The sequence below is a fragment of the Acinetobacter sp. PK01 genome (assembly GCF_022819285.1).
GTDB classification, from domain to species: Bacteria; Pseudomonadota; Gammaproteobacteria; order Pseudomonadales; family Moraxellaceae; genus Acinetobacter; species Acinetobacter tandoii.
Genome location: NZ_CP094643.1, coordinates 1,787,814 through 1,903,156, shown reverse-complemented (window position 1 = coordinate 1,903,156; position 115,343 = coordinate 1,787,814). Strand labels below are relative to the sequence as shown.

Below are 115,343 nucleotides of genomic sequence, written 5' to 3'. Positions count from 1 at the left end.
TGGGTTATTCCTCCATTAGGAACTCTGTTATTTAAATTGAATGATCTAGGTGTGTCTTTTTTACTTTCAATTTTAAATACTGGTGATCAGATATTCGGTTCAACGGTACAAAATATTGCCATGAGCTGGACAGTGATGTTTGGGCTGATTTTGGGTTTGATTATTCTGTTTTTACCTCGGGGTATTGTGCCAAAAAGTTGGAGCGTTGTCTGCTTTTTACCGATTTTTATACTGGATGAATCAAAACATGCGTTTGAATTACAAATTTTAGATGTTGGGCAGGGGCAAGCTATTTTTTTACAAAACCACAATCAGCAGATGATGATTGATATGGGTGGTCATTATGATGAACAAAAATTTAGTGTAGGACAGCAACTCATTCGTCCTTTTTTAAATAGTAGGGGAATATCTAATTTAGATCAGTTGGTATTGACTCACTTAGACCAAGATCATAGCGGCGCATACTTTTCTTTACGTTCAACTTTGCCTATTCAAACAATTTACAGTAATGAGCAGGTACACGTCATGCCTGAGTCTCAATTCAATTATTGTCATTCAGGACAGGTATGGCAATTAGAGGGTGTCAAAATACAGGTATTATCACCAAAACAGCAGCAATTAACTGAAGTTACTGATAATCAAAATGAGCTTTCTTGTGTGCTCTATGTTCAAGTGCAAAATGCCCAACCGTATGCCAACTTTTTACTTATGGGGGACGCAGGGTGGGAAGCAGAATATCAGATTTTGAAGGACTATCCAGATTTAAAAGTGGATGTTCTGGTATTGGGGCATCATGGTAGTAAAAACAGTTCGGCTTATGATTTCTTAAAACAATTAAAACCCAAAATTGCGATTGCCTCTGCGGGATTTAATAACCGTTATGGGCATCCAAGTAAACTGACTCTACAGCGTTTAAATGAACTTAAGATTCCGCTTTACAACACAATTGACAAGGGAAGTATTCAATTTATACAGGCACAGGATCAAACGATACAATTAAATTTTTATCGTGATCGGCAGCGTTGGCTTAATCGCTAGTCTGTTGTTGTCTAATTTTTGTGACCAATGATATGGCTTGTTCATGAGGTAAGTTATAGAGATTGCGTAGTGCTGGATTGGCTTTAAAACGCTTATAGCTCCAATGATAATGTTCTGGGAAACGTTGAATCAGTTTTTCAATTTCATGATGAATAACTTCTGTACCATCATTGGCACTGCCATGATAAATTTCATCAGAGATTGGCTCTATATGCATGTCAAAGCCATGCGCATCATTACGAATTGCATATAGCAACAATGCTTTAGCTTTAGTTTTTTGAATCAGCTTGGCACTTAAATTACTCGACTCTAATGGTAAACCAAACATAGGAACCAACTCTCCGCCAACATTGGGAGTATGGTCGGGCAAAATAACGGTCGTTCCACCTTGTTTTAATGCTTTAAAAATTTGTCGTACACCCGTTTCATCGGTCGGAACCAGATTCGCTTGTTCGCGGCTGCGTGCACTTCGTACGAAATTATCCGCTGCTGGATTTTTTACAGGTTTATATAGAATCGTCATTTCAGTAAATTGGGCGACCCAAGCATTCATCACTTCCCAAGTGCCAAAATGTGGAACAATCAATACCACCCCTTTTTTCTCAGCCAGCGCATCGTGTAAATACTGTTCACCAGTAATTGAATGAATACGTGAGATGTTTTTCTGATTTTCTGAGCCCCAAATACTAAAGAATTCAAAATAGGATATGAGTTCATTTCGAATGGCGTGTTGGGTAATCAATTCACGTTGCTGGTCAGTCAGTTCAGGTAAAGCAATTTCAAGATTGAGACGAATTGTTTGTGATGTTTTAGAAATTTTTAATACGTTCACTAAACTCGCGAGTGAACGGGCAATCATGCGAGAAATTTGAATAGGTTGTCGACTTACAAATTGGAGTACGCGATCAGTCATTGTTTTTGAAGTTTTGTCAGTCATTGCCTAAAAAATATGAGGATAAGAAATATAAAAACAGTAATTATTATAGGCGAAAATACAGGGTTTAAATAGTTTATTGCGTCTGCATGTATATAATGGGGGTAATTTTATTCATTATTGGATCATATTAAATGTCCGATTGGCCACCTAAACCACAAAACGAAAGTCATATTACACAACAAAATTTAGAAAAGCAGTCAGGAAAAGAATGGCAAATTCTTGAGAAAGCCGTATTGGCTTCCGTGGAAGAGCAACGTCGCGCACGTCGTTGGAGCATATTCTTTAAGTTGCTGACTTTTGCTTATCTTCTCTTCATCTTGGTAATTTTGGGTAAAAGCTGTAGCACTGCTCCTACAGATGTCAGTTCAACTACAGGATCACATATCGCAGTAGTTGATATTATTGGCACAATTGCTGCTGATAAACAAAGTGTGAATAGTGAAGACACCATCAAATCTTTGAAGAAAGCATTCGAGAACAACAATAGTAAAGCCGTTGTCTTAAATATCAATTCACCTGGTGGCTCTCCAGTCCAGTCAGATGAAATTTGGCAAGAAATTCAATATTTAAAACAACAGCATAAAGATAAAAAACTGTATGCTCTTATTGGTGATACTGGTGCATCAGGTGCTTATTATATTGCTTCTGCGGCAGATGAAATTATTGTCAACCCATCGAGTTTAGTCGGCTCTATTGGGGTAATTATGCCGAATTATGGTGTGAATGGGTTGATGCAAAAGTTGGGTGTAGAAGACCGCACAATGACTTCGGGTGAAAACAAAGCAATTTTATCAATGACTCAACCAGTTGATGCTGCGCAGAAAGCACATGTACAAGCCGTATTAGATAATGTACATGATCACTTCATTGACGCGGTTAAGAAAGGTCGTGGCGCCAAATTGAAATCGCAAGACCCTGCCATTTTCTCTGGACTATTCTGGACAGGTGAGCAAGCAGTAAAACTTGGCATTGCTGACCGTACAGGTAGTCTAAATAGCTTGAAACGTGAACTGAAAATCGATAAAACAGTGGACTATACCGTTCAATATAATCCATTGGATTCTGTTCTGGGGCGTATGGGAAGTTCAATCGGACAAGGTTTTGCAACTTCACTCTCAGAGCAAGTTCAAGCTGAGCAAACGACAAAATTACAATGAAACCACTGATCCACTTTGCGCATGCCAATGGTGTGCCATCCAAAGTTTATGAAAAGCTTTTTCATTTACTTAGAGATGATTACGATATTGTCTATGTTCCACTCATCGGAACTGACCAGCGTTACCCTGTGACCAATCATTGGCCGCACTTGGTGGATCAGCTAACCGACAGTATTGTACGTCAGGCCCATGGGCGTCCAGTCATTGGATTGGGGCACTCTTTAGGTTCTGTCTTGACCATGATGACAGCATATAAGCGACCTGAATTATTTCAGCAAGTGATTATGCTGGATCCACCACTGATTATGGGTAAAGCCTCTTTACTGTTCCACACGGCGAAGTTATTTCAACCGAAACTGGTGGATCGTATGACGCCAGCAGGTCTGAGTAATCGCCGCCGTGATCATTGGGAGTCTCGTGAACAGGCAGGTGAAATGTTACGACCGAAAAGCCTATATCAAAAATTTGATGATGAGTGCTTTCAAGCTTATTTAGATCATGCCTTAACCGAAGATGCTGAGCGCGGTGGTGTAACCTTGACCATTCCTAAAGCTGCTGAAGTTGCAATATTTCGTAATACACCATCTTGGTGGTGGTTACCTATGCCGAAACCTAAAGTTCCGATGCATTTGGTGGTCGGGGATCAAAGTGAGTTTCTAAAACACGGTTTTCCGCAAGTTGCCAAGAAAAAAGTGGGTATTCCATTTAGTGTGGTTGAAGGCGGGCATATGTTCCCTCTAGAACGCCCTGAAGCGACGGTAGAATTGATTAAGCAGTTGATTCATCAATAACAGAAAATAAAAAATGCATCCGAGGATGCATTTTTTATTCGAATATTATTCTTTACAGTTTACAAAATTGAATGGGTTCATTCAAAACTTGATTGCGATACATCACGGTATTGGTGTTGTGATATTGCAAGGCACCTGTGCAGATCCATTCTACAACTTGAGGATAGATCAAGTGTTCGAGTTCATGCACGCGCTGTGCAAGTTGTTCGACATCATCATGACGTGCAACTTTCAATACACCTTGTGCCAAAGATTGTCCTGCATCTAACTCTGCGGTGACATAGTGCACGGTACAACCATGATACATATCACCTGTATTTAGCACGCGTTGGTGGGTATGCATACCTTTATAGTGTGGCAAAAGAGAAGGGTGAATATTGAGCATTTTCCCTTCCCATGCATGGACAAACTTAGCACTTAAGATGCGCATGAAACCTGCCAATACCACTAAATCAACATTCCAATCTAATAACTGTTGATGCATCACATCATCAAATGTTTCTCGAGTTGGATATTGTTTGTGCTCAATGACAGCAGTCTGGATGCCTGCTTGTTGAGCACGTTTTAGCGCGTACGCTTCAGGCTTATTGCAAATTACACCTACAATTTGCCCTGATAGACGGGCATCTATCAGCGCTTGTAAGTTACTGCCACTTCCTGAAACAAGGACAGCAATTTTCATTATGCAAAGATTACGCGGACTTTCTCGTCAGCACCTTCAACAGATTCTGCGTTGTCTACGATGTGACCCATAGCCCAAGCTTTTTCACCTTGTTCAGTTAAAAGCGCAATGGTTTTATCTGCATCATTTGCATCAACAGCAATAACCATACCTACGCCACAGTTGAAAGTACGGTACATCTCGAATTGTTCAACACCACCTTCTTTTTGAAGAAGTTTGAACAATTCTGGCCATTCCCAAGAAGATTCATTAATAATCGCTTGAGCACCATTTGGTAACACACGAGGTAAATTACCAGGTAAACCGCCACCAGTGATGTGTGCCATTGCATGAACATCAACTTGTTTGCAAAGTTCAAGAATTGGTTTGACATAAATACGTGTTGGTTCCATTGCTGTGTCAGCAAGTGGGCGGCCATCTACGATTTGAGTAAGATCGACATTTTTCACGTCTAAGATTTTGCGAAGCAGAGAGTAGCCATTTGAATGTGCGCCGCTTGATGCAACACCAATTAAGATATCACCCGCTTTAACTTTAGAGCCATCAATGATTTTGCTTTGCTCAACGACGCCTACACAGAAACCTGCAAGGTCATAATCTTCGCCTTCATACATGCCTGGCATTTCAGCAGTTTCACCACCTACCAATGCACAGCCAGCAAGCTCACAGCCTTTACCAATACCTGTAACGACATCAGCAGCGACATCAACATTTAAGTGACCTGTTGCATAGTAGTCAAGGAAGAATAATGGTTCTGCCCCACACACTAAAAGATCATTTACACACATCGCAACTAAGTCTTGACCAATCGTGTCATGACGGTTTAAGTTCAATGCTAAACGTAATTTAGTACCCACACCATCTGTGCCAGATACAAGAACAGGCTCTTCATAGCCTTTAGGAATTTTACATAGTGCGCCAAAGCCACCTAATCCGCCCATCACTTCAGGACGAGTTGTACGCTTAGCGACAGATTTGATTCGATCGACAAGTGCGTCGCCCGCTTCAATATCGACACCTGCATCTTTATAGCTTAAACCAGTGTTTGGGGTAGAAGTTGAGTTGCTCATAGTGAAGTCTCCGCATTTGCGCGGGGATTATAACCTGAATAAACGAAACTCTTATGTTATTTATGCTCTAAAATGCTATCTTTAATTAAATATTTTACTTTTTATAACGATTAAATCGAAAAAGGCGGGTTTATATGGTCGACCGAACCTTGCGGCGCATTTTTATTCTTACGGGTATTGTACTTATTTTGTGGGTACTCTATTTATTAAAGCCTGTTGTATTGCCCTTTATTGTCGCCTTTTTAGTCGCTTATTTATTTAATCCATTGGTTCAAAAGTTCCATCAGTTTGGATTGCCGCGTTGGTTAGCGATTAGCATCGTATTTATTGGAATTGGTGTAGCCTTAACTTTAGCGATTTCTTATTTGGTACCTTTAATTTGGCAGCAGCTAATGTATGCTAAAAGTAGTATTCCAGCAGGGATTCATTGGCTGAATGATACTTTTTTACCTTGGCTGTCGCGTACTTTTAATTTAGTGCAGATGGAAATTGATAAACATCAATTGTCTGCGGCAGTTATGGACTATATTCAGACCAATTATAGCGCAGACAGTTTACAGGCGATGGCACTGAAAATTGCCCAGTCTGGACTGAGTTTTATTCAAGTCGGTGGGACTGTAGTTCTTATCCCAATTATTGCTTTTTATTTCTTGTTAGATTGGGATCGTATGCTTGATAGTATGCGTCGCCTCATTCCCCGTCCTTATGAAGAATCGACCTTAAAAATTGTGGGTGAATGCCATAGCGTACTTGGTGCATTTGTGAAAGGTCAATTTTTGGTCATGTTGTTGCTCGGTATTGTCTATGCGGTTGGTTTGCAATTAATTGGTCTTGAAGTCGGTCTGATTATTGGTATGGTGGCGGGCTTGGCCAGTATTATTCCTTATTTAGGTTTTGCGGTCGGGATTATTGCTGCAGTGATTGCATCGCTCTTCCAATTTGGATTGGACTGGATGCATTTGGCTTTGGTTGTTGTGGTTTTTATGATTGGTCAAGCTGTAGAAGGTTATATTCTTCAACCTTTCTTATTGGGCGATAAGATTGGGTTATCACCTGTTGCCGTGGTTTTTGCGGTATTGGCGGGGGCACAATTGGCAGGATTCTTAGGGATGTTAATTGCTTTGCCTGTAGCTGCGGTGATTGTGGTGCTGCTTAAACATGCACGAGAATGGTATGAACAGAGTCAGTTGTATGGTACGCAAGCAGTTGTGACTTCCTTTGCTGAAACAAATTCTATTAGTATAGAAACGTCACAAATGGAAGTGGATATTGAAATTAAAGATCAAATTGCGAAAGATCAGCAAGTAGCTGAAAAATCAAGTAACATCGAACCTAAACCATAAAGCGTATAAGGCTTAAACATAAATATGCGTCAACTGCAATTAGATATTGAACCTCAACTTGATGCCCGAATCAGTGATTTTTCTGGTCCGGGATGGGGGCATGTGATTGATGCAATTCGCCAGTTACATGCAGGTTTGATGAATCGCTTTTATGTTTATGGTGGTGCGGGTACAGGTAAAAGCCATTTACTTTCTGCGATTTGTGATTCTTATTTGGATGTGGGGAAATCTGCGATTAAAGTTTCATTATTAGAGCTACTGGATGCGCCTACAGAAGCAATTACTTCTTTAGAACGCTATGATTTGGTGGCACTTGATGATATCGAAGCGATTTGTGGTGTCCCGCATTGGCAAAAAGCAGTATTTCACCTGATCAATTATAATAATGAAGTTGGCGGACAACTGGTTTTTTCCTCTCGCTTTGCACCAATTGAATTGAAATTAGAATTACCAGATTTGCAGTCCAGATTAACCCAAGCGGTCAGTGTCAAAGTTCCGACTGGCAGTTTATATGCAGATCGACAAATTTTAGTCAGTTCAGTGCTGGCTCGACGTGGCATTCATATTGATCAGCAAATTATTGATTATCTTCTGTTACATGGCCCACAGCAGGCTTCGATACTTTTACAAACTTTAGAGCAGTTAATTCAATTGCTTAAAGGCGAAAAGACTAAACTCAGTCATGCCACTTTAAGACAGATTTATGCCTTAATTGATGAATATCAGTAATAGATAAAAGCGCTTGAGTAATTTAAATAGCTATGAGAAAGTACTGATAAATTCGCATCGCAGGGATTTGCGAGCATAGAAAAATAATAGAAATGTAAGTTAAGGAGAACATGATGCTGCAAATCAGCATGAAGCCTCAGTATGTCCAAACCCATTCAAATCTTATCTTAGCTCAGAAAATATGCAGTGCAATCGTGCTGTAGTTGCCTTAATGCCCAAAGAATTTGGCAATTTAGTCAATTTTATTTGTATTGGCATCTTTTAGGCTGTACAGCAAAAGGACTGCAATCAGATTGCATTAAATTGTTTAGAAGATGCAATCTAGAAAAACAAGATAATTAAAAAATTAAGGAGAGATGTATGCTCAAGCAGAGCATTGGTGTGGGAATGTTATGTCTAGCGGGGCATGCTTATAGTGCAAATATTAGTGTCACCACCACTGAAGATGTTGTTAAGGATGATAAAGAATGTTCATTAAGAGAGGCCGTAAACTATATCAATAAAGATATGCCTAAAGAAGGATATTTTGGCTGTGGTGGGGATGATGCAAGTCCTGTCATTTTATTAGAGAAGCAGAAAGTTTATAAACTCAATTCACACTTAAACATTCAGCGTGAATTAACCATTAAAACCAATTATGAGGCTGATTTTAATGAGACGCCTGTTTTAGGTAAAAACAATGCCGTGCTACAAATGCAGGCGAAAGATAATATTTTACGCATTGATGATGGTTCACAAGAGAAGTTACTGAGTGTAGCTCTGTATGAAATCAGCCTACAAGGTTGTGGTCAGGTTCAATGTGCTCAACAAGGTGGACTGATTTATAACAATGAATATTTGCAATTAAGTTATGCAGCATTGTCAGGTGGATATGCTGCTCAAGGTGGGGCAATTTATAACGTCGGTAATTCAACGATAGAAAATACGACGGATAGTTTGGTTGTAATCCAGAATAGTTTGTTTGAGAAAAACTATGCCAATGAAGGTGCGGTTTTATTTACCCAACGTCCTGCTTATAAAATTTTCAACAGTGTTATTCGAAATAATGAGACAGCAAATACTACATCGGCAGGCATTTATTCATCGTTATTATTCAATACCAATCAGTTGCCGACTTCTATATTAAATGTCGCCAATTTTATTAAGAACAGTACTTTTCTACAGAATAAAGGTTACTTGCTGAATTTACGTGATGGCATTGGCTTAAATAACCTGACCATAATTGGGAATACCCAAGGTATCCAGTTTGTTGCTCCTCAGGGAAAAGCTTTTCTGGCAAACAGTATTTTGGTGGGGAATCCGTATCCGATTACAAATCAGCAAGATTGTAAATTTGAGTCTGGTGATCAAAGCATTTTACAAAATAATTTAGTTTCTGCGGTTTGTGGACAAGGATTAGCAGAGTATCCGAATGATATTTTGACCCAAACGGCTTTAGTTGCAGGCAGTACAATTGAAGGAAAATGTAGCAGTGCAAATTTAGACCGACAAAGTTTAGTCTGTCCATTTAATCAGGGAACGAGTGATTTTTTAGGTTACTTTAAGCCACGTTTATTGGTGTCTTATCAAAACTTGAGTGATTCTTTAATCGTTAATAAGGGTAAACAATCTACAGGTTCTGACACTGCACGGGTCGAATGTGAATCGAGTGATCAGCGTGGACAAGTACGTGATTCAAATAATGTCCTTTGTGACCGTGGTGCTATTGAGTTAGTGTTTCCAACAACAATCGCGTTAATCGGGGATGATATCAATTACGGTGAAGTTGCGAAAATGTCTGTTGCCGATTTACTGGGTGATGGCGAACTTTTGCCGAAAGATCAATGTGAAGCCTTATTGGGGACGAATCCAGCGGGTGGTGCTTGGCAAGATGGATGCTTACAGGTTGTTCCAACAATTACTCAGCCTAAAGGGACTTTAACAATAGATGAGGAAGGAAACATTCAGTACAAGCCGAATGGGAACTGGCACGGTGCTGATATTTTCAAGATTCGCTTAGTCACCACCACGACACGATTCAATGATTCTCAAAACCCTTATTTAGAGATAAAAGTGCAAGTCTCTCAGGCACCAGCTGGACAAATGGAAAGTAGTAAAGTGAAAACTTCGGGCGGGAGTGCAGGGGTATTCAGCTTATTCGGTTTATTGGCATTGATCGGATTACGTCGTTACAAGAAATAGGCAAGGGAATTGACCGTGAAAAATTATAAAAAAGGTTTACTGACATTAATGGTACTTTCTGCAATGTCATTGATGGCAGCAGAAGATACATTTATTCATGTCACTACGTTTGATGATGAAGATGGTGAGAATCTAAATCAATGTTCTTTACGCGAAGCCATAAAAACTGCCGCCGATAATAAAGCTTTTGGTGGATGTAATGCAGGTGATACACGTTTAGGGCAAAAAGATCGGATTCAGTTAAAAGAGGGCACTTATAAGTTGAAGCGTGAATTGGTCCCGCAATCCGTGATAGAGATTTATGGTGCCGAACCGCTTGATTATTCCAAGAAACATGTATTGACCAATACTTATCCTGCCACGACCGCGATTAAAACAACCATCAGTGGAGAAAATCAAACACGGATTCTGAATAGTTCTTTATCAAAATATGGGGTTTCATTTAAAAACTTAACGTTGGCGAATGCGGTAAGTACGGGATTGGGTGGAGCTATTTATGCTGGTGCAGACATTAATTTGTCTAATGTTGCAATTGTAAATTCACGTGCAGCACAAGGTGGTGCAATTTACCTTGATGGCAACATCGCTTTGACTATCGATCATGGTTTAATACAGGGTAACCAAGCAGGACAGGGTAGCGTTCTAGCAATGACGTGCCTGAATAATTTGTTATTCACCAAGCCGAACATTACCATTCAAAACAGCAGTCTTGTGGCGAATGGTGCAGCGAATAATCAGAGTATGTTGGATCTTTGTGGTGAAGCATCAATATTATTACAAACCAATACGATTGCTAAAAATCAGGCGAATAGCAGTACAGGGGCAATCATTAAAAATGTCTCTTCGAATGCCACGCAGGCCAATTTAAGTGAAAATAGCACGCTGACATTGCTCAGTAATACCATTGTTGAGAACAATGCGGCCAGTACACTACTTTACGATCAATTAGGGAGTAAAAATATTTCGTTTAATGTGTTGGCTTATAACTCGGGGCAGTCATGCCGTTATGCTTTGAATAACGGGAATGTGACCGATGCCAAGCTCAATATGAGTGCAATCAATAATGCTTTGCAATTGGCCGCTGTAACAGGGCAATGTAATCTGCCGAAGGTGGCTTATGAAAGTAATGTTTCTGGGACCAACACCAATATTGATGTCAGTAATATTTCGATGGCAACATTACTGACTACATATACAGAACCGAATGCCAATACTGAATATCTACCGCTGTATTATCCTAGAAATAATCAGACAGCAAATGATTTGGTCAATCTAGGTACCGTAGGATGTAGTGATGTTGATCAACGCGGATTTAGTCGCATTACGGATGCCACATTAATTCTCAATCCGAGTATGAAAAATACATGTGATATTGGTTCGGTTGAGCTGATGCGTCTAACTGCAGCAGATATTATTAATTTAAAAAATTTATCTTATTCACAGATGATCGCTGACTATCAGCGAGCGATTGATTTATATCAAAAACGAATTGATGATAAATCGACGGATGCAAAGTATTTAACACAATATCAAGCTGAATTGAGCGCTTTTAAGGATTTGAAGAGCAATACTGAAAAGTATGCCAAGTACCGTGCAATTTATATTGATCCATTTGCGCTAGCATTGCCAGATGAACAATGGGTCAATAACGAGTCTCAGGTTCAGGCATTGAATGCAGAAAATTATACGATTAATACCCAAGTTTTAGGTGTGGGGCATTATTCTGGTGAAGGCAGTAACTTCCAATTTATTGGTGATCAAGATCCGAAGTTAAAATGTGAATGGGTACCAGAACTTAAACGAATCATGTTTTATCGACTGGATGACAGTATTTCTACCATTGGTGAAAGTGCATTATGTATTTATCGTATTACCTCGAAAGCGGATACAACTAAAACCACTTCGGGTTTATTAAGTGCAAGTTTTACCAATATTGCTCCTATTGCAAAAGAGGATACTTACAGCTTGCAATATGGGTCTAGCCAGAAAATTTCCTTGCATCCACTTGAAAATGATTTTGATGATGATGGTCCCAAAGGCAGTATTGCTGGATTGAATAAAGCCGATTTTTATCGTAATGAAGCGGGTCAAGAATTGGCAATTCGATTGGATAGTTTACCCAGTGCTATGATGGTTGACCCGTCAGTTCCGCATGGACCATGTCCTGGAAGTGCCATGCGAGATACTTGTTATTCGAGCGACTTGGTGGTGCAGGTAAAAAATAATTACAGCCCATTCGACCAGATTTTGGAATATACCGTATTTGATGCGGAAGGCTTGGCTTCAAATCGAGCAAAAATTTATTTAAATAACACAGCTAAGAATACAGTCACCTCTGGCGGTGGCGGCGGTTCAATTGGATGGTGGAGTTTATTGGGTTTGTTGGGTTTAGGTTTATATCGCCGTCATAGTCAAACAAAAAAGCGTTAAATTAAGTATTGGTATTAACTTCATTGCGTAGTGATGAAGTTAATATTTAAGTGTTGAGTAGAATATAAAAAGCCAATCTTACTTATTGTAGATTGGCTTTTATATATGGTTATTTATTGCTGTTAAAGCGTTCTTAATGCTGTTCAATGGTATGGTGTAAGTATTTGTTCATATACTCTTCACGTATAGTAATACGTTCTTCGGGTGTCGCTTTTTGCATGCGCGCGCGCAAATCATTGCGTTCTTGGCTACTCATTTGTTGCCAAGTTTCGCGCATTTTCTGTTTTTCTTGTTCAGGTAATTGCGTAAACCAGTCCATACGTTGTTGTAAGCTATTGCTTTGTTCATCAGGAATTTCTTTAAGAGATTGATAGCGTTTAATCAATGCACGCTGTTCTTGTTCAGAAAGCGTTTCCCACGTCTCAGCCACTTGAGTATTGGCATCTTTAGAAAAAATCCAAAAACGTTCGAAACCTGCAAAACTTGTTTGCAAGAAACCGAGTGCACAAAAAGCAAAAGCTAACCGTCTAGCTGCCATGTGGAAACTTGTCCTCACCTAAAACCATTAACATTTCCAAATCTTCAACCATTTGTGGAGAAAGTTTTGGTGTTACTACAACTTGATTCTGTGGTTTTTCAGACATATCGAAAGAATTCGGTAAAACCACAATTCCTGCAATTGCTGCTGCAAGAGCAAACCCAGTCATTTTGAAATAGACAAAGCGAGATGATTTTTGTTGCTGGATATGATCCAGAACATGATTCATCACGACAGGTTTTGCCTTATGTTGCTGCGCAAGACCATCAAGTTTACAAGTGACTTGTTTTAAGAAATCATCCTGTTTCATTCAGATGACCCTCCCGAATATGGATTCAAATGCGATAATGCGGATCGCAAACCTTGAATCGCGCGATGATAATGTGTTTTTACACTGCCTTCACTACAGTTCATAATTTGAGCAGTCGTTTGCGTATCAAAACCTTCCCAAGCCCGAAGCATAAACGCTTGCTGTTGACGAACTGGTAGTTGGCGAATCGCAGCTTGAATTTCTTCAATCGTGACAGCCTGATCCAGAAATTCAAGTGGACTAGGGGTTGCTTCATCAATAACATCCTGAATCTCAAGATCATCTTCATCTAGGCTCACCTTTTTGAAAAATGAAAAAGGCTGAGAACGACGAGCTTCTTTACGGCGCCAATCTTGCAGTTTGTTATTTAAAATGGTGTAAAACAGGGGATACCATTCTTCAGTCGACTTCTCTGAATAGGATTTATGCAAAGAAATAAAGGCTTCTTGGACTAAATCCATTGCGATTCCTTGTTGTCCTTGCGTTGCATTTTCCATCATCACGAGTGCACGTCCAGTCACGTCTTGCATAAAATTTTTCAGACGTTGTTCAGCCGTACTTTTTAAAGCACTTAAATTTTCAGGCTGAGACTGCTTTGGCGCTAAATCCATAGAAATGGAAAACCCTGTCATTGGATTATCACCATTATTTCCAATACATATCCTTAATAACGTTGGAAATAATGGTTTGGTTGACAATATCCGTTATTATTTTTTCAAGTGTAATCTATTTTTGAAATTGGGCGGGACAATTTAAAATAAAAAGTGTATTAGATACGTTGACGTACCATTTCAAATAAGCAAACAGAACCTGCAATAGCAACATTTAGTGATTCTTGCCCACCTGGTTGTGGAATTGCCACAGCTTGTGCATGTGCAAGCGCATAGTCTGAAGCACCTTGACCTTCATTGCCCATGATCCAGACGCATGCTCGCGTTAAATCTTGAGCATATAGACTGGTTGAGCGATGTGAACTGGTTACATAGACAGGAATTTTGAACTGTGGCAAAACTTGTTCCAGCTCGACATTTTCATAAATATCTAAAGAGAAGTGAGCCCCCATACCTGCACGGAGTACACGTGGTGACCAAAGTGCAGCCGTACCTTTAGTGGCAATAATTTGCTGAACGCCTGCTGCAGCTGCAGAACGGAGTAAAGTACCGACATTGCCTGGATCTTGGATATTTTCCAAAATCAAAGTATCTAAATTGTATTGCAATGCCTGAGAAGAAGATGGCAAATCGATAATGGCAAGACACGCAAGGGTAGTGCCTAAAGTGCTTAAATCTTTGTATAAAGATTCACTTAAAATAAAAATTGAACCATGATAAAGACGTTGGATTTCTTCTAGGTCTGGGTGTTGTAGTGCGAGTTCCGTGGTAAAAATGGCATTGATTTTTTTTTGCTCTTGCAACCATGCCAAACACAAATGTGTACCTTCAAGCACGGTTTGACCTTGCTTTTTGCGATATGTGTTTTGCTCAATTAAGCCACGTAAGTGTTTAATTTTTGGGTTGTCTTTCGATTCTAAAAAAATTATAGGCATGTTTGCTAGAGTCCACAGAAGTAGGCATAAAACCTACTTCTGTTTTTTAAATTAATTGTGGTATTGAGTTACTAGATCAACTTCATTTTTTGAACCAATAATTACAGGTACACGTTGGTGTAACTCTGTTGGTTCAATCTCAAGAATACGAACGCGACCAGTTGTAGAAGCACCACCTGCTTGTTCCATTAACATACTCATTGGGTTGGCTTCGTACATCAAACGTAAACGACCCGCTTTTTTCGGATCTTTAAGGTCGTATGGGTACATGAAGATACCGCTACGGCAAAGAATACGATGAATATCACCGACCATACATGCAACCCAACGCATGTTAAAGTCTTTTTCACGCGGGCCAGTTTTCCCTGCAAGTAATTCATCAATATAACGTTTTACCGGTTGTTCCCAGTGACGTTGATTAGATGCATTGATTGCATATTCTTTGGTGTCTGCTGCCACCTGAATGCTGTCAGTAGTTAATAAGAACTGTTGAGATTCAGGGTCGAAAGTAAAGAAGACTACGCCTGCACCTACAGTTAATGCCATCATGGTCGATGGACCATAAAGTACATAGCCCGCAGCAACTTGATGGACACCTGCTTGCATGAAATCTGCTGATTGAGTCACGGCATTTTTAGCTGGAAGAATTGAGAAAATCGTACCAACACACATGTTGATGTCGATGTTGCTTGAACCATCGAGTGGGTCAAATAACACCAAATATTCACCATTTTCTTGCGCAGGTGTGAATTCATCAAGTTCTTCTGACGCCAAACCACCGACATGTGGGTGAACTTTTAATGCATTAATTAAATAGTCATTTGAAATCACATCTAATTTTTTTTGTTCTTCACCTTGCACATTTTCATGCTGCGCACTGCCTAATACCCCAGCAAGTGCACCTTTTTGTAAAGCTTGGTCAATCGTTTTACACGTATTTGCAATAGTATCAATGACTTTTGCAAGTTCAGGTGTAAGATTCCCAGTTTGTTGTTCTAAGAATTGGGAAAGGGTGAGGTATGCCATGGCAGGAAAACTCCGAGTGAAAACCAATCAAATTGAGCAAAAAAAATTTAGACAGCTATTTTAGATGAGAATGCTACAAAAGAAAAATTAAACTCGATTATTTGGCTTGATTTTGCCCTTGCAACTTTTAGGGATAATGCTATGTTGATGTGAAGGATGAAGAAGAATTGAGGAGCAGCAGAATGACTACACAAAAGTTTGATGCCATGCCAACGCAAAATGAAGGCATTAGTTTAGATGATATTAGTCCTGAAAAGGTGAAAGAAGCTTGGAAAGAATATGAAGCCAAGCCTGAATACAAGAATTTCAATAAGCATGACCTCATTGAATCCATGCAGCATGAGCATGAAGAAGATGAGCAGAAACCTGCTTAACACATTATAAAAAAGCGCTTTAATTTAAAGCGCTTTTTTATGTCTGTAGACCTTGTTATTTTAATAAAGGTGGTACAGCTTCGTAGTTCAATTCGACACGGCGGTTTTCTTTCCACGCATTTTCATCATGACCTGCATTGATTGGCATTTCTTTACCATAGCTGACTGCTTCTAATTGAGTCGGGTTTACACCATTCGTGATTAAAAAGCTTTCTACAGCTTTGGCACGACGCTCACCCAGTGCCATATTATATTCACGTGTACCGCGTTCATCTGTGTGACCTGTTAATGCCACTTTAGAGTTTGCATTGGCAACAAGGAACTGCGCGTGTGCTTGCAATGTTTGATAGTCTTCGTTGGAAAGATCACTGCTGTCGTAGTCAAAATGTACCACGCGTTTTGCTAGAAAAGCTTTGTTTGCGGCCGTAACTCCTTTTGAAGATGCGCCTGCAAGATTTTGTGCATTCAATGCAGCATCTTCACTTAATCCTTCAGTGCTGACGGTTGTACCCGCAGAAGTTGGTGTTTGACCTGTTTGAATTTCGGCTGTAGGTTTACGGCTGGCACATCCAGTCATAATTAGGGCTGAAGCCAAAACAGGTAAAACTAATAGTTTAAGAGCGTTCATCTTCATCTCCATAAAGATTGATTTTTAAAAATTATTTAGGTGCCCAAGCAGGTTCACGAACTTCACCTTGTTCACTTGGTAAATTCATACGGAAACGGCCATCGACCGACATAATTGAGAGCAAACCACGGTTGTCTTCGCGAGTGGCATACACCACCATTTGCCCATTTGGCGAGAAGCTTGGGGATTCGTCCAGACTGGTTGGGGTTAGAATATTGGTGATCCCCGTATTAATGTCTTGAATTGCAACTTTGTAGCTACTGCCACTTGGACGATGCACCAATGCCACTTTTTTACCATCGGCACTTAATGTACCTCGTGCGTTGAATGCACCACGGAAGGTAATACGCTTGCTACTGCCATCGGCAAAGCTATAACGGTAAATTTGTGGTGATCCACCACGGTCAGAGGTAAAAATAAATGACTTACCATCAGGTGCATAACGTGCTTCGGTATCAATTGCACTGTCATTGGTCATGCGTTGTAACTGGCGAGTATTTAAATCCATTTGGTAAATTTCTGGATTACCATGCATAGAAGCAGTAAATAGCATCGATTTGCCATCTGGAGAGAAACTTGGTGCGCCATTTAAGCCACGGAAGCTTGCCAGTTTCTCACGTTGACCTGTGGCTAAATCTTGTACATAAATCGCAGGACGTTTGCTTTCAAACGACACATAAGCAATTTTTTGGGCATCGGGTGTCCACGCAGGAGACAAGATTGGATCACGCGAGGTGAGAATAGTTTTAGGCTGTTCACCATCTGTATCTGCAATTTGTAAGGTATAGCGCTGCTCAGGTGTTGCAGGATTACGGAGTACATAGGCAATACGTCCGCTAAAATCCCCTTGAATGCCAGTTAATGCTTGGTAAATGGCATCGCTGATCATATGAGCAGCTTGACGTACGCGTGAAGTTGGTACGGTCAATAATTCATTGAGTAGATATTGTTTTTTTTCAATATCATAAAGTTGATAATGAACCTCATAACTTCCCGCAGCATTTTGTTTAATTTCCCCTGTGACAACATAAGGAACGCCCGCGGACTGCCAAGCAGCAGCATTAGGATTATTCATGCTCGCGCTTGCAGGTAGGTTTTGTGATGCACTGCTAAATTTTCCTGAACGATTCAGGTCATTTTCAACAATAGAATAAATGGTTTGATCATTACTGAATGGAATAATCGCAATTTTAGGGGCTTGTTCTGGTGCTTTGGCAATTTCTAAATGAAGTTGTGCATGACTGGTTTGAACAAGTAGCGGCATAAGTGCCGTCATGATTGCTAAACCAAGTAGATGTTTACGCGTATTTTCCATCATTCGCTGCATACTCTGAAACGTCAGTCTTTGTGGGTTGTGTGAAATTGCCTAACATAATGGCATGAATTTGCATGATTTAAAGCATTACATTATGGCTAAACTGTTATAACACTGTGAAAATACTTAATCGCCATGCTTTGGGCATGGCTATTGTGATTATTGGGCAGTGAAAGATGAAGTAAATGTGCGCGCTTCACGCCGTGCATCAGGGTCTGAAGGCATTGGATAAGGTGCCGCTGCACGAACTGCGGCTTCGACACTGGCTTTCATATCTGGGTCGCTTGCATTGACGACAACGGATAAAACTGTACCACTTTCACTTAAGGTGACTCGGGCACTGGCTTTTTGACCTGATGCGCTTGCTGGTGGATTCCACGCACGCTTGACTTTGTTTTCAAAGTCTCGTTTTGCTGTAGAGGCAATACGTTTTGCTTCAGCTTTTTTATTGGCAGCTTCTTCCGCCGCTTTCTTAGCCGCAGAGGCTTTAGCTTCTGCTTCAGCACGTTCTTTTGCATCAGCATCTGCCTGCGCCTTGGCTTTTGCAGCGGCTTGAGCTTTTGCAGCAGCATCCGCCTGTGCTTTAGCTTTTGCAGCGGCATCCGCTTGTGCTTTAGCTTTTGCAGCAGCATCCGCCTGAGCTTTAGCTTTTGCAGCGGCATCCGCCTGAGCTTTAGCTTTTGCAGCGGCATCCGCCTGTGCTTTGGCTTTTGCAGCGGCATCCGCTTGAGCTTTGGCTTTTGCGGCAGCATCTGCCTGAGCTTTTGCTTTTGCGGCAGCATCTGCCTGAGCTTTTGCTTTTGCGGCTGCATCTGCCTGCACTTTGGCTTTTGCAGCGGCATCCGCTTGAGCTTTGGCTTTTGCAGTAGCATCCGCCTGCGCTTTGGCTTTTGCAGCAGCATCTGCTTGCGCTTTGGCTTTTGCAGCAGCATCTGCCTGCGCTTTGGCTTTTGCGGCAGCATCTGCCTGCGCTTTGGCTTTCGCAGCAGCATCTGCTTGCGCTTTGGCTTTTATAGCAGCATCCGCCTGAGCTTTGGCTTTTGCATCAGCATCTGCTTTTGCCTGAGCTAAACGAGCCGTCTGTTGCTCAGCTGTATTGGTTTTTGGAGGTGCCACAGGAATGACAGGAGCAGGTTCTACGCTAGGTTCTGCTGTTTGTGTAATTTCAGGGGCAATATTTTCATGCGCAGTTTCTGAAAATTCAGTTTCTTCGAGTGGAGTAGGTTGTAAATCTTGCGGTTTAATTAATATAGTTTTGATTTGCTCGGGTGGTTTAGGTGGTTTACTCATTCCTAAATAAAGCAAGCCAACAACCGCAAGTACATGTACACCGAAGGTAAAACCCAGTGCAATTGCGTTTTGTTTGAAAGGTGGCTTTTTAAAATTCTTCATATTACTTTAAAGGTTCGGTCAGTAAACCAACTTGGGTTAAGCCTGCATCTTGAAGGCTTGACATTAAAGCCATCACCTCTCCATAAGGACGAGTTTGATGCCCATTGATTACCACATTGAGTTTTTTGTTATTTTGTTGAGCTTGCGCTTGATACTCGACCAATATTTGGGTGAGTTCTGTTAGCGCAAGCGGCCCCGTCGTTTGACCTTTTTGTTCTAAGAAGTAGGTGCCATCTGCTTTTAAAGAGACGATAGAAGGAGCATCTTCAGACTGTAGCGGAGTGCCATTAGCTTGCGGTAAATCAACTTTAATACCGCTGGTGATCATAGGGGCGGTGACCATAAAGATCACCAAAAGTACCAACATCACGTCAATATAAGGCACGACATTCATGTCGCTCTTTAATGGTTTTTTAATGCGCTCAAAGCGTCCTGAACGTTGAATCGCCATCAGTCATTTTCCTGAACAGAACCTACCGACTGACGTTGTAATAGCGCCACCATTTCTTCTGCAAACAAAGCACGGTCTGAATAAATAGCTTCGCCTTTAGCAGTAAAATGGTTGAAGGCTAGAACGGCTGGAATCGCTGCAAATAAACCAATCGCAGTTGCAATCAAAGCTTCCGCAATACCAGGTGCAACAGTCGCTAAGGTTACTTGATCGACATCTGCCAGACCAATAAAGGCATTCATAATGCCCCAAACAGTTCCAAACAAACCGACATAAGGTGCGACAGAACCAATACTGGCTAAAGCACCTAGACCTTGTTCTAAATTACCCTGATCACGGCTTAAACCAACACGTAAAATACGTTCAGTACCTTCGATGGTTTGTTGTGTTGCTGCATGACGTTTTTTAAGTTTGAGATATTCCCCCAAACCTTGATAGAAAATGTCTTCTAGCCCGACACGTTTAGAGTTGAGTTGAGCATTGTTGTAAAGGGTATTGAGTTCGGCACCCGACCAGAAGATTTTTTGGAAATGTTCATCATCTGCTTGGGCTTTTTTATAGCTCTGATGTAACTTGGCAATCAAAAACCAACTATAGAGTGATGCAAATAAAAGTAAAAGCATCACCAGTTGTACGACAGGACTTGCTTGTAAAATGAGGTCTGAAACGTGAAGTGTGGAGTCTAATTGATTTGCCATAGTTACACTGGAGTCGAGTTTTCTTAGATTTGTTCTAACTCTTTACGAATTAGATCGCGAATTTCATCTGGCAAACGACGAGGTTTCATTTCGGCACTGATACATGCTAACTCGACTTCGCCAGAAGCTAACAAGATTTCACCACGATAAATATTTTGTTGCAATACAAAAGACGTAGCTTTACACGAAACTACACTTGCTGTAACAGTAATGAGGTCATCCATGAGAATTGGACGCATGTATTTAACATTAATTTTGTGCACCACGAAGTTGTAGTCTTTTTGGTGCCAGTAATGGTCTACACCAGAGGCACGTAACCATTCGGTACGGGTACGTTCCATAAAGCGAATATGGTTGGCATGATAGACAATACCGCCTGCGTCAGTGTCTTCAATATATACACGAATTTGAAATTCGAATTTATTCGCCATGATAGTGTTCCATGTCTAGATTTAATATGGTGTTTCGAAGCCCGTGCTTTTCCAAAGCTGCTTAGAATAATTGCAGGTACAATGGGGCTGATTCATGGGCTAGGTAATGCCATGAAGTTTAGCAGTTTGAAATGACCGTCCAATGGCACAAGATTTCAATCTGAAAATGGATGAGGTTAAGTTTGAATAATAAAAATGAATATTTCGATTTACATTTTTTGGGGGAAAGATGAGCCGTCGAGCCTATTTAATTTGGTTGATTGTGATTATTACAGGACTCATTTACTGGTGGAAGCCTAGTCCTACGATTGAAAATGCTAAAGATCATCAACGAGTTAGTGACACAGTTCAAACCTTTGATGGTTATACCATGACCAATTTAGCGAATTATGAGGGGCAATTTAGAGTTTTATCACGGGAAAACTACCGTTCTGGACGTGAAGCAGAGCTTAGCCCTGTCGATTTTGCCTTGGGATGGGGCGCGATGGCAGATCCATCCGTTTATAAACAGCTTTCGATACGCCAAAGTAATCGCTGGTATTACTGGCGTTATGAAAATCAGCCACCGATTCCACGCCATGAAATTGAAACGCATAGTGCCAATACACATTTAATTCCTGCCAATGAAACGATTGCCAAACAATTGGCTGATGTGGATCAAGATGACTTGATTTACTTAAAAGGACATTTAGTCGAAGTAAAATCGGCAGATGGCTGGATGTGGCGTAGTTCACTAAGTCGTGAAGATACAGGCAACGGGGCATGTGAGTTAATGTTGGTGGAAGAGGTGAGGGAGCTATAAGTCAATAGCAGATAAGGAATAAGGCTAATTCAAGCATCCTGCGAAATTGAGATAGATCATGAATTAGTATTAGATGTGTTGAATGATATGAATCTGACTTTTTCATTATTCACTGAGGTGGAAAAGGAATGGTCGAGCTGCATACTTTATGATCTAAAAGATAAAAGGGGATTTAATGAAAAGAATAATTATAGCTGTGTGTATAGGTTTAATCTTTTTAATCGCATGTGAGCAGAAAAAAACAGAACCTGAATTTATAACACCACGCGACCAATATGGTGCACGCTATAGTGTAGGTGATTTAGGAGGAAGGCCTGTTAACCTTGGTAGAGAAGCCCCATGGGTTGAATATGAAGATAATACAGGCTTTGTAACAGGTAAGAAATATAAACGTCAGACGCGGACCTATCAATCTAAAATTCAGGCCTTTGGATTTGATATGCGCTACACCGATGGATTGGTTTTAGTCGTTTATTATAAAGCATCGCCGTATTCGGAGAAACAATATAACGCAGAAATTAATCTGCCTGATAATCATTGGGTAAGAGTAAGTGTATATGCAGGTCAGAGTTATAATGGAGACTTAACAACTAGGCTAATTAATTCAACTTTAGAAACGAGGATAGAGTCGAAACAAAATTTAAAAGAATTCAATTATATGAACATATATTTGCCAACTAGCGATTTTGAATATGGTTTACAAAAATATGTGCCCCATCCTGAGTGGGTCGACGAAAACACTAGATTAATGAGGAAAAATATTAGTACACCAAAGAGCCTATATGATATAGACGATTTATATGTTCAAAAAGACTCTAAAGGAAAAGTACTCACACTCATTAAATGTGAACATTCTGAATACCCATTAGCGCGAATATGTGAACAAGAATTTGTTTTAGAGCCTGAAATGAAGGTTCGAATCTCAGCAGTATTTCAAAGCGTTCATCTACAAGATTGGAAAGTCATTCAACAACAAGCAAAAAAAGTCGTACAGGGTTTTATTGTCGAACCTAAAAATTTCAACGGTGTATAACATGACAGCTATAAACATACTTAGGATAATCTGATCATCAATTCAATTTTAAATATCTTATAGGTCGTTGCGACATCAAACATTCTTGTTTAAGCAGGTATCTAAAAAAAGGAGACAAGCTCCCTTTTAAATCATTTTTCTTTCGGTTCAGGCGGTGTCATCCCAAACTGTAAATACGCCATATTTGTGGCAATACGACCACGCGCAGTCCGCATGACATAACCTTGTTGAATTAAATATGGCTCAATCACATCTTCTAATGTGCCTGAATCTTCAGCCATGGCAGCAGCTAAAGCTTCAATACCTGCGGGACCACCATCAAATCGCTCAAGCAGCATGCTTAAATAACGACGGTCTAGAGTATCTAAACCGTCTTTATCAACATTTAGCATATCGAGTGCACGTTGTGCCATGTCTTGCGTTACTTCGCCTGTACCTTTCACTTGGGCATAATCACGAACTCGACGTAATAATCGGTTAGCAATACGTGGTGTTCCGCGTGCGCGGCGTGCAATTTCTGCCGAGCCTTCACGGGTAATCGGTACATCCATTAAATTGGCAGAACGCGTGACAATATGGGTTAAATCGGACACCGAGTAAAATTCAAGACGTTGTACAATCCCAAAACGGTCACGTAGTGGAGACGTCAATAAGCCTGCACGTGTAGTCGCTGCGACAAGGGTAAAAGGGGGTAAATCCAATTTAATTGAGCGGGCTGCTGGACCTTCACCAATCATGATATCGAGTTGGTAATCTTCCATTGCAGGGTACAGAATTTCTTCAATTACAGGTGAAAGACGATGAATTTCATCAATGAACAGCACATCGCCTTCTTCAAGATTGGTCAGCATAGCAGCCAAATCACCTGCACGTTCTAATACAGGTCCTGAAGTCGATTTTAAGTTGCCACCCATTTCACGCGCAATAATATTGGCCAGTGTGGTTTTACCCAAACCAGGTGGACCAAAAATCAAAGTATGGTCGAGTGCTTCGGCACGACCACGTGCGGCACCAATAAAGATTTCCATTTGTTCACGTACCACAGGTTGACCAATATAGTCATCCAGTGAGGTAGGGCGAATGGCTCGATCGATATGATCTTCGGGTTTTTCGGAACCACCGATGAGACGGTCTTGCATATATTATTTAAACTTTAAGTGAATAGGCTTCGTAGCAAAATGTCAGAAAAGAAATTGTGTACCTTGGTGCAGTCTTTCCAGCTTCGAGCGAAATTCAGGCATAACCTGCGGTTCGCCTTACTTTTGTTTTGGCAAAAGTAAGCAAAACCATTGTCATTCGCAAAACTCATCGAATGAAAGTTCGTATCGACTATATCGCAGAAACATTGTTGTGCAAATGTCTCCTGATTCGAACAGTTGCGAATGACGTTTACGTGTATCGAATGACGTCTTAGAGGAAGTACTTTATTTATTCATCGACTTGAGTGCAGCACGGATGATGTCACTGGCTTCAGTAAAATCACCTTTTGCCGCATTTACGAGTTTTTGAGCTTCTAAAGGTTTATAACCCAAAGATTGTAATGCGGCTTCAGCTTCGGCAACGGCTGAGTTACCTGTAAATTGAATTTGTTCCACTGTAGAGTTGCTTGGAACTGTACCTGTAGACATGGCTTTAAAACGGTCACGTAATTCAATCATTAGGCGTTCAGCAGTCTTTTTACCCACACCAGGGACTTTAACCAGTGTATTTACATCTTCATGTTCAACAGTATGAATCAGCATATCTACGCTTAAAGTCGAAAGAATCCCCAAAGCCATTTTGGGGCCGACACCATTCACTTTTAACAGTGTTCGGAAGATGAGTTTTTCTTGCTGATGTAAAAAACCATACAGTAATTGTGCATCTTCACGAACTGCCAAATGCGTCCACAATGTGACTTTTTGTCCTTTTTGTAATTGGCAAAATGTCGATAAAGGTGTGTCAATCTCATAGCCAACGCCGTTGACATTGAGCAGTACGGTCGGGGCTTCGAGGGCAAACACTTCGCCAATTAAACATCCAATCATTTTTAAAGCTTCACTATTTTAGGTGTATACGGTTGCCAGTAGGAAAGTTGTGCTTTTAAGCTTACTTATTTAAAAGTCATGTTAAAAGCATGTTTATCTTTAATATGGGTTACATCAAACCAGACTTATTGCCTTGCAATTCTTGTGAAAGATTATAGGCTTGATGATCTGAAAACTTTGAAATAATATCCAGTACTTGCATAATATTTTCATAATGATTGTTGCCAAAACGCGCACCTGAACGCTGTAAAATAGTAAACAGGCGTTGCTCCTTAAAACTTAATGTTTTATGTGGCGTCGTAAGCGGAATGAAAGCATCTAGAATATTCTGCAAACTTTGATGGGCAATAATTTCTAATCCCGCTTTTTGTGGATGTTCAAAAATCTTATCCCGTGCCAGCTCTTTGGCGCGGTTGATTCCCAATTCAATATCTTCTGCACAGTATTGTAATAGGCTGCCTTTGAGCTGTCCTGTCAGAATTTCATAATGATGTTTGGCAAAAGCTGTGGTCACTTCATCGACCAGACGTTTCATTACCCGACCACGCAATGCCGCAATTTTTTGTTGCCAAGTCGTATCCATCGAGAGTTCGGAAGGCTTGCCATAGTCCGCAATTAAGTCAAGAAAAATGGGTTCAACTTCTTCATAGCTGAGCATATTTAAAATAATGCCATCTTCTAAATCAATTAGGGCATAACAAATATCGTCTGCAGCTTCTAATAGATAGGTTAGTGGATGACGGCAGTAACGATCTTTTGCCAATTGAATGAGTCCAAGTTGCTCTGCAATTTGCCTCAATATTTCTTTTTCAGACTGATAACAACCAAATTTAGCACGCATGCTGGCTGGGGTATTGCCTTGTTCGGCAATGGTTTTGGATAACCACGGATACTTTAGATATGCACCTAAAGTAGCGTAAGTTAAACGCATACCACCATCATTGGGATGGTAGTCAATTTTAGTCAGTAAGCGTAAACCTTGCGCATTACCTTCAAACTGACGGACATCAGCTTCTTCTTCTGGAGTGAGTTTTGCCAAAAAATTGCCGTGTGAGGCATCATCAAACCATTCACGAATGGCATATTCCCCTGCATGTCCAAAAGGGGGGTTGCCAATATCGTGTGCTAAACATGCAGCTTGAATGATGGCACCAACATCGGCAGGAGAAATCCAGACAGGAAGTTCGTCTTTTATTTTCTCTGCTGCGAGCATGCCAAGAGAGCGGCCTATACACGATACTTCAAGTGAATGCGTGAGGCGCGTATGGATGCCATCATGTTGCGTTAGTGGGTGGACTTGGGTTTTACGGTTGAGCTGTCTAAAACTTTGCGAAAAAATAATACGATCATAATCTTTATGAAAAGGGCTTCGAGCTTGTTCTGTACTTTGTTTTTTACTACCAATCCGAACTGTGGAAAGCAGTTCTAACCAACGCATTTGTTCCATTTATTATGTTTCATAGAAGGATTGCTTAAATCATGCCAAAAAATGTTGGGTTGCACTAGAGCAGTGCGACACGATTTGTCGGTTGTAAGGTAAATAAAGTGGCGTTGAGGTTTAAATTGAAGGGTAAAAGAATGAAGCAGAATCTTGAATTGAAGTTTTGTGTATATTTTAGGCAATAATAAATATCTTTTTTGAAAAAAATCTCCCTATTTCAGCTTTGCTAGTCAATCTAGTTATTTATTTTTATGTCATTTTATCTAAAAAAGTGTAATAAAACGGTTGTAAGTGAAATTCTTGCAGGATTAGGTTACATAATCAGGGTTATCCATCTAGCTGATTTGACCTTTTCACAGTAGAATATGTGACTCTCTTCAAAGTCACATTGCGGTAAAGTTCAAAAGACTTGCCCGTGGAGCCAAAATCAGCATGTTTATCGTGGCCGGTGCACCAGCACATTCTTCTTTTAAGAAAACTCAACTATTATCACGTCTAGCGTCAATTAGTTCTGTTCAATCAATAGAAAGCCAATGGGTCTATCTGTTTGACCAAGCGCTCAACGAGCAACAGCAGCAATCTGCTTTACAATTATTAAATGAAGGTGAAGTCTTCCAAATTCGTCAAGCTGCGAATGATGAAGTCCAAATTTTAGTGACACCTCGCGTAGGTACAATTTCACCATGGTCTTCTAAAGCGACGGATATTTTTGCCAACTGTAATACCCCGATACACCGCCTTGAACGCGGTGTTTTGTTTACTTTAAAAGGTATTTCTGAAGTATCGAATGAAGTAAAGCTGGCGTTACATGACCGCATGACTGAGAGCGTATTTAGCAGCATTGAAGATGCTACGGCATTATTTCAAGAAACTGCACCAAAACCTTTAAATTCAATTGATATTTTGGGTCAGGGTAAACAGGCATTGGTTCAAGCCAACTCTGAATTTGGTTTTGCTTTGTCTGATGAAGAAATCGACTACTTAACTGAAGCGTTTATCAAGCTTGGTCGTAACCCGCATGACATCGAATTGATGATGTTTGCTCAAGCGAACTCTGAGCACTGTCGTCACAAAATTTTCGGTTCTGAATGGACGATTGATGGTGAAGTTCAACCATTATCATTGTTCCAAATGATTAAAAATACCTATAAAGAATCACCAACTGACGTTTTATCTGCCTATAAAGATAACGCATCGGTGATTGTGGGTTATGACACACAACGTTTCTACCCGAAAAAAGACGAAGACACAGGTCACTATACATATAAGTATAAGAGTCAAGCGGCTCACATCCTGATGAAAGTGGAAACCCACAACCATCCAACAGCGATTGCACCATTTGCAGGCGCAGCAACAGGTTCGGGCGGTGAAATTCGTGATGAAGGTGCGACAGGTCGTGGTGGTAAGCCGAAAGCAGGCTTAACAGGCTTTACTGTATCGAACTTGAATATTCCTGGTTTTGAACAACCGTGGGAAGAAAACTACGGTAAACCATCGCGTATGGCATCTCCACTTCAAATCATGATTGAAGGTCCATTAGGTGGTGCGGCGTTTAACAACGAATTCGGTCGTCCTGCTTTAAATGGTTATTTCCGTACTTTCGAACAGAATGTAAACGGTGAAGTGAAAGGCTTCCATAAGCCAATTATGATTGCAGGTGGTTACGGTAATATCCGTCCTGACCATGTAGAAAAAGATGCGATTCAACCGGGCGACTTACTCATCGTTTTAGGTGGTCCTGCGATGCTGATCGGTCTTGGTGGTGGTGCTGCATCATCTGTAGATAGCGGTACGATGGGTGAAAGCCTAGACTTCGCTTCGGTACAACGTGAAAACCCAGAAATGGAACGTCGTTGTCAAGAAGTGATTGATACCTGCTGGCGCATGGAAAATGAAAACCCAATCGTGTCTGTACATGACGTAGGTGCGGGTGGTATTTCCAATGCAATGCCTGAATTGGTGAATGACCATGAGCTCGGTGCTATTTTAGACCTTCGTAAGATTCCTTCACTTGAACCTGGTATGTCTCCAATGGAGATTTGGTCAAACGAAGCGCAAGAACGCTATGTACTCGCAATTAAGCCTGAGTCTTTAGAATTATTTGAATCGATTTGTGCACGTGAACGCTGCCCATTCGCTGTATTAGGCGAAGCGACAGAAGCTCGTCAATTGACTGTAAATGATCCATTGTTCGATAACAAAGCAGTGGATATGCCAATGCAAGTCATGCTTGGTGGTACACCACGTATGAGCCGTTCATACGAAACCATCGAGCGTAAGGGCGATGATTTTGATGCTGCTCAAGTGGACTTGAAAGATGCGATTTTCCGTGTATTAAAGAACCCAACAGTTGCGTCTAAATCATTCTTAATCACGATTGGTGACCGTTCAATTACAGGTATGGTTGCGCGCGATCAGCTCGTAGGTCGTTGGCAGGTTCCTGTTGCTGATGCAGCAGTAACCACGACAAGTTTACAAGGTTATACAGGGGAAGCGATGGCAATGGGTGAACGTCCACCTGTGGCATTGTTAAACCCAGCAGCATCTGCACGTTTGGCAGTGGCTGAATCCATTTCAAACATCATGTGTGCCAATATCGAACAGATCAGTGACATTAAATTGTCAGCAAACTGGATGGCAGCAGCAGGGCAAAAAGGTGAAGACCAAGCCTTGTTTGAAGGTGTCAAAGCGATTGGTATGGAAATGTGTCCTGCTTTAGGTATTGCAATTCCAGTAGGTAAAGACTCACTTTCGATGCGTACCACTTGGAATGACGAAGGTCAGGACAAGTCAGTGACTTCGCCAATGAGTGGTGTGATTACCGCATTTGCTCCTGTAAATGATGTACGTAAGACCTTAACGCCTGAATTGAAAAATACTGATTCTGTATTGGTTCGTATTGATTTATCTAAAGGTCAATTCCGTTTAGGTGGTTCGATCCTTGCGCAAGTCTATAAAGCGATTGGTTCAGTTACTCCAGATGTTGACAGTTTTGCGGATTTCAAAGCGTTCTTTGATTTGGTACAAGACTGGAACAACCGTGGCTTAATTCAAGCTTACCATGACATTGGTGATGGTGGTTTATTGGCAACTGTTGCAGAAATGATGTTCGCTTCACGTTTAGGTGTAGCACTAGAAAATCAATCTACAGCAGCGTTGTTCGCAGAAGAAATTGGCGCAGTGCTTCAAATCAGTACTTCTGACTGGGCGACTCTTGCCGATGAAGTTGCTGCATCAAGCTTAAAAGATGCCATTTCAGTTGTAGGTTCAGTCAATAACACAGATCAGTTAACGATCAATGGTTTGACTTTACCTCGTGTTGACTTACAACATGCTTGGGCTGAAGTATCACACCAAATTCAACGTTTACGTGATAACTCTGAAACTGCTGATCAAGAATTTGCCTTAATCGCAGACAATTCACACCAAGGCATTATTGCACAGCCTACTTTTGATTTGAATGAGCCAGTTGAAGCGCCGTTTATTAATTTACGCCGCCCAAGTATGGTGATTTTGCGTGAACAAGGTGTCAATGGCCAAACTGAAATGGCGGCTGCATTTGACAAAGTTGGCTTTAACACAACCGATGTACACATGAGTGATTTGCTTGCAGGTCGAGTGGATTTAAATGACTTCGAAGGCTTGGTAGCTTGTGGTGGTTTCTCTTATGGTGACGTTCTAGGTGCTGGTGGTGGTTGGGCAAAATCAGTCCTATTTAACCCACGCTTACGTGACCAGTTCGAGAAATTCTTTAACCGTCAAGAAACATTCACTTTAGGTGTGTGTAACGGTTGTCAAATGATGTCACAACTTGCGCCGTTAATTCCTGGTGCAGATGCTTGGCCACGTTTCCATCGCAACACTTCAGAAGTATTTGAAGCACGTGCAGTGAACGTTCGTATTGAAAAATCACATTCTGTATTGCTTGAAGGTATGGAAGGTTCGATTCTTCCAATTGCTGTTGCACATGGTGAAGGTCGTGTGGTGGCAACTGCGGATCAACTTGCTGCGTTAAATGCGGGCAACCAAGTGACTTTACGTTATGTAGATAGTCATGGAAACCCAACTCAGCACTATCCATTGAACCCGAATGGTTCTCCAGAAGCGATTACAGGTGTAACTTCTAAAGATGGTCGTGCAACGATTATGATGCCGCATCCAGAGCGTAATTTCCGCGCCATTCAGCATTCTTGGAAACCTGAAGAGTGGACTGAAGATGGTGCATGGTTACGTATGTTCCGTAATGCACGTAAGTTTATCGGTTAATTGAAAAATTAATCTTTGAGAATGCCACTTTTAAGTGGCATTCTTTTTTTATAAACATAAGAAATTCTAATTATCAAATATAAGAGGATCTAAATTGAAGAAAGTTATCTTATCAATGATTTCTACAGCAGTAGTATCAGGGTTTGGTATTTATTGTTTGTTAAATGGATTATTAGAAGGTACAGAATCAGTTATATTAATTTCAGGTGGGGTGTTTGTTGGTTTTATTGTTTATCTTTCTTCTGAAATACAGGAATTCACGATAGCTGGCAATGCTGTCAAATTTAAAGATTTAAAAAATGAAGCTGAACAGACAATTAAAGAATTAAAAGATGCTAGAACTGAAATCTTTCGCTTATTACTGCCACAAACTTTAAAATGGGGTGGAGGCTTTGAAGGATCTTCTAAAGTAGATAGTCGCATTCAGAATTTTATTGATTTATATCAAAAAATACAAGAGTTTAACTGTATCAATGATTTAAGAAAAGAGATTACAGAAAGTTTAAGAGTATTAATCGTTACACAGTACAATAATTTGAATTTTATACATAAATCAGAATATTTGAATCCTAGTGATAGTTTAGAAAGATTATGGTTGCCACGTGATATATCAATACATTTAACTGATGAAATGATTAATAGTTTAATTCAACCAAATGGAACTCAATCGAATTACAAAATTGTTAAAGAAGATATTTTCAATGCTATTGAAGCGTATACACAGCTTTATGGTATTTATAAAAAATTAGAATAAAGTCAATAATCTAATATTTGTCTACCGTAAGATTATTTAATATTTTGCTGCATAAATTGATCAACTTGACGGGTATAGTCATTATTTTGCCCCAAGTTCCGATTAATTTCGGCATGTGACAAGGGCAGAGGTAAATAGGCTGTTGAAGTACCTAAAGCTTTGGCTTGTTGAATAAATGAATGCGCTTGTATACAAGGTTGATTAGGACGAATGGTGGAGCAGACCGCCAGAAAAGCAGGCAAGGAATGTTTTAACTGAACTTTGGGTGAAACCAAACGCCAGTTTTCTTTAGAAGGCCCAAAAACACGATCATAAAATTGAGAATGTTGATTGGACATGATGGTTTCTATGTCATAGGCAGCACTATCTAAGGCAATCGTTGCTTTCCATGGTTTGGGAAAATTTGAAATCCATTCTGGGTGAGTAGAGAGTAAGGTGACCAAATGTGCACCTGCAGAATGTCCCATCATGATGATTTTGTGACTATCAGCCTGCCAATTTGAGGCATTCTTTTGCACAAAATTCAGTGCATCGGCAATATCTTGAGTTTGCTGTTGCACTGTGACTTTAGGAACTAAGCGATAATTCACTGAAATCACGATCCAACCTTGTTGATTCCAATAGGTCGCTTTATGCTGTATTAAGCCTTGATGAGACTTATCTCCAATACTCCATGCTCCACCATGTACAATCATTAAAATGGGTGCAAGTTTTTGATTCGGCGGATTGGATTGCGGTAGATAGACATCTAATTTTTGTAATGTATTGGGTCCATAAGCAATATTTCGTATTGTATTTTTTGCTCGAAAAATATCTAGATTTTGAAAAAAGTTAGCATAGCTAGTTTGCATATTAAACAATACGAGCAGACAAAAAGTAACAAGGGAAAGAGGACGTTTCATTATTATCCCAACTCTTTTTTTGTGTTGATATTTTAGCACTGCTATAGATGCAGTTGTACGACTTTAAAATCATCAGGATATAGTTTGAAAAATCTGAACTGTATAAAGCGCTAAAAAGTTGGTGTAAAATTTGCTTAATAAATAATCGAAATATGCAGTTTATTAAAATGATAATAGTGTAGGAGATAGCAAATGATAAAAACAGCAACATATCCAAATAAGATGGTGCTTAAGCAAAAGGGCTGGAAGTGGTTCGTGGTTGTGGTCAGTCTACAATTGAGCTTAATACTCGGTTATGTCATTGCACAAAATCTGTAATGTCTAAAATAAGACATTAAGAGCCATCAAATCTGGCTCTTAATCGTTGGTAAATTATGAGTTGTTATTTTGGTATTCGGTAATGACTTCTAATGCTGCGCGGAAGGCTTCTTGTGTTGCAGGCGCGCCACAATAGGGCAAGCTGTGTAGTAACACTTCCTGAATTTCTTCAACTGTCGCTCCATTGTTGAGTGCACCACGGACATGTCCTTTCAGTTCGGTGGAACTTTTGAGTGCAGTTAAAAAGGCAAGGGTTATTAGTGAGCGATATTTACGAGGTAACACACCTTCACGTTGCCAAGTCGAGCCCCAAGCATGTTCATTAATCCAATCTTGTAGCGGTTGAGTAAAAGGTACAGTATTGTCTTGAGCACGTTTGACAAAACTTTCACCCATTACTTCGGTGCGTACTTTTAATCCATTTTCATAATCTTGCTGAGACATTTGAGTCACTCTTCTTCATTAAAAAGTGATAAAAGTTTAACCTTTTATCACTTTGATCTGTATGATTTTTTCAAAACTTGACAGTTAATCAACAAGTTCTACGGCAATTGCAGTCGCTTCACCACCACCAATACAGAGTGTAGCTACGCCTTTGGTTTTACCTAAACGCTTTAATGCATAGATTAACGTTAAAATGATGCGTGAGCCTGATGAACCCAATGGGTGACCCAATGCACATGCACCACCGTTTACATTAACTTTTTCAGGGTCTAGATTGAAAGCATCAATAGCTGCCATGGTCACCATAGCAAAGGCTTCATTGATCTCCCATAAATCTACATCTTCTACAGACCATCCCGCTTTTTTCAGGACTTTTTCAATTGCAGCCACAGGCGCAATGGTAAATTCTGAAGGATGTTGAGAGTTAGTTGCTGTAGCGCGAATATGGGCCAGTGGGGTTAAACTGCGAGCTGCCGCCTGTTCAGCCGACATCACCAACATGGCAGATGCACCATCTGAAATGGAACTTGAATTGGCTGCGGTGATGGTGCCATCTTTGGTAAAGGCAGGACGTAGGTTTGGAATTTTATCAATATTGGCATGAAACGGATTTTCATCTTGTGCCACAATTACCTCACCTTTGCGGCTCGACACGGTAATTGGTGCAATTTCAGCTTGTAAAAAACCATTTTGAATAGCAGCTTGCGCACGAGTTAAAGAACGAATTGCAAATGCGTCTTGTTGCTCGCGAGTGTAGCCTTTTTTATCGGCCATTTTTTGTGCCAGAATACCCATTGAAAGTCCAGTTTCTGCATCTTCTAGACCTTCTTGGAACATATGGTCTTTCACTTCGCCATGACCCATACGGTAACCTGAACGTGCTTTTGGTAGTAAGTAAGGTGCATTACTCATGGATTCCATACCACCTGCCATGACAATTTCAGCATTACCTGCGCAAATAGCATCGGCAGCCTGCATCACAGCTTTCATACCTGAACCGCAAATTTTATTGATAGTGGTTGCACCAACATGATCAGGTACGCCTGCAAGGCGCATTGCTTGGCGAGCTGGAGCTTGTTTTAAGCCCGCAGGTAGAACGCAGCCCATAATAACTTCATCAATATCCCGAGCGGCAACGTTTGCACGGTTTAAAGTCTCTTGAATAACGGCTGCGCCAAGTTCTGGGGCTGAAAGACTTGATAGTGCGCCTTGAAAACTTCCCATTGCAGTTCGGCTACCAGCAACAATGACGATGTCTTTATTCATGTTTATCTCCGTGTATTTATATCTGTTCCGTTCTTGTTAAATCAAAACTAAAGCAGCCGAAGCTGCTTTAACTCATCTGATTTATGCGCTTACCGTTTCTTGAACGTTATCGACAATCAATTGTACGCCAGTAACCGCTTGAATTTGTTCTAAGCTAACATCTTTCGCCAGCTCAATGAGTTTCACACCTTCAGGCGTAATGTCCATTACACCTAAATCACTGATAATACGATTGACTACACCTTGGCCAGTCAGTGGTAGAGCACATTGTTCCACAATCTTGGGACTACCATCTTTGGCACAGTGTTCCATCAGCACAACGACTTTTTGCACACCAGCAACCAAGTCCATCGCACCGCCCATACCTTTAACTTTCTTGCCTGGAATCATCCAGTTGGCAAGGTCACCTTGTTCAGAAACTTCCATCGCACCCAAAATGGCAATATTCACGTGACCACCACGGATCATGGCAAAAGATTCTGAACTTGAGAAAAATGCAGCGCCTTTGCGTGCAGTTACGGTTTGTTTACCTGCATTAATCAGGTCGGCATCTACGGTTGCTTCGTTTGGAAATTCACCTATACCCAATAAACCATTTTCAGACTGTAACCAGACATTGATATTCTCTGGAATATAGTTGGCGACCAACGTCGGTAAACCAATACCAAGATTGACATAAAATCCATCTTCAAGTTCTAGTGCAGCACGTGCAGCCATTTCATTGCGTGTCCAAGCCATGATTAAGCCTCCTGCTTAATGGTTAATTGTTCAATGCGTTTTTCAGGGGTGGCATTCAAGATAATGCGATTGACATAGATGCCGGGCAAATGAATGTCATCAGGATCGAGTTCGCCAATTTCAACCACGTGTTCTACTTCAACTACGGTAAATTTACCTGCCATTGCACATTCTGGATTGAAGTTACGTGCGGTTTTACGGAAGATCAAATTACCCGCTTTATCCGCTTTGTAGGCTTTGACTAATGCAACATCTGCCGTTAATGAGTTTTCGAGAATATAGGGTTTACCGTCAAAATCGCGTTGTTCTTTGCCTTCGGCAATCAGCGTGCCAACACCTGTTTGAGTAAAGAAGGCAGGAATACCTGCACCGCCAGCGCGTAATTTTTCTGCCAGTGTGCCTTGTGGGGTAAGTTCAACTTCGAGTTCACCATTTAAATATTGGCGTTCAAATTCTTTATTTTCACCGACATAAGATGAAATCATTTTTTTAATTTGTTTGGTTTGTAAGAGTTTGCCTAAACCGAAATCATCGACACCTGCATTGTTGGAAATACAAGTAAGTTCGTTAACCCCAGTTTGTTTAAGTGCTTCAATCAGCGCTTCTGGAATACCGCATAAGCCAAAACCACCGACTGCAATCGTTTGTCCATTTTTAACTACATCTTGCAATGCAAGTGTTGCACTTGAATAGAGCTTATTCATATTAACTTCTCTAAATCCCTTAGTTATCTTGAATCCATTATTAGCACTGCTTTGACAGATAATGAAGTTGAAATTTTCAAACAATTAATCAGAAAAACTCAATAATGGGGTGAAAAATAGGCAAAATTTAGCACAGTCCATGGGTTGAACACCTTGTAATGAGCTAAGCTGAATAGTTTAGAAATTATTTTTTAATTTTAAGTGTTTATTTTATATGTGTTTTTTATAATTATATTGCTTAAGTGTTTCAATAAACTGCGCTGTGATGTTGGAAATTTCAAAATTCTTTTTATAAATAATTCCAACAGGTTTAATCAAATCTTGATCTTGTAATTCAATCAGTACATTTTTTTCAGTATCAATAAACTGTTGGAAATGACGTGGAATTACACTTACTCCAATGCCTAATGCAACAAAACTCGATAGAGAGCTGATTTGATGACATTCAACTTTTAAGTCCAATTGAATGTTATTTTTTTTGCAATTTTCTTCAATCAGATAGCGCACAATCGAAGGCTGTTGCAAGGTCACGAAAGGATTGGCACAGAGGTCTTTCCATGTAATTGAAGTTGTATGCGCTAATGGATGTGCTTTGGGTAATAAGGCAAGAAAATCTTCATTGAATAATGGTAAGAATTCGAGCGTATCGATTTGTTGTGGTTCGAAACATATACCGAGTTCAAAAATACCATCGAGCACATTCTCAATAATTTTTTCATTGGTAATGTCATGAATTGAAAAATTAATATTCGGGTGTAAGCCTAAGAAGTTTTGAATTACATTCGGCATGATGGCATGTGTGACAAAAGGCATAGAGGCAATATTGAGTGTCCCGCGCTGTAATTTAAAACGTTGTTTGACATCCTTTTCCATATCTTCCCAATTTGCCAATAGTTTTTTGGCATAAGGAATCAGGGATTTACCCTCGAAAGTTAATTCTACTCGGCGTGTATTGCGCTTAAAAAGTTTTCCACCCAGTTCTTCTTCTAAGGTTTTAATGGTGAGGCTTAATGCAGATTGACTGAGATGAAGTTCATTCGATGCATTGGCATAGTTCAAACTGCGGGCTAGGGCTAAGAAGGCTTTTAGTTGTTTTAAAGTCATAACTAGATGCGTACCATGCGGGCTGAGTGAAATATGAGGTCTGGTTTGATTTTGATCCTTTTTCACATGAAATGCAAAAAAACAATGAAGTTACAGATAATTAAATTTATTTAAATTCTATTTTTTATAATAATTTTAAATATTATTGAGTGTTTAATTTTATTATAATGAAAAGGATTGATGAGTTTTTTAAAATAATTAATCATATTTTTAAATATATTAAATTTTGTTTATTTTTATTTTTTAAATTATTGATATTTATGTTTTTATTTTGAATTGGTGATTATTTATAATATTTAAATGTTGTGTTTTTAATTTTTGGTGTTATTTTTTTAAATACTAAAAGTGGTATTAAAAATTTTTCTGCTTGTTGTTTTTATATAGGGTTTAGGATAACTCTTAATAAAATTGAGCATTTTTTCGGTCAAAAAATAAAGGTCTATCACATTGTCTATCGCAATGTGTGCGCCCTTATGTATTCTTTATCAGGGAGAAAAGAATATGTGGGATTTATTTGTCATCCTACTGTCTTTAGGTTTGTTGATGTACACAGCCTATAAGGGATTTTCGGTCATTCTCATGGCACCCCTCTGTGCCTTACTTGCGGTATTTTTAATTGCACCCAACCATGTTTTACCATTCTATTCAGGCGTATTTATGCCCAAAATGGTGAATTTTATTAAAGACTATTTTTTGGTCTTTTTATTGGGTGCAATTTTCGGCAAAGTTGTGGAAATGTCGGGGATTGCCTCCTCGATTGCAAAAACCATTGTCAGTTTAATTGGGGCTAAACGTGCAATTTTAACGGTTGTATTGTTAGGTGCAATTTTGACTTATAGTGGCGTGAGCTTGTTTGTGGTGGTGTTTGCGGTATATCCATTTGCGAACCAACTGTTCCAAGAAGCGAATATTCCAAAACGTTTAATTCCAGGCACAATTGCACTCGGTGCATTTACCTTTACCATGGATGCCTTGCCAGGCACACCACAAATTCAAAATGTGATTCCAACCACGTTCTTTGGCACCAATATTTATGCGGCGCCTTTTTTAGGGATTATTGGTGCAATTTTTGTGCTATGTATGGGGCTGTTTTATCTACAATGGCGTTGTCGTGCTGCTGAACAAGCAGGTGAGGGTTATGCAGGGTTCGCGAATGAACAAGTACAAGCTACAGATTCGACTACGACAGTAAATCTTTTAGATAGTCAAAATGGTTCTAGAGCACGTCAGGCACTGGCTTTTGTACCGCTTATTTTAGTTGCGGTCATGAACAAGTTTTTATCTACTGCAATTCCAAAATGGTACCCAAATGGCTTCGATTTTAATGCGATTGGTTTGGCCAATTACACTGTAGATGTAGCGAAAACGGGTGCAATCTGGGCGGTCGGCTTGGCGTTAATTGTCGGCATAATCAGTGCATTTTTATATGACTATCAGCGTGTAATTATGCAGTTCAAAGAAGGTGTGAATACCAGTATTAGCGGTGCTTTACTTGCGGTCATGAATACCGCTTCGGAATATGGTTTTGGTGCCATTATTGCGGCATTACCAGGCTTTGCTTTGATCAGCCACGGTTTAAGTTCAACTTTTACCAATCCATTGGTGAATGGTGCCGTGACCACAACTGTGCTGGCGGGGATTACAGGTTCGGCATCAGGTGGTATGAGTATTGCCCTGAGTGCGATGGCGGAACAATACAATGCAGCAATTCTCGCGGCAGGTATTCCACCAGAAGTCATGCACCGTGTAGTGTCTATGGCATCAGGGGGGATGGATACCTTACCGCATAATGGCGCAGTAATTACCCTACTTGCGGTGACTGGTTTAACTCACAAGCAGTCTTATAAAGATATTTTTGCTGTCACTATTATTAAAACCACTGCGGTATTTGTTGTGATTGCAGCATTTACAATTTTCGGTATTGTCTAAAATTACGTTGAGGACTAGGCCTGTACAAGTTGCAGGCTAGATGTAAAAGGAGTGAGTCATGAGCTTGCAATTAGAAAATAAAGTTGCATTTATTACAGGTTCGGCCAGTGGCATTGGTTTAGAAATTGCCAAAAAATTTGCACAAGAAGGTGCAAAAGTGGTGATCTCCGACATGAATGCTGAAAAATGTCAGGAAACGGCTGAAGCACTAAAAGCACAGGGTTTTCAGGCACTTTCAGCCCCTTGTGATGTGACGGATGAAGCTGAATATCAGGCAGCAATTGAATTAACGCAAAACACTTTTGGTACTTTGGATATTTTGATTAATAACGCGGGCTTTCAACATGTCGCGCCAATTGAAGAATTTCCAACAGCAGTGTATCAAAAACTGATTCAAGTCATGCTGACAGGTTCTTTTATTGGAATTAAACATGCCTTTCCAATTATGAAGGCACAGAAATCAGGTCGTATTATTAATATGGCATCGATTAATGGCTTAATTGGATTTGCGGGTAAAGCGGGTTATAACAGTGCCAAACATGGTGTGATTGGGCTAACTAAAGTTGCAGCTTTAGAGTGTGCTCGTGATGGCATTACCGTAAATGCACTGTGTCCAGGTTATGTGGATACGCCATTGGTTCGTGGTCAAATTGCAGATTTAGCTAAAACGCGTAATGTGAGTTTGGACTCCGCACTTGAAGATGTGATTTTAGCGATGGTGCCACAAAAGCGTTTGCTTCGTGTTGAAGAAATTGCTGATTATGCAATTTTCTTGGCCAGTGACAAAGGTGCCGGTATTACGGGGCAGGCTGTAGTCATGGATGGAGGATACACTGCACAATAACAATACTTATAAATTGAGAGACGACTCTATCCAGCCATAAAAGAATCGCTATTCTTTAGATGGAGTCGTCGCTTTTTTCCTTAACCAGTCGGAAACGGCTGGTTCTTTTTTGGAGGGTAGATGTATTTCTGATGGTCATTTATTTTTCACTTTTAAAAAACAGCAACAGCATGGAAATGAAAGTCAGTATAAAAATTACCGGCCAGATAATGAGTAAATCAATACGAATATTGGTGTCTGGTGATTTGAGCTGAACAAAAAATTCCCACAGCGCATAAAGCAGCCATAAAATTGAGGTTAGGCCTAAATATTTTGCACTATGCTGGTGGCTAAAATTACGTACAATTAAATAGCCGATAAAAAAGATACAGGCAATCCCGAAAATGGAAAGAGGTTTTGCGACCAATAAATTTGTCAGAAAATTCATATCAACCTCCTATAAAACCTTCCTAGGCGCAAACTTACAGTACTGGAATGACACTTTAAGCAGGATATATTCAGATCAGAATTGGGTCGAGCATTTAAATGACTTTGAGTTTCAGGGGCAATTAGGCTTTTCGAAACAGATCAATTTGCTCTAGTTCACATGAGATCGAAAGTTGTTACTGGCTTAAATTATCTGGGCATCCTCATCGTTAAGTACGTAAAGAGTTTGAATCCTGTCATTATTGTTATCCTGTAGCTTATATAAATAGTTTATGACTTTGAGTATTTTTTAATCAATGGTTTGCCGTATAAATGTGGTGATGAGATGTAAACAACAGTGAATTTAAACTGATGTAATGGGTACGAGAATCACCTCTATCGATTGTATTGAAGCTATTTATTCAACGAAGGCGATTGTGCAATCACCTTCATTTTCAGTTTAAGGATTCGTTATTTGTTAGGATTGGTTGGCTCAAACTCTTTAAAATCAGCTTTGCGGATTTTGGCATGAATACCTTTAGTGCGGTCAACCACTTGTGAAACTTCAAAATCTGTTGCAGCACTTAAGTAAGCATAGGCAGTCGCTTCATCAATACCATATTCTTGATGTAAAAAACGGATTGCTTCACGGGTAGATTTTTTCATCGCTTCATCTAGATCGGCATCTAAACCTGGAGTAATCCAAAACTCTGCATTCTCTGCTAAAGGTTGTTTAATTTCTTGACCTGGAATCTTGTCCTTACCAGCCTTTAATAAGGTAAATTTGAGGGTTGCACGCGCTGATGCTTCCAATGCTGTCAGTGCGACTTCACCATCACCTTGCGAGAAATGGCTATCGCCTGTGTAAAAAAGTGCACCTTTGACTTGTACTGGATAATAGGCAGTTGCACCCGCACCAAGCTCATTAATATCAATATTTCCACCATACAATGCCGGTGGTACAGAGTGAACAGGTTCAGAAGTATTTGCAGCTACCCCCATAATGCCCATAAAAGGGTAAAGCGGGAAACGAATCGCTTTACCTGACGCGGTTTTTAATACACCTTCATATTCACCTTGAGCATTCTTTTCAATTGGGGTGAAAATTGAAACATTGCCGAAACGTTCAGGATGTTCAGCAGATGGATTATCTTGTTGAGGTGTCTTTGGGAATTCTCCGACCAATGCTCCTTTTCCATGTCGATTCGAAATTACACCATAGGGTACACGTGGTTCGACCTTAATCACTTCGACTTTTAAAATATCCCCAGGCTCAGCACCTGCAATGGCAACTGGCCCTGTAACAATGTGGGGGCCATCTTTATGGAAGTCATGTGCTAATTTGGATTGAGTAATTTTTTTGGCTTCCTCTAGAATATATTCAGACTTGACCCCTTTAGATTGGAAATATTTGTCTGCATCACGGCCTTGATCTTCAAGTAAACCTTCATGGGAGACCGTATCGAATGTGACAATACTTCCAGAATTTACCGTCAAAACTGGTTTTGCATCTCGATTGGGTAAATAGCCCCAAGTAATGGTATTTAGTGTGGATGGTACATAGTAGTTGCCTTTATATGCACCCTCTTTAAGTAAGGTTGGTTTTTCAGATATTTGTTTAAGAATTTTGAAATCATCGGCATAGGTGAATGCTGAGCTCAATGTCGTTAATACAGCCAATGAAATAAGTTTAATTTTCAACATAAGTTTAACCTTTACTTAATCTATCTCCAATCTATGTATTTGATATATAGCAATCCTTATGCCAATTTTGATTTCTTAATCAATTCAATACTTCTAATAAATTATGTGAAAATTAAATTAGTTAATTTGACTTATGATGATGCAATTCATTGGAGGGTTATTTACTCATAGGTAAAATATGCTTAGTTTTAGAGCAACTTTTGAATTGGTCATATTTCTATACAATCACCTCATCATCCCAGTTTTTGAAAATAGATCATGTTAGAAATTTAAAGATAAAAATCTGTACAATTTTTCAACTTTATCTCTATTCTGTTTGCTATGATCAAAAGAAATAATTCATCAATACCAAGAGAACAAGAATGAGCTTTATTACCGCCGAACATGCCAAAATTCTTACGGCAACCGCCAAATTGGATATCAACCTCTATAAAGAGCGCTTAGCAAAATTAATCGAAGAAAGTGCTCAGCAGGGGAATACAGCAGTGTTTGCTGTTTTACCTAAGCATTTGCCGCTTAGTGAAATTCGGGAGCTTTCGGCTGAATTGACCCAGTTGGGTTATCAAGTTCGTTTCGAAGTAAATGAGTTCTTTTATAGTTTTAACGTGTACTGGATATAGCGTAATCGCTTTAATTGATGTTCATGACAATAAAAAACCCTTTAAATTATGTATTTAAAGGGTTTTTAAAATCAAAGACTTAATTAAGCTTCAATTGTTTGCACTGCAATTTTCTTTGCTGGGTCAACTTTACGACGCACTGCGGGTACAGGTTCGCCATAGTATTGGCGGTCAGCAAAGTAACTTGATCGAACCATTGGTGCAGACCAGATGTTTCTAAAACCAAGTTTACGACCATGTTCTGCGTAACGCTCGAATTCTTCTGGGCTGACAAAACGGTCAATCGGTGCATGTTCTTTAGAAGGCTGTAAATACTGGCCGATGGTTACATAGTCTACATCATGGGCACGTAAGTCATCTAATAGTGCAATGACTTCTTCTTCAGTTTCACCAATACCGACCATTAAACCACATTTGGTTGGAACATCAGGGCAGTACTCTTTAAACATTTTAAGTAGCGTTAAAGAGTGTTGGTAATCTGAACCTGGACGCATCGCTTTATACAAACGTGGCACAGTTTCGATATTGTGGTTAAACACGTCTGGTGGGCATTCAGTCATAATACGTAAGGCAATATCCATACGACCACGGAAGTCTGGCACCAAAATTTCGAGTAGAGTTTTCGGGCTTAAGTTACGAGCTTCTTTAATACAATCTACAAAGTGCTGTGCGCCACCATCCAATAGATCATCACGGTCTACCGAAGTAATTACGGCATATTTCAAACCTAAATTGGAAATAGTTTCAGCCATATGACGTGGTTCATCTGGGTCAAGCGCATTTGGACGGCCATGAGCAACATCACAGAATGGACAACGACGAGTACAGATGTCACCCATAATCATAAAGGTTGCAGTACCACCGCCAAAACATTCTGGTAAATTTGGGCAGGCAGCTTCTTCACATACAGTATGTAATTTTTGTGCACGTAAAGTTGTTTTAATGCGTTGAACTTCCTCTGGCGCTGTCATCTTGACACGAATCCAGTCTGGCTTACGAGGCACTTCAACCGTAGGTACAACTTTGACAGGAATACGTGAAACTTTTTCTGCACCACGAAGTTTGACACCCTGTTCAGGTTTACGGCTTTCAGACATATTCAACTTTTCCACTGTTTACACGGAGAGATATTTAAACATTATAACGGAATTGCACATTGATAGGGCGAAAACACTATTCATTTTCTAAATGTCGTTATCATTCAATATATGACTATGAAATACAGCAAAGTCAGCTATTTTCAGTCATAATAGAGTGAAAATAGACACAAATTTATAGAAAAGGAGCGTTGAATGGCACGTAAGAAAGAGGTCGTTAGTGGAACTTTCTTGAAATATGATGCGGTCGTTCTAGGTTCGGGCCCAGCTGGTGAAGGCGCGGCAATGAAACTTGCCAAATCAGGTAAGCGCGTTGCAATTATTGATATGCGAGAGCAACTGGGGGGAAACTGTACTCACGTTGGCACAATTCCGAGTAAGGCATTGCGTCAAACAGTATCGAGCATTATTCGCTACCAACGCGATCCAATGTTCCAAAAAGTGGGGGATTGGAAACAATTCACCATGAAACAAGTACTGCGCAATGCACATAAAGTCATTCAACAACAGGTAGAAACACATTCGCGTTTTTACGATCGTAACAAGATTGATATTTATCATGGGCGTGCTTATATCCAAGATCAAAACACAGTATTGGTCTTTACGCCTGATGGGATTAAAGAAACCATCATGTTCAAGCAGTTGGTGATTGCGACAGGTAGCCGTCCTTATCGTCCTGCGATGCTTGATTTTAATCATCCGCGTGTATTTGATTCAGATAAAATTTTGGATTTGGATTTCTCGATTCAGAAAATCATCATTTATGGTGCAGGTGTAATTGGCTGCGAATATGCGTCAATTTTCATTGGATTGGATCATAAAGTTGATCTGATCAATACCCAAATGAAATTGCTCAGCTATTTAGATGATGAAATTTCAGATGCCTTGTCATATCACTTGCGTGAGCAGGGTGTATTGATTCGTCATAACGAACAGATTGATCATCTTGAAACTTTCGATGATCACGTGGTGATGCATTTGCTCAGTGGTAAGAAAATTAAGGCTGATGCGATTTTATGGTGTAATGGCCGTTCTGGTAATACAGATGGTCTTGGACTAGAGAATGTCGGTATTACGCCAAACAGCCGCGGTCAAATTACCGTGAATGATCAATATCAAACTGAAGTTGAGAATATTTACGCTGCAGGTGATGTAATTGGTTGGCCATCTTTGGCTTCTGCTGCTTATGACCAAGGTCGTTGTGCAGGGGCAAATATGAGTGGTGAAGAAGGTATTGAACCTGTAGTTGATATTCCTACAGGGATTTACACCATTCCAGAAATTTCTTCGATTGGTAAGAATGAACAGCAATTAACGGAAGAAAAAATTCCCTATGAAGTGGGGCAGGCATCTTTCCGTCATTTAGCTCGTGCGCAAATTACAGGCGATACCGTCGGTGAGTTGAAGATTTTATTCCACCGCGATACTTTGGAAATTTTGGGCGTACATTGTTTTGGTAATAACGCTGCGGAAATTATTCACATTGGTCAAGCAGTGATGAACAGTCCAAATAATACGATCAAGTATTTTGTGGAAACGACATTTAACTACCCAACAATGGCTGAAGCCTACCGTGTAGCGACTTTGAATGGTATGAACCGTTTGTTCTAAACATTCAGTGAAGTGAATAAAAGCCCATTTTAATTAATGGGCTTTTTTATGCGCTGAGAAATGATGAATATCGTTTAGAAAGGTCGAGCACCTGCCAAGCTAATACGTTTTAATAAGCGACGTTGTTCTGCGGGAAAGGGTGTTCTTGAATGTAATGTGACTTGATTGTCCCAAAACACGATATCTCCCGTTTCCCAATGATGTTCATAGCGGAATTCTGGTTTTAGAATATGTGCGCGTAGTTCTGCGATGAGTTTACTGCCTTCAATATCATCGACATTGACCAATTCAACTTCTGAACGTGTATTTAACCACAAAGCCTTACGTCCAGTTTCAGGATGAGTACGTACAAGTGGATGTGGATAGGCATGTCCTAGAATAGGTTGATCTTTAAAGCGGTAGTAAGGTGAATCTGCATAACCACTTGCCCCTTTATTACTTTGTGCACGGACAAACGGATTATAGGTAATGAGCTGTAACGAGTCGATTTTCTGTTTAAGCTCATCTGAGAGGGCATCATAGGCTTTAATGGTATTGAACCAAGTGGTTTGTCCACCGTTTTGTGGAAGTTCAATGGCATAAAGCAGTGAGCCGAAAGAGGGGAGAGGTGTCCATTGATGATCGGCATGTGGGCTTAGCTCGCCGTGTCCTGTGTAGTCTCCTTGCCCCACTGCATTTGACACAGGTACAACATCAGGTGGGACGCCAGTATCCGATTGGCTGGCAAGTACGGGATTATCAGCGCTTGGGCGGAAAATGGAACCAAAGTAGCTGGCAAAAGCTAGATATTGTAAATCATCTAAACTTTGTTGTTTAAAGATCAAAACTAAATGCTCTGCTAGGGCTTGTTTAAGACGGAAAATGGTTTCGCCTGACTGTGCTTTACGTGCATCTAGACCTGTCACAACTGCGCCTAAAGCTTGATCTTTCAATGGGGTAATTTGAATTTCATTTGGATGTTGAAGAGCTTCAGCTAAATGCCATTGTGGTGCATCATGAATGGCTTGAGAAAGTTGTGTAAGACTGGTCATTGTTATTACTCTAAATTTTTTGTTGTTTTAAACTAAGAAAAACTCAGCATTTTTTGAAATAAGAATAAATGCTGAGTTTATGAAAACTAGAGCCAGTCTTGAAGAGATTAATGTGGGCAGAATGCTTGATTAAAGTACTCGAAGAGTTGCGGTGTTTGTAGCCAGAGTGCAATGGCAGCAATAATGAGTCCCAGTACAACCGCACTAATCGATGTCTTAAGCCAAAACAGAGATGAATTATTCATGTACCACCGCCTTTTCATCGACAAAGAAATGAACCAGTACACCTAAAACACTGAGCGCAATTGAAATCATCCAAACTGCTTGATAATTACCCGTGATGTCATGATTCACGCCACCGAGCCATCCACCAAAAAAAGATCCGACTTGATGGGTAAAAAATACAATACCGCTGAGCATAGACAAATAGCGAATGCCAAACATATTGGCAACAATACCATTGGTCAGCGGCACGGTAGATAACCATAATAGCCCCATTATGATACCGAAGCCATATACGGTCCAAGTGCTGAGCGGTAACGCTAAAAAGGCAATCATGGCAACACCACGCAGCGCATATAAACCCATGAGCAGTTTAGGTTTGGAAAATTTACCCCCTAACCAGCCCGCGCCGTACGTACCAAAGATATTGAATAACCCAACAAGAGCTAAAAACACCGTGCCCGTGGTCGCATCAAAACCGTGATCAATCAGATAACCAGGCAGGTGAATACCAATAAACACCACTTGGAAGCCACACACCATAAAACCTAAAGATAAAAACCAGAAAGGTTTATGTGCTTTTGCAATGTTCAAAATTTGTTTAAAACTGGGGGCAGGTGCACTACTTGTGGTTTGGCTATTCGGTGCAACATACATGGGTGCTTTTAGCATCCAAGCAAGTGGAACAATAAAGGCAATTAAAATCGCACTGACAATTAAAGCGGCTGACCAACCAATATTTTGCAATAGCAATAAGGTGGACGGCAGCATAATAAATTGTCCAAACGAGCCTGCTGCACTGGCAATGCCCATAGCCAAACTACGTTTTTCGGGTGGCGCAGCCCGACCTACCGCAGAAAGTAACACAGGAAAAGAGGTTGCAGATAAAGCTAAACCTAAAATCAGACCGACACTGACATTCAGCATAAAGCCAGTTGAGCTGACGGACATGAGTAATAAGCCAATCGCGTAGAGAATACCTCCTACTGTGACGACAATTTTACTGCCATATTTGTCGGCAAAAGCTCCCGTAATTGGCTGTACAGCACCCCAAATCAGGTTTTGTAATGCGATTGCTAAACTAAAGACGTTATGCCCCCAACCAAATTCATGGCTCATAGGAACCAAATAGAGTCCAAATGCATGTCGAACACCTAGCGAAAGCGCCAAAATGATAGCGCTGCTAATCAGCATATAAATAAGGGGTTTTGAAAATTGACTTTGGGTCATTGCCGCATTCGTCTTTGAAATATGAGTTTGGCTGTATTGTACGCAATATATCGATTAATTTCGATATTTGATTAAAACATTTGAAAAGTGACGTAATGATTGGGGGATTGGTGCAGCATTATGAATGTGTGAAAACTAATGAAACCGTCATTATTTGCATATTTAGGACATTGTTGGATTAGAAATAGTTCAACATTTGATGCCGTGGATTTGTCATTTATCAGGATTTATACATTCAAGAATTAATTCTATATGCATGAGTGATTTTTGGTTCTACGAATCAAGTGAATATTTTACATAAGAAACAGTAGGTTATTTTGATCAGGTACAGAGAGTGAATACACCCTCATTTGTACCTGAGGATTTAAAGTTTTACGCTAAACTATTTCGTTCTAATACAGCTTGATCAAAAAGTTGTTTTTCTTTGGTTTTATGTTCAACTGAAAAGCGAATTAAAATGACACTAAAGGCTGCAACTGTGACTAAACCGCCAAGGATGAATAGACAAGTTTGTACATCTAATACGCCTTTCAATAAAAAGCCAGCGGCTACTGCACCTACATTACCCCCAGCACCAATAATCCCTGCAACACCTCCTAAAGCATCACGGTCAATAAAAGGCACCAGTGCATAAGTAGCCCCACATGCCATATGGGTAAAGAGTGCAAATACAGTCATGCTGATAATAGCGAGTGTGACGGTATTCATTTGAGAGAATACGATTAAGAATAAACCTTCAAGTAAGACTAGCGTGAATAACACTTTGGTGCGTCCATCTAGGCCTTTTGCGATTGCAATTTTATCTGAAACAATGCCACCCAAAGCACGAGCGAAAAGTGCCAATAGACCAAAGATACCCGCAGTTAAACCTGCCTCTTTAAGGCCCATATTGAAGTGGTCTACATAATACATTGCAGCAACATTATGAATGAAAATTTCAATACCAAAACATGCAGCATAAGATACAAATAGAATCCAAACGCGGTAATTGCGTGCAGCTTGCAGCAAAATTGCTGTACCGCCTTTTTTACCGCTTCCCACTTCAATGCCTTGCGCACGGACTTCTTTAAAATTCCCTTGAGGGCAATCTTGAGTGAGCTTCCAATATAAGATGCCCACAATCACCATCATGATGCCCGGTACAAGCAGAGCAATGCGCCATCCCATGCTTTGTTCTACACCAAACATTACAATTGCCCCAAGAAGAAGTGGCATGAGGGCTTGTGTTGCACCGCCGCCTGCATTACCCCAACCAGCCGCTGCCGCGTTTGCTGTACCCACGACATTCGGTGCAAACATAATACTGGTATGATATTGGGTAATGACAAAACTCGCGCCAATGGCACCAATCAGTAAACGGAAAAATAAAAAAGATTCGTAGGTATTGGCAGCGGCAACGCCAAATACAGGAATACTGCCGAGTAATAAAAGGGCCGTATAGGTCTTTCTGGGACCATATTTATCACACAACGGACCGACAATCAGACGAATTAAAATAGTAATCGCAACGGCTGCAATATTAATGTTGGCAATTTGATCTTTGGTTAAATTAAATTCGCCTTTAATTACAGGCATGAGCGGTGCGCAAGCAAACCATGCGAAGAAGCAAACAAAGAATGCGAGCCAAGTCATATGGAACGCACGCATGGCGGGTGTAGAAAAATTAAAAAGTTTAATTTGTGTCGCTTTTTTTGCATCGCTATTTATTGCTGAAGACATAACCATCCCCTGAACTGAGCGTCATTTTGTTTACAAGTTTTTTAAGTTGCTTGTAATCCGATCAGAACGGACATCGTTGGCCGTCTATGTACTGTGTGAATCGACGTTGATTCATCTTATAAATTATAAAGTGCAAGCAATATGCCAAAAGTGCGGATTTTGCATTTATTCAACAGATACAGTGATTAAACACTTGAGTTTCTTGGTTAATATGAGTTCAGAGATCATGAAATTCAGAGAAAATGACGCTGGATAAAAAGGATAAAATTTGATCAAAAATAATTCATTCTTTAAATCATTCAATAAAAGTGCATCAGAACAATGCACTTTAGATGAGAAGTTGGAGGGATAAAGCTCAGGAGTTAATCCACGGTCTTCATACTATTTTCATGAATACCGTGAAGAGAAATCCGAATGAGTTTTGGTATTTTAGAAGCGATAGCCAATACCGGCATAAGCGAGAATTGGATTGATTTCAATATCGGCTTTGGAGCGGATAAGTTCACCGAGTTTGGCATCGGTCACGGTAATGGTGGTGTCATTACTCAGTTGAGCATAACTGACCGAACCGACAGCAAACCAATTGCTATTAAAATCGTAGGTAAATCCAACTGTGGCAATCGGTGCAAAGGCATCAGATGCTTCAAGATCCACTTGAGGATTGGCTGAACTGGTTTTACCTTCTAAAGATCCGCCAGCATGACCTTCTTTAATATTGGCAATCATATGACCAGCGGCAATTAAATCTTGTTCAATACGTGGGTTCATTTCTAATTCATTAAAATAAGCATACATGACGCCTAAACCAACATAGGGACGAAATTTATTCACCCCAGTTTTGCCAAAGTGATATTGCAATTCAAATGCAGGTGTCCATGCCCGAGCCGAAGCAGCGGCGCCGTGAGCAGACAAATCAGTAATCAAAATATCATTTTCAAGTTCCAGTTGACCTAAAACACTGCCTAAAGGACTGGCAATCGCTGAAAAGGGAGCATAGATTTTTCCTTGACCTTGTAAATCGACCTTAGGAGGAATCCCAGCTTTGACCTCAACTGAAACATGGTCTGTAAAGAAATAATTACTCATGATGCCTAAAGTTGTAACATCATCTGCTTGAAGTCCAGTACCTGCATTATCCCATTGGCTTAAGCCGTGTATTTCGGCAGTACCACTGAGACTTGAAGGGATGGGAGCATCAATTGCAGCCAATCCTTTAAGAGCTGCCTTTAACAGTGGATTAACGTCACTGCTTGGCCGAATATTGTCTAAAACAGTTTGTGCATGAATATTTCCGACCTTTGCTGTTTCACCTTCCTTGACTGCTGTATTGACTCGAAACGGTTGGGCTTGACCTTGTGGCATAACATGTAATGCACCCACAGAAATGGAAAAACGTTTAAAGCCATCACCATCTTCTAGGCTAAAATATGGAGATTTAGCATGGCTAAATGTAGGAATAAGGGTAATCGCAATTGAAAATGCTAATCCTGTTTTTTGCATAGGGGACTCCATGTCCATTTTCATCATTTTTATTCAGGGCATTATTCAATAGAGCAGCGAAAGAAAACTGTTGTTTTAGAACAGGCATAGTTTTAAAAAATTGTGAAAATTACCGTGATTTTTTTATGGTTCTGTTACTTATCAATTAATCATGTTATTTCTAAAAAGCGTAAGAGTAAGTGGTGAATCTTGTTTGAGTATTTTTTAAGTTGTTATTAATTAAAAATAAAATAGTTAGGGGATGTTGTTTTTGGATATAAAAAAAGATCACCCGAAGGTGACCTTTTTGACAATTGACTTAGATTTTAAGCCAATGACACGTTGTCAGTCTGAAAACGAGATAAATCTTCTTCAGGACGTGCAGTCAAAATTTCAACGCCATCTTTAGTGACTAAAATGGTATGTTCATATTGCGCAGACAATTTATGATCTTTGGTCACAACTGTCCATTTGTCACCCAGTAACTTGGTTTGCCATACGCCTGCATTGACCATTGGCTCAATGGTAAAGGTCATGCCTTCTTCAAGAATCATACCGCTGTTGCCTTGACCATAATGCAATACTTGTGGTTCATCATGGAACACTGTACCAATACCGTGACCACAGTATTCACGTACAACGCTAAAGCGTTCAGATTCAACATATTTTTGAATAGCCATACCAATATCACCAATGGTCGAACCTGGTTTAACCGTCGCAATACCACGGTACATGGCTTCTTGAGCAACTTTACATAAGCGGTCAGCAAGAATCGAAGTCTCTTCACCCACCACATACATCATATTGGTATCGCCGTGATAACCATCTTTAATTACAGTGACGTCAATATTTAAAATATCGCCTTTCTTTAAGATTTTGCTTTCAGATGGAATACCGTGACACACCACGTGGTTCACAGAAGTACAAATGGTATGTTGAAACGCTGGACGACCAGGTGCCGCACCATAACCTAAACATGCAGGGATCGCATTTTGTACATTCACAATATAATCGTGACAAATCGTGTCTAATTCGAGGGTCGTTACCCCTGGTTTGATATGCGGTTTGATCATATCCAACACTTCCGCCGCCAGTCGTCCTGCCACGCGCATTTTTTCAATTTCATCGGCAGTTTTAATTAATCGACGGGGAGCTTGATAAGTTGTGTTCATGATCTCTAAAAACTTTTGGAAATTTGTATGTGACTATGGTATAAATAGCCGCCCATTTTATCAAATGCTTTTTCGTGAATATCTTCACGAGTCATTTGATTCAAATGGGTAAAAATCCGCACATATATCGACACATTACTCTGGGTGCCCTTTAAGGGTGGAGAATGCGGATATATGGAGGCCTAACCCAAACTTTAAGGTAAAGAAAATGGCAGATTACAACGTAAGCATGCGCGACCTTCTTCAAGCAGGCGCTCACTTCGGTCACCAAACTCGTTTCTGGAACCCAAAGATGCGTCAATACATCTTTGGTGCTCGTAACAAAATTCACATCATCAACCTTGAGCACACTGTTCCTGCGTTAAATGATGCTTTGAACTTTGTTAACAATCTTGCAAGCAAAAAGAACAAAGTATTGTTCGTTGGTACTAAACGTGCTGCTTCAAACATCATCCGTGAACAAGCTCAACGCGCTGGTCAACCATATGTAGATCACCGTTGGTTAGGTGGTATGTTGACGAACTGGAAAACACTTCGCCAATCTATCAACCGTTTAAAAGACCTTCAAACTCAATCTCAAGACGGTACTTTCGCTAAGCTTACTAAACGTGAAGCTTTAGAACGCGCTCGTGAGATGGAAAAACTTGAACGTGCTTTAGGCGGCGTTAAAAACATGGGTGGTTTACCTGACGCATTATTCGTAATCGACGTTGACCACGAATCAATCGCGATTAAAGAAGCTAAAAATCTTGGTATTCCTGTAATCGGTATCGTTGATACAAACTCTAACCCAGACAACGTTGATTTCGTTATCCCGGGTAATGACGATGCGATCCGTGCAGTAACACTTTACGCTTCTGCGATGGCTGATGCGATCCTTGCTGGTAAAGAGTACGCTCAAACTCAAGCAAATGCACAAGCAAAAGGCGACGAAGCTGCTAAAGAAGCTCCTGAGGCTTAATGCGTTTTGACGCAAGCTTGTCATTTTTGCGACATGTGATGGTGGCAAAGTAAGCGTCATGTATGCAGACGGCCCATGAGCATCCCTCTGGGCCGTTTCTGTTCTAAAAAGAATTCATTTTCTACCGATTTTTAGGAGATTCACATGACTGCTATTACTGCAAGCATGGTTAAAGAATTGCGTGACCGTACTGGTTTAGCAATGATGGAATGTAAAAAAGCATTAACAGAAGCGAACGGTGACATCGAATTAGCGATTGATAACCTTCGTAAATCTGGTCAAGCTAAAGCTGCTAAAAAAGCAGGTAACATCGCTGCTGACGGCGCGATCACTATCGCTCAAGAAGGCAACAAAGCAATTCTTTTAGAAGTAAACTGCCAAACTGACTTCGTTGCTAAAGACGAAAACTTTGCTGGTTTCTCTGCTAAAGTTGCTGCTGCTGCACTTGCTGCTGGCGAAACTGATGCTGCTAAAATTGCTGAACTTAAACTTGAAGATGGTGCTACTGTTGAAGAAGCGCGTATCGCTCTTGTTCAAAAAATCGGTGAAAACATCCAAGTACGTCGTGCTAAAATTGTTGAAGGTGAAAACCTTGCAGTTTACAAACACGGTTTAAAAATTGGTGTTGTAGTTGCTTACACAGGTTCTGCTGAAACTGGTAAAGGCGTTGCAATGCACGTTGCTGCGTTCAACCCAGTTGCTGTAACTGCTGAAGGCGTTTCTGCTGATCTTATCGCGAAAGAGAAAGAAATTGCAGAAGCGAAAGCGATTGAATCTGGCAAGCCAGCAAACATCGTTGAGAAGATGGTTACTGGTTCAGTTGAGAAATACTTGAACGAAGTTGTTCTTGAGCGTCAAATGTACGTAATCGACAACGACAAGAAAGTTGCTGATGTATTAAAAGCGACTGGTACAACTGTTGCTCAATTCGTACGTTTCGAAGTGGGTGAAGGCATTGAGAAAAAAGCTGAACTTTCTTTTGCTGAAGAAGTTGCTGCTGCTCAAGCTGCTGCAAAATAATTTTATTTTGCAAAAAAAAGCCCCTTTTGGGGCTTTTTTTATATCGAATAAAAAGGATAAAAATGATGAATAAAACAAATTTTAGAATTGTTGTGGTGATTCTGGTTCTTATTGCTGCATATCTTGGCATAAATCAACAACAACAGATGCCTCCTAAAAATGAATTTCCAATTACAACTTCTCCGGAATCAGTATCTACGGTTGATGATCATCAGAAAATACAACAGGCATTTCAGCAGCAACAAAATAATGTGCAAGTCCGTGCGAGTGGCGTAGTTAAAGCAATTCTGGCTGATGATCATGAAGGCTCCAGACACCAGAAATTTATATTGTTATTAAAGAATGGATTAACAGTATTAGTCGCACATAATATTGATTTGGCACCGAGAATAGAAAATCTGCAAAAAGGCGATGCGGTTGAGTTTTATGGCGAATATGAATATAACCCAAAGGGAGGTGTTATTCATTGGACGCATCATGATCCGCAACGACAGCATATTGATGGCTGGTTAAAATATCAGGGCAGAATGTACCAATAGGGAATTAGAGAGCAATTTTGTTCTATACAGTAAAAATAAACATGATATTTTGCATGTGCAATAGATTTGACTGGCATGAATAAAGAATTGATTGTATGAGCGAAGTGAAGCATGAGTTTGTTAAATTTAAGCACGTCCAAGAATTGGGTGGCTTGGAATTACTGAATGCTTCTTATGTACAAAAACAATTTTCTAAACATGTGCATGAAGGCTATTGCATTGGGGTAATAGAAGAAGGGGCACAGTCGTTTTATCGAACAGGTGCACTGCATATTGCACCTAAAGGGCATATCATTTTGGTGAATGCTGATGAAGTGCATACAGGTTCATCTGCAGTAGAAACAGGGTGGCGCTATCGTGCTATTTATCCAACACCTGAAATGTTAAGGGATGTGAGTCAGGATTTTTTTCAACCTTCAGGAACCATGCCGTGGTTTCCCCACGCAGTGATTCAGGATGAAGGCTTGGCACAACAACTTAGCTTGCTGTTCGATTTATTAGAAAATAAAGATAATCAACTATTTAAACAGACATTATATCTATCTACGCTGGCTTATTTAATGTCACATCATAGCCGCACTAAGCTAGGTGAGTTGCCATTACCTGAAGCTCAGAATCGTATATTGATGATTAAAGATTTATTGGCGAGTGCACCTGAAAAAGATTATTCCCTGAATGAGTTGGCAGAAACAGCAGGTTTAAGCCCTTGGCATTTTTTGCGACAATTCAAAAAATATACGGGTCTTCCACCCCACGCATGGCTCATTCAGTTTCGTTTGCACCAAGCGAAACAGCTTTTAAAACGTGGTGAAAATATTGCTTTGGTGGCAGATTTATGTGGCTTTTCAGATCAGAGTCACTTTAATCGGCATTTCAAAAAATCGGTAGGTGTGACACCTTTGCAATACGTGATGACCCTACGTTAGAAGAAGTGACTCTCACTTTAATGTGTTATTTAAATAATTCAAATTTATAAAGTTAATGAAGATTATTTGCTTCGTTCTATGTCTTGATTATTTCATGATTATTCAGCAATTTTGTACAAGATCAGCATGCTGCAAAACACCTATTTTATTGGTGTGTTTATTTAGTAGATGTTGTTATGGATCTTTCTCAACAGCAATTAAGGGCTAGGGCCTATCATAAGTCACAAGATTTTATCCAGGGTGCAATCGATATCGTTCCTTTATCGATTGCGGTACTACCATGGGGAATTTTGGCGGGTTCAGTTGCCATTGATGCAGGATTGAGCATTCCACAGGCAGTAGCGATGTCGGCGGTTGTGTTTGCGGGTGCAGCACAACTGGTAAGTTTGGGAATGTGGTCTGCGGATGCAACAGCACTTACAATTGCAATTACAGTATTTTTCTTAACCAGTCAGCATTTTATTTATGCCTTAACCTTGCGCAAAGATATTTCGGTTTTGGCGAGTTATTACCGAATTCCTTTGGGATTTTTATTGACGGATGAGTTATTTGCAGTCGCCATGACCAAGCAACTGCATCGTCCATATTATTTATTGGGTGCAGGCTTATGTTTTTATCTCGCGTGGGTGCTATTTAGCCTATTGGGAATTTATTTGGCTTCGACAGTTCCTAATTTGTCGAGCTTGCATTTAGATTTTTCTATCGTTGCTGTTTTGGTGGCGATTATTGTTCCTTTTATTAAAAATTGGAGGAGTTTGATCGGTGTCATCACTACAATTCTAAGCTCATTGTGTTTAACCGCATTGCATGTAGAAGCCTCAATTTTACTCTCAGGCATGTTGGGAATGTTTGTTGCGGTGTGTCTGGAGCGTTGGGAGCAAAAAACATGAGTTGGTCATTTATTTTTTTATTGGCTGCAATTGTATTTTTTAATCGTTATCTATTTTTAGAACCTAAAGTTGCCATTCAGTTTCCAATGTTTTTTGAACGCATGTTGAAATATTCAGCACCGTGTTTATTGAGCGCAATTTGTATGCCGATTATATTTTTTGATCACGGTGAATGGAGAGTATTGCAGGGGAATAGTTATTTTTATGCCACGATATTTTGTATTCTTGCGTCCTTATTTTTAAGAAAAATTTTAGTGAGTTTGGCTTTGAGTTTGCTGTTTTTTTATGCATTGGAAGCTTGGGTGTTTTAATCGAGTTCACAGTGGAAAACATCTAAAAGATCAAATTCCACTGTGAAAATTGGACATGTACGCTAAATGGCGTTCATTTGCGCTCTAGCATGGGTTTCTAATTTGGGTACCAGTTTATTTAGATATGCATCCATACACCAAATTGGGCCAATGAGGAGGAATTGGAGGTCTTTGAAGAAAGATGGTTTCTTTCCTTCAATTTTATGCCCATAAAATTGTCCAATCCAAGCAAAAATGAACAATGCAATATAAAAACCTACACCGACAGGTAAAATCAAAATCAGCCATGCCATTACAAAAATTAGGGCTGCCATTGCCACGGCTAAAACAAGATCCAGTCGACTATAAAAAATAAGAGTGAGGGTCACAATAAGGGCGGTAAGTAGCACACTGAAATGCGCCAAAATACCAATAATGGAAAATAAAATTGTGGGGACACAAAGCCAGTGAATCATTTTATTGGTTTTATTTTGGTGGCTTTCACCGTATTCATCGAACCATTGATTTATTGTTTTCATGTGTTGCTCCTGCAAATGCTTATTGTATTTTTTATATCCTTGTTCCTGAGAGACTATAAAATAGAAAACAAAAGAGGTCAAAATTTGAAATTAAATTTTAGTTCATTTCTATCATTTGTTTTGTTATGCATTAACGCAGCTCAATGATTTTGAACTGCGTTTAGGTATGTATTTACAAATCTAATTTCTTGCGTGAAAAACTTCTTTGCCTTCTTTGAAAGTAGCAAGCACTTTAATATTTTTAATTTGATTACTCGGTACGGTCATGGGGTTCTGATCCAGAATGACAAAATCAGCTAATTTCCCAGCAGCCAGTGTACCTTTGCTGTCTTCTTCAAAATATTGATAGGCAGCCCAACTGGTCATGCTTTTCAGCGCAAGATAAGGACTGACACGTTGATCTTCACCTAAAATTTTACCGCTACGGGTCACGCGGTTTACGGTGGTATCCAAAGTCATCATGCTATTTGGAGGAATGACGGGTGCATCATGATGTTCAGTAAATAAAACTCCTTTTCTTAAGGCAGAGCCTGTAGGGGAAATATTTTGAGCGCGTTCTAAACCTAAAGTTTCATGAACGTGCCAATCTCCCCAGTAATAAGTATGTAGTGAGAAGAAAGAAGGAATGAGTTTTAGGTCTTTGGCTTTGTCTAGTTGGTCTTCACGCATGGTTTGTGCATGAATAATCACATTGCGTCGATCTTGGGTTGGAAATTTAACTGTAGCTTTTTCAATGGTGTTTAAATACTGATCAATAGCAGCATCACCATTGGCATGCGCTAAAATTTGCCAATTATTCTGGAAAGCCAAGTCAATCAGATTTTGTACTGTGCTCTGTTGTGGAAAAGCGGCATAGCCACGGTAAGATTTTTTTTGACCTTCAGGTGGTACGACATAAGGTTTGGTTAGCCAAGCAGTTTTACCTTGTGGAGATCCATCTAGGCTAATTTTAACGCCCCCAATTCTATAGTGGTGTTTATATTCTCGATTGGTTCCATGTTGCAGCATATAGTTTTTTTCTGTGCTAATGTCAGGGTAGACCACCAAATCGATAGGTAATTTTCCATTTTGGGCCAAATTGCGCCACATTTCTGAAGTGCCAGCATCGGCTCGGCCTTCCTGAATGGTGGTATAACCATTTTGGGCATAGGTTTGTACCGCAGTGAGTGCCAATTTTTCCATGGTTTCGGGCGGCATATGCTGGAAAATTTGAATCATGGCTTTAAAAACCACACTTTCTTCAAGTACACCATTTGGTTCTTTAGAGTTTGCTTTACGACGGATAACACCGCCAGTTGGGTTTGGTGTTTTGGCATCAATTTTGAGTAGTTCGAGTGCTTTGGTGTTGACCGTAGCCAAATGACCAGATTGATGCAAAATAATGACAGGTTGGTCGGTTGAGATTTTATCTAGTTCAGTCGCGGTAGGGTGGCGCTTTTCAGTTAATTGGGCATCATCATATCCGTTGCCGATAATCCAGCCTGAAGCTTGTTGGATGAAAGTAGGATTATTATTTTTCCATGCTTGCATTGCTTGAATCAGAGAAGGGATGTCTGTAACTTTACCATCGGGTGGTGAATAAAGATTAGCAACGGTTTGTTGTAAGCCGACACTGTTGGCATGGCTATGTGCATCGATGAGCCCTGGAATAACGGTGTGGTTTTTTAAATTAAAGCGCTGTGCAAGTGGATTTATTTGTTTTGCATTGGCAAGAGTGCCTGTAAATTTGATCACGCCATTTTCGACTAGCATGGCTTCTACGTATGTTGGGGTATCTCCCTGCATTGTAAGAATAGGCCCACCATGTAAAATAAATGTGGAATTCTGTCTAGGGTCTATTTTTTGACCACGATGAGTGTGTTTGGAAATGGAGTAGCTACAAGCTGACAATAAAACCGTACTTAGCAGTGCAAAAGTTTTTAAATGTGAAGTTGTTAAATATTGGGTTGATTTTGTCATTTGATCGTTTTCCCCCACAGGTTGTCGATTTCTTATCTTTTTTAAAATAACATATTAATTAAATTAGAAAATAAAAAAAGCCACTTAAACGTGGCTTTTTGTCAAATGTGTTTTGCACTCGTGAATTAAGAGTTAGGACCTGCAACGCGTTCAATGCTTACTTTTGCTGTTCCTGCATTGGTGATACCAAGTTGTTTAGCAGCACCATAAGAAAGATCGACTACACGGTTGCCATGGAATGGACCACGATCATTCACTTTTACAACCACACTTTTGCCGTTATTTTTATTGGTCACACGAATGTAGCAGTTTAATGGCAGGCTACGATGAGCTGCCGTTAATGCGTTCATGTCAAACGTTTCACCGTTTGCTGTTTTACGACCATGAAACTGACGACCATACCATGAAGCCACACCAGTTTGGCTAAATTGGCGGACAGTATTGGATGCAACATCATTTAACTTGTCAATGACTGAAGGCTCATTTGCTGGGATTTCGATTTTCGCTGCAATCGTTTCGCGACGAATTTTATCTCCAGAACTCTCAGTAATTGAAAGGCTATTTAGATTTGAAAAGTGAGAGTTAAAGCTCTGAGCATCTTTGTTTAATACACGTGCTGCTAGACGTGAATTATCATTGTCATTGTTTAATGACGATGATTGAACCAATTCGGCCTGTGACTGTGTCAGGGCGAACGTGGTCGCTATGGCAAGAATATATTTCATTGAAGAATGCATAAAATCTCCTAAAGACGGGTTTGCGGAGTAGTAATTCAGCAGTAAAACATTGAATTACAAGCAAACGGGTCGATTTATTCACTTGTGCAACTACATTTGACGAGATGGATAATATTCATGCCGAAGTAAAGGTGTCTAGTCTTTATACCGAAATCTTTACAAAAAGTAGGTAATTAAATTGTTTTATGATTAAAAAATATACAATATTGTAACATTGTGTGTAACTTGATTGTTTTATATACTTTTTTATTAAAAAAAAGATTGACTTATTTGTTTTTTGAAAAAAGCTAGCCTTAGCGGCTAGCAATTTCAGTGCCTAATTGCCACACAGCGGTGGCATACATACGGCTCTTATTATAGGTAGTAATCACTTGAAAATTCGGGTAAGTAATATAGTAAATTGAGCCATAACTCTCTTGAAGTTGAATGACGTTAACCATATCTAAATCATCAATTTTTACCACTGGATTGATGGGTGAAATACCCTGCGGTTTTAACACACCATAAGGTGTAGGTTGTTCAAGGTTCTTGGCAATAACGGCATCAGGTGACGCACCTGTGTAGCGCGCCGCAAAACCAATAGGTTGATTTCTTTGCCAACCATGTTGCGCGAGATAGTTGGCAATAGAACCAATCGCATCGACTGCTGAATTTCTTAGGTCAACATGCCCATTGCCATCGTAGTCCACACCATATTTAGGAATGTTGCTAGGCATGAATTGTGGATAGCCAATTGCACCCGCATAAGACCCGACAACAGAGTTAGTCGGTACGCCATCTTTATATGTCCATGCAATAAGTGCAGACAGTTCGTCTTGGAAATAAGCAGCACGGCGTTCATAGCCAAATGCAAGGGTTGCTAAGGCATCTCGGGTGATGAAATTGCCTTTATTTGCACCAAAACCTGTTTCTACCCCCAAAATGCCTAAAATCACAGATTGTGGAACACCAAATTGCTGTTCCGCACGGTTTAAGGTATCGGCATATTGATTTTTGAATCGAACTCCACGCTGAATGGTACTTTCAGACATGAAATTGGTTTTATAGTCATACCATGGCTTACTTTCACCAGGTCGGTTCATAATATTGATAATATTGGGAAGATTACGTGAGCCATTCATTGCCCAGTCAACTTGTTCTGCTGTGAGACCATAGCTCCGCATGGTTTTTTCTTTAAAACTGGAATATTGAGGATCATTTGCAAAATCATTGGCTTGGCAAAAACTGGTAGCTGAAAATGTACCAATAAGTAAAAATAAACGCTTCAGTTTTTTATTAATAGACAAATGTGTCATATAGGTTAAATCCTAAAAAATTATCGATGTGTATGAATTGACATCACAACGCCAAAAGTGGCCATTAAAGTAATAATTGCAGTACCGCCATAACTCATAAAAGGTAAAGGCACACCCACCACTGGTAAAATACCACTGACCATGCCTGCATTGACAAAGACATATACAAAAAATGACAAAGCAAAACTGCTTGCCACTAAACGGCCAAAGTTATGAAAACTGTTTAATCCAATTTGAAACGTTCGGCTAATGATCGCAAAGTACAATACAATCAATATGATAATACCAATTAGCCCAAATTCCTCAGAAAATGCTGCAATAATAAAATCGGTATGACCTTCTGGTAAAAAATGCAGATGAGATTGTGTGCCTAAGAGATAACCTTTGCCTGAAATACCCCCAGAACCAATCGCAGTTTCTGATTGAATAATATTCCAACCTGTACCGAGTGCATCAGCTTCGGGATGGATCAAAGTTAACACCCGTTGTCGTTGATAATCATGCAGTAAAAATTGCCAAGCAATAGGAATAATCAGTGCTGCGAGTCCGATTGCAGTTGCAATTAAACGCCAAGACAAGCCACTGAGGAATAAAACAAAGATTCCACTGGAAAGCACCAGTAATGAAGTCCCAAGATCGGGCTGTTCAGCAATTAAAATAAAGGGAATACCAATAAAGATCAGACAAATGCCAATCTGCCCAATTTTTGGGGGCAGAGGGCGTCTTGCTAAAAACCATGCAATCATCAAGGGCATGGCAATTTTCATAAATTCGCTGGGTTGTACACTGCCCAGTCCTGGAATATCAATCCAACGCTGTGCACCTAAACGAACTTCCCCAAAGAGTTTGACCCCAATAAGTGACAACAGTGCCACTATATATAGATAAGGTGCAAAAGATTGATAAACCTTCGGAGGAACTTGTGCCAAGCCTAACATGGTGAAAAAACCAATGGTGAAACTAATCGCTTGTTTCGACACTAAACCCCAGTCTTGCTCCGAAGCGCTATACAGCACGGTTAAACCTAATAGGGCTGTAAGCAATAAATAGAGGCATAACCATGGATCGAGGTGTAATTTATGCCACTTCGATGGCAATAAAGTTGTGCTTAAACCGTCACGGGGTGCATGTCGTAAGAATTTGGACTGAGGAGGAGTAGTCATGGAAGATATTTGTAGAATAAAGTCTTAGGCCGTATTTTGCGCCTGCTACCTTATACCTGTGTATGGATGCTGTATATCAATATTTTGCAATAAAAAAACCTAGCAAAAGCTAGGTTTCCGATAGTGTAAATTTCTATCAATAATGGAACAGAGTATCGTGATACTCAGCCAAAATAATCAATTCTTCCTTGGTTAAATGTGGGAAGATTTTATCAATTGCGATATGTACGGCTTTAATCACAGCCGCAGAGCCGATATCCGCTGCTTTACGCTTAATCATGCCCAAATCGAGGGTTTTGTTAAAATCATTCATGAAATGACGTACAGTGGCTTCTGCGAACTGTTTGTATAATTCGATCAAAACGGCTTTATTAGTATCGTCACCTGCACGAATATCAGCAAACGTGGTTTTTAAATTAGTCACCAAGCTGGCATCTAAACTTTCACCTACGCGATATTGACCTTGCGCATCTTTGAACAAGCTTTTTTCAGAAAACTCAATTGATTGTTTCACCACATCATTTGGAGCTTTACTTAGAAGTTGCTTCAATAACACTGCGACAGTTGATTTAATGTAACCTGCTAATTTTTCCGCAGTATCACGTTTATCACTCGGCGGAAAACGACGAACTAACTCCGTTAAAATGGCGTCAATAATTTCATCATTAATCAATAAAGCAGTTTGATCACGTAAAGGGTAAAGTGCTTCACTTGAATTTTTTTTCTGCTGACCTGTTTGAATACTATTTAATAGTGTTTCAGAAGGGACAAAACCAAAAAAAGGCATTGTTATTTAACCTCAATATTATTCATTTTATTGTCGCGCCAAGCGAATTGGGCGAGGCATCCATGTTAAATCCGATACACGACAAGGGTTGATATCCAAACCACCTCGGCGAGTATAAGCCGCATAAACCATAAGCTTTTCAGGTTGCAGATTTTGCCAGATATCGGCATAGATCTGTTCCACGCATTGCTCATGAAAGCCATTATGCTGACGGTAGGAGATAATATAGGCTAAAAGTGAGCGATAACAAGGCTTTTTGCCCTGATAACGGATAAAAACTGTACCCCAATCGGGTTGACCTGTCACGGGGCAGTTACTACGAAGTAAATGTGAATAGAGTTGGATTTCCAGATTATCCGTATTTTCACGATCTAAACAGAGTAACGATGCATCTGGTTGATTTTCTAAGCGGTCAGGAACCAAGTCATCGATACAGATGCCCTCAGGTTGATCAATAGTCAAAGCATCTACTTGGAACAATTGAATCGTTACTGTAGCGCCCGCAGCTGCGGATAAATCTTTTTCTACAGTGGCGACAAATGCAGATTCAGAATCGAATTGGGTAAAGTTAAGACTATTAAAGTAAAGCTTGAGTGATTTGGACTCAATTAAATTGGGTGAAGATGCTGGTAGGGTTAAACGACCAATTGCAACTTGTGGAATACCCTGAGCATTAAGCCAAGAAATTTCAAACACATGCCACCAGTCTTTACCCTGTTGAATGCCCTCAATATGGGCATAGCTTGAACGTGCCTGAGCACGCGCAATTGGAAAAAGAATATCTGGTTGATATGTTGATGGATATTGGGTGTCTTTACCAAGTAAAGAATGTTCTACACTCATTATTCACGCATTCCTGAGCCACGAGAAAGTAAATAATACGCTATACCGTAAAGGACAGCACAACATAAAGTAATCACGGTGAGTGAAATCGAAACGTTCACATCACTATGACCAAGAATTCCGAAACGGAAGGCATTAACCATATAGACAATCGGGTTAATTAAAGACAAATTTTGCCAAAATGGGCTAAGTGCGCTAATCGCATAAAACACACCGCCTAAATAGGTCAGTGGAGTCAGTACGAATGTTGGAATAATAGAAATATCGTCAAAAGATTTGGCATAAACAGCATTAATAAAGCCGCCCAATGAAAATAATAACGATGTCACAATGACGGTATATATAGTCACAAACCAATTGGTGATATATAAGTCAGTAAAAAACAGACTCATAGCCGTCACAATAATCCCAACCAGTACACCACGACATAACCCACCCAAGACATAGCCCCAAAGGACTAAATGTAAAGGGACTGGACTCATAATCAATTCTTCAATACTTTTTTGGAATTTGGCACTGAAGAAACTGGATGAAACGTTCGCATAGCTATTAGTAATCACCGCCATCATGATTAAGCCAGGCACAATGAACTGCATATAGCTAAAGCCACCCATTTGCCCAATACGAGAACCGACTAAATTACCAAAAATCACAAAATATAGACTCATGGTAATGGCAGGTGGTAATAGGGTTTGCGGCCAGATGCGCATAAAGCGGCGAACTTCTTTATGTACTAATGTGAAAAGAGCAACACGCATTTGAGTCATATTCATGGTGTAGTTCCCTCCAAATTTTTCTCCACAAGTCTGACAAACAATTCTTCAAGGCGGTTGGATTTATTGCGCATACTACGCACTTGAATGCCTTGTGCTTCAAGTAACTGGAATAATTGATTTAAGGTATGCGCTTTGTCCATGGTGACTTCAAGCGTGACAGGATCAATTAAATTGAAGCGAACACCAATAATATCGAGATGCAGCGGTTGAATTGGTTCAGCCAAGTCAAAAATAAAGGATTCTTCGTGTAATTGATTAAGGAAGGCTTTCATCGTGGTATCTTCTTTAATCACGCCGCGGTCGATAATGGCAATACGGCGACACAACATTTCAGCTTCTTCTAAATAGTGTGTCGTTAGAATGATAGATGTACCATTTTCATTCATTTCAGTCAGGAAATCCCACATTGAACGACGCAGTTCAATATCGACACCCGCAGTAGGTTCATCCAGAATCAAAAGTTTTGGTTCATGCATCATGGCACGAGCAATCATCAATCGGCGTTTCATACCACCTGACAACATTCGACCTTGAGTATTACGTTTTTCCCAGAGCCCTAACTTTTCTAAATAATGTTCAGCACGTTGCTCTGCAATTTTACGGGGAATACCGTAATAACCTGCCTGAGTCACCAAAATATCGAAGGTTTTTTCAAACTGCCCAAAGTTAAATTCTTGCGGCACAACACCTAAACATTGTTTGGCCTGCGATGGGTGAGTATCAAGATTATGACCAAAAATTTCGACTGTCCCTGCGGTTTTTTTGGTTAAAGAACTAATAATCCCGATGGTCGTCGATTTGCCTGCACCGTTGGGTCCGAGAAGGGCATAAAACTCGCCTTCAGGGACGGTTAAATTGATCCCTTTCAGGGCTTGGAAGCCATTTCGATAAGTTTTGGACAAATCTCTGATCAGTAATGCATCGGTCATGAAGTTCTCACAGCATATAGAGTGTGGCTATTGTGAGCGATCTTGATTAATAAACCAAGTAAATTACAGGGAATACTGCGTTGCATGCTTAGAACATTGATTAAACTCTAAGCATAAAAATGCATGATTTCTATATAGTTGCTTTCACTTCTTTATTTTTTTGCTATGATGTGCACGCGCGGCCATAGCTCAGTTGGATAGAGTACAAGTTTCCGAAGCTTGGGGTCGTGGGTTCGATTCCCGCTGGCCGCACCATTTTTTTATAAAATCAATAATTTAGAATAATCTTAGCGTGTTGTTTATCAATCGTTGCAAGATCGTTAAAACTATAATTAAATTAAGACTTCTAAAAAGGCAGAATTAACAAGATCTTTAAAATCCATTCAATCACTTCAATGATGATAAAAATTATTGAGCTTAAATTTGTCTATAAATTTAGTATTGAAACCCGAAATTTTGTTATTATTAACCTAATTCAAAGTCATATTTTTTATGTTCTTTCAATGGGTTTTATTGGCTGTTGTATCCAGTTGCATATTTTTTTCTAATGAACACCAAATTTCACAAACAAATGAACAGAGAGTTGTATCTAACTTGGAAACTTTAAATGGGAATAACAACTCAATTTCGTATAAGCTCCATTATGTTAAATGAGAATTAAATAAGTTGAAAATTATTTTACCAGGGTAATCGTTCAAGTATTTATATCGGTTATACCTATAATATTCGTTCCAATAACTTACCATTCTTTGATAGGTTAGAATGGTAAGTTCATGATTATTATTCATAAACTCAATAAAAAAATCTTTATTTTTTTCAATAAGCGGATATATATCATTGATGATTTCAACGACATACTCACCAATCAACAAAAATACATAAGGAATCATAAAATATTGAAATTTGATTTCTATAAGTTTTTTGACCATTTCTTGACGTATATAACCATCAGAGTGTCTAGAATAAAGACAGTAAATTATCGAAAGTTCTTGAGTTGATAAATTATTAAGATGTGAAAAGTTGGGCAAATCATTATAGATTCTATAAGGAATTTCTAAAATATCTCCATTTAAGCAAACTACTCTTTGCCCTACTGCATTAATGTCAGTTAATAAACTTTTAATAGCTTCTATTCGCTGAATAGGAAAAGCTTGTTCTAATGTATTTTTCATTGATTTTAATGAAGTAAAAAACCTTTAGCAATCTACTAATTTTTTAATATTTCTACAATTAACATAATGCACGTTATACATAATGCTTGAAATTTTCCTTTAAGCATCAATATCTTAGTCAAAGCTGTTCTAGGGTTCAGCGCACTGGAACAGCTTTTTAGTGATTTTTCATATTCCGTGGTCAATAAATAATCAAAACTCCACGGCTTTATGTAGTCTCATTTAACCTTAAAACAGAAAAAAATGTCCAGATAAAATAAGAATAGATGTCCAAGTAGTTATTGATTTTGCATCCAGTCATCAAGCAAGTAAGCTTTATATAGAATTCAACATTTGCTTATCACTGGAGCAGATGAAGTTTTTATATTGAAAGAAATAATGAGCAAAACTCCTTCTCTAGAATGTAAAGTTCATTGATCAGACTAAAACATCAGTTATTTTATCAGTCTAATTTTAGTGATGCCTTGATGCATAGTTGGTGTGAAAATTTTGTGATTTTAATCAAAAAGATACAAATTATTATGATTGTAATTCTGACATTTAGTGCCTAGTATTCTTCTTGAAGTTACTCCATGTAAGCTTCCTTGGTTTCATCCCATACACTTTTAGTATGGGATTTTTTTTAATCTGAGGGTTGTATGAGCATACATTCAAAAGCGTATATTTTTAGAGAGCAGAAGTTGCTGGTAGATGAAAATTTTCAATTACCGCAGGTAGAAAGTCTTCAGCATGATTTGAACCTGTCAGAAAATGGCAAGATCATTGCAAGGGATTTAAAAGAGGATGAGCCTGTGCCAGAAGGTTATCAGTTGATTCCGATCCGACAATTGGTACAAGTATGGAACCAAAACGAATTTGCAGAAGCTAGCCGCGCAGTACAGTTATTAGAATGGCATCGTAATCACCGTTTTTGTAGTAAATGTGGTCATGCAACCTTTCAACCTACGAATCAGTATGTAATGTGCTGTCCATCTTGTGGTTACAACCAATATCCGCGTGTTAATCCTTGTGTGATTACCATCATTACCCGGGGTGAAAATGAAATTCTATTAGCAAAAAATGCGCGTAACAAATCTCAGATGTACAGTTTGATTGCTGGTTTCATTGAAGTCGGGGAAACCTTGGAAGATGCTGTACGTCGTGAAACTTTGGAAGAAGTTGGGCTTCAGATTAGAAATATTCAATATCTTGCAAGTCAGCCATGGCCATTTCCCAGCAATTTGATGATGGCATTCAAAGCAGAATATCACTCAGGGGAAATTCAGATTCAGGAAGAGGAACTCAGTGATGCTCAATTTTTCAAGTTTGATAATTTACCTGAGATTCCATTTAAAGGCAGTATTGCGTATGCCATGATTAATCATGTGATAAATGGCACCCCAGTGGCGGATGATACGAAAGAATGGCTTTGAAGGAAAAATTGGCAGAATACCTTTTCTGAAGTGTCAATTATTGAATTTCGTCATCTTATTTTCACACTTAGTTCACATGTAATTTGTTTATCATAATCACAGCATCAAGATGAGTGAATTGAAGTTCAGCTTTTGTCTAAAGCTAATATATGTTTTTTGCAAAAGAGAATGACGAGGTACTACGACTCGGCCTACAGGCTGAGAGTATAAAGTGGAGCTCTAGGCGTATTTTCAAATTACGAGGCATTATGCGTGTAACGACACAGAATTAATCAAAGTATTGTATTTATTTGCTACCCTTTTGCCGAACTGAATATTCTCTCTACAGTTCGGTTTTTTTTTCACTTGAAATTAATATCTCACAAGTTTAACTCTAAACAGAAGGATAGTCCTAAGCTGAAATTAGGGTGAAACTTCGTTGAAAAGTCTGATGTGATCAAAGACAGTAAATTCAGAATAAAACAGCTAAAATTAATGAAAATTACAAAACTCAATGACTGAGATTTTACTTTTTATTCTATTGGATGTGTCCTATCTGGAGGAGATTTAGATAGACATGTTCAGGTTTGTATTTAGATTTATCTGAGTATTTGAATAGCCCAACAAATTTAATCACGGCATTGCTTGGCTATCAATATTATTGCCATTGTAATATCGATAGCCTAAAAAACTTTATTTACCAACACTTGTCTCGGTGCGGTTACTTTTACAGTTTATTCTTATACTTTAAATAGGTTTAAGCGAATAAAATATGATGATATAAGCGAAAAAATATTCATTGAATAGAATTTTTAAATCAAAAAATAATTTTTAACCTTTTTCTTCAGCTATTAACCAATGAATGATATTCATTACATCATGATTTTCATTATTTTTTCTGACCATTGCATAAAAATTATAGTCACAATAGATAAAACCAAAAGGGGCAATGACCCTACCATTTAATATTTCTTTTTCTATTAGAATTTGAGGTGCTATGGCAATTCCTAACCCAGACACAGCAGCTTCTATCATCAAATTGAGACTATCAAAATAACGATCATTCGCTTTTGGGGAAAAGTTAATTTTGGACTGATCAAACCATGTATGCCATGCACTTTTATTTGAGTGGGTATGAAGTAATGGATAATTTAAAAGATCATGTTTTGTATGGAGAGGATTTATTTCACGATTACAAATAGGCCCCATGTTATCGGGAAATAAAAGATATTTATTCAAAAAGTTAGGAAGTGTATGGTTTTCATTTATGCTATTGATAAATATGTCAACCTTCTCTTTTTCTAACAATTTTAAGTCATTACATGTCATTAATTTGATATGAATATTGGGATAGATTATTTCGATTTTTTCTAATCGGGGAATCAGCCAATTTGCCATAAAACTATGAGAAGCGCCTATTACAACTTCTACCTCTGATGTTTTATTTGTTAACTCAAAGACGCATTGTTCTAAATTATTAAAAAGTTGCGTACAAACTAGCGATAATTCTTCTGCATCCTTTGTCAGAGAGATGGTAGAGGAATGTCGAATAAATAATTTTTTATCTAACCATTCTTCTAACTGCTTTATTTGATGGCTAATCGCACTATGGGTTACACATAATTCTTCCGCAGCTAAGCTGAAACTTTTATTTCTGGCGACTGCCTCGAATGCTTTTAAAGCATTAAGGGGAGGTAATGTTCTGCGTTTCATGTTGTAAAATTTTCTAACACCATGAGCTCAAAATATATCAATTATCAGAAAAATGAAAATATTTTAAGATCAAACAAGTTTTGATAGTAAAAGAGATATGAGATGACAACCCCTTATACAGGTAATGGTCCTGATGACTTGGGATTTTTTGGTAAATTTGGCGGATGTTACATGCCAGAAAGCTTAATGCCCGCACTTCAAGAATTAGAGCAAGCCTTTAATACTGTTCGGCACAAACCTGAATTTTGGGCTGAATATCAGCAGATTTTAACGGACTTCGTTGGTCGCCCTAGTCCTCTTTTTTATGCAAAAAACCTAACAGCTTATGCGGGAGGTGCTCGAATATATCTCAAGCGAGAAGATTTGAACCATACGGGTGCGCATAAGATCAATAATTGTGTTGGGCAAATCTTATTAGCCAAATTTATGGGGAAAACCAGAATCATTGCAGAAACTGGTGCTGGACAACATGGTGTTGCAACAGCAACTGTTTGCGCACTGTTTAAGATGAAATGTACCATTTTTATGGGAGAAACAGACATTCAGCGCCAACAAATGAATGTTGAACGCATGAAATTACTCGGAGCTGAAGTCAGAAGTGTTCAAAAAGGTCGTGGGACTTTAAAAGATGCGATGAACGAAGCATTACGTGACTGGATTAGTCATGTTGATACAAACTATTATCTGTTAGGTACTGGTGCGGGTCCTCATCCATATCCGACTATGGTCAGAGAATTTCAAAAAATTATTGGTCTAGAAGCCAGAAACCAAATACTCCTCAAAGAACATAAGCTGCCTGATGCTTTGGTTGCTTGCGTTGGTGGTGGATCAAATGCATTAGGATTGATGCATCCTTTTCTAGAAGACCTGAATGTCAAAATGTTTGCCGTTGAGGCTGGGGGAAAAGGAACACATACTGGTGAACATGCCGCCTCTATTTGCAAAGGTCAAGTTGGTGTGCTGCATGGCAATTTAACCTATTTGCTACAAGATTTAGATGGACAGATTTTAGAGGGGCACTCTATATCAGCGGGCTTAGATTATCCTGGTGTTGGCCCTGAACATGGCCTTCTGTTTGAAACAGGACGTGTGACATATACGGCTATAACCGATCAAGAAGCCGTAAATGCATTTCAGCTTTTAAGCCAACAGGAGGGCATTATTCCTGCTCTTGAGAGTTCTCATGCGATTGCGTATGCGATTCAACTTGCTCAAGAAATGCAGCCAGAACAGATCATTATTGTCAATTTAAGCGGCAGAGGTGACAAAGACTTAAACACGGTCAAAAAATATCTTGCAGGAGCTACAGCATGAACCGTCTAGATCAAAAATTAGAGCAATTGAAACTGGAAAATCGAAGTGGTCTGGTCTGTTATTTTACTGCTGGAGATCCTAATTTCGCAGAAAGTTGTCGTTTGTTAAGTCAATTGGGTCAAGCTGGAGCTGACATTATTGAAGTTGGCATTCCTTTTTCAGATCCAGTGGCAGATGGAGGGATCATTCAGGCAGCACATCTTAGAGCATTAAGTTCAGGTCAAACGGTAAAACAGACCATTGAGTTGGTAAAAGCAATCAGGCTGCATGATGACCAGACACCAATAATTTTCATGACTTATTTAAATCCGATGATGCAATATGGTTTTGAGACACTTATCGCCGAAACAGAAAATCTTATAGATGGAATATTGATTTTAGATGCTCCATATGGATATCGAGAAAAATTTGAAGTGCAGTTAAATAAAAAAAATATGCATTTAATTGCAATGACAGCACCGACTACCCCAGTTGAAAGGTTAGAGCAAATCTCAGCGCGCGCGACAGGTTTTTTATATCATGTTGCAGAAAATGGCTTAACAGGAGGAGACTTAAATTTGTCTAACCTTGAGAAAAAGATTGCTGAAATCAAGCCTATTTTTAATATTCCAGTTGCAATTGGCTTTGGGATCAAAAATGAGAGTCATGTTAAAGCATTAGCCAATAAAGTAGAACTTATTGTTATCGGTTCAGCGCTCGTCGATACTTTTTTTAATAAAGGGATGAACGCAACTTTAGAAAAAGTCACAGTTTTTTCACAAATACTGAGAGAAAATAAATAATATCCTGTTTTTTAATCCGTATATTTAAAGTTAATTTATCAAGAACCATACGTGATAAAACCGTCTCCCATAAGGGAGATGGAACTTTGGATGTGGAGTTTTTTCTGAAAGTGATCATTTTTTAGAAATCACTATTATCATACAGATGTGACATACGTTTTTGCTTCGTCTCTAAATAAGCTTTGTTAAAGATATTTAAACCTACTTTTAAAGGAATACGTTCAACAACATTAATTCCTAAATCAGTTAAAGATTTAATTTTAAGGGGATTATTTGTAATGAGTTTTACATTCTTTATTTTTAAATAATCTAACATAATCGTGCACATATCATATTTACGAGCATCTGCTGGTAAATTTAATAATAAATTGGCATCAAGAGTATCATGTCCTTGGTCTTGGAGTGCATAGGCCCGAATTTTATTGGTTAATCCTATGCCACGGCCTTCTTGGCGCAGGTATAAGATCACACCTTGACCAGCATCATTAATCATTTTCATGGTTGAATGTAATTGGGGGCCACAGTCACATTTCAGTGAAGCAAAAGCATCACCTGTTAAGCATTCCGAATGAATTCTGACGAGTACAGGTTGATTAGAAATAGTATCCATGCCTTTGGCAAGAGCGATATGTTCTTCACCAGTACTTTGGTCTTGAAACGCTATAATTTCAAAATCGCCAAACGCAGTAGGTAACTTTGATTTGGAAACAAATTCTATAGCCACTGGACTATCCACCTATATCTTGATAATAGATAAAATACGCTGAATTAAACTTTCAATTAGATAATATGCATTTAATAGTGAATTTTATGTGAAACAGTATTGTCGAATGAACCAATTTTTCCAGTAGAGCATGAACAATACAATTTTCAGATATATAAGCTTAAACAGGGAAAAATAGTACACTGATTAATCGGCATTAATGCAGGTGCCTATTCATTTTTGGTGTTTTAAAGAATTAAATTTATTAAAATATTTAATAAATTTAGCTATTTATGGTGTTTTTGAATCAAATTAACACAGATGACATGATAGATTCAATATAAACAAAAGCTGTTCATGATATGAACTTTTGTGGTCAAAAAATTCCATGTCAGTATGCCAATACAATTCATTTACCAGAAAAGACTGCACAAATAGAAAAGGTGGAGCTCGGCTGAACGACTTGAGTTATCGAAAATGGATAAGGTACTAGTGTGAACTATATAAATAGGGGGATCCTTGTCGAAGTTTGTCGCAAGCAAAAATAAATGAGCTTGGCTTATTTGAAGATAAACTTAAGTGTAGGATTTTTAAAGTTAGGATTAATGAGATATATATTTTCGTTTTAAATTGATGGGGAGGATTAGCTAGACTTTATTCCTCCATTTTTCATAAAACAGAAAAACGTTAAACATATTTATTTTCTGAATTTTATACATAAAAGCTACATCTGAAATATTTTCGAATTAAACAGAATAGAATCCTTGAAACTTAGTCGAGTCTGATGTTTATTTTATAGGATAAGATTAATGTAATTAAGAATGATTATTTTTATTAGGTGCTGGATGGTATTTTCTAGTATTTGATTTTTTAAATATTTTAAAAAATTAATTTAAATTTAAGGTCACTTTTGTAAGGTATTAATATCGATTTATATTTTTGAATTTTGGGGTTGTTATGAAAAATAAATATCCTTTTCCAATAATGATTATGCATTGGCTTACACTTTGCCTTGTGGTGTTGGCGTATCTCACAGGTGGAGACCCAACCGTACATCTAAAAAGTGGAGAACTCCATGTTTTCGCTGGGGTATCCGTATTTTTGCTATTTTTTATCAGAATTATAATGATTTTTACTTATAGAAAAGATATTCCGCTGAACAAGCCGATGAATAAATATCAACGAACTTTATTTTTGATGGTGAAATACACGCTTTATTCATTGTTGTTTTTAATTCCTGTACTGGGCTGGGTTACTTTATCAGGTTTAACAGAGAGTTATCAGTTTTTTGGAATGAGTTTACCTCTCATAAGTAATTCATGGGATGTTGAAAAAATTGGAGAAATCCATGAATTTCTAGGTAATTCTTTCATGGTGCTGATAGGCTTTCATGCATTGGCTGCATTAATTCATCATTATGTATTTAAAGATAACGTTTTGAAAAGTATGCTTTATTTTAAAAAGTGAACCAAGAGCTTGAAAGATTATGATTGAATCAAATATTGATCTTGAGTTAAGGGCGAAAGCTGCTTCAAAGTCAACATGGATAAGTGTTGCTGTGAATATTTTCTTATCGATTGGGCAGATCTGGATTGGTCTGTTTTCTAAATCACAAGGTTTAGTTGCAGATGGTATTCATACTTTAAGTGATTTAGTCGCGGACTTTATTGTATTAGTGGCCAATCGTCATAGTCAAAAAGCACCAGATGACGTTCATCCTTATGGTTATCTTCGTTTTGAAAATGCAGCATCTTTTATACTAGGTTTAATTTTACTGTCCGTTGGGGTCGGAATGCTATGGACGGCAACCCATAAAATTCTTCATCCTGAGCAAATTCCCCAAGTTCATAGCATAGCGCTTTGGGTAGCAATAACCGCATTGATCTGTAAGGAACTCTTGTTCCGCTATATGCTCGCTATTGCCAAAAAAGTAAAATCGAGTTTATTGATTGCGAATGCTTGGCACGCACGTTCAGATGCAGCATCTTCTTTTGTTGTGGCATTAGGGATTATAGGGAATCTTGCTGGATACCCGATTCTTGATCCAATCGCGGCGTTAATTGTCGGTTTGATGATTGCTAAAATGGGTTTCGACTTTAGCTGGAGTGGCTTACATGATTTGATGGACAAGTCGGCAAATGAAGATGAGATTGCTGCTATTAAAGAAACCTTATTGAATAAAGAGGGTATATTGGGCTTGCATCAACTCAGAACCCGTAAAATGGGTGATATGATTATTGTGGATGTTCATTTAGAAGTCCGTGGCGAGCAAAGTGTAAGAGAAGGACATAAAATAGCAGTAGATGCCAGAAATGAAGTCCTCAAAAACCATAATGTGATTGATGTGGTTACTCACATTGACCCGATATAATTTGAAAGTAGAAAGAAATAGGCATCAAGAATAAATAAGATTCAAGATGCCTGAATTTAAAAAGATTTATTGAAAAGGTCTAATAAGTTCATTTGTTTCAATTAAGCCTCGAATTTATATTATTTAACTCATATTAAAATCAAATTCTTTTGTAGTACCTCAATACTTCAATTACATGGTGATCACGAAAAGTTTAAGCTCAATTGGGATACTTTTCAGCGCAACTTTCTTTCTTTTTTTAATATCCGTACACGGCCTTTTATAGCATTAGATATATGTCTTAAGAGCATCATTTTCATAGATAATAATAATGTGATTATCAATATGTTATTTAAAATTTTCATAGTTTTATGTGGTATTACAGCCTGTGCTTATGCCATAGTATATTGTATGAATTAGAATAAATTTTAGCCTTTAAATTACATGGCTCGATTTGTTAAAACTCTTCGCAAAAGCGTAGCGGACATTGATAACAAAGCCCTGAAACTAGAGTTGATTAGATCAAATATTTTTACAGAGAAGCTGTACTCACAATGATAAAGAAGTTATTGGTCTAGCCTAGAGTTTAGACAAGTTAAACTGAGTTTTCAGCGACTAGACATAAGGACAAAAATAATGAAGTCGAGTCAGGATGTCCTCATCAAGTGTTCTGGTGTGACGAAAGAATATGGTGTCGGTGAAGCGAAAGTGACCGCCTTACGAGGTGTCAATCTTGATGTCTACCGAGGGGAGTTACTTATTCTGGCTGGTCCTTCAGGCTGTGGAAAAACAACCCTAATTTCAATTATCGGGGGGATTTTGAAACGTGATGCAGGCACATGCACCATACTTGGCAAAGACTTGGAAAACATGACTACAGCCGAGCGAGCGCATTTTCGTGGAACTTCTATTGGTTTTGTGTTCCAGACTTTTAACTTGCTTCCTTCATTGACTGCCGCTGAAAACGTTGCCGTACCTTTATTAATCAGTGGCGAAGAGCGCAAGTTTGCGCTTCAACGTGCTCGAGTCATTCTGGATCAGGTTGGACTTTCGGGACGTGAAGATGCACTTCCAAGCCAGCTCAGTGGTGGGCAACAGCAGCGTGTAGCAATTGCGCGTGCACTTGTGCATGAACCTAAAATCATTATTTGTGACGAACCAACGAGTAGTTTGGATCATGCCACGGGACATGCCATGATGGAGATCTTGCGGAATGTAGCACAAGCTCCAGATCGCGCACTAGTAGTGGTAACACATGACACCCGTATTTATGAGTTTGCTGATCGTATCGCGCATATGGATGATGGGAAGATTGCCGATATAAGCAATCAAATCGAGGAGGCAAAGTACAATGATGCGTAAATATTTGCTCCCAATACTCGCACTGATCGGTCTATTGCTTGCTGTCACGATGGTACTGATTGGCAATAGGCAATCACCTCCATCCCAACCCGTAGTTCAGTCACCCAAATCACCTTTTCCGAGCTATGTGGCTGGAGCAGGTATTATCGAGGCAAGTACAGGAAATATCGTTGTCGGCACGCCTGTGTCTGGTGTTGTGGTCGAACTGTATGTGCACGAAGGCAGCGAGGTGGGGGTTGGCGATAAGTTATTTAAGATTGATGATCGTGAACTTCAAGCCCAACTTCTACCTGCAATGGCGAAAATCAAAGAAATTGCAGCGCGTTTGGCACAAGCCAAGAGCCAATTTGAACTTGCGAACAGCTTATCGGATAAACGTGCGATTAGCGTCGAGGAACTCAACAATCGGCGCTTTGCAGTCCAGCTTGCTGAAGCTGAGCTGGCATCAGCTCAAGCGCAGGTTAAGCAAATTCAGATGGATATTGAGCGCTATACTGTACGTGCTTTAATCCATGGACGAGTATTACAAAACAAGATTCGTATCGGCGCATTCGTGCAAGGTGGTGTGCCTAGTGACTCTTCGATGTTGATTGGTAATGATGATCGGCTATTCGTACGTGCTGACATTGATGAGAATGATGCATGGCGAATCCAGCCAGAGGCACATGCTGTGGCATTTGTGCGGGGTAATCCAAATTTACACACCACACTGAAATTTGAACGGGTGGATCCGTATGTGCTGCCTAAAACCTCACTGACGGGCGATAGCACCGAGCGGGTCGATACCCGTGCCTTGCAGGTCATTTATAGTTTTGATCACACCACCTTGCCAATTTATGTTGGGCAACAAGTTGATGTATTCATTGAGACCACAGTAGACAAATCTTCAAAGAGTAAGCCTTCGCAATCCACAGCAACACTGTCTTCCGCGAAGATTTTGTAATGATCCAGTCCGTCTGCATGCATTAAAAAGGAGTACCAAAATGTTACGTATAGCCTTAAAAATGCTGCTGGGTGACCGCGCTAAATATGTGGGTTTAATCTTTGGTATTACCTTTACATCGTTCTTGGTGACTTTTGCAGCATCCTACTTTGCTGGAATTATGACGCGAGGTTACGCACCTATTTCCGAGAATGGTACTGTAGATGTATGGGTGATGGATCCTGCGGTAACTTCAGTTGAGCAAACCACCAATATGTCCTTGCAAGCATTGGCAAGAGTTCGCAGTGTAGCAGGGGTGCAGTCAGCAGTCCCCCTCATGTTTGCCACAGCAGATGTCCGTTTTCCAGATGGGCGTTATCAGCCCTTTCAGGTGATTGGTGTTGATGATGCAACATTGCTCGGCATGCCGACTATCCAAAATAAGGTAATGCCTAGCTTATTGAGAGTTCCTGATGCAGTGGTGATTGATGCAGGAGGAACCAATGGTAAGTTGGAAACCACATTGCAAATTTCGGAGCAATTGCCACAAGGTAAAATAGATTTTGATGCGCTAACCCGTGAACTGACCACAGGTGATGAATTACTTCTGAATGATCATAGCTTGCGAATTCTCGGTCAATCGCAAGGACTTCCTAGATTTCCACCACGTCCGTTGCTATATACGACTTTTTCGAACGCGACTCGAATTTTGCCACCAGAACGCCGTCAGCTCACATTCGTGCTGGTCAACGCTGCACCAAAGGTAGCGCCTGAAGACTTAGCAGCGCGCATCGAGTCAGCCACAGGTTTACGTGCACGGACATCTGCACAGTTTAAATCGGATACTGTGCATTGGTTTCTGCTGAACTCTGAAGATGTAGGAGACATTGGGGCAATGCTAACCTTGGCAATCTCTGTCGGCTTTGGTGTAACAGGCGTTATGCTTTACATGTTTACGAATGAGAACCTGCGTAATTATGCTGTGCTTAGCGCGATGGGGGCCACCCCCAGACTTCTTTTGACCATGGTATTTGTTCAGGCAGGTTTGTGTGGGCTTCTAGGAACGGGTCTCGGGCTTGGGCTTTGTGCCATGATTGGGCAGTTGGCAATTATGGCTGGATATCCATTTCGGATGATGTGGTTTACCCCTGTGTTAGGAGCGGTGACTGTTGTACTGGTCTGCTTGGTTGCTGCTGCATTGAGCGTACGCCCTGTATTGAAGATGGAGCCAAGCCAAGTATTTTCGGGGCGTTGAAAGGGACGAACTTATGGTGAGAAAGATATAGAAATGAGTATGGGCTACTGCAGGCTAAGTTTCTAAGAGTGAATGCTAAGAAAACCTGCAGCAATATGATCGATGAATATAGAGCGTTGAGCATTAGCATTTTGAATAATTCAAACTATTTATTGTCAATGCTTTATGCTTGAATTACGGCTTTCTTTTTTTGTGGATGATAGCGGAAGCTGGCTCCTCTATGATTTTCAGGCAACAATGCTCCTTGTCCAAATAGTTTTTCACGTAAAGTTCCAGTGGCATATTCAGTCTGGTAAACACCTCGACGTTGAAGCTCTGGAACCACAAATTCAACAACATCTTCAAATGTTTTATGCGCCAAGATATAGGCAAGATTAAAACCATCAACACCCGTATCTTCTACCCACTCTTGTAGACGGTCTGCAATGGTTGTTGGTGAGCCGACGAGTACGGGTCCATTACCACCGACACTGATAAATTTAGCAATTTCTTCAATTGTCCAAATACGATCAGGATCAGCTTTTACATAGGAGTCCAGCATAGATTGAATAGCATTGGTCTGAATGTATTCAACCTGATCAGCAGCATTAAATTGTGAGAAGTCGACCCCAGACCAGCCAGAAGCTAAGGTTAATCCACCATGATAACTTCCATATTGTTGATATTCCTTAAATTTAGCTTGAGCTTTTGCATCTGTTTCATCTACAACAATAGACAGCATGGTGTAAATTAAAATTGAAGAAGGATCTTTGCCATTTTCTGCAAGTTTAGCGCGGATGCCTTGAACAAGTTTTTTTACTGCTGCTTTGGTTGGTGCAGAAATAAAAACACATTCTGCATTTTGGCAGGCAAAAGTTTGTCCACGGTGTGATGCACCAGCTTGATAAAGAACTGGAGTACGCTGCGGAGAGGGCTCACAAATATGAATACCTGGAACGGTAAAATATTCACCTTCATGATGAATCGGATGCACTTTTTTAGGGTCAGCAAAAATCCCTTTTTCTTTGTCACGAAGCACAGCGTCTTGCTCCCAAGACCCTTCCCAAAGTTTATACAGAACTTCAAGGTATTCATCGGCAATGTCATAACGATTATCATGGCTGACCTGATTTTTTAAACCTAAGTTTTTAGAACCACTTTCTAAATATGAGGTCACAATATTCCAACCCGCACGACCTTTGGTCAGATGATCCAGCGTGCTCATACGGCGTGCAAATGGATAAGGATGTTCAAAGGAGATAGAGGTGGTCACACCAAAGCCCAAGTGTTTGGTGACAGCAGCCATCGCGGGAACAATTTGTAGCGGATCATTGACAGGAACTTGTACAGCACCACTCAGTGCATGTTCAGCGGATTGATGATAGACATCATAGATTCCCAATACGTCTGCCAGAAAAATGCCATCAAATTTCCCTCGTTCTAAAATTTGGGCTAAATCTGTCCAATACTCTAAGTCTTTATATTCTGTAGAGCGGTCTTGCGGATGACGCCATAAGCCAGGTGATTGGTGGGCGATACAATTCATTTCAAAAGCATTAAATCTAATTTTTTTGGTCATATTGGTTTAAGATTTTTAACGAAAATAATGAATAATCTTAATAAGAAAATATGAAAACTTTCATAATAAAAAAATCAATCTTTATCATAAATGATGTTTATGAATATGAGGGGTGTTTATTGAAGTTTTGGTGATAAAGGTAAAATAAATTAAAACTTGTAAATATATAAATTTGAATGTGAATAAAACCATGGATTATATTTTAAAAAATGATTTTATTTTCGGATTAAATTATAAATATAAGAAAAAAATAGTGCTAGCTTAGGTTTTATAACCATCTCACTGAGTTTTTATAATGACTTCAAAAATTGAAATAAAATTGGAAGACGCGCAAAACATTCCAAGGGATTTTTATCAACAAGCGAGTCTGGCTCATGTCATACGCTCAGATGAAGAAGCCATACAAGTTGCTAAAACGCTGGCAGTCGAATTTGCGAAAGAAGCCTCTCAACGTGACTATCAGCGACAATTGCCTTTGCGAGAGGTGCAACAATATTCAGCATCGGGTCTTTGGGGCATTACTATTCCTAAACAATTTGGCGGTGCGGGTGTCAGCTATAAAACGCTTGCAGAAGTGGTCAAAATTATTTCCAGTGCAGACTCATCTTTAGGGCAAATTGCACAAAACCATTGGGCGTTTTTAGAACATATTCGTTTGGATGCTTCATTGGAGCAGCAAGATTTTTTCTTTGCTCAAGTTTTGCAGGGAAAACGTTTTGGCAATGCATTTTCTGAAAAAGGTTCTAAAACTGTTGCAGACTTAACAACAAAAATTGAATTTAAAGATGGGCACGCTGTTATTAATGGCCAGAAATTTTTTGCCACAGGCGCATTACTCGCCCATTGGATACCTGTAGTGGCTGTAAGCGAAGAAGGGAAGCCCTTTGCTGCATTAGTGCCTCAACACACGCCAGGCTTGACGATTGTAAATGATTGGAGCGGATTTGGTCAGCGTACTACAGTCAGTGGTTCAGTACACTTAAACAATGTTCAAGTCGATTTAAAATACATTGTACCAATTCATCAAGCTTTTGAACGCCCAACCGCAGCAGGGGCAATTTCGCAATTTATTCAATCTGCTATTGATGCTGGCATCGCACGTGGTGCAATTGATGAAACGATTGCGTATGTCCGTGCTCATGCACGCCCGTGGATTGATTCGGGCTTAGAACAGGCATCTCAAGATCCGTACACCATTGCCAATATTGGTGAGTTAAAAATTAAACTGCGTGCAGCAGAAGCTGTTTTGGCTTTAGCGGGTGAAGCAATTGATCAGGCGTTGTTGAATCCAACAGAAGAAACTGTGTCTGAAGCAACTTTAATTACAGCAGAATCTAAAGTGCTGACCACAGAGATTGCCTTATTGGCAGCCAATAAACTATTTGAACTTTCGGGTACACGTTCAACACTATCGGAACTGAATTTAGACCGTCATTGGCGCAATGCGCGTACACATACTTTACATGACCCCGTCCGTTGGAAACTGAATATTGTTGGGAATTATTATTTAAATGATGTTCCTCCACCACGTCATGCATGGAGTTAATAGGAAAATATTATGACTATTCAAAATAATCAAAACTTGTCTTTAGGTGCTCATTACGAGCAAGTGGCTGGAAAATTCCGTGCTATTTTTCAGCGCATCGCAGAAGGTGCACTAGAGCGTGAAAAAAACCGAATATTGCCTTATGAACCGATCCAATGGTTAAAGCAGGCGGGTTTTGGCGCGGTACGTGTTCCTGTCGCTTTTGGTGGAGATGGCGTGTCGCAAAGACAGTTATTCCAACTCTTAATTGAGCTGGCAAAAGCGGATTCTAATGTGGTTCAGGCATTGCGTGGACATTTTGCTTTTGTGGAAGATCGTTTAAATGCCCATAAGACAGAGCCACAAACCTTATGGTTTGAGCGCTTTGTAAAAGGTGACCTTGTAGGAAATGCATGGACGGAAATAGGCAACGTAGAAATAGGTGATGTCGCCACGCGTGTGACAGAGTCACAAAGTGGAAATCTCGTCGTGAATGGCCAGAAATATTATTCGACAGGGACTATTTTCGCAGATTGGATTGATTTATTTGCCTTTGATGAAACGACAAATCAGCACGTTATTGCTGCTGTTTCAACACAGGTAGAAGGTATTCATATTGTTGATGATTGGGATGGTTTTGGCCAAAAAACCACGGGCAGTGGAACATTAAAAATTGATAATGTACAAATTGCTCGTGACCATATCTTGCCATTTCAAGAGAGATTTAAATATCAAACTGCATTTTATCAAGTCGTGCATTTAGCGACTTTGGCTGGTATTGCACAAAATGCGGTAGAAGTTTTTACGCATGAAGTGCGTAAGCGTACCCGCATCTTCAGTCATGGCAATGCAGAGTTGGTTCGTAATGATGCACAAATTTTACAAGTGATTGGCAAAGCCTCTGCACAGGCATATGCGGCTGAAGCAATTGCTTTAAGCACTGCTGATGCATTAGACCAAGCGTATTTGAGTCATTTCCAAAATGATGAAAATACGGAATTACAAGCGAATGACTCTGCTGAACTCGCATCGTCACAAGGACAGGTAGTCATTTCGGAATTGGTGCTAAATTTAACGACAGAACTGTTTAATGCATTAGGTGCATCTGCTAGTACAACAGAAAAGCAACTAGACCGATTCTGGCGCAATGCACGTGTGGTTTCTTCCCATAATCCACTTATTTACAAACAGAAAGTGATAGGAGATTGGGTGGTAAATCAGGCACCTTTACCTTATGTTTGGCAAATTGGAAACAGTCCAGTGCTTAATCAAAAAGAAATTGCCGCTTAAAATATACGGATAAAGAAACCGTATAAACATACGGTTTCTTTATGAGAGTCTTAAGTCATGATAATAGGTGAGTCATTTTAAAATGATATTTTTGATGAACTTGGTTGCACAAACTTGTTGATCATCATTTATAAAATATTCTTTACAATATTAAAAATGAGATAAATTTAAAGCAGCAATTGTTAAACATGGACAAACTCTATGGTGTGGCTCTTTGCCTGTCAGCTACGGTTAATAATGAATGCGTCGGGAATTAATGAGTAGATTAAACGTACAAGGCTCTGATTTAATAACTTAGTAGCGAAAGAACACGCAATCTATACAGTGATCAAAAGCAGATAAACACCTTGTGAAACAACGTCATAAAATTCTGGACGCTATCAGACTAACAATAGTTGTCCTGACATAAAACATTAGTTTTCTTTTTCAACTTAAAGATATACCTACTGCATACAGCCCACCTAAGAGTAAACAAAAAGCTGAGCTGATATACCAAAATAAATCACTATTACCAACGAATTTTGATTTCAAAATTGGAAAAGCAAAACCACGTATAAGAAGTATAGCTGCAAAAATTGAGAGTATGGGTTTACTAAATGGTAATAGGGTTATTCCTCTTGAAGCAAAATATGCATACGTTGAGCATAGCAAGAGCATTAAACCTACAGCGATAGTGATTAAATGTGGATATAATTTTCCTCTTTCAACCATATCGACCATGCTTTTACCTGCCCCTAAAAAACGATAACCATTTGCCCCCCAAAGAATACAAATGAAGTGGAGTAGGGCAGCACATAACGTCAATATTGCTGCAAGATATAATGCGATTATTGATAATGATTGCATCAGTATTTATGACTTAAATAATATTTATAGAATTCATTATACATAATAAAATTAAATTCAATAGTTAGACTTAGTGTTCTAAGAATCATGTTGATTTAAATAGAACTGTCCAGATCGGATGTTTAGAAATAGGTTAGATACACATTAATCAATGGCGTTCATTTAGACCGATTCAGGTTCAAGATATGTGTAGTTTTTTACATAATCCACGTATTTACAAAAAAAGATAATAGAGGATTAAGCGGGTAATCAGGCACCATTACCTTATGTTTTGCAAATTGGAAAAGTTCCGTGGGGTGGTTCTTTTATCAACTAAATAAATCATCATTTACACTAGAAAAATCAAGATCACCCGACTTTAATATATCTTTAATTATCTCAATTACTTTTCTGCAAGGAGGGGTTAAGTAAGTATGTGGAGACATGGATAATGATAAATAGCGCTTAATATTGGGTTGAGTAATTTTAACCGCCGTCAGCTTTTTACCTTGAGCATGATTTTTTATCGCTTGAGGTCCCAAAATTCCATAATAATGTCCACTTTCTATTAAGTGCATTTGCATACTGATTGAATCTGCTTCAAACGCAATGTTGAGGGTCGTTTGTTTTTGGCGTGCAATATTTTCTAAATGAGTGACCCAACTACTTGGGCGGCAAAAAGTCACTAAAGGTAAGCCATCCAACTGGGTGAAATCGATACTTGGGTCTTTTAATAAAGGGTCTTCTTTTTTACCGACTAAATAAGTTTCTACTTCAGCCAAATATAAATCACCATTCTGAGAGGATGAATGAAAACGATAGTGTAAAGATAAATCTACCGATCCTTCTTCAAGCCATTTTTCTAATTGCACGCCTTGTCCTTCACGTACAGAAAGCTCGATTTGAGGATATTCCTTTTTAAGACGATGGCTCACCGTTGTGAGTAATGGATGTGCTGTAGAGGGGATACTGCCAATTCTTACTTTACCGATTAAGTTTTTACTGGAATGGTGAATATCATTTTGCAATTGTTCCGTCAGTTTGACCCAATGACGAATTTTGGGAAGTAAGAATGCGCCTAAATCGGTAAGGGTGACTCCACGACCTGTACGATGAAATAACCGACCACCACAGAAATCTTCTAACTCTTGTAATTGACGACTAATGTGCGGTTGGCTGGTGTTATAAAACTGAGCCACTTTACTTAAACTGCCTAAGTCATTTGCATCTAAAAATAATTTCCATTGCATGTAATTCATTTAATCACTCCTGTGAGATATACAAATTCAGTATAGCTGAAATAAGGAAATTACGGATTCTCGAAGAATTTTATACAGCCTATACTTTAATCATAAAGTTTAAATATTCAATTAAATTATTGAATTATATTAATTTTATAACTTTAATTTGATGATATACAAGGATGCAAAAGATGAGCATTGATTTACGTGGTTTAACACCAGCCCCTGTGACTCCATTTACTCGTGAAGTGCAGTTGACCATGCAGCAATCCAACGACTAGGTTCTTGGCTTGGCAGTATTGATGGCGTGAAAGGTTTAGTTGTTTTAGGGCATGCAGGGGAAGGTACATTCCTCTCTCAAAAAGAACAGCAACAAGTTATCGAAAGTTTTGTGAAGTCTGTAGACAACAAAATTCCAGTAATTGCAGGTATTACCCTAGAAGGAACTGAAGTTGCTGCGCAAGAAGCTAAGCGTGCAGTTGCAGCAGGCGCTGCTGCTGGTCTCATTTATCCGTCACATGGTTGGTTGCGTTTTGGTTATCAAAAGGGTGCACCGCAAGACCGTTATAAGGCAATTTATGAGCAAAGTGGTTTACCTTCTATTTTGTTCCAATACCCAGATGCAACAAAAGCAACGTATGACTTAGATACTTTATTAGATATCTCGGCTCAACCCGGCGTTTTTGCAATGAAAAATGGTGTGCGTAATATGCGTCGTTGGGATGTAGAAATCCCAATCATTCGTCGTGAACGCCCTGATCTACAAATCCTAACCTGCCATGATGAATACTTATTACACACGATGTTTGATGTAGATGGTGCGTTAGTGGGTTATGGCAATATTGCACCTGAGCTTTTAATCGAAATGATTAAAGCAGGTAAGGCAAAAGACTATGCAAAAGCTCGTGCGCTACATGATCAACTTCTACCAGTAACACGTAATGTGTACCATCGTGGTTCACATATGGAAGGTACAGTTGCACTTAAACATGCCTTGGTTGCACGTGGTATTTTAGACCATGCAACTGTACGCTCACCATTGTTACCGCTAGCAGAAGGGGCAGAGCAAGAAATTCATGAAGCGATACGTTTAGCGGGTATTGGTAAGGTGGATGAAAAACAGGCGGTTGCCTAACACCATTAGGGCTAACGTTTTACGTTAGCCCTTTTATCATGTACGCTGCCTGAGGCAAAGTTCGCACATGAATTAAAAATAATAATTAAAAAGTACGACATTGCTGGCGACAGGCAGTTGCAGCGAATAACAAAGAAACTACGAGGAACGTAGTTGATAAGGAGATTGAGGATGACAAATCTAGCGGATATGGAGTTAATTCATCATCATCAACAAAAAAATGCTGAAATTATTGCAAGACTAGAACGAATTCCTGTGACACGACGATTGCAGTTCATGCGGGTCACTATTGGTATAGCGACATTTTTTGATGCCTATACTGTTCTCGCGATTGCCTTCGCTTTACCTCAACTGATTAGTGAATGGCATTTAACCCCTGCATATGTAGGTGCAATTATTGCTGCTGGATATGTGGGACAATTATTTGGTGCTGTTTTCTTTGGATCATTGGCTGAAAAAGTTGGTCGATTAAAAGTTCTCTCATTTACTATTCTACTTTTTGTTGCGATGGACATCGCCTGCTTGTTTGCTTGGAGTGGTTTATCTTTATTAGTTTTTCGATTTTTTCAGGGTGTAGGAACAGGTGGTGAGGTACCTGTTGCAAGTGCCTATATTAATGAATTTATTGGGGCTGAGAAACGAGGGAAATTTTTCTTATTGTACGAAGTTTTATTTCCTTTAGGATTAATGTTTGCGGGAATGGCAGCTTATTTCTTAATGCCTATTTATGGCTGGAAAGTGATGTTTATTGTCGGACTTATTCCTTCGTTATTGGTCATTCCTTTGCGATTTTTCTTAAAAGAATCACCACGCTGGTTAGCATCGAAAGGACGTTTTGAAGAAGCCGACCAAGTTGTTACGCTCTTTGAACAAGGTGCAATAAAAAGTGGAAAAGCTTTACCTGAGCCTATAGTGAAGGAAATTAATCCACAATCTATGGCAAAAACAGACTGGCGTGAACTCTTTAGAGGGATTTACCGGAAACGCACATTCACACTTTGGGGCATGTGGTTCTGTGTCTATATGGTGAACAATGCAATGGTGACATGGCTCCCTTCGCTATATAAACAGCATTTCGGTTTGTCATTACAAACCAGTTTGGGTTACGGTTGGATTACTTCAGGTGTTGGCGTTATTGCTTCGATTATTTGTGCATTAATGATTGATAAAGTGGGACGTCGCCCTTGGTACACTGTGGCATTCTTTCTGGCGATTATTCCATTAATGTGTCTGTCTATATTGGGGGCTAAAACCGCTACAGAAGTTGTTGTTCTGGCGACATTAAGCTACGCAATTTTACAGACAATTTCTTTCTCCTTGTACTTATATGCCGCCGAATTATATCCGACAAGATTAAGAGCTATGGGTATAGGGTTTAGTACCGCTTGGTTACGTGCAGGCTCTGCTATTGGACCACTTATGGTTGGGCTTGTGGTGTCGGGTTATGGCATCCAGTATGTTTTTAGTGTTTTGGCCGTGGTTGCTTTAGTTGGTGGTCTTGTAACGTTCTGGTTTGCAATTGAAACCAAAGGGCAAATGCTCGAAAAACTCTCTCCTTAAATCACTTTTATATTCTCTACAGTGAATTTTGCCTAACTCTAGAAGTTAGGCAAAAGGTCATTCATGTCTAAAAAAAGGAACTTTAAATGAATCCATATATTTTATGTGGGGTGGTCGGCTGTTTTTTCTGTACATGGAGTTATGCCGCACAGCCATCCGACTTAGGCACATTGCAACTAAAACTGAATACTCGTTATTGGAATGATGAAGGGATCGCTCATCCAAATGCAACGAACATCAATCCTTCGCAAGTCAGTTATGAACAAAGTGCTTTAGGGCTTGAATTGAATTATCGCTCTAAATATTGGGAAAACTGGTTAGGCATAGATGGGTCGTTGTATGCTGTAACGAAAATATTTGACTCTGGTAAACCCACAACCCAATTGTTAGAAGTCCAATCAAATGGAAAATTAGATCAAAATTTTGCCATGCTGGGACAACTGTATCTAAAAGCCAAAATCTTAGATATGGGGGAGATTAAAGTCGGGCGTCAAATGCACGATTCTTTGCTACTTAAAAGTACAACCAACCGAGCAGTTCCTGACACATTCTCTGGGGCAAGTGCCAAGTTTAAACTCAATGATCAAGTGAAAACGTACATTTCTTATTATGACGAATGGAAGCCACGTAGTATGGATTCTTTTGAAAAATTAGTCACAGACAGTAATGAACGAATTTCTTATGTGGGTCTGATTGGTGGTTCGTATCAGATTCAAAATTTAAATATCTCAGCGGAATATTTAAAGAGCAAAAATTATTTAGAAAAATATGGTGCCATTCTTCAATATAAATTACCAGTTGCAGACCATATATGGCGCTGGAGTGGAGGCGCCTTTTTTTCTCGTGATGGTGGTGACTTGTTTAAGTGTGGTGCTGAATTTGATTTAGATTGTGTGAAAGGGCAAGACATTGATAACCGAGGCAGAGGATATTTTTTAGAGTTGAACTGGTTAAGGCATAACATAGAGGCAGGATTTGCAGTTTCCAAATTTGATGGATTTTGGATAGAAGACAATTTCTCTACATATTCAGATCGGATTAATGTGTTAACGCAGGACCATGGCACCAATCCGTTTCCTACAGCTTCTGCAATAGGCCCTGATTTTAGCAATAATGATGAAACAGCGATTGCACTACGGCTGAAATACGATTGGAAAGATAAGATTAAAGGTTTAAAAACTGAAGCTAAATATATATATGGTTTTGGGGCTCATCAAAGCAATATAAGTAGTGATCTTGAAGGAAAAGAACAGTTCTTAGATTTAACATTGAGTTATGCAATTCCTTGGATGCAGAATGTAGATGTTCGATATTCTTATTTGAATTACGACTCAAGATTTAAAAATGGCGAGCTGGGAGAAAAAATTAACGGTATGACGCGCAAAGATTGGGCGCAGCATCGTGTGTTAATCAATTATTCATATCAATTTTAGGAGATTTGAGCGAGTCACGGTTAATGAAGTGAAAATGTAATGAATGGCTTTGGATTTAATTGACGGGTGTATGTGAATTAGTAAAGGTCATATATTAGACCACTTGATTAATAGTTATTCAATGTATTTTTGATATGTTCCTTGTGGCTTAATGTCACAGTGACTTGCCAAAGAAATTGCATCGTCTTATATTAAAACTACAGTAGCTAGCAACACTAAGAGCTACGAAGTAGTTGGACGGATCATTGACAGCTAATTGAATTTGCAACGTAAAGTTCAAATAAAAAATCAGCACTAGCCATCCAACATAAAAGAACTCGCAGAAATGCGAGTTCTTGCTGTGTATAGTATTCAATTTTAAACCACAATTTCTTTGCTGGCTTATCTATAACCATCTTTTTTCAGTTTATTTCAACTGTAGTTCTACATCATATTTTCCAAACTCTTGAATCAGCTCTTTCAGCATCTTTATAGCAATCAAGTTCTCTGTATCTGGATGTAACTCTATGGCTTGTTCACCATCAAAATAGCTCATTGTTAGGATTTCCCAGTGATGATCAAGCGTACTTTGGTGGATTTCTAAATTCAGTAATTGCATGTTCTGGTTCATCTGCTGTGGAATCACACTACGAATAATCAGTTGCAGTGTTTCACTGTTTTCTCTGCGTGTAGGAAAAGTAATCACCCAATTACCAACTTTTTTAAGATGAGCAGGGTGATCCTCTGGGTGAAAAATAAGATGGAGTGGCATCATAGATTGCTTCCAAATTGTTCTATTTCACAGATATTAAGTGCTGAAGCTATAACGCTTAAGTAGAAGGATTGGCACACTAAACGTTGAGAGAGACATCTAAAATGGAAAAAGTGCGCCAATATTTTAATAAATATAATCTTTTAAAATAAAAAAATATGATGTTAAGTGTTCATTCCACTGAGCTTAAACAAAATTCCTCTTAAAATTTATGCAGGATTGAGTCGTTGCAGTGAAAAATTAATCTGATGCAGAATTCGATTTAGCTCTTTAGGCGGAATACGCGATTCTTGTAATTGGGTAATCCACTGCATTTGGCAGAGTTTTAGAGAACGAATATCTTCTGAGCTTTGAATGCGCAACACCAGTTGCTTCGCCATGAGTCCGCAATATTTTTGTAGAAGCTGAGCCATTAAAAACTTAACATCGTCAAAATCCAACGCGACTAAATCTTCAAATTCAGGTTCAGCGGGTTCTAGTGCAGCAGATTGAACAATTTGGTCGTGAGAGAACAATGCCGCCTGAGGCTGTGGTTCAGATATTTCTGCTTGAGGACGTTGCTGTGCTGTTGGCATTAAAATTGAATTTGATGACGGCTGCGTTACTGAACTTTGTGATTGAGCCGTTGGTCGTAAAGATTGAACTTCAGGCTCTGCCAAAACTTGAGCACTCGATGCCATAATGAGCCCCATCTCGCTCAGTTGTTCAATTAGTTCAGGTGGGGCAAGACGCTGTTTGAAGATTTCGTTCATGGAGTCAAAATCTTCAGTTCCGATCAGAACCAGTAAGCGGCGTTGACGTGCATTTAATGGCAAGCTACGTTGTTTTAGTGCGTCATGTCCTAGTTGTGTTTTAGAATAGTGAATCATGTCTTAATTTAATCCATGAGATAAATTAAGCAGACTATACTGCGTGAAAATTACACTATTGTTAAAATTTAATTACAAATCATTGATTTATAATGTGACTAAATTAGCATTTTCTAGTGCTTTACGTAGGTAAGGATCAAGCTCATCTTGGCGAAGTAACCATTGAATATAGTCCGCAGGCAGGTCTGTAATATTGGTACCACGATGTTTGCCAAAATTAATGCTTCGCGGAATTCTCGCATCTTCAGAAGCTGCATAAAGTTCTTCAATATTATTAATATTCAGTTGATGAACAATGTGCATTAAAATATTGGCAGTCAAAATAATGTCCATATCTGCACGATGTGCTTTTTTAATCATTTCTCGGGCTTTTTCACTGCCTTTACTGATCATATAAATTAATGCTGAAATATTGTGTGCTTCAGCATCTGGCCAAACGCGGCGTGCCAGTGCTAATGTGCAGATTGCCTTAATTGAACTGGTATCAACACCACACTTTTCAATTGCGCGAATATCGTAATCGACATTATGACCAATAATATATTGTGTATCGGTTGGGAGAACAAAAGTACTGTAATGAGGACGATCAATGAGGTCAGATTCTAAAATATGATGCACCGCCATTGCTGCAAAAGAAATTGGCTCATCTACACAATACAGTTGATCAAATAATTTGGACTTGTCTAAAGTGAGTTTGCCATTTTCAACTTCAATAGGTGCATATGCAATTTCGATGGGTTGACCATTTAAGGTGTGTGTTTCTGTATCCAAAATAATGGCTTGCATATGAAAATCCTATGGTGTCGCTGAATGGTTCAATTTAACATTTTCATGTGCAGTGAAACAAATATAAACCAGAAGTTTAATTAGTCCATTTGATCTTTTGTTTTAAAAAACTGATGAATCATGTTTATTAAAATCAATTTAAAAATAAAATTGAACAGAAATAGAAAAAAGCGTAAAAATAAAACGTTGCTGAAAATGAAGCAAAAAACAATAAAAATTGAATAAGGATATAAACGATGCAGAGAAGAATGCTGATCGCTGTTTTGACCAGTACAGCGATGCTATTAAGTGCGTGTCATGATGATGATCATGATTCTTATAATTTGGGGGATAATATTCCCAAAAACAACATTGCAAATCCTGTTGTTTCCACACCCACAGCTTATAACCTAACCGACATGTCTGCGACGGCAGGCGAAAGTGTCGTGATGACTTATAAGATGCTCGGCATGAATAATAAAGAAGTGCAAGCTACAGCTTTGGTCTTTACACCAAAAACAGCACCGCCTGCTAAAGGTTGGCCAATTGTGGTTTGGGCGCATGGAACAACGGGTGTAGCCGATATTTGTGCACCGAGCCGCAGTCAATTAAACACCTATATTCAAGCGATGATTGAGGGTTTATTAACTGCGGGCTATGTGGTGGTTGCTCCAGATTACGAAGGTTTGGGTGAACCAGCAAATAATGAATTACATCCTTTCTTAAATGTAAAAAGTGAGGCATTTTCAATTACTGACGCCGTTGTGGCAGCGCGAAACTATTTAGGGAATAAAGTGTCGAATCGTTGGATGACCGTTGGGCATTCGCAAGGTGGGCATGCCGCGTTAGGCGCAGCGCAATATCAGTCTAGAGCACAACTGGATTATAAAGGAACTGTGGCGGTTGCGCCTGCATCCAATCTTCAATTGATCTTGCTGGCAGGGGAGAGTCTTGCCGCTCAACAAACCGATATAAAGCAAAAAATAGAGACTTTGGCTTCTTTAGATACATTTACAGCTTTAATTACTGCAGGTTTACGTAATCCAAATCCAAGCTTGCAATACAGCCAAGTATTTAAGTCCCCAACCGATAAAATTGCCGACAATGCTGAAACGGATTGTTATCCCTCTTTAGAGCAAGAGTTTGGGACAGCTATGAATACCTATGCAGAAGATAATGCAGATGACATTACCAACTACCCTAGGACACAAAGTAATTTTATGACTTTATCTCCTGTGAAAAAGTTCTTAGATACAGATTCACAGCCTCTTCAGGTTAAAATAAGTACGCCTATTATTATTTATCAAGGTGCGATGGATACGACGGTTCCAAAAGTTGCTACAGATACTTTGCTGAGTGGAGATGCTGCTAAAAACTCTCCAATTACCTATAAAACCAATACGACTTGGGATCATGGTACAGCTTATGTGCTAAATATTCCGAATATTTTGATAGATGTACAAACATTAATGCCAATTCAATAAGTTGAGTTGAACAAAAGAAGCTTATGTTTTTTATCGACATGAGCTTTTTTTATGTAAAACAGAGCAAACATCGTTCTCAATATTTGCAAACTTCGTGCTACAATACGCGGCAATCTTAGCACGGCTTAAAAGCCCTAAATACATAGGACCTCGCTAATGTTTGCCAATATCTCTATTGCTGAATTTGATCCAGAATTAGCTCAAGCAATTTCTAACGAAGACGCTCGTCAGGAAGCTCATATTGAGTTAATCGCATCAGAAAACTATTGCTCACCAGCAGTAATGGAAGCTCAAGGATCAAAACTCACTAACAAATATGCAGAAGGCTACCCAGGCAAACGCTACTATGGCGGTTGTGAATATGTCGACATCATCGAACAATTGGCAATTGACCGTGCTAAAGAATTATTTGGTGCTGATTACGCTAACGTTCAACCACATGCGGGTTCACAAGCAAACTCAGCAGTTTATTTAGCTTTACTTAACCCAGGCGACACAGTTCTAGGTATGAGTTTGGCTCACGGTGGTCACTTGACTCACGGTGCTAAAGTAAGCTTCTCTGGTAAAACTTATAATGCAATTCAATACGGTCTAAACCCAGAAACTGGTGAGATCGATTATGAAGAAGTTGAGCGTTTAGCGGTTGAACACAAGCCACGTATGATCGTTGCTGGTTTCTCTGCTTATAGCCAAATCGTAGATTGGCAGCGTTTCCGTGACATCGCGGATAAAGTTGGTGCTTACCTATTTGTAGATATGGCACACGTTGCTGGTTTAGTTGCTGCGGGTGTTTACCCAAGCCCAGTACAAATTGCTGACGTAACAACGACAACTACGCATAAAACTTTACGTGGTCCACGTTCTGGTTTAATCCTTGCAAAAGCAAATGAAGAAATTGAGAAAAAACTTCAATCTGCTGTATTCCCAGGTAACCAAGGCGGTCCATTAGTTCATGCAATCGCAGCAAAAGCAATTTGCTTTAAAGAAGCGATGGCGCCTGAATACAAAGCATATCAACAACAAGTGGTTAAAAATGCTCAAGCAATGGCTGAAGTTTTAATCGCGCGTGGTTATGACGTTGTTTCTGGTGGTACTGAAAACCACTTGTTCTTGTTATCTTTAATCAAACAAGACATTACTGGTAAAGATGCAGATGCTTGGTTAGGTGCTGCTCACATTACTGTGAACAAAAACTCTGTACCTAATGACCCACGTTCTCCATTTGTTACTTCAGGTATCCGTATTGGTACGCCAGCAGTAACGACGCGTGGTTTTGGTGAAGCAGAAGTTCGCGAATTAGCGGGCTGGATTGCTGACATTCTTGATTCAAAAGGTAGCGAAACTGTTATTGCAACAGTGAAAGCGAAAGTTGAAACTGTATGTGCTAAGTTCCCAGTATATGCAAAATAATTAGCAATATGCTTGAGAAGCCTCCCTCAAGGGGGGCTTTTTTTATATCTATACAAAATGCTTATCTTCACCATTCTTCATTTTCTGCTATAAATAATTCAGCATGTGAAAATAAAGAACATACCAAAGCAAAATTTAGAACATGAATTTTTGAGAAGGACGGTTTTATGGACAAACCAACTATTATCATTTCTGAACAAGATCTGAATCGTTTAGAAACTATGTTAGAGCATCAATCAAAATTAACGCCAACCATGGAGCATTTAGAAGATGAATTGGCACGTGCCAATGTTGTTGCTCCGCAAGATGTTCCTGCCAATGTCGTCACCATGAATGCACGTGTGTTGGTCACGATTGCTCCAGATACTTCATCAACGGAAATTACCTTGGTTTATCCGCATGACTTTCGTGGTGATAAAGGACAGGTCAATGTGTTGGCACCCGTGGGCGCAGCAATTTTGGGATTGTCTGAAGGACAAGAAATTGAATGGCCGCAACCTGATGGGCATTTAATGAAAGTCAAGATTGAGCGAGTACTGTATCAACCTGAACGAGAAGGTAATTATTTATAAGTACCCCCAATGAATGCATTAAAATTGGGCAAATCTCATCTGCTGAAAAGCCATCATAATGCTATGATGGCTTTTTTTATACAATTTTAATCTAGGCTAAATGGATGCTCTATTTAGTCAAGTACAGGTTTTTTTATGCGTGGTTTATACCTTATTACCAATGATGATCCTTTAAATCTATTGCTAGAAAAATTACACGCAGCTTTAGCAACAGGTCAAATTGCAATTCTTCAGTATCGCCGTAAGAAAGTGAACAAAACGGATCAACCTACGGAAGTTGAACAAATTAAAGCGCTTTGCAATCAATATGCTGTACCATTTGTAATTAATGATGATTTGGCTCTCGCACAGCAATACGGATTGGGTGTGCATTTGGGTCAAGATGATGGTGAAATTGCCGATGCAGTTGCGTGCCTACCGCAAGGCGTCATTATTGGTCGTACTTGTTTAAATTCTATGGAATTGGCTAAAAAGGCGATTTCAGAGGGCGCGACATATGTTGCATTTGGTGCTGTGTATGCAACTGCGACTAAGCCTGAAGCAGGTAATGTGGGAATTGAAGTCATTGCTCAGGCGAAGCAGGAATTTACGGTGCCGATTTGTGCAATTGGTGGATTAACCGTTGAAAATTCAGCACCTGTGATTACTGCGGGCGCAGACCTTTGCGCGGTAATTAGTGATATATTAGCGTTGAACGTAGCTGACATCCCACCCCGTGTTCATGCATGGGCACAGTTATTTGCTAAAACTGCATAATGTTGTAAGTCGATTATTTTCTATTTAGGTTGAGTAAATTCATGAGTTTATCTCCAAAGCAAGAACAACTATTTAAACAAGCCAGTAAACATATTCCGGGTGGCGTGAATTCACCTGTACGTGCATTTAATAGCGTGGGCGGTACACCCATCTTTATTGAAAAAGCGCAAGGGGCTTATTTGTTTGATGTGGATGGTAAGCGTTATGTAGATTATGTTGGTTCTTGGGGGCCAATGATTCTTGGTCATGCACATCCAGCCATTATTAAAGCGGTTCAAGACGCTGCGGTAGATGGTTTGAGTTTTGGCGCACCGACCGTACATGAAACGACTTTGGCAGATGTGATTTGTGAAATTATGCCATCGATTGAAATGGTGCGCATGACCAACTCAGGTACTGAAGCAACCATGACTGCGATTCGTTTGGCACGTGGTTATACAGGACGCGACAAAATTGTGAAGTTTGAAGGCTGTTACCATGGTCATTCTGACTCATTATTGGTAAAAGCAGGTTCAGGCTTATTAACAACAGGTGAAGGGGAAGCGACTTCAGCGGGTGTACCTGCCGATTTTGCCAAACATACCTTAACTTTGCCGTATAACGACATTGCAACCTTAAAAGAGTGTTTTGCTAAATTTGGTGCTGAAATTGCGGGTGTGATTGTAGAACCTGTAGCGGGCAACATGAACTTGGTAAAACCTGTGGAAGGTTTCTTGCAAGCCATTCGTGAAGTGTGTGATGAACATGGTTCGGTATTTATTATCGATGAAGTAATGACAGGTTTCCGTGTTGGACTAGGCGGAGCACAAGCTCATTATGGCGTGACACCTGACTTAACCACTTTAGGCAAAATTATTGGTGCAGGTTTACCAGTAGGTGCTTTTGGTGGTAAACGCGAAGTGATGGAATGTATTGCACCTTTAGGTAAAGTGTACCAAGCGGGTACATTGTCGGGTAATCCACTCGCAATGCGTGCGGGCATTGAAATGTTCAAACATTTACGCCAACCCGGTTTCTATGAAAACTTAACAGCTCAATTAGAAAAGCTTTTGGCAGGGTTACAGCAAGAAGCTGATGCTGCTGGTATTCCTTTCAAAACTCAACAAGCGGGTGCAATGTTTGGTCTTTACTTTACCGATCAAGAAGACATCACCAGTTTCGATTCAATGCTGAAATGTGATGTTGCTGCATTCCGTAAATTCTTCCATGGTATGTTAGATCGTGGCGTGAATTTGGCACCATCGGCATTTGAAGCGGGCTTCATCTCAAGTGCACATAGTGATGAAGATATTGCATTTACGATTCAAGCCGCAAAAGAAACCTTTGCTGAAATGAAAGCATAAGTTGTAGTGAAAGTTCCAAAAAGCCTGTGATCATGTTGCAGGCTTTTTTTTGCAAGGAAAATCCATGAAAACCAAATATTGTTTAGAATTGGCTGATGCCGAATTGATCTTAAATGCAGCCTATGGGTATGCCTTACAGCATGGCTTTGCTATAAGTATTGCAGTCGTTGATGAAACAGGCTGTTTATTGAGTATGAAGCGTATGGATGGCGCATCCCCAATGACTGCACGATTGTGTCACGAAAAAGCACAATGTTCAGCCATCAGTAAACGTCCAACCAAATTATTTGAAGATTTAATTCGTAATGGACAAGACGGATTTTTAACGGTAGAGAGCATTACAGGCATGCTTGAAGGTGGAGAACCCATTTTATATCAAGGGGAAGTCATTGGGGCGATAGGAATTTCAGGTGCTAAAGCATTTCAAGATGCTGAAATCGCACAGTATGCCATTGAGCAGTTTTTGGCACAGATTCAGCTTTAAGCTTTCTCGCCATTTTCTAAAATGATCCGACTTAAATTTTTTAAAGAGGAATGAACACTGAGCTTTACACAAGATTCTTAGTCATAGACTCTCCCAAGCCAATAATTTTCAGTTAGGTAAAGATTTAACTGAGAATTAAAGATTCAGTGCTAAATTCCAATCGTTAAAGGATTGGGCATGCCTATTTGGGATTTAGATCGAATACATTGAGTTAGAACTCTTGGATAAGACACAGCCCGCATTGATATATTTTAGGAATGGATAAATTTACATCGTGTGAATTGTTTATTGAGATAGGGGGAGTGGGTAAACTTTCGAATGAAGTTTGGTTTAATACATGCTTTAAAAGCCTATGTTGTTGATTCTATAGCAGTGATGCCTCTAGGAAAATGATGATAGGTTAATGCTGTCAATCTTCAAGACAGAGACGTGAAGCACAGCCCAAATTTCAAAAAAATGATTTAGTCCCTGAGACATAATTCTTATTGTGAGTTAAATCGGGACTTTTTTGAATAAAATCGTAAAAAACGCTGACTTTTGTCGATTTTTGCATTGTAATTTATAAGGGAGCTTCTTATTATTGCCCGCTTGTTTGCACAGTCAGCTTGGAATATCTCTTGAGTCAATTTCTGAATGAACATCTGATCCACCGTGATGAGGATTTTATGGTAATCCATAAACCCGCGGGGATTCTTACAGTGCCAGGAAAAACGGCTGACTTGCAAGATTGTGTGATTAATCGGTTACTTCAAGAAGAGCCGAGAACCTTGCTGATTCATCGTCTAGATCGAGATACCTCAGGTATTTTGGTCTTTGCACTTTCTAAATTCGGACAAAACCGAATTTCGCGTCAGTTCCAAGAGCGCCAAACGTCAAAAATATATCAAGCTGTAGTCGCTGGGCATTTGCAAGGTGAGGGAACAGTGGATGTACCTGTGGTGTACGATCCGTCACGTCCACCTTTACACATTGCAGATCCGAGTTACAACAAGCCTGCCTTGACACACTGGAAAGCGACTGAACATTTTGAAATTCAAGGTCAAGCCGTAACTCGTGTTGAACTGACGCCTATTACAGGTCGTTCGCATCAGTTACGTGTACATATGCAGTACCTAGGCCATCCAATCGTAGGGGATACGCTGTATGCCGCACCCGAGCAGCTATTGTTGGATCGTTTATGTCTACATGCAGAGCGTTTGAGTTTTCAACATCCTAAAACAGAGCAGTTAGTTGAATTCTATTGCCCAGTACCGTTTTAAGGCGAAAAAAATACGCTTCAGATTCGAATAAGCCCACTTTTTTAGTGAGCTTTATGTCAAAATATATTGCTTAAAGCCATGAAGTTTTGTTCAAATAATATTCTCTTTTGAGCAATTATTTCTTGGTCTACATTTGAGATAAAGGTGGAAAAATTGCAGCAGTTTGCTATTGGTCAACGTTGGTTATCTGACACAGAAACAGAGCTTGGCTTAGGGGTATTAATTGACGTTGATGAACGATCGATTAGCATCTTATTCCCAAAAAGCGACGAAACGCGAGTATATGCCCGAAACAATGCCCCTTTATCTCGTATCGTATTTAATACGAATGATGAAGTGCATGATCAGGAAGGAACACAATGGCTGGTCGAGTCATTGGAGCATCATCATGGTGTGGTACGTTACGCTGTCGTGCGTAGCTTAGAAGATGGAACGCAAGAACGTAAAACCCTGAATGAAACCCGTATTGGCGCTCAAATTCAATTATCTAAGCCTTTAGATCGTTTACTGGCAAGCCAAATTGACTATAAAGAATGGTATGACCTACGTATTGAAGCAATGCTGATGCAAGCCAATATGCAAAGCAGCCCATTACGTGGTTTGGTTGGTGCGCGCGTCGGTTTAATTCCGCATCAACTTTATATCGCACACGAAGTAGGCAAGCGTTTTGCACCACGTGTTTTACTGGCAGACGAAGTTGGTCTGGGGAAAACCATTGAAGCGGGTTTAATTATCCACCAACAACTAAAAACAGGTCGTTCTGAACGTATTCTGATTTTAGTGCCTGATTCATTACAGTATCAGTGGATGATTGAAATGCGCCGCCGTTTCAATTTAGCCTTCTCTATTTTTGATTTAACACGTACCGCGTCTATTAAAGAACACGACCCTGAACTCAATCCATTCTTGACTGAGCAATGCATTATTGCCAGCGTTGACTTGATGATTGACCATGACGACTTGCGCGAACAGGCGTTGGAAGCTGGTTTTGATCTGTTAGTGGTAGATGAAGCACATCACTTGATGTGGAATGAGGAAGAAGGTGGCAATGATCGTTATGATCTGGTCGAAGAGTTGGCTGAGCAAACACCAGGCGTGTTATTGTTGACCGCAACACCAGAACAACTAGGTGTTGAAAGCCACTTTGCGCGTTTACGCTTGCTCGATCCGCAACGTTTTAGTTCATTAGATCGTTTCTTGGATGAAGAAGAAAAGTATCAACATACTGCAAAAATTGCAGAAGTGCTGATGTCAGATTTACCGTTAGAAGATAGCCATTTAACTGCAATTGAACAGTTATTGGGGCATCGCATTAGTGACGAACCAGAACAACGTTTCCATGCAATTCATGAATTATTGGATCGCCATGGTACAGGGCGTATTTTATTCCGTAATACCCGTGAAGCGATTCAAGGCTTCCCTGGTCGTGATTGTCAGCCTGCGCCATTACCTGCACCAGAAAACTGGTCGAAAGATGGCAAACTACGTGAGCAAATGTGGCCTGAAGAAGCACAGCTTGATGGTTCGTGGATGGAATCTGACCCACGTGTGGGTTGGCTTATGGAAATGCTGCGTACTCAGTTAAAACACAAAAAAGTGTTGTTGATTGCGCGTAGTGGTCCTGTGGTCGAAGCATTAGAAAACGCTTTACGTTTACATGCAGGTATTCGTACAGCCATGTTCCATGAAGGCATGAGCTTGCTTGAGCGTGACCAAGCTGCGGCATATTTTGCTGAAGATTCTTATGGTGCGCAGATTTTACTCTGTTCTGAAATTGGTTCAGAAGGGCGTAACTTCCAGTTTGCTTCTGACTTGGTGTTATTTGACTTGCCTGCCAATCCAGACGTATTGGAACAGCGTATTGGTCGTTTAGACCGTATTGGTCAAGAAAACCGTATTCAGATTCATGTGCCATATTTAGAAGGTACAGCGCAAGAGCGTATGTTCCGTTGGTATAACGAAGCATTGAATATTTTCAGTAATATTTCGCCAACCGCACAAACCTTGCAAGAAAACTTCATTGTCAATTTAAAAGATTGCTTGCTTACCGATATGGGGCAACAGTTCGAAGATTTGCTTGAAGAAGTCAGCGTACAACGTGAAGCTTTAGAGGCGGAATTACAAGCAGGTCGTGACCGCTTACTCGAATACAATTCATGCCGACCAATCGTTGCGCAAGAAATTGTACAAGCGCTTGAAGATTATGATGACAATACCACTTTGCCAATGTTTATGAAGCGCTTTATGGCGTCGACTAACATTGATTTTGATGAGCAAAGTAATGGTACAGTCATTATTAAACCGACAGATCAAATGCAAGTTCAGGGCTTAACCTTGGATGAAGAAGGTATGACCGCGACATTCTACCGTGATCAAGCTCAAGTCCGTGAAGATGCGCAATATCTGACTTTAGAGCATCCATTCACTGAAAGTGTGATGGAAATGATCAATACGCAGGCCTTTGGTAGTACCAATGTCGCGATTTTAAAGTCGAATGCATTAAAACAAGGCTCAATTTTGTTAGAAGTTTGGTTCAAGGTCGATGTGATTGCACCGAAAGCATTGAACTTGCCTTCAAGCTTGCCACAGCAATTGATTCGCGTATTACTCAGTGAAACTGGGCAAGATTTATCGATGAAGATTGAGCCAAGTATTCTGAAGCCGTATTTACATCATTTAGACAGCAACAGTTGCCGTCAGGTGGTGAAAGCGCGTCGTGATGTGATTGAAGAACGCTATCAACAGGCTTTGAATATTGCCAAAACTGCTTTGCCTGAAATGAAGCAGCAAGCCAAAGAAATCTATGGTGGCAAATGGCAATATGAAATTGACCGTTTAAGTTATTTAAAGCAATTTAATCCAAGTATTCGTGAAGACGAAATTACACGCTTACAAAAATTGCAGAAGGAAGGCATTGCCTTGTTGGATGGTTTATCTGTAACGCCAGAAGCTATTCAAGTGTTGGTGGTGGTTAAGCCTTAAGGTTTAACTTTCAACCCAGCAATAAAAAAGCACCATCTGGTGCTTTTTTATTGGGAATTTTAACTGTCAATCTGTTTAACGAATTTGCGATTCATCCAAATGACGTGCACCTTCCAAAATCATACGAATCATAATCATGGTTTGCTCTGCCATGGCTTTGCGTTCTTCATTTGGTAAATCAATCACTTTGGCCCCCATATTAAATACCAGTTGCGTAATTGCTTTCGCTGCTAAGTCAGGGTGTGCCATTTTGCTGTGATTGAGGCGTTCTAAACGAATCAGGTCATCTTTCAGTTCTTGCTGGAAATAGTTAAGCTGTCGATCTACCGCAAGTTTATATGAGGCAGAACCTGTATAACCCTCGCGTAGTAATAGACTTAAATTTCCTTCATCAGTATTTAACTGTTCAATAAATACTTCGACCGAACTACGAATAATGCTGCTTTGCTTGATCGCTTTTAAACGTGCTTCATGCAAAATTTGGCGTAACACAATACCTGAACGGTCTATCAGCTCAATGGCAAGCTCATCTATATCTTTGAAATGTCTATAGAAACTATTTGGTGCAATACCTGCTTCACGCGCAACTTCACGTAGACTTAAAGAGGCAATGCTTTTTTGCGGTCCAATCAGTTTGAGCGCTGCTTGGAATAATTCATCTTTCGTAATGGTAGCTTTACGACCGACAGAACGAACTACAACTGGTTCATGCACCGTTTTAAGGTCATGAGTCGTAGTGTCGTGTTTTGTTTTGATCGAAGGCTGGTTCATATTTTTCAATAGATTAAATGCTTTTTTGCATTATAGCCTTTACTGCCTGTGATGTGAAATGAATAAAAAAGGACGAATATATATACAAATATATATACATGTGTATAATAATTAAAAGTCAATTGCGTGGTCTTAAAGATGTTCATGCTAAAAAAATCAAATTCTCCCCTTAATTTTTTAGTCGAAAGTGTTGTAGATCAACACTCTTTGAATTTTTGGTTGCAAAAGGTCAATCCACTTTGGTCGGTTGATCAAGCTTTAGGTAAGATTGTTCAAAAGGACAATACTGCTGAAGAAATGGTAAGTTTGACGATTGAAGTCAATCGTCATTTCAAAATGGGTCAAGCAGGTCAGCATCACCCTGTCATGATAGATGTTCAAGGTGCGCGTTATGAGCGTACCTACAGTTTGACTCAGATTGATGCGCAACATGTGTTGCTCAGTGTTAAAAAAGTAGAACAAGGCAAAGTCAGTAACTGGTTAATCAACCAAGCTCAAATTGGTGATGTACTTGAATTTGGTCAACCTTATGGCGATATGTTGTTGCCTAAACAAAATCAACCGATGATCTTGTTAGCCGCAGGCAGCGGTATTACTCCAATGTACAGTTTATTGACTACTTTAACACAGTCAGAGCAACTACGTGAGCGTAAAGTGCATGTGATGTACTGGGTGAAGCATTATGCAGATTTCGCGTTCAAATCTTATTTTGAACAGTGGGCAAAGCAATATCCGCAATTTTCTTATCAAGTATTTTATACCCAAGAAGAAAATGCAGATGCACGTTTAAATGCGGCTCAGGTCGAGGTATTGACCGATATTGATCAGTCAATTGTGTATGCTTGCGGTCCTTCAGGTTTCGTTCAGCAAGCGGAGCAACTTTTTACTCAAGCTCAACTATTCCAAAGCGAAGCGTTTAGCATGACACCTGTGGTAAATGACGACACAGGTTTTGTGAATGTAACCCTAAGTAAGTCTAACAAAGTAGTTGCAATTCCACGCGGTCAATCAATTTTAGTTGGGCTAGAACATGCCAACGTGAAACCGACCTATGGCTGCCGTATGGGGGTTTGCCATAAATGTGTATGTAATAAAGTACAAGGCTCAACGCAAGACATGCTCAATGGTCAACAAAATAGCGAGCCAAGTAATCCATTAAAACTGTGTGTAAGTTCTGCCCAAACAGATCTTGTGATTGATTTATAAGAGAGTTCAATATTATGAATATGCCAGTAAAAGCACAATATTTTAAGAACCCAAAAAATCGTGAACTTACTCAATTTGAGTTAGATGAATTGGCGCGCGAATTGGATGCGATCAAACAAGAAGTGTTGGATGATATTGGCGAGAAAGATGCCAAATATATCCGCCGTGTTTATTCAACCGTGCAGTACGCTTCAATTGCTGGCCGTGCTTGCTTATTTGCAGGTTGGTTTCCGCCAGCTTGGATTTTGGGGACAGGTTTATTGGGCTTTGCCAAAATCATGGAAAACATGGAATTAGGGCACAACGTCATGCACGGTCAATATGACTGGATGAATGATCCTAAATTCAGTGGGCAAAACTACGAGTGGGATATTGTCGGAACTTCTGATAACTGGCGTCAAACTCACAACTATAAACATCACACCTACACCAATATTAAAGGTATGGATGATGATATCGGTTATGGTTTATTACGTTTGTTCCCAGAACAACGTTGGAAACCAGGTTTTTTATTACAGCCTTTGTATAGCATTCCATTCTGCTTGCTGTTTCAGTGGGGCGTAGCCATTCAGAATCTTGAAATTGGTAAAGTTTGGTTTGGTCGTAAATCTAAACAAGAACTGAAAGAAGAGTGGAAACCGTTACAACGCAAAATTGGCAAGCAATTGCTCAAGGATTACGTCTTCTTCCCATTGATTGCAGGTCCCGCGGCATTACCCGTATTTACAGGTAATCTTGTAGCGAATGGTATTCGTAATATCTGGACTTTCAGTGTGATTTTCTGCGGTCATTTCACTAAAGACGTAGAGGTGTTCCCAAAAACAGTTTTGCAAAATGAAAGCCGTGGTCACTGGTATATGCGTCAAATTCGTGGTTCTTCGAATTTAACGGGTTCAGAAGCCTTCCATATTTTGACTGGACATTTAAGTCATCAAATTGAACATCACTTGTACCCTGATGTACCTGCGCGTCGTTATCGTAAAATGGCGCCTAAAGTACAAGCAGTGTGCGAGAAATACGGCTTAAATTACAATAATGCCAGTTTGGTGAAGCAATACGGCAGTGTGATTAAGCGTATCGTGAAGTATGCATTCCCATTCAAGAAATAATTGAATAAAAACCACTTCTTCGGAAGTGGTTTTTTTATGTCTTCTCAGGTCCAGTCTTTTACTGGATAGTTTTGAATTAGATCAGCATAAAAATACAACATCCTCAATAGATTGAATTTCCAAATCTGGTTGAATCATTTAGCATGAGACATCATAGATTATTGTAGAGTCCAACGATGTTAGAACGTGGTATTTATCAACATTATAAAGGTCAGTTGTATCAGGTATTTTCTGTCGCAACACATAGTGAAACAGAAGAAAAGTTGGTGGTCTATCAATGCTTATATGGCGATTATTCTTTATGGGTGCGTCCTTTAAGCATGTTTACCGAGCAAGTCACTTTAGAAGATGGAAAAACTGTTCCTCGCTTTAATTTGATACAAAAAACTGCTATATGAATAGAACATGAAATAAAAAATGAAATTTAACGTATAGCCAATTTAAAAATGGAATGTCTCGATGAGTATGAGTCAACAATTTAAAGCAAGAATAAATGATTTATATGTTTCTTTTAAAAAGCATGATGACACTCAAAAAGATCGATTACAGCGTTACCGCAATATTGAACCTGATTCTGCTCACTTTTTAGCGATGCAGATTCGAATTCAGAAATCGAAGAAAGTCTTAGAAATAGGAACATCTACGGGTTATTCGACCTTGTGGCTGGCAGATGCCTTACAAGTTACACAAGGACAGCTTACTACCTTAGAAATTGATGCTGTACGCAGTCAACAGGCGCAGCAGTTTGCGCAAGAATTTGGTTTGGACCCATTAATCCAGTTCTGGGTAGGAGATGCCAAAGATTATTTAGCAGAATGTACCGAAAAATATGATTTGATTCTACTTGATGCAGAACGTGATGCCTATGTGGACTATTGGTCTGATTTAAAACGATTGTTATCTAAACAAGGCGGCGTTTTAATCGTTGATAATGTCATTTCACATGCAGAAGAAGTAAAAGCATTTACCCATTTGGTAAAAGAAGAAGGTAACTATTTATTATCCACCTTACCTTTAGGTGCAGGTTTATTGGTTATTACTGCAAAAGATTATGATGTTTAAGCGAACATGCAGACTTCGTATGAAAAATCAGGGCTTACCCTGATTTTTTTATTGTTATTTATTGGATGGTAATGCGTGTGAAGTGCAAGTCGTATTCTAGGTATTTGTGTACAAAAGCGGCTTTATCACTACAACGTAGCATGTTGGCGTAAACAAATTGGGGCACAGGGTGGTAGAGTTCTCCAGAACCATTATTATAAAAAATTTTTAAGTATCTTGAAGTCGCATTGTATTTCCAAGAAGTCACGGCAAGCATTATTCCCATACATACCTCCTTGAATTTGTGAATAAACTCAATAGACCTTTCTGTTTAATTCAAGGTAAATAAAACAAAAGGCTTACTTCAATGTATAGCAGAAATTACAGGGACTTCAAATATTTTCTAAATAAAATTACATGAAATTTAATTGTAAAAAAACCACGCTTAAGGCGTGGTTTTTTGATTCAATCTAATTTTTAAAAAATTAGATTTTACCTACTAGGTCGATAGACGGAGCAAGAGTTGCGTCGCCTTCTTTCCATTTAGCAGGGCATACTTCACCTGGGTGAGCGTGAACGTATTGAGCTGCTTTAACTTTGCGAAGAAGTTCTTGAGCGTCACGGCCAATACCACCAGCGTTGATTTCAACGATTTGGATTTTGCCTTCTGGGTCGATCACAAAAGTACCACGGTCAGCAAGACCAGCAGATTCAATTAATACTTCGAAGTTTTTAGCAAGCGTCCAAGTTGGGTCACCAACCATTGGGTATTCAATTTTCTTAATTTCAGCAGAAGAATCGTGCCAAGCTTTGTGTGTGAAATGCGTGTCAGTAGAAACTGCATAGATTTCAACGCCTAATTTTTTGAATTCAGCGTAGTTGTCAGCAAGGTCACCAAGCTCAGTTGGGCATACAAAAGTGAAGTCTGCTGGATAGAAGAATACTACAGACCATTTGCCTTTAAGATCAGCTTCTGTAACTTCAATGAACTGACCGTTCAAGTAAGCTTGTGCTTTAAATGGTTTAACTTCGGTATTAATTAAGCTCATCATTGTCTCCATGATTGAGGTTAGTCTTTGAATTTGGAAGTAGAATATCGAAATTTTAATTATTGCTGAAACAGTATTTTTACATTACAAGCATCGGAAAAACCGAATGAGTAATTTAAATACCATTTCACTCAATATCATCATCATGTATTACAAATGAAACAGATGATGAAAAAATGACAATACGTCACAATCAAATTGTCGTATTTAAATCGTTATTCAACATGCAGTCATCTGGCTCGAATTTCAAGGCTAAAATTGAAAAAAGATATTTTATATAGATGTAGTTGCTTATTTTTCTGACAAATTCAAGTCTGCAATCTCGCAATAAACTAGTGCTTCACCTCTATATTCAGGTTTTTACCTTAGATATGAAGGTATGAAAGGGAGTGAAATATAACCATATTTCTTGGGCAGATTGGCGATCACGTTGAAGAGGCTTTCTCTATGACCGCTTAAGGCGTAAAATGGACGATTCAAATTTTTATTGGGATAAATCATCTGTGCAAAGTCATTTAAATATCGATCAATGGGTTATGGCCCGCGACCGTCATCGTTTAAATCGACTACGCCGTAGCAAAGATGGTGATCCACAGCAATACCAAGAGCTGTTTGAACAGTCTAATCTTAAAGTACGTGCGCGTTTTGCACGTCTGCCTCAAATTAAACTGAACCAAGACTTACCAGTTACACAGTCTGCTGAACAATTGATGGCTGCGATTCAACAGCATCAAGTCATTATTGTCGCGGGGGAAACTGGTTCAGGTAAAACCACGCAGTTACCGCAAATTGCCATGCTGGCGGGACGTGGTTTGACCGGCATGATTGGTCATACCCAGCCACGTCGTTTGGCCGCTCGCAGCGTTTCACAGCGTATTGCTGAAGAAGTGGGCGAGAAGCTCGGAGAATCGATTAGTTTTAAAGTTCGTTTTAATGAACAAGGCTCACAAGACTCAATTGTACGCTTAATGACGGATGGTATTTTACTGGCGGAGCTTTCGCATGACCGTTATTTAAGTAAATACGATACGATTATTATTGATGAGGCACATGAGCGCTCTCTCAATATTGACTTTATTATGGGGTACTTAAAGCAATTATTGCCGAAACGCCCTGATTTGAAAGTCATTGTGACCTCTGCAACCTTAGATGTGCAACGCTTTAGCCAATATTTTCATGGTGCGCCAATTTTTGAAGTCGAAGGGCGTAGCTTTCCAGTCGAAGTGCGTTATCGTCCAATTTCCGAGTTGAGCATTGGCGGCAGTGATGATGATGAATTTGATGATTTTGAAGAGAATCTGCCACGTGCTGTAGTACAAGCGGTAGAAGAATGTTTTCAAGATGCGCAGGAAAAAGGTCATCCTGAGCATGCTGATATTCTGATTTTTGCCAGTACAGAGCAGGAAATTCGAGAATTACAAGAAACTTTACAGAAGCATGGCCCACGCCATACCGAAATTTTACCGCTCTATGCGCGTTTGGCTTTGGCAGATCAACAAAAGATTTTTAATTCTTCAGGTGGTGGTCGACGTATTATTATTGCGACCAACGTAGCCGAAACAGCTTTGACTGTCCCGAATATTCGCTATGTGATTGATAGCGGTTTTGCCCGTATTTCACGTTATAACTATCGCTCTCGTGTGCAGCGTTTACCTATTGAAGCAATTTCACAGGCGGCAGCCAATCAGCGTAAAGGGCGTTGTGGACGTATCGCACCTGGGGTCTGTATTCGTTTATATAGTGAAGAAGACTTTTTAAGCCGTCCTGAATTTACTGAACCCGAAATTAAACGCACCAACTTGGCTTCGGTGATTTTGCAAATGCAAAGTCTGGGTTTAGGTTCACTCGAAGCCTTTGATTTTATTGAACCGCCAGATCACAGGCTTGTGAATGACGGTCGTAAGCTCTTGGTTGAACTGGGTGCAATGACTGAAAAAAATGCGCCTAAAACCTCGGTTGATCAAGAAGGATTTGAAAAAGCCGCTCTTTCTAAAAAAGGCGCTGGGGGAGACTCTCTCACCAAAATTGGTCAACAAATGGCAAAAATGCCAATTGATCCTCGTTTAGCCCGTATGATTTTGGGCGGAGCACATTTTGGCGTTTTAAATGAAGTGTTGATTATTGTGGCGGCTTTGGCGGTACAAGATCCACGTGAGCGCCCTGCGGATAAGCAAATGCAGGCAGATCAAAAGCATGCATTATTTCGTGAAGCGGACTCTGACTTCCTGTTTTATTTAAAGTTGTGGGAAGCGATTCATGATCCTGTCGAGTCAATGAGTGAGAACAAGCGTCGTACTTTTGCTCGTCAGCATTTTTTGAGCTGGTTGCGTTTACGTGAGTGGAAAAAAACTCATGAGCAATTACTGGATTTGGCGAAAGGTCTTAATCTTTCCTTTAATGATAAAAAAGCCAGTTATGAAAACTTGCATCGTGCTTTATTGACGGGTTTATTGTCGTTTATTGCCAATAAAACTGATGAGCGCAACGTTTTTATGGCAGTTCGTCAACAGAAAGCACGGGTATTTCCTGCTTCGACCTTACACAAGAGCAATACGCCGTGGATTATGGCGTTTGAAATGGTGGAAACCTCACAGGTTTATTTGCGTACGCTGGCAAGGATTGAACCTGAGTGGATTCTCTTGGCTGCACGTGATTTGCTGAAATACCATTATTTTGAACCGCACTGGTCGAAAAAAGCAGGTATCGTGAATGCCTATGCGCAGATTTCATTGTTTGGTTTGATTATTGAGCCAAAACGAATGATCAATTATGAAAAAGTTGATCATCTCGCTGCCCATGAAATTTTTCTTAGAGATGCTTTGACGACAGGTAATCTGGGCATACTTCCGCCATTTTTAAAACATAATTTATTAAAATTGGAAGAGGTAGAGCGGGTCGAAGACAAATTGCGTCGACGTGATTTGGTCGTAGATGAAGAAACGATTTATCAGTTCTATGCAGCAAAAGTACCTGTTGAAATTGCCAGTCGTCGTAGTTTTGAAGATTGGCGCGCCACCATTGAGCCAGCACAGCCACGTTTTTTGTTTGTAGAAGATGATGCGCTATGGCTGAATGATCGTCCAACGACACAACAGTTCCCAGATTATTTGCATAATGGTGAGTTGCGTTTAGCCGCGAGTTATCGTTTTGACCCAAGCCATGATGAAGATGGGGCTACGGTTAAAATACCTGTGCAGGCTTTACCACAAGTAGATGAAAACATTTGGTCTTGGGGAATTCCAGGTTGGCGACAGGACTTAATTGAAGCCTTATTAAAAGCCTTGCCAAAAGATAAACGTCGTAATCTGGTTCCAATACCAGATACTGCGAAAAAAATCATGCAGCGTATAGATGCGGTACATCTACGTGAGCATTTATTTGGCTTTTTGGCATTTCAACTCCGTGGCGAACAGATTACCGAAAAAGATTTTTCTTTTGAAAAAATTGATCAATATTTGCTGCCTTTCATTAAAGTGATTGATGAAAAAGGACGTGTGATTGAAAAAGGGCGTAATTTAGCTGAATTAAAAGCGCGTTGCCGTACCGAAACTCATAGCCCTGTCAAGCAAACCAAAGGACAGTTCCAAAGTTTCCCTGAAGATTTTGTATTTGAAGCTTCGCACAAGGTTACAGGTGTTGTGGTTAAACAATATCAAGCCTTGGTTCCTGTTAAAGTTTTTGCAAAGTTAGATGTTAAAGATGATTCAGGCATTGTGATTCAGACCTTCAATGATCAGACTGAAGCGATTAAGCAGCATCGAGAAGGCATTATTCGTCTGATACATTTGCAATTGGGGGATTTGGTTCGTCAATTGAAAAAGCAAATTTCCAAGCCGATGGCATTAGCATATTCGCCATTGGGAGACAAAGCACAGTTGGAACAGATGCTGGTCTATGCAACGCTGCAATTGTCCATTACGGAGCTGCCAATTAATCAAGCTGAATTTCAGCAATTACTCTTAACGGTTAAGCAAAACTTTTTAACGCAGGGTCAACACGCGTTAAAAATTATGAGTGATATTTTTATTCAGTGGCAGAGCATACGTCAGAAATTATTAATGCTAGATGCTGATATTTTTGGCCGTAGTATGGATGATATTGAAGATCAGCTAGACTTAATGCAGTTGGCGAATTTTGTCTATAGCAAACCTGTAGATGTGTGGACTGAGTATCCACGTTATTTAGCCGCTTTGCTATTGCGTTTGGAGCGTTTGCCCAATAATCTACAGCGAGATGTTACTGCCATTGGGCAGATTGATCCGTGGATGGATAAATTATTTCAATTTAAAAATGACGTTCGTTTGAAAGAATTGTATTTCATGATCGAAGAGTTGCGTATTTCGCTGTTTTCTCAACCGATGAAAACCAAGATGCCTATTTCTGCGACACGGCTACAAAAGCTATGGGAACGTCTTAGTATCGGTTAAAATTGAGCGAATTCAGAGAAGGAGTTTTACATGGGCATCCGTATTACAGGTACAGGCTTGTTCCACCCAGAACACGTCATTACCAATGAAGAGCTAGTCGAAAGTCTAAATGCTTATGTGGAACAGTATAACCAAGACCATGCTGAACAAATTGCAGCAGGCGAGTTAGAAGCACGCCGTGGTTCTAGTGCCGAGTTTATTGAAAAGGCATCTGGTGTAAAACGTCGTTATGTGGTTGAAAAAACAGGTGTACTTGATCCAACCCGTTTACGTCCACGTTTAGAAGAACGTAGTGATGATGAGTTATCTCTTCAAGCAGAGTGGGGTGTGATTGCTGCAAAGCAAGCGATGGAAAATGCAGGTGTCACTGCAGAAGACATCGATGTGGTGATTTTAGCATGTTCAAATTTACAACGTGCTTATCCAGCCGTTGCCATTGAAATTCAGACGGCACTGGGTATTCAAGGTTATGCCTATGATATGAATGTGGCGTGTTCAGCAGCGACGTTTGGTTTGAAACAAGCTTATGATGCCATTAAGTCTGGCGCACGTCGTGTATTGTTAGTGAATGTTGAGTTAACTTCGGGTCATACCGATTTCCGTTCACGTGATTGTCACTTTATTTTTGGTGATGTTGCAACAGCTTCAATTGTTGAAAATACAGAGACGAAAACAGGCTTTGAAATTTTAGATACAGATTTGTTTACGCAATTTTCGAATAACATTCGTAATAACTTTGGCTTCTTGAACGGCTCTGAACTCACTTCACGTGATGATAAGCAATTCCGTCAAGATGGACGTAAAGTGTTTAAAGAAGTTTGTCCACTTGTGGCGAAAATGATTTCAAATCAGCTAGAGAAGAATCAGATTAAACCTGAGCAGGTGAAGCGTTTCTGGTTACATCAAGCCAATCAGAATATGAATGAACTGATTCTGAAATTAGTTGTAGGTAAAGAAGCGGCTGAAGCAGACCCAAGTTTAGTTCCTATTATTCTTGATGAGTTTGCCAATACTTCATCAGCAGGTGTGATTATTGCATTACATCGTTCTGCACACGAAGTGAATGATGGTGAATATGGCGTACTCTGCTCGTTTGGTGCGGGTTATTCTGTTGGATCAATTTTGGTTCAAAAGCACGTTGCTTAATGTTGTAGCCTAGAAGCCTGCATTTTTGGCTTAGCTTTATAAATTCGAAAATATCCTTTCATATTCAGGGTTATTGGCTTGAATAATGAGAGGATGTTTTTTATGTCGAATTAAAAGAGAAACAAGCAATTGTGTTTTAAATAAATGAAATAAGTTTAAGAATGAAAAACCATCAAGCCGTTTTAGTCACTTGATGGTTTTTTAGATTCACATAATGAATTATTTAAAATTTCTTTTCTAAGCTGAACAATACACTAGGAATGGCTAGACTTGTACGTGCTTCATACAGACTGCCATCAGATTGATAATTCAGGCGTTCTTTATAGTCAGTGCTGAGCAGATTGCGGGCACTTAAGCTGGTTGACCAGCCTTGCTTAAAGCGTTTAGTTGCACTGATATCCAGATTGACTCGTTCGTTACTGGTACGATTATAAGGTTGATTTTCTAAAGCGCGGGTAAACTCTGGGGTATAGCTGAGATTGGCACTGGTCGAAAGTTGCCATGGCTGATAGTTATAAGAAAGCCCCATACTGGCTGAATAAGGTGCAACATCACTGACTAAGCGATCTTGATGCGTCATATCATCTTCGACTTTGGCACGAATAGTCGAGAGTTGACCGTTAAGCATCCATGAATGCCCTTGAGCAGTTTGTTTTAATGCGTAACGTCCAGAGAGCTCGACACCATAGGTGGTTGCATGATCTTGGTTCTGTGGACGTTTTACGTAACGTCCATTTTCTTGTTGAATTACTGACTCAATATAGTCATCAATTTGACGATAGAAGCCCGTTACATTGACACCACCCGCAGGGGTATTAAAGCCTAAAGTGGACTCATATGCTGTGATTTTCTCTGGGCGTAAAAATGGATTGCCACCACGGTCAGGGTTATTTAAGCTGCCTGCATCAATGTCTGTAGAAATAGATACTGCGGATAATAAATCGGCAGCTTTCGGACTACGAAATGCTTGACTGATATTGGTTTGAAGTGACCAATGATCATCAAAATCATAACGATGTGCAACGACTGGGCTAAGGTTTTGGTCGTCATAAGCGACTAAGCCAGTACGGTGTATCCATTCTTGACGTAAACCAACGGTCAAAGTTTGTTGATCGGTAAAACGCCAACTGCCTTCGCTATACAGAGCATAACGCTGTTCATCTAATGTATCGGCTGTATTGCTTTCTAAGCTGCTTGAACGTGTATCTAAGCCAAACTTAATTTGACGATGTTCATCAAATTGGCGGACACCGTCATATGCTAAACCTAGTTCTTCAACCTGCTGATCTATATACAGCGAAGAAAGAGAAGAGCGAGTAAGTTCAGTTTCATTTTGTTTTTCATAAGACAGACGGACTTTGTCCGAGTTCTTATTCACTTGACGTTCGAAGCGCGTATTTAGGCGCATACTGTCATTTTTGTCCTGTTGAACTTGGTCCGAACGTAATCCATCCCGTTCATAATTGCGGTAAAATAGCTCTACCACGACTTTCTTTTCGTCATCAATTTCATACTCAAGACGTGGACTGATCATTGATCCTTTACGTTCAGTGATATTTTTTTGTACACGAGTTTGGTTTGCTGTTTGAGTTTCCGTTACTGAAGTGCTGTCATCCCAATTTTGATTGGCAGATAAGCTATATAACCAAGGGCTATCACGCCCATCCATCTGTAAAGTGATATTTTTGCGCTCTTCTTCTGAAGTGCCTGAGCTGTTAAATCCATAGCCAACTCGAGCTGTTCCACCAAGACGCGAATTTTGTAATGGTTCTTTTAAAATAATATTAATGATGGCAGAGGCGGCAACAGAAGCTTGAGTGACACTCGGCTGCTTGGTAATTTCAATACGCTCAATCATGTCTGGCGTAAGGGTGTCAATAATGGACATTCCCCCACGAGGCCCGCCTTGTATAGGTTCACCATTGATCATGAAAATAGGCGCACCGCCGCCACGGAAGCGCATACCTGATGCACCGCCTGGACCACGCGGGCCAGTAGCAGATGGCATTTGAAAACCTGCTGCGCGTCTTAAAGCATCACTGACAGATTGATCGCCATATTTCAGCATTTCTTCACGATTGATAATGGTTTTGGCTATCGCACTAATATCGTTATTCTTATTTACCGAGGAGTCTGCTTGGAGCTTTAATGTCTTTAGAACTTGTACAGGTTCTGCTGTAGCGACTTGTGCGTTATCGGCAGCCCAGCCTGTAATTGAGACACCCAAAAGAGCGAAAGTAAGTGCACTAAACTTCCAAGAAGGCTGTAACGCATCCATAACTTTATGTTTCCAAATGTAATGTTGCGTAAGATTAAACTAAAATTATGGAGAAAGATTGTGGAGTTATTGAATTATTCTCTTGGCGAATAAAAAGTTAGCCAGTTTGATGAATGTATAAGTTTAGCTTGTTGTTATTTTCGGGGAATGGCTTTTTTAACTGATTGTAATTTATTTATTGTTTATTTTAGACCCTGACAATTGGCTGCTTTACCTTGATATAAAAAATACAGAGTTGATAATTTTAATGGCTATGTTAAAACAGAGAAGTACTGGTCATGATCTAAATTGCAATGCAAGTTACTGAACTGATTCCTTTATCTGAAATAGAGGTCAATCGACAGGACGTTTTAGCTATTCAACGGAATGAATTGGTGCCGATTTTTGATAATCCGGCATTATTGGTGAATTACGCTGAACAGATTGTTCAAGCTCAGGCTGTGTTGTTACAGGGCGTTGATCCATTGCTCACACAACAGTTCAGGCAAAGTATTGAAGAGCTTATTCAAGCCTTAACTCAATCGAAT

104 protein-coding genes, 1 tRNA gene and 1 pseudogene (2 of these 106 cut by a window edge) are annotated in these 115,343 nt (G+C 39.6%); 52 read left to right on the top strand and 54 right to left on the bottom strand.

Features of this window, described 5'->3' with window-relative positions:
* Nucleotides 1-1,038, top strand: partial view of a DNA internalization-related competence protein ComEC/Rec2 gene (locus tag MP622_RS09040; RefSeq protein ID WP_243790591.1) — the 3' end only. Its footprint begins 1,371 nt before the window's first position; the window shows 1,038 of its 2,409 coding nt (coding positions 1,372-2,409); the start codon falls outside the window, past its left edge; it ends in the stop codon at nucleotides 1,036-1,038.
* On the opposite strand, the gene MP622_RS09035 is transcribed toward MP622_RS09040, so the two are convergent.
* The gene (locus MP622_RS09035) at nucleotides 1,028-1,975 is read right to left on the bottom strand and encodes a lysophospholipid acyltransferase family protein (RefSeq protein ID WP_243790589.1); all 948 of its coding nucleotides are present in this window, start codon (nucleotides 1,973-1,975) and stop codon (nucleotides 1,028-1,030) included. The genes MP622_RS09040 and MP622_RS09035 overlap by 11 nt on opposite strands.
* A gap of 131 nt (nucleotides 1,976-2,106) precedes the next feature.
* On the opposite strand from MP622_RS09035, the gene sppA reads away from it, so the two are divergent.
* Nucleotides 2,107-3,132 (top strand): signal peptide peptidase SppA, encoded by a 1,026-nt coding sequence (gene sppA / locus MP622_RS09030; protein WP_016165935.1) that lies wholly within the window; start codon nucleotides 2,107-2,109, stop codon nucleotides 3,130-3,132.
* Nucleotides 3,123-3,923, top strand: coding sequence for an alpha/beta hydrolase (locus tag MP622_RS09025; protein WP_243793492.1), 801 nt, complete (start codon nucleotides 3,123-3,125; stop codon nucleotides 3,921-3,923). The genes sppA and MP622_RS09025 overlap by 10 nt, the downstream gene beginning before the upstream one ends.
* A 52-nt stretch (nucleotides 3,924-3,975) precedes the next feature.
* Here the strand turns inward: MP622_RS09025 and purN are convergent, their stop codons facing one another.
* Both purN and purM read right to left on the bottom strand, forming a co-directional pair.
* The gene (gene purN / locus MP622_RS09020) at nucleotides 3,976-4,608 is read right to left on the bottom strand and encodes a phosphoribosylglycinamide formyltransferase (RefSeq protein ID WP_044740142.1); all 633 of its coding nucleotides are present in this window, start codon (nucleotides 4,606-4,608) and stop codon (nucleotides 3,976-3,978) included.
* Nucleotides 4,605-5,675 carry a phosphoribosylformylglycinamidine cyclo-ligase gene (gene purM / locus MP622_RS09015; RefSeq protein WP_016165938.1) on the bottom strand — a complete coding sequence of 357 codons (1,071 nt, stop codon included), beginning with the start codon at nucleotides 5,673-5,675 and terminating at the stop codon, nucleotides 4,605-4,607. The genes purN and purM overlap by 4 nt, the downstream gene beginning before the upstream one ends.
* 134 nt (nucleotides 5,676-5,809) lie before the next feature.
* Between purM and cxpE the strand changes: the two genes are divergently transcribed.
* The 4 genes from cxpE (at nucleotide 5,810) to MP622_RS08995 (ending at nucleotide 12,358) form a co-directional block, all read left to right on the top strand.
* Entirely contained in the window at nucleotides 5,810-7,018 is a 1,209-nt protein-coding gene (gene cxpE, locus MP622_RS09010; RefSeq protein ID WP_104440971.1) for a chloramphenicol efflux transporter CxpE, read from the top strand.
* Between the two features lie 24 nt (nucleotides 7,019-7,042).
* Nucleotides 7,043-7,747, top strand: coding sequence for a DnaA regulatory inactivator Hda (hda, locus tag MP622_RS09005; protein ID WP_016165940.1), 705 nt, complete (start codon nucleotides 7,043-7,045; stop codon nucleotides 7,745-7,747).
* A 360-nt stretch (nucleotides 7,748-8,107) separates the two neighbouring features.
* On the top strand, nucleotides 8,108-9,928 hold the full coding sequence (gene rbtA / locus MP622_RS09000; protein ID WP_243790587.1) for a rhombotarget A: 1,821 nt from the start codon (nucleotides 8,108-8,110) through the stop codon (nucleotides 9,926-9,928).
* Nucleotides 9,929-9,943: 15 nt separating this feature from the next.
* Complete coding sequence (locus MP622_RS08995; RefSeq protein ID WP_243790585.1) at nucleotides 9,944-12,358, top strand: CSLREA domain-containing protein; 2,415 nt, start codon at nucleotides 9,944-9,946, stop codon at nucleotides 12,356-12,358.
* A gap of 133 nt (nucleotides 12,359-12,491) precedes the next feature.
* On the opposite strand, the gene MP622_RS08990 is transcribed toward MP622_RS08995, so the two are convergent.
* The 5 genes from MP622_RS08990 to MP622_RS08970 all read right to left on the bottom strand — a co-directional run bounded on the left by MP622_RS08990 (nucleotide 12,492) and on the right by MP622_RS08970 (nucleotide 15,778).
* Complete coding sequence (locus MP622_RS08990) at nucleotides 12,492-12,896, bottom strand: DUF3106 domain-containing protein (protein WP_016165943.1); 405 nt, start codon at nucleotides 12,894-12,896, stop codon at nucleotides 12,492-12,494.
* Nucleotides 12,886-13,206, bottom strand: a complete 321-nt coding sequence (locus MP622_RS08985) for a hypothetical protein (protein WP_243790584.1) — start codon at nucleotides 13,204-13,206, stop codon at nucleotides 12,886-12,888. Before MP622_RS08985 ends, MP622_RS08990 begins: the two co-directional genes overlap by 11 nt.
* Nucleotides 13,203-13,817 carry an RNA polymerase sigma factor gene (locus MP622_RS08980; RefSeq protein WP_026441292.1) on the bottom strand — a complete coding sequence of 205 codons (615 nt, stop codon included), beginning with the start codon at nucleotides 13,815-13,817 and terminating at the stop codon, nucleotides 13,203-13,205. The genes MP622_RS08985 and MP622_RS08980 overlap by 4 nt, the downstream gene beginning before the upstream one ends.
* Before the next feature lie 158 nt (nucleotides 13,818-13,975).
* Nucleotides 13,976-14,752 (bottom strand): RNA methyltransferase, encoded by a 777-nt coding sequence (locus MP622_RS08975; protein ID WP_243790582.1) that lies wholly within the window; start codon nucleotides 14,750-14,752, stop codon nucleotides 13,976-13,978.
* Between the two features lie 51 nt (nucleotides 14,753-14,803).
* Nucleotides 14,804-15,778, bottom strand: a complete 975-nt coding sequence (locus MP622_RS08970; RefSeq protein WP_243790580.1) for a class 1 fructose-bisphosphatase — start codon at nucleotides 15,776-15,778, stop codon at nucleotides 14,804-14,806.
* Between the two features lie 182 nt (nucleotides 15,779-15,960).
* Between MP622_RS08970 and MP622_RS08965 the strand changes: the two genes are divergently transcribed.
* Nucleotides 15,961-16,152 carry an NF038105 family protein gene (locus MP622_RS08965; RefSeq protein ID WP_016165948.1) on the top strand — a complete coding sequence of 64 codons (192 nt, stop codon included), beginning with the start codon at nucleotides 15,961-15,963 and terminating at the stop codon, nucleotides 16,150-16,152.
* 55 nt (nucleotides 16,153-16,207) lie between these two features.
* Here MP622_RS08965 and pal read toward each other — a convergent pair whose 3' ends face one another.
* From pal to ybgC, 6 genes are all read right to left on the bottom strand, one after another.
* The gene (pal, locus tag MP622_RS08960; RefSeq protein WP_243790578.1) at nucleotides 16,208-16,780 is read right to left on the bottom strand and encodes a peptidoglycan-associated lipoprotein Pal; all 573 of its coding nucleotides are present in this window, start codon (nucleotides 16,778-16,780) and stop codon (nucleotides 16,208-16,210) included.
* A 31-nt stretch (nucleotides 16,781-16,811) separates the two neighbouring features.
* Nucleotides 16,812-18,095, bottom strand: a complete 1,284-nt coding sequence (gene tolB, locus MP622_RS08955) for a Tol-Pal system beta propeller repeat protein TolB (RefSeq protein ID WP_026441291.1) — start codon at nucleotides 18,093-18,095, stop codon at nucleotides 16,812-16,814.
* Between the two features lie 159 nt (nucleotides 18,096-18,254).
* Nucleotides 18,255-19,487 (bottom strand): cell envelope integrity protein TolA, encoded by a 1,233-nt coding sequence (gene tolA / locus MP622_RS08950; RefSeq protein WP_243790576.1) that lies wholly within the window; start codon nucleotides 19,485-19,487, stop codon nucleotides 18,255-18,257.
* Nucleotide 19,488: 1 nt separating this feature from the next.
* The gene (tolR, locus tag MP622_RS08945) at nucleotides 19,489-19,938 is read right to left on the bottom strand and encodes a protein TolR (RefSeq protein WP_243790575.1); all 450 of its coding nucleotides are present in this window, start codon (nucleotides 19,936-19,938) and stop codon (nucleotides 19,489-19,491) included.
* Nucleotides 19,938-20,636: a protein TolQ gene (gene tolQ / locus MP622_RS08940; protein ID WP_243790573.1), complete on the bottom strand. Its 699-nt coding sequence runs from the start codon at nucleotides 20,634-20,636 to the stop codon at nucleotides 19,938-19,940. Before tolQ ends, tolR begins: the two co-directional genes overlap by 1 nt.
* Before the next feature lie 23 nt (nucleotides 20,637-20,659).
* Nucleotides 20,660-21,067 carry a tol-pal system-associated acyl-CoA thioesterase gene (gene ybgC, locus MP622_RS08935; protein WP_044739346.1) on the bottom strand — a complete coding sequence of 136 codons (408 nt, stop codon included), beginning with the start codon at nucleotides 21,065-21,067 and terminating at the stop codon, nucleotides 20,660-20,662.
* A gap of 229 nt (nucleotides 21,068-21,296) precedes the next feature.
* Here ybgC and MP622_RS08930 point away from each other — a divergent pair, with 229 nt between their 5' ends.
* Together MP622_RS08930 and MP622_RS08925 are read left to right on the top strand one after the other, a co-directional pair.
* The gene (locus tag MP622_RS08930) at nucleotides 21,297-21,869 is read left to right on the top strand and encodes a hypothetical protein (RefSeq protein ID WP_243790571.1); all 573 of its coding nucleotides are present in this window, start codon (nucleotides 21,297-21,299) and stop codon (nucleotides 21,867-21,869) included.
* Nucleotides 21,870-22,044: 175 nt separating this feature from the next.
* Nucleotides 22,045-22,902, top strand: a complete 858-nt coding sequence (locus MP622_RS08925) for a hypothetical protein (RefSeq protein WP_044739348.1) — start codon at nucleotides 22,045-22,047, stop codon at nucleotides 22,900-22,902.
* Between the two features lie 131 nt (nucleotides 22,903-23,033).
* Here the strand turns inward: MP622_RS08925 and ruvB are convergent, their stop codons facing one another.
* The 3 genes from ruvB to MP622_RS08910 form a co-directional block, all read right to left on the bottom strand.
* Nucleotides 23,034-24,041 (bottom strand): Holliday junction branch migration DNA helicase RuvB, encoded by a 1,008-nt coding sequence (gene ruvB, locus MP622_RS08920; protein WP_243790569.1) that lies wholly within the window; start codon nucleotides 24,039-24,041, stop codon nucleotides 23,034-23,036.
* 285 nt (nucleotides 24,042-24,326) lie between these two features.
* Complete coding sequence (gene ruvA, locus MP622_RS08915; RefSeq protein ID WP_016167371.1) at nucleotides 24,327-24,929, bottom strand: Holliday junction branch migration protein RuvA; 603 nt, start codon at nucleotides 24,927-24,929, stop codon at nucleotides 24,327-24,329.
* Nucleotides 24,930-25,038: 109 nt separating this feature from the next.
* On the bottom strand, nucleotides 25,039-26,376 hold the full coding sequence (locus MP622_RS08910; RefSeq protein ID WP_243790567.1) for a deoxyguanosinetriphosphate triphosphohydrolase: 1,338 nt from the start codon (nucleotides 26,374-26,376) through the stop codon (nucleotides 25,039-25,041).
* A 426-nt stretch (nucleotides 26,377-26,802) separates the two neighbouring features.
* Here MP622_RS08910 and purL point away from each other — a divergent pair, with 426 nt between their 5' ends.
* Nucleotides 26,803-30,636: a phosphoribosylformylglycinamidine synthase gene (gene purL, locus MP622_RS08905; protein WP_243790566.1), complete on the top strand. Its 3,834-nt coding sequence runs from the start codon at nucleotides 26,803-26,805 to the stop codon at nucleotides 30,634-30,636.
* 94 nt (nucleotides 30,637-30,730) lie between these two features.
* A complete protein-coding gene (locus MP622_RS08900; protein ID WP_243790564.1) occupies nucleotides 30,731-31,390 on the top strand; it encodes a hypothetical protein in 660 nt (219 codons plus the stop codon).
* 32 nt (nucleotides 31,391-31,422) lie between these two features.
* On the opposite strand, the gene MP622_RS08895 is transcribed toward MP622_RS08900, so the two are convergent.
* On the bottom strand, nucleotides 31,423-32,292 hold the full coding sequence (locus MP622_RS08895) for an alpha/beta hydrolase (RefSeq protein ID WP_243790562.1): 870 nt from the start codon (nucleotides 32,290-32,292) through the stop codon (nucleotides 31,423-31,425).
* Between the two features lie 192 nt (nucleotides 32,293-32,484).
* On the opposite strand from MP622_RS08895, the gene MP622_RS17400 reads away from it, so the two are divergent.
* A complete protein-coding gene (locus MP622_RS17400; protein WP_016167376.1) occupies nucleotides 32,485-32,610 on the top strand; it encodes a KGW motif small protein in 126 nt (41 codons plus the stop codon).
* Between the two features lie 54 nt (nucleotides 32,611-32,664).
* Here the strand turns inward: MP622_RS17400 and MP622_RS08890 are convergent, their stop codons facing one another.
* The 5 genes from MP622_RS08890 to MP622_RS08870 form a co-directional block, all read right to left on the bottom strand.
* Nucleotides 32,665-33,054 (bottom strand): carboxymuconolactone decarboxylase family protein, encoded by a 390-nt coding sequence (locus MP622_RS08890; RefSeq protein ID WP_243790560.1) that lies wholly within the window; start codon nucleotides 33,052-33,054, stop codon nucleotides 32,665-32,667.
* 84 nt (nucleotides 33,055-33,138) lie between these two features.
* Nucleotides 33,139-34,320, bottom strand: coding sequence for a thiolase family protein (locus tag MP622_RS08885; protein ID WP_243790558.1), 1,182 nt, complete (start codon nucleotides 34,318-34,320; stop codon nucleotides 33,139-33,141).
* Nucleotides 34,321-34,401: 81 nt separating this feature from the next.
* A complete protein-coding gene (locus MP622_RS08880) occupies nucleotides 34,402-35,058 on the bottom strand; it encodes a CoA transferase subunit B (protein WP_243790556.1) in 657 nt (218 codons plus the stop codon).
* Between the two features lie 2 nt (nucleotides 35,059-35,060).
* Nucleotides 35,061-35,762, bottom strand: a complete 702-nt coding sequence (locus tag MP622_RS08875; RefSeq protein WP_016167380.1) for a CoA transferase subunit A — start codon at nucleotides 35,760-35,762, stop codon at nucleotides 35,061-35,063.
* Between the two features lie 210 nt (nucleotides 35,763-35,972).
* On the bottom strand, nucleotides 35,973-36,866 hold the full coding sequence (locus MP622_RS08870; RefSeq protein ID WP_026440987.1) for a LysR family transcriptional regulator: 894 nt from the start codon (nucleotides 36,864-36,866) through the stop codon (nucleotides 35,973-35,975).
* Between the two features lie 501 nt (nucleotides 36,867-37,367).
* Between MP622_RS08870 and MP622_RS08865 the strand changes: the two genes are divergently transcribed.
* Together MP622_RS08865 and MP622_RS08860 are read left to right on the top strand one after the other, a co-directional pair.
* Entirely contained in the window at nucleotides 37,368-38,795 is a 1,428-nt protein-coding gene (locus MP622_RS08865) for a GntP family permease (RefSeq protein ID WP_243790554.1), read from the top strand.
* A gap of 58 nt (nucleotides 38,796-38,853) precedes the next feature.
* Complete coding sequence (locus tag MP622_RS08860) at nucleotides 38,854-39,639, top strand: 3-hydroxybutyrate dehydrogenase (protein ID WP_044739358.1); 786 nt, start codon at nucleotides 38,854-38,856, stop codon at nucleotides 39,637-39,639.
* 139 nt (nucleotides 39,640-39,778) lie between these two features.
* Here MP622_RS08860 and MP622_RS08855 read toward each other — a convergent pair whose 3' ends face one another.
* On the bottom strand, nucleotides 39,779-40,066 hold the full coding sequence (locus tag MP622_RS08855; protein ID WP_044739359.1) for a hypothetical protein: 288 nt from the start codon (nucleotides 40,064-40,066) through the stop codon (nucleotides 39,779-39,781).
* Nucleotides 40,067-40,515: 449 nt separating this feature from the next.
* The gene (locus MP622_RS08850) at nucleotides 40,516-41,748 is read right to left on the bottom strand and encodes an acetamidase/formamidase family protein (RefSeq protein ID WP_243790552.1); all 1,233 of its coding nucleotides are present in this window, start codon (nucleotides 41,746-41,748) and stop codon (nucleotides 40,516-40,518) included.
* 362 nt (nucleotides 41,749-42,110) lie between these two features.
* Here MP622_RS08850 and MP622_RS08845 point away from each other — a divergent pair, with 362 nt between their 5' ends.
* Nucleotides 42,111-42,368 (top strand): hypothetical protein, encoded by a 258-nt coding sequence (locus MP622_RS08845; protein ID WP_044739361.1) that lies wholly within the window; start codon nucleotides 42,111-42,113, stop codon nucleotides 42,366-42,368.
* Nucleotides 42,369-42,451: 83 nt separating this feature from the next.
* On the opposite strand, the gene lipA is transcribed toward MP622_RS08845, so the two are convergent.
* A complete protein-coding gene (lipA, locus tag MP622_RS08840; RefSeq protein WP_044739362.1) occupies nucleotides 42,452-43,465 on the bottom strand; it encodes a lipoyl synthase in 1,014 nt (337 codons plus the stop codon).
* Between the two features lie 195 nt (nucleotides 43,466-43,660).
* Here lipA and sthA point away from each other — a divergent pair, with 195 nt between their 5' ends.
* Nucleotides 43,661-45,076: a Si-specific NAD(P)(+) transhydrogenase gene (gene sthA / locus MP622_RS08835; RefSeq protein ID WP_016167388.1), complete on the top strand. Its 1,416-nt coding sequence runs from the start codon at nucleotides 43,661-43,663 to the stop codon at nucleotides 45,074-45,076.
* Nucleotides 45,077-45,150: 74 nt separating this feature from the next.
* Here the strand turns inward: sthA and MP622_RS08830 are convergent, their stop codons facing one another.
* The 6 genes from MP622_RS08830 to map form a co-directional block, all read right to left on the bottom strand.
* Nucleotides 45,151-46,107, bottom strand: coding sequence for a TauD/TfdA family dioxygenase (locus MP622_RS08830; RefSeq protein WP_243790551.1), 957 nt, complete (start codon nucleotides 46,105-46,107; stop codon nucleotides 45,151-45,153).
* Between the two features lie 107 nt (nucleotides 46,108-46,214).
* Nucleotides 46,215-46,352, bottom strand: coding sequence for a hypothetical protein (locus MP622_RS08825; protein ID WP_016167390.1), 138 nt, complete (start codon nucleotides 46,350-46,352; stop codon nucleotides 46,215-46,217).
* Nucleotides 46,345-47,559: an MFS transporter gene (locus MP622_RS08820; RefSeq protein WP_243790549.1), complete on the bottom strand. Its 1,215-nt coding sequence runs from the start codon at nucleotides 47,557-47,559 to the stop codon at nucleotides 46,345-46,347. Before MP622_RS08820 ends, MP622_RS08825 begins: the two co-directional genes overlap by 8 nt.
* A 372-nt stretch (nucleotides 47,560-47,931) precedes the next feature.
* Nucleotides 47,932-49,278 carry an MFS transporter gene (locus MP622_RS08815; protein WP_243790547.1) on the bottom strand — a complete coding sequence of 449 codons (1,347 nt, stop codon included), beginning with the start codon at nucleotides 49,276-49,278 and terminating at the stop codon, nucleotides 47,932-47,934.
* A gap of 429 nt (nucleotides 49,279-49,707) precedes the next feature.
* Entirely contained in the window at nucleotides 49,708-50,778 is a 1,071-nt protein-coding gene (locus tag MP622_RS08810; RefSeq protein WP_243790545.1) for an OmpW family outer membrane protein, read from the bottom strand.
* 305 nt (nucleotides 50,779-51,083) lie between these two features.
* Nucleotides 51,084-51,929, bottom strand: coding sequence for a type I methionyl aminopeptidase (gene map / locus MP622_RS08805; RefSeq protein ID WP_243790543.1), 846 nt, complete (start codon nucleotides 51,927-51,929; stop codon nucleotides 51,084-51,086).
* Between the two features lie 208 nt (nucleotides 51,930-52,137).
* Between map and rpsB the strand changes: the two genes are divergently transcribed.
* From rpsB to MP622_RS08775, 6 genes are all read left to right on the top strand, one after another.
* Nucleotides 52,138-52,890 (top strand): 30S ribosomal protein S2, encoded by a 753-nt coding sequence (gene rpsB, locus MP622_RS08800; RefSeq protein ID WP_100241034.1) that lies wholly within the window; start codon nucleotides 52,138-52,140, stop codon nucleotides 52,888-52,890.
* A gap of 144 nt (nucleotides 52,891-53,034) precedes the next feature.
* A complete protein-coding gene (gene tsf, locus MP622_RS08795) occupies nucleotides 53,035-53,910 on the top strand; it encodes a translation elongation factor Ts (RefSeq protein ID WP_243790541.1) in 876 nt (291 codons plus the stop codon).
* Nucleotides 53,911-53,972: 62 nt separating this feature from the next.
* Nucleotides 53,973-54,449, top strand: a complete 477-nt coding sequence (locus MP622_RS08790; protein ID WP_243790539.1) for a DUF3465 domain-containing protein — start codon at nucleotides 53,973-53,975, stop codon at nucleotides 54,447-54,449.
* A 95-nt stretch (nucleotides 54,450-54,544) separates the two neighbouring features.
* Nucleotides 54,545-55,375 (top strand): AraC family transcriptional regulator, encoded by an 831-nt coding sequence (locus MP622_RS08785; protein WP_016167398.1) that lies wholly within the window; start codon nucleotides 54,545-54,547, stop codon nucleotides 55,373-55,375.
* A 176-nt stretch (nucleotides 55,376-55,551) separates the two neighbouring features.
* Entirely contained in the window at nucleotides 55,552-56,265 is a 714-nt protein-coding gene (locus MP622_RS08780; protein WP_243790538.1) for an AzlC family ABC transporter permease, read from the top strand.
* Nucleotides 56,262-56,576: an AzlD domain-containing protein gene (locus MP622_RS08775; RefSeq protein WP_016167400.1), complete on the top strand. Its 315-nt coding sequence runs from the start codon at nucleotides 56,262-56,264 to the stop codon at nucleotides 56,574-56,576. Before MP622_RS08780 ends, MP622_RS08775 begins: the two co-directional genes overlap by 4 nt.
* A gap of 62 nt (nucleotides 56,577-56,638) precedes the next feature.
* Here MP622_RS08775 and MP622_RS08770 read toward each other — a convergent pair whose 3' ends face one another.
* The 9 genes from MP622_RS08770 to MP622_RS08730 form a co-directional block, all read right to left on the bottom strand.
* Nucleotides 56,639-57,094, bottom strand: a complete 456-nt coding sequence (locus MP622_RS08770; protein ID WP_016167401.1) for an Mpo1-like protein — start codon at nucleotides 57,092-57,094, stop codon at nucleotides 56,639-56,641.
* 180 nt (nucleotides 57,095-57,274) lie between these two features.
* The gene (locus tag MP622_RS08765; protein ID WP_243790536.1) at nucleotides 57,275-59,053 is read right to left on the bottom strand and encodes an amidohydrolase; all 1,779 of its coding nucleotides are present in this window, start codon (nucleotides 59,051-59,053) and stop codon (nucleotides 57,275-57,277) included.
* 125 nt (nucleotides 59,054-59,178) lie between these two features.
* Nucleotides 59,179-59,790, bottom strand: a complete 612-nt coding sequence (locus MP622_RS08760; RefSeq protein WP_016167403.1) for a septal ring lytic transglycosylase RlpA family protein — start codon at nucleotides 59,788-59,790, stop codon at nucleotides 59,179-59,181.
* A gap of 293 nt (nucleotides 59,791-60,083) precedes the next feature.
* A complete protein-coding gene (mltB, locus tag MP622_RS08755) occupies nucleotides 60,084-61,085 on the bottom strand; it encodes a lytic murein transglycosylase B (protein ID WP_243790534.1) in 1,002 nt (333 codons plus the stop codon).
* 20 nt (nucleotides 61,086-61,105) lie between these two features.
* Nucleotides 61,106-62,248: a rod shape-determining protein RodA gene (gene rodA / locus MP622_RS08750; RefSeq protein WP_243790533.1), complete on the bottom strand. Its 1,143-nt coding sequence runs from the start codon at nucleotides 62,246-62,248 to the stop codon at nucleotides 61,106-61,108.
* 136 nt (nucleotides 62,249-62,384) lie between these two features.
* The gene (locus MP622_RS08745) at nucleotides 62,385-63,035 is read right to left on the bottom strand and encodes a hypothetical protein (RefSeq protein WP_243790531.1); all 651 of its coding nucleotides are present in this window, start codon (nucleotides 63,033-63,035) and stop codon (nucleotides 62,385-62,387) included.
* A 27-nt stretch (nucleotides 63,036-63,062) separates the two neighbouring features.
* The gene (gene queF, locus MP622_RS08740; RefSeq protein WP_243790529.1) at nucleotides 63,063-63,878 is read right to left on the bottom strand and encodes an NADPH-dependent 7-cyano-7-deazaguanine reductase QueF; all 816 of its coding nucleotides are present in this window, start codon (nucleotides 63,876-63,878) and stop codon (nucleotides 63,063-63,065) included.
* Nucleotides 63,878-64,651, bottom strand: a complete 774-nt coding sequence (locus MP622_RS08735; protein ID WP_016167408.1) for an ABC transporter permease — start codon at nucleotides 64,649-64,651, stop codon at nucleotides 63,878-63,880. Before MP622_RS08735 ends, queF begins: the two co-directional genes overlap by 1 nt.
* Entirely contained in the window at nucleotides 64,648-65,583 is a 936-nt protein-coding gene (locus tag MP622_RS08730; protein WP_151504144.1) for an ABC transporter ATP-binding protein, read from the bottom strand. The genes MP622_RS08735 and MP622_RS08730 overlap by 4 nt, the downstream gene beginning before the upstream one ends.
* Nucleotides 65,584-65,761: 178 nt before the next feature.
* On the opposite strand from MP622_RS08730, the gene MP622_RS08725 reads away from it, so the two are divergent.
* Nucleotides 65,762-65,838: transfer RNA gene (locus tag MP622_RS08725), tRNA-Arg, on the top strand.
* A 386-nt stretch (nucleotides 65,839-66,224) separates the two neighbouring features.
* Here MP622_RS08725 and MP622_RS08720 read toward each other — a convergent pair.
* A complete protein-coding gene (locus MP622_RS08720; protein ID WP_243790527.1) occupies nucleotides 66,225-66,755 on the bottom strand; it encodes a hypothetical protein in 531 nt (176 codons plus the stop codon).
* A gap of 638 nt (nucleotides 66,756-67,393) precedes the next feature.
* Here MP622_RS08720 and nudC point away from each other — a divergent pair.
* Entirely contained in the window at nucleotides 67,394-68,167 is a 774-nt protein-coding gene (gene nudC, locus MP622_RS08715) for an NAD(+) diphosphatase (RefSeq protein ID WP_104440889.1), read from the top strand.
* Nucleotides 68,168-68,977: 810 nt separating this feature from the next.
* Here the strand turns inward: nudC and MP622_RS08710 are convergent.
* Complete coding sequence (locus MP622_RS08710; protein WP_104440888.1) at nucleotides 68,978-69,859, bottom strand: LysR family transcriptional regulator; 882 nt, start codon at nucleotides 69,857-69,859, stop codon at nucleotides 68,978-68,980.
* Between the two features lie 102 nt (nucleotides 69,860-69,961).
* Here MP622_RS08710 and trpB point away from each other — a divergent pair, with 102 nt between their 5' ends.
* Nucleotides 69,962-71,173, top strand: a complete 1,212-nt coding sequence (trpB, locus tag MP622_RS08705) for a tryptophan synthase subunit beta (RefSeq protein WP_044739383.1) — start codon at nucleotides 69,962-69,964, stop codon at nucleotides 71,171-71,173.
* Nucleotides 71,170-71,955: a tryptophan synthase subunit alpha gene (trpA, locus tag MP622_RS08700; protein ID WP_243790525.1), complete on the top strand. Its 786-nt coding sequence runs from the start codon at nucleotides 71,170-71,172 to the stop codon at nucleotides 71,953-71,955. The genes trpB and trpA overlap by 4 nt, the downstream gene beginning before the upstream one ends.
* A gap of 121 nt (nucleotides 71,956-72,076) precedes the next feature.
* Here the strand turns inward: trpA and ribA are convergent, their stop codons facing one another.
* Nucleotides 72,077-72,679, bottom strand: coding sequence for a GTP cyclohydrolase II (ribA, locus tag MP622_RS08695; RefSeq protein ID WP_016167415.1), 603 nt, complete (start codon nucleotides 72,677-72,679; stop codon nucleotides 72,077-72,079).
* 936 nt (nucleotides 72,680-73,615) lie between these two features.
* Here ribA and MP622_RS08690 point away from each other — a divergent pair.
* From MP622_RS08690 to MP622_RS08670, 5 genes are all read left to right on the top strand, one after another.
* The gene (locus MP622_RS08690) at nucleotides 73,616-74,125 is read left to right on the top strand and encodes a cytochrome b/b6 domain-containing protein (protein ID WP_151504138.1); all 510 of its coding nucleotides are present in this window, start codon (nucleotides 73,616-73,618) and stop codon (nucleotides 74,123-74,125) included.
* Between the two features lie 19 nt (nucleotides 74,126-74,144).
* Complete coding sequence (locus MP622_RS08685) at nucleotides 74,145-75,029, top strand: cation diffusion facilitator family transporter (protein ID WP_243790524.1); 885 nt, start codon at nucleotides 74,145-74,147, stop codon at nucleotides 75,027-75,029.
* 615 nt (nucleotides 75,030-75,644) lie between these two features.
* Nucleotides 75,645-76,370 carry an ABC transporter ATP-binding protein gene (locus MP622_RS08680; protein WP_243790522.1) on the top strand — a complete coding sequence of 242 codons (726 nt, stop codon included), beginning with the start codon at nucleotides 75,645-75,647 and terminating at the stop codon, nucleotides 76,368-76,370.
* A complete protein-coding gene (locus MP622_RS08675; RefSeq protein WP_243790520.1) occupies nucleotides 76,360-77,313 on the top strand; it encodes an efflux RND transporter periplasmic adaptor subunit in 954 nt (317 codons plus the stop codon). Before MP622_RS08680 ends, MP622_RS08675 begins: the two co-directional genes overlap by 11 nt.
* Before the next feature lie 40 nt (nucleotides 77,314-77,353).
* Nucleotides 77,354-78,547 carry an FtsX-like permease family protein gene (locus tag MP622_RS08670; RefSeq protein ID WP_243790518.1) on the top strand — a complete coding sequence of 398 codons (1,194 nt, stop codon included), beginning with the start codon at nucleotides 77,354-77,356 and terminating at the stop codon, nucleotides 78,545-78,547.
* Between the two features lie 163 nt (nucleotides 78,548-78,710).
* Here MP622_RS08670 and MP622_RS08665 read toward each other — a convergent pair whose 3' ends face one another.
* Entirely contained in the window at nucleotides 78,711-80,105 is a 1,395-nt protein-coding gene (locus tag MP622_RS08665; protein WP_243790516.1) for an LLM class flavin-dependent oxidoreductase, read from the bottom strand.
* Between the two features lie 295 nt (nucleotides 80,106-80,400).
* Between MP622_RS08665 and MP622_RS08660 the strand changes: the two genes are divergently transcribed.
* Together MP622_RS08660 and MP622_RS08655 are read left to right on the top strand one after the other, a co-directional pair.
* Nucleotides 80,401-81,651 carry an SfnB family sulfur acquisition oxidoreductase gene (locus MP622_RS08660; protein WP_243790514.1) on the top strand — a complete coding sequence of 417 codons (1,251 nt, stop codon included), beginning with the start codon at nucleotides 80,401-80,403 and terminating at the stop codon, nucleotides 81,649-81,651.
* 12 nt (nucleotides 81,652-81,663) lie between these two features.
* Nucleotides 81,664-82,920, top strand: coding sequence for an acyl-CoA dehydrogenase family protein (locus MP622_RS08655; protein ID WP_016167424.1), 1,257 nt, complete (start codon nucleotides 81,664-81,666; stop codon nucleotides 82,918-82,920).
* Nucleotides 82,921-83,346: 426 nt separating this feature from the next.
* Here MP622_RS08655 and MP622_RS08650 read toward each other — a convergent pair whose 3' ends face one another.
* Both MP622_RS08650 and MP622_RS08645 read right to left on the bottom strand, forming a co-directional pair.
* A complete protein-coding gene (locus MP622_RS08650) occupies nucleotides 83,347-83,766 on the bottom strand; it encodes a hypothetical protein (protein WP_243790512.1) in 420 nt (139 codons plus the stop codon).
* 308 nt (nucleotides 83,767-84,074) lie between these two features.
* Entirely contained in the window at nucleotides 84,075-85,004 is a 930-nt protein-coding gene (locus MP622_RS08645) for a LysR family transcriptional regulator (protein ID WP_243790510.1), read from the bottom strand.
* A 173-nt stretch (nucleotides 85,005-85,177) separates the two neighbouring features.
* Here MP622_RS08645 and MP622_RS08640 point away from each other — a divergent pair.
* The 3 genes and pseudogenes from MP622_RS08640 (at nucleotide 85,178) to MP622_RS08630 (ending at nucleotide 89,114) form a co-directional block, all read left to right on the top strand.
* Nucleotides 85,178-86,121, top strand: a pseudogene (locus tag MP622_RS08640) (dihydrodipicolinate synthase family protein).
* 171 nt (nucleotides 86,122-86,292) lie between these two features.
* A complete protein-coding gene (locus MP622_RS08635) occupies nucleotides 86,293-87,681 on the top strand; it encodes an MFS transporter (protein ID WP_151504130.1) in 1,389 nt (462 codons plus the stop codon).
* Between the two features lie 86 nt (nucleotides 87,682-87,767).
* Nucleotides 87,768-89,114, top strand: coding sequence for an OprD family outer membrane porin (locus MP622_RS08630; RefSeq protein WP_243790508.1), 1,347 nt, complete (start codon nucleotides 87,768-87,770; stop codon nucleotides 89,112-89,114).
* Nucleotides 89,115-89,520: 406 nt separating this feature from the next.
* Here the strand turns inward: MP622_RS08630 and MP622_RS08625 are convergent, their stop codons facing one another.
* The 3 genes from MP622_RS08625 to MP622_RS08615 form a co-directional block, all read right to left on the bottom strand.
* Nucleotides 89,521-89,868, bottom strand: coding sequence for a hypothetical protein (locus MP622_RS08625; protein ID WP_243790506.1), 348 nt, complete (start codon nucleotides 89,866-89,868; stop codon nucleotides 89,521-89,523).
* A gap of 206 nt (nucleotides 89,869-90,074) precedes the next feature.
* On the bottom strand, nucleotides 90,075-90,734 hold the full coding sequence (locus MP622_RS08620; protein ID WP_243790505.1) for a hypothetical protein: 660 nt from the start codon (nucleotides 90,732-90,734) through the stop codon (nucleotides 90,075-90,077).
* A gap of 87 nt (nucleotides 90,735-90,821) precedes the next feature.
* A complete protein-coding gene (locus MP622_RS08615) occupies nucleotides 90,822-91,520 on the bottom strand; it encodes a DUF3820 family protein (protein ID WP_243790503.1) in 699 nt (232 codons plus the stop codon).
* A 236-nt stretch (nucleotides 91,521-91,756) separates the two neighbouring features.
* On the opposite strand from MP622_RS08615, the gene MP622_RS08610 reads away from it, so the two are divergent.
* The 8 genes from MP622_RS08610 to rapA all read left to right on the top strand — a co-directional run bounded on the left by MP622_RS08610 (nucleotide 91,757) and on the right by rapA (nucleotide 101,789).
* Entirely contained in the window at nucleotides 91,757-92,983 is a 1,227-nt protein-coding gene (locus tag MP622_RS08610; RefSeq protein ID WP_243790501.1) for a lipase family protein, read from the top strand.
* 156 nt (nucleotides 92,984-93,139) lie between these two features.
* Nucleotides 93,140-94,393: a serine hydroxymethyltransferase gene (gene glyA / locus MP622_RS08605; protein ID WP_016167431.1), complete on the top strand. Its 1,254-nt coding sequence runs from the start codon at nucleotides 93,140-93,142 to the stop codon at nucleotides 94,391-94,393.
* A gap of 167 nt (nucleotides 94,394-94,560) precedes the next feature.
* Nucleotides 94,561-94,965, top strand: a complete 405-nt coding sequence (gene rnk / locus MP622_RS08600) for a nucleoside diphosphate kinase regulator (RefSeq protein ID WP_104440875.1) — start codon at nucleotides 94,561-94,563, stop codon at nucleotides 94,963-94,965.
* A gap of 135 nt (nucleotides 94,966-95,100) precedes the next feature.
* A complete protein-coding gene (gene thiE, locus MP622_RS08595; RefSeq protein ID WP_243790499.1) occupies nucleotides 95,101-95,721 on the top strand; it encodes a thiamine phosphate synthase in 621 nt (206 codons plus the stop codon).
* Nucleotides 95,722-95,762: 41 nt separating this feature from the next.
* Nucleotides 95,763-97,064: a glutamate-1-semialdehyde 2,1-aminomutase gene (hemL, locus tag MP622_RS08590; protein WP_016167434.1), complete on the top strand. Its 1,302-nt coding sequence runs from the start codon at nucleotides 95,763-95,765 to the stop codon at nucleotides 97,062-97,064.
* A gap of 64 nt (nucleotides 97,065-97,128) precedes the next feature.
* Nucleotides 97,129-97,548, top strand: a complete 420-nt coding sequence (locus MP622_RS08585) for a heme-binding protein (RefSeq protein ID WP_243790498.1) — start codon at nucleotides 97,129-97,131, stop codon at nucleotides 97,546-97,548.
* Between the two features lie 617 nt (nucleotides 97,549-98,165).
* A complete protein-coding gene (locus MP622_RS08580) occupies nucleotides 98,166-98,807 on the top strand; it encodes an RluA family pseudouridine synthase (RefSeq protein WP_044739407.1) in 642 nt (213 codons plus the stop codon).
* A gap of 144 nt (nucleotides 98,808-98,951) precedes the next feature.
* Nucleotides 98,952-101,789: an RNA polymerase-associated protein RapA gene (gene rapA / locus MP622_RS08575; protein WP_243790496.1), complete on the top strand. Its 2,838-nt coding sequence runs from the start codon at nucleotides 98,952-98,954 to the stop codon at nucleotides 101,787-101,789.
* Between the two features lie 75 nt (nucleotides 101,790-101,864).
* Here the strand turns inward: rapA and fabR are convergent, their stop codons facing one another.
* Nucleotides 101,865-102,560 carry an HTH-type transcriptional repressor FabR gene (gene fabR, locus MP622_RS08570; RefSeq protein WP_016167438.1) on the bottom strand — a complete coding sequence of 232 codons (696 nt, stop codon included), beginning with the start codon at nucleotides 102,558-102,560 and terminating at the stop codon, nucleotides 101,865-101,867.
* A 138-nt stretch (nucleotides 102,561-102,698) separates the two neighbouring features.
* On the opposite strand from fabR, the gene MP622_RS08565 reads away from it, so the two are divergent.
* The 4 genes from MP622_RS08565 to MP622_RS08550 all read left to right on the top strand — a co-directional run bounded on the left by MP622_RS08565 (nucleotide 102,699) and on the right by MP622_RS08550 (nucleotide 105,937).
* Nucleotides 102,699-103,766: a ferredoxin reductase gene (locus MP622_RS08565; protein WP_243790494.1), complete on the top strand. Its 1,068-nt coding sequence runs from the start codon at nucleotides 102,699-102,701 to the stop codon at nucleotides 103,764-103,766.
* Nucleotides 103,767-103,780: 14 nt separating this feature from the next.
* Complete coding sequence (locus MP622_RS08560; protein ID WP_243790493.1) at nucleotides 103,781-104,875, top strand: acyl-CoA desaturase; 1,095 nt, start codon at nucleotides 103,781-103,783, stop codon at nucleotides 104,873-104,875.
* Nucleotides 104,876-105,051: 176 nt separating this feature from the next.
* The gene (locus tag MP622_RS08555; protein WP_016167441.1) at nucleotides 105,052-105,273 is read left to right on the top strand and encodes a DUF1653 domain-containing protein; all 222 of its coding nucleotides are present in this window, start codon (nucleotides 105,052-105,054) and stop codon (nucleotides 105,271-105,273) included.
* Between the two features lie 61 nt (nucleotides 105,274-105,334).
* Nucleotides 105,335-105,937 carry a class I SAM-dependent methyltransferase gene (locus MP622_RS08550; protein WP_243790491.1) on the top strand — a complete coding sequence of 201 codons (603 nt, stop codon included), beginning with the start codon at nucleotides 105,335-105,337 and terminating at the stop codon, nucleotides 105,935-105,937.
* A gap of 58 nt (nucleotides 105,938-105,995) precedes the next feature.
* Here the strand turns inward: MP622_RS08550 and MP622_RS08545 are convergent, their stop codons facing one another.
* Together MP622_RS08545 and ahpC are read right to left on the bottom strand one after the other, a co-directional pair.
* On the bottom strand, nucleotides 105,996-106,202 hold the full coding sequence (locus tag MP622_RS08545) for a KTSC domain-containing protein (RefSeq protein ID WP_016167443.1): 207 nt from the start codon (nucleotides 106,200-106,202) through the stop codon (nucleotides 105,996-105,998).
* 199 nt (nucleotides 106,203-106,401) lie between these two features.
* The gene (ahpC, locus tag MP622_RS08540; protein ID WP_016167444.1) at nucleotides 106,402-106,965 is read right to left on the bottom strand and encodes an alkyl hydroperoxide reductase subunit C; all 564 of its coding nucleotides are present in this window, start codon (nucleotides 106,963-106,965) and stop codon (nucleotides 106,402-106,404) included.
* A gap of 503 nt (nucleotides 106,966-107,468) precedes the next feature.
* On the opposite strand from ahpC, the gene hrpA reads away from it, so the two are divergent.
* Entirely contained in the window at nucleotides 107,469-111,392 is a 3,924-nt protein-coding gene (gene hrpA, locus MP622_RS08535) for an ATP-dependent RNA helicase HrpA (RefSeq protein WP_243793490.1), read from the top strand.
* A 30-nt stretch (nucleotides 111,393-111,422) separates the two neighbouring features.
* Complete coding sequence (locus MP622_RS08530) at nucleotides 111,423-112,538, top strand: beta-ketoacyl-ACP synthase III (RefSeq protein WP_016167446.1); 1,116 nt, start codon at nucleotides 111,423-111,425, stop codon at nucleotides 112,536-112,538.
* A 223-nt stretch (nucleotides 112,539-112,761) separates the two neighbouring features.
* Here the strand turns inward: MP622_RS08530 and MP622_RS08525 are convergent, their stop codons facing one another.
* Nucleotides 112,762-114,816: a TonB-dependent receptor gene (locus MP622_RS08525; protein WP_243790489.1), complete on the bottom strand. Its 2,055-nt coding sequence runs from the start codon at nucleotides 114,814-114,816 to the stop codon at nucleotides 112,762-112,764.
* A 293-nt stretch (nucleotides 114,817-115,109) separates the two neighbouring features.
* Between MP622_RS08525 and MP622_RS08520 the strand changes: the two genes are divergently transcribed.
* A protein-coding gene (locus tag MP622_RS08520) for a tellurium resistance protein (RefSeq protein ID WP_243790487.1) crosses the window boundary here: on the top strand, nucleotides 115,110-115,343 show its 5' end (the start). The gene runs 561 nt beyond the window's last position; only the first 234 of its 795 coding nucleotides appear in the window; it begins with the start codon at nucleotides 115,110-115,112; the stop codon falls past the right edge of the window.

Bases quoted from the DNA above. Each gene is read 5' to 3' on its own strand.
- MP622_RS08850 (WP_243790552.1), bottom strand. From the start codon at position 41,748: ATGTTGAAAATTAAACTTATTTCATTGGCTGTATTAACGACATTGAGC.
- MP622_RS08615 (WP_243790503.1), bottom strand. From the start codon at position 91,520: ATGCAAGCCATTATTTTGGATACAGAAACACACACCTTAAATGGTCAA.
- MP622_RS08910 (WP_243790567.1), bottom strand. From the start codon at position 26,376: ATGGAACAAATGCGTTGGTTAGAACTGCTTTCCACAGTTCGGATTGGT.
- tolA (WP_243790576.1), bottom strand. From the start codon at position 19,487: ATGAAGAATTTTAAAAAGCCACCTTTCAAACAAAACGCAATTGCACTG.
- tsf (WP_243790541.1), top strand. From the start codon at position 53,035: ATGACTGCTATTACTGCAAGCATGGTTAAAGAATTGCGTGACCGTACT.
- MP622_RS08990 (WP_016165943.1), bottom strand. From the start codon at position 12,896: ATGGCAGCTAGACGGTTAGCTTTTGCTTTTTGTGCACTCGGTTTCTTG.
- ahpC (WP_016167444.1), bottom strand. From the start codon at position 106,965: ATGAGCTTAATTAATACCGAAGTTAAACCATTTAAAGCACAAGCTTAC.
- mltB (WP_243790534.1), bottom strand. From the start codon at position 61,085: ATGACACATTTGTCTATTAATAAAAAACTGAAGCGTTTATTTTTACTT.
- MP622_RS08560 (WP_243790493.1), top strand. From the start codon at position 103,781: ATGAATATGCCAGTAAAAGCACAATATTTTAAGAACCCAAAAAATCGT.
- MP622_RS08770 (WP_016167401.1), bottom strand. From the start codon at position 57,094: ATGAAAACAATAAATCAATGGTTCGATGAATACGGTGAAAGCCACCAA.
- MP622_RS08875 (WP_016167380.1), bottom strand. From the start codon at position 35,762: ATGAATAAGCTCTATTCAAGTGCAACACTTGCATTGCAAGATGTAGTT.
- MP622_RS08680 (WP_243790522.1), top strand. From the start codon at position 75,645: ATGAAGTCGAGTCAGGATGTCCTCATCAAGTGTTCTGGTGTGACGAAA.
- MP622_RS08815 (WP_243790547.1), bottom strand. From the start codon at position 49,278: ATGTCTTCAGCAATAAATAGCGATGCAAAAAAAGCGACACAAATTAAA.
- MP622_RS08845 (WP_044739361.1), top strand. From the start codon at position 42,111: ATGAGCTTTATTACCGCCGAACATGCCAAAATTCTTACGGCAACCGCC.
- trpA (WP_243790525.1), top strand. From the start codon at position 71,170: ATGAACCGTCTAGATCAAAAATTAGAGCAATTGAAACTGGAAAATCGA.
- ruvB (WP_243790569.1), bottom strand. From the start codon at position 24,041: ATGCAAGACCGTCTCATCGGTGGTTCCGAAAAACCCGAAGATCATATC.
- MP622_RS08970 (WP_243790580.1), bottom strand. From the start codon at position 15,778: ATGGCATACCTCACCCTTTCCCAATTCTTAGAACAACAAACTGGGAAT.
- MP622_RS08730 (WP_151504144.1), bottom strand. From the start codon at position 65,583: ATGACCGATGCATTACTGATCAGAGATTTGTCCAAAACTTATCGAAAT.
- MP622_RS08670 (WP_243790518.1), top strand. From the start codon at position 77,354: ATGTTACGTATAGCCTTAAAAATGCTGCTGGGTGACCGCGCTAAATAT.
- sthA (WP_016167388.1), top strand. From the start codon at position 43,661: ATGGCACGTAAGAAAGAGGTCGTTAGTGGAACTTTCTTGAAATATGAT.
- MP622_RS08855 (WP_044739359.1), bottom strand. From the start codon at position 40,066: ATGAATTTTCTGACAAATTTATTGGTCGCAAAACCTCTTTCCATTTTC.
- MP622_RS08885 (WP_243790558.1), bottom strand. From the start codon at position 34,320: ATGAATAAAGACATCGTCATTGTTGCTGGTAGCCGAACTGCAATGGGA.
- MP622_RS08635 (WP_151504130.1), top strand. From the start codon at position 86,293: ATGACAAATCTAGCGGATATGGAGTTAATTCATCATCATCAACAAAAA.
- MP622_RS08895 (WP_243790562.1), bottom strand. From the start codon at position 32,292: ATGAAACGTCCTCTTTCCCTTGTTACTTTTTGTCTGCTCGTATTGTTT.
- MP622_RS08735 (WP_016167408.1), bottom strand. From the start codon at position 64,651: ATGAATATGACTCAAATGCGTGTTGCTCTTTTCACATTAGTACATAAA.
- MP622_RS09035 (WP_243790589.1), bottom strand. From the start codon at position 1,975: ATGACTGACAAAACTTCAAAAACAATGACTGATCGCGTACTCCAATTT.
- lipA (WP_044739362.1), bottom strand. From the start codon at position 43,465: ATGTCTGAAAGCCGTAAACCTGAACAGGGTGTCAAACTTCGTGGTGCA.
- glyA (WP_016167431.1), top strand. From the start codon at position 93,140: ATGTTTGCCAATATCTCTATTGCTGAATTTGATCCAGAATTAGCTCAA.
- MP622_RS08655 (WP_016167424.1), top strand. From the start codon at position 81,664: ATGACTATTCAAAATAATCAAAACTTGTCTTTAGGTGCTCATTACGAG.
- MP622_RS08675 (WP_243790520.1), top strand. From the start codon at position 76,360: ATGATGCGTAAATATTTGCTCCCAATACTCGCACTGATCGGTCTATTG.
- tolQ (WP_243790573.1), bottom strand. From the start codon at position 20,636: ATGGCAAATCAATTAGACTCCACACTTCACGTTTCAGACCTCATTTTA.
- nudC (WP_104440889.1), top strand. From the start codon at position 67,394: ATGAGCATACATTCAAAAGCGTATATTTTTAGAGAGCAGAAGTTGCTG.
- MP622_RS08810 (WP_243790545.1), bottom strand. From the start codon at position 50,778: ATGCAAAAAACAGGATTAGCATTTTCAATTGCGATTACCCTTATTCCT.
- MP622_RS08650 (WP_243790512.1), bottom strand. From the start codon at position 83,766: ATGCAATCATTATCAATAATCGCATTATATCTTGCAGCAATATTGACG.
- MP622_RS17400 (WP_016167376.1), top strand. From the start codon at position 32,485: ATGATAAAAACAGCAACATATCCAAATAAGATGGTGCTTAAGCAAAAG.
- hda (WP_016165940.1), top strand. From the start codon at position 7,043: ATGCGTCAACTGCAATTAGATATTGAACCTCAACTTGATGCCCGAATC.
- MP622_RS08630 (WP_243790508.1), top strand. From the start codon at position 87,768: ATGAATCCATATATTTTATGTGGGGTGGTCGGCTGTTTTTTCTGTACA.
- MP622_RS08825 (WP_016167390.1), bottom strand. From the start codon at position 46,352: ATGAATAATTCATCTCTGTTTTGGCTTAAGACATCGATTAGTGCGGTT.
- MP622_RS08785 (WP_016167398.1), top strand. From the start codon at position 54,545: ATGAGCGAAGTGAAGCATGAGTTTGTTAAATTTAAGCACGTCCAAGAA.
- MP622_RS08765 (WP_243790536.1), bottom strand. From the start codon at position 59,053: ATGACAAAATCAACCCAATATTTAACAACTTCACATTTAAAAACTTTT.
- rbtA (WP_243790587.1), top strand. From the start codon at position 8,108: ATGCTCAAGCAGAGCATTGGTGTGGGAATGTTATGTCTAGCGGGGCAT.
- MP622_RS08525 (WP_243790489.1), bottom strand. From the start codon at position 114,816: ATGGATGCGTTACAGCCTTCTTGGAAGTTTAGTGCACTTACTTTCGCT.
- ruvA (WP_016167371.1), bottom strand. From the start codon at position 24,929: ATGATTGGATGTTTAATTGGCGAAGTGTTTGCCCTCGAAGCCCCGACC.
- tolB (WP_026441291.1), bottom strand. From the start codon at position 18,095: ATGGAAAATACGCGTAAACATCTACTTGGTTTAGCAATCATGACGGCA.
- hemL (WP_016167434.1), top strand. From the start codon at position 95,763: ATGAGTTTATCTCCAAAGCAAGAACAACTATTTAAACAAGCCAGTAAA.
- MP622_RS08685 (WP_243790524.1), top strand. From the start codon at position 74,145: ATGATTGAATCAAATATTGATCTTGAGTTAAGGGCGAAAGCTGCTTCA.
- rnk (WP_104440875.1), top strand. From the start codon at position 94,561: ATGGACAAACCAACTATTATCATTTCTGAACAAGATCTGAATCGTTTA.
- MP622_RS08820 (WP_243790549.1), bottom strand. From the start codon at position 47,559: ATGACCCAAAGTCAATTTTCAAAACCCCTTATTTATATGCTGATTAGC.
- MP622_RS08710 (WP_104440888.1), bottom strand. From the start codon at position 69,859: ATGAAACGCAGAACATTACCTCCCCTTAATGCTTTAAAAGCATTCGAG.
- MP622_RS08925 (WP_044739348.1), top strand. From the start codon at position 22,045: ATGAAAAGAATAATTATAGCTGTGTGTATAGGTTTAATCTTTTTAATC.
- map (WP_243790543.1), bottom strand. From the start codon at position 51,929: ATGAACACAACTTATCAAGCTCCCCGTCGATTAATTAAAACTGCCGAT.
- tolR (WP_243790575.1), bottom strand. From the start codon at position 19,938: ATGGCGATTCAACGTTCAGGACGCTTTGAGCGCATTAAAAAACCATTA.
- MP622_RS08625 (WP_243790506.1), bottom strand. From the start codon at position 89,868: ATGATGCCACTCCATCTTATTTTTCACCCAGAGGATCACCCTGCTCAT.
- trpB (WP_044739383.1), top strand. From the start codon at position 69,962: ATGACAACCCCTTATACAGGTAATGGTCCTGATGACTTGGGATTTTTT.
- MP622_RS08745 (WP_243790531.1), bottom strand. From the start codon at position 63,035: ATGCCTTTTTTTGGTTTTGTCCCTTCTGAAACACTATTAAATAGTATT.
- MP622_RS08930 (WP_243790571.1), top strand. From the start codon at position 21,297: ATGAGCCGTCGAGCCTATTTAATTTGGTTGATTGTGATTATTACAGGA.
- cxpE (WP_104440971.1), top strand. From the start codon at position 5,810: ATGGTCGACCGAACCTTGCGGCGCATTTTTATTCTTACGGGTATTGTA.
- fabR (WP_016167438.1), bottom strand. From the start codon at position 102,560: ATGAACCAGCCTTCGATCAAAACAAAACACGACACTACGACTCATGAC.
- MP622_RS08645 (WP_243790510.1), bottom strand. From the start codon at position 85,004: ATGAATTACATGCAATGGAAATTATTTTTAGATGCAAATGACTTAGGC.
- rodA (WP_243790533.1), bottom strand. From the start codon at position 62,248: ATGACTACTCCTCCTCAGTCCAAATTCTTACGACATGCACCCCGTGAC.
- pal (WP_243790578.1), bottom strand. From the start codon at position 16,780: ATGAACGCTCTTAAACTATTAGTTTTACCTGTTTTGGCTTCAGCCCTA.
- rpsB (WP_100241034.1), top strand. From the start codon at position 52,138: ATGGCAGATTACAACGTAAGCATGCGCGACCTTCTTCAAGCAGGCGCT.
- MP622_RS08775 (WP_016167400.1), top strand. From the start codon at position 56,262: ATGAGTTGGTCATTTATTTTTTTATTGGCTGCAATTGTATTTTTTAAT.
- MP622_RS08565 (WP_243790494.1), top strand. From the start codon at position 102,699: ATGTTCATGCTAAAAAAATCAAATTCTCCCCTTAATTTTTTAGTCGAA.
- MP622_RS08720 (WP_243790527.1), bottom strand. From the start codon at position 66,755: ATGAAAAATACATTAGAACAAGCTTTTCCTATTCAGCGAATAGAAGCT.
- MP622_RS08975 (WP_243790582.1), bottom strand. From the start codon at position 14,752: ATGCCTATAATTTTTTTAGAATCGAAAGACAACCCAAAAATTAAACAC.
- queF (WP_243790529.1), bottom strand. From the start codon at position 63,878: ATGAGTGTAGAACATTCTTTACTTGGTAAAGACACCCAATATCCATCA.
- MP622_RS08690 (WP_151504138.1), top strand. From the start codon at position 73,616: ATGAAAAATAAATATCCTTTTCCAATAATGATTATGCATTGGCTTACA.
- MP622_RS08880 (WP_243790556.1), bottom strand. From the start codon at position 35,058: ATGGCTTGGACACGCAATGAAATGGCTGCACGTGCTGCACTAGAACTT.
- MP622_RS08860 (WP_044739358.1), top strand. From the start codon at position 38,854: ATGAGCTTGCAATTAGAAAATAAAGTTGCATTTATTACAGGTTCGGCC.
- MP622_RS08790 (WP_243790539.1), top strand. From the start codon at position 53,973: ATGATGAATAAAACAAATTTTAGAATTGTTGTGGTGATTCTGGTTCTT.
- purL (WP_243790566.1), top strand. From the start codon at position 26,803: ATGTTTATCGTGGCCGGTGCACCAGCACATTCTTCTTTTAAGAAAACT.
- MP622_RS08830 (WP_243790551.1), bottom strand. From the start codon at position 46,107: ATGACCAGTCTTACACAACTTTCTCAAGCCATTCATGATGCACCACAA.
- MP622_RS08610 (WP_243790501.1), top strand. From the start codon at position 91,757: ATGCAGAGAAGAATGCTGATCGCTGTTTTGACCAGTACAGCGATGCTA.
- MP622_RS08555 (WP_016167441.1), top strand. From the start codon at position 105,052: ATGTTAGAACGTGGTATTTATCAACATTATAAAGGTCAGTTGTATCAG.
- MP622_RS08660 (WP_243790514.1), top strand. From the start codon at position 80,401: ATGACTTCAAAAATTGAAATAAAATTGGAAGACGCGCAAAACATTCCA.
- MP622_RS08985 (WP_243790584.1), bottom strand. From the start codon at position 13,206: ATGAAACAGGATGATTTCTTAAAACAAGTCACTTGTAAACTTGATGGT.
- MP622_RS08530 (WP_016167446.1), top strand. From the start codon at position 111,423: ATGGGCATCCGTATTACAGGTACAGGCTTGTTCCACCCAGAACACGTC.
- MP622_RS08865 (WP_243790554.1), top strand. From the start codon at position 37,368: ATGTGGGATTTATTTGTCATCCTACTGTCTTTAGGTTTGTTGATGTAC.
- purM (WP_016165938.1), bottom strand. From the start codon at position 5,675: ATGAGCAACTCAACTTCTACCCCAAACACTGGTTTAAGCTATAAAGAT.
- MP622_RS08760 (WP_016167403.1), bottom strand. From the start codon at position 59,790: ATGCATTCTTCAATGAAATATATTCTTGCCATAGCGACCACGTTCGCC.
- MP622_RS08980 (WP_026441292.1), bottom strand. From the start codon at position 13,817: ATGGATTTAGCGCCAAAGCAGTCTCAGCCTGAAAATTTAAGTGCTTTA.
- MP622_RS08890 (WP_243790560.1), bottom strand. From the start codon at position 33,054: ATGTCTCAGCAAGATTATGAAAATGGATTAAAAGTACGCACCGAAGTA.
- sppA (WP_016165935.1), top strand. From the start codon at position 2,107: ATGTCCGATTGGCCACCTAAACCACAAAACGAAAGTCATATTACACAA.
- MP622_RS08545 (WP_016167443.1), bottom strand. From the start codon at position 106,202: ATGGGAATAATGCTTGCCGTGACTTCTTGGAAATACAATGCGACTTCA.
- MP622_RS08585 (WP_243790498.1), top strand. From the start codon at position 97,129: ATGAAAACCAAATATTGTTTAGAATTGGCTGATGCCGAATTGATCTTA.
- MP622_RS08965 (WP_016165948.1), top strand. From the start codon at position 15,961: ATGACTACACAAAAGTTTGATGCCATGCCAACGCAAAATGAAGGCATT.
- MP622_RS08620 (WP_243790505.1), bottom strand. From the start codon at position 90,734: ATGATTCACTATTCTAAAACACAACTAGGACATGACGCACTAAAACAA.
- ybgC (WP_044739346.1), bottom strand. From the start codon at position 21,067: ATGGCGAATAAATTCGAATTTCAAATTCGTGTATATATTGAAGACACT.
- MP622_RS08665 (WP_243790516.1), bottom strand. From the start codon at position 80,105: ATGACCAAAAAAATTAGATTTAATGCTTTTGAAATGAATTGTATCGCC.
- thiE (WP_243790499.1), top strand. From the start codon at position 95,101: ATGCGTGGTTTATACCTTATTACCAATGATGATCCTTTAAATCTATTG.
- MP622_RS08780 (WP_243790538.1), top strand. From the start codon at position 55,552: ATGGATCTTTCTCAACAGCAATTAAGGGCTAGGGCCTATCATAAGTCA.
- MP622_RS08870 (WP_026440987.1), bottom strand. From the start codon at position 36,866: ATGACTTTAAAACAACTAAAAGCCTTCTTAGCCCTAGCCCGCAGTTTG.
- MP622_RS08550 (WP_243790491.1), top strand. From the start codon at position 105,335: ATGAGTATGAGTCAACAATTTAAAGCAAGAATAAATGATTTATATGTT.